The sequence below is a fragment of the Leeuwenhoekiella sp. NPDC079379 genome (assembly GCF_044542075.1).
Lineage (GTDB): Bacteria > Bacteroidota > Bacteroidia > Flavobacteriales > Flavobacteriaceae > Leeuwenhoekiella.
In genome coordinates this window covers 230,687-346,029 of the sequence record NZ_JBITTU010000005.1, presented here as the reverse complement: position 1 = coordinate 346,029, position 115,343 = coordinate 230,687, and the positions used below count along the sequence as shown (strand labels likewise).

At 36.8% G+C, this 115,343-nt stretch carries 87 protein-coding genes and 1 tRNA gene (2 of these 88 running past the window's edge); 29 read left to right on the top strand and 59 right to left on the bottom strand.

What is annotated here, in order from left to right; translation table 11 throughout:
* Nucleotides 1-190, bottom strand: the beginning of a protein-coding gene (locus ACIGAM_RS11725) for a helix-turn-helix transcriptional regulator (protein ID WP_396511623.1). It extends 731 nt beyond the left edge of the window; only the first 190 of its 921 coding nucleotides appear in the window; it begins with the start codon at nucleotides 188-190; the stop codon falls past the left edge of the window.
* Nucleotides 191-322: 132 nt separating this feature from the next.
* Here ACIGAM_RS11725 and ACIGAM_RS11720 point away from each other — a divergent pair, with 132 nt between their 5' ends.
* Nucleotides 323-481, top strand: a complete 159-nt coding sequence (locus ACIGAM_RS11720; RefSeq protein ID WP_396511622.1) for a hypothetical protein — start codon at nucleotides 323-325, stop codon at nucleotides 479-481.
* Nucleotides 482-855: 374 nt separating this feature from the next.
* Nucleotides 856-1,449: a hypothetical protein gene (locus ACIGAM_RS11715; protein ID WP_396511621.1), complete on the top strand. Its 594-nt coding sequence runs from the start codon at nucleotides 856-858 to the stop codon at nucleotides 1,447-1,449.
* 97 nt (nucleotides 1,450-1,546) lie between these two features.
* Here the strand turns inward: ACIGAM_RS11715 and hxlA are convergent, their stop codons facing one another.
* Both hxlA and hxlB read right to left on the bottom strand, forming a co-directional pair.
* A complete protein-coding gene (hxlA, locus tag ACIGAM_RS11710; RefSeq protein ID WP_396511620.1) occupies nucleotides 1,547-2,176 on the bottom strand; it encodes a 3-hexulose-6-phosphate synthase in 630 nt (209 codons plus the stop codon).
* 36 nt (nucleotides 2,177-2,212) lie between these two features.
* Nucleotides 2,213-2,794, bottom strand: coding sequence for a 6-phospho-3-hexuloisomerase (gene hxlB, locus ACIGAM_RS11705; RefSeq protein ID WP_396511619.1), 582 nt, complete (start codon nucleotides 2,792-2,794; stop codon nucleotides 2,213-2,215).
* Between the two features lie 200 nt (nucleotides 2,795-2,994).
* Here hxlB and ACIGAM_RS11700 point away from each other — a divergent pair, with 200 nt between their 5' ends.
* Nucleotides 2,995-3,837, top strand: a complete 843-nt coding sequence (locus tag ACIGAM_RS11700; RefSeq protein WP_396511618.1) for a helix-turn-helix domain-containing protein — start codon at nucleotides 2,995-2,997, stop codon at nucleotides 3,835-3,837.
* A gap of 102 nt (nucleotides 3,838-3,939) precedes the next feature.
* The gene (locus ACIGAM_RS11695) at nucleotides 3,940-4,560 is read left to right on the top strand and encodes a Crp/Fnr family transcriptional regulator (protein WP_396511617.1); all 621 of its coding nucleotides are present in this window, start codon (nucleotides 3,940-3,942) and stop codon (nucleotides 4,558-4,560) included.
* Nucleotides 4,561-4,571: 11 nt separating this feature from the next.
* Here ACIGAM_RS11695 and ACIGAM_RS11690 read toward each other — a convergent pair whose 3' ends face one another.
* From ACIGAM_RS11690 to ACIGAM_RS11655, 8 genes are all read right to left on the bottom strand, one after another.
* Complete coding sequence (locus tag ACIGAM_RS11690; protein WP_396511616.1) at nucleotides 4,572-5,933, bottom strand: alkaline phosphatase family protein; 1,362 nt, start codon at nucleotides 5,931-5,933, stop codon at nucleotides 4,572-4,574.
* A gap of 59 nt (nucleotides 5,934-5,992) precedes the next feature.
* Complete coding sequence (locus tag ACIGAM_RS11685; protein ID WP_396511615.1) at nucleotides 5,993-9,121, bottom strand: carboxypeptidase regulatory-like domain-containing protein; 3,129 nt, start codon at nucleotides 9,119-9,121, stop codon at nucleotides 5,993-5,995.
* Between the two features lie 267 nt (nucleotides 9,122-9,388).
* Complete coding sequence (locus ACIGAM_RS11680) at nucleotides 9,389-10,528, bottom strand: cytochrome-c peroxidase (protein WP_396511614.1); 1,140 nt, start codon at nucleotides 10,526-10,528, stop codon at nucleotides 9,389-9,391.
* A gap of 10 nt (nucleotides 10,529-10,538) precedes the next feature.
* Nucleotides 10,539-12,005 carry a hypothetical protein gene (locus ACIGAM_RS11675; protein ID WP_396511613.1) on the bottom strand — a complete coding sequence of 489 codons (1,467 nt, stop codon included), beginning with the start codon at nucleotides 12,003-12,005 and terminating at the stop codon, nucleotides 10,539-10,541.
* Complete coding sequence (locus tag ACIGAM_RS11670) at nucleotides 11,992-13,452, bottom strand: RagB/SusD family nutrient uptake outer membrane protein (protein WP_396511612.1); 1,461 nt, start codon at nucleotides 13,450-13,452, stop codon at nucleotides 11,992-11,994. The genes ACIGAM_RS11675 and ACIGAM_RS11670 overlap by 14 nt, the downstream gene beginning before the upstream one ends.
* A 10-nt stretch (nucleotides 13,453-13,462) precedes the next feature.
* Nucleotides 13,463-16,819 carry a SusC/RagA family TonB-linked outer membrane protein gene (locus ACIGAM_RS11665; protein WP_396511611.1) on the bottom strand — a complete coding sequence of 1,119 codons (3,357 nt, stop codon included), beginning with the start codon at nucleotides 16,817-16,819 and terminating at the stop codon, nucleotides 13,463-13,465.
* Nucleotides 16,820-16,829: 10 nt separating this feature from the next.
* On the bottom strand, nucleotides 16,830-17,942 hold the full coding sequence (locus ACIGAM_RS11660; RefSeq protein ID WP_396511610.1) for a FecR family protein: 1,113 nt from the start codon (nucleotides 17,940-17,942) through the stop codon (nucleotides 16,830-16,832).
* A 76-nt stretch (nucleotides 17,943-18,018) separates the two neighbouring features.
* Complete coding sequence (locus tag ACIGAM_RS11655) at nucleotides 18,019-18,624, bottom strand: RNA polymerase sigma-70 factor (protein WP_396511609.1); 606 nt, start codon at nucleotides 18,622-18,624, stop codon at nucleotides 18,019-18,021.
* A gap of 502 nt (nucleotides 18,625-19,126) precedes the next feature.
* Between ACIGAM_RS11655 and ACIGAM_RS11650 the strand changes: the two genes are divergently transcribed.
* Both ACIGAM_RS11650 and ACIGAM_RS11645 read left to right on the top strand, forming a co-directional pair.
* On the top strand, nucleotides 19,127-22,159 hold the full coding sequence (locus ACIGAM_RS11650; protein WP_396511608.1) for a beta-L-arabinofuranosidase domain-containing protein: 3,033 nt from the start codon (nucleotides 19,127-19,129) through the stop codon (nucleotides 22,157-22,159).
* A gap of 34 nt (nucleotides 22,160-22,193) precedes the next feature.
* Complete coding sequence (locus ACIGAM_RS11645; RefSeq protein ID WP_396511607.1) at nucleotides 22,194-22,970, top strand: DUF1080 domain-containing protein; 777 nt, start codon at nucleotides 22,194-22,196, stop codon at nucleotides 22,968-22,970.
* 9 nt (nucleotides 22,971-22,979) lie between these two features.
* On the opposite strand, the gene ACIGAM_RS11640 is transcribed toward ACIGAM_RS11645, so the two are convergent.
* Both ACIGAM_RS11640 and ACIGAM_RS11635 read right to left on the bottom strand, forming a co-directional pair.
* Nucleotides 22,980-23,204: a tautomerase family protein gene (locus ACIGAM_RS11640; RefSeq protein WP_396511606.1), complete on the bottom strand. Its 225-nt coding sequence runs from the start codon at nucleotides 23,202-23,204 to the stop codon at nucleotides 22,980-22,982.
* A 54-nt stretch (nucleotides 23,205-23,258) separates the two neighbouring features.
* Nucleotides 23,259-24,143 carry a DUF808 domain-containing protein gene (locus ACIGAM_RS11635; RefSeq protein ID WP_396511605.1) on the bottom strand — a complete coding sequence of 295 codons (885 nt, stop codon included), beginning with the start codon at nucleotides 24,141-24,143 and terminating at the stop codon, nucleotides 23,259-23,261.
* Between the two features lie 206 nt (nucleotides 24,144-24,349).
* Between ACIGAM_RS11635 and ACIGAM_RS11630 the strand changes: the two genes are divergently transcribed.
* A complete protein-coding gene (locus ACIGAM_RS11630; protein ID WP_396511604.1) occupies nucleotides 24,350-25,216 on the top strand; it encodes an SdiA-regulated domain-containing protein in 867 nt (288 codons plus the stop codon).
* Between the two features lie 255 nt (nucleotides 25,217-25,471).
* Nucleotides 25,472-29,077 (top strand): ShlB/FhaC/HecB family hemolysin secretion/activation protein, encoded by a 3,606-nt coding sequence (locus tag ACIGAM_RS11625; RefSeq protein WP_396511603.1) that lies wholly within the window; start codon nucleotides 25,472-25,474, stop codon nucleotides 29,075-29,077.
* 166 nt (nucleotides 29,078-29,243) lie between these two features.
* Here ACIGAM_RS11625 and ACIGAM_RS11620 read toward each other — a convergent pair whose 3' ends face one another.
* From ACIGAM_RS11620 to ACIGAM_RS11540, 17 genes are all read right to left on the bottom strand, one after another.
* Nucleotides 29,244-30,122, bottom strand: coding sequence for an ATP-binding cassette domain-containing protein (locus ACIGAM_RS11620; RefSeq protein WP_396511602.1), 879 nt, complete (start codon nucleotides 30,120-30,122; stop codon nucleotides 29,244-29,246).
* Nucleotides 30,119-30,790: a molybdate ABC transporter permease subunit gene (gene modB, locus ACIGAM_RS11615; protein ID WP_396511601.1), complete on the bottom strand. Its 672-nt coding sequence runs from the start codon at nucleotides 30,788-30,790 to the stop codon at nucleotides 30,119-30,121. Before modB ends, ACIGAM_RS11620 begins: the two co-directional genes overlap by 4 nt.
* Complete coding sequence (locus ACIGAM_RS11610) at nucleotides 30,787-31,191, bottom strand: molybdopterin-binding protein (RefSeq protein ID WP_396511600.1); 405 nt, start codon at nucleotides 31,189-31,191, stop codon at nucleotides 30,787-30,789. The genes modB and ACIGAM_RS11610 overlap by 4 nt, the downstream gene beginning before the upstream one ends.
* The gene (gene modA / locus ACIGAM_RS11605) at nucleotides 31,184-31,996 is read right to left on the bottom strand and encodes a molybdate ABC transporter substrate-binding protein (protein WP_396511599.1); all 813 of its coding nucleotides are present in this window, start codon (nucleotides 31,994-31,996) and stop codon (nucleotides 31,184-31,186) included. The genes ACIGAM_RS11610 and modA overlap by 8 nt, the downstream gene beginning before the upstream one ends.
* A gap of 130 nt (nucleotides 31,997-32,126) precedes the next feature.
* A complete protein-coding gene (locus ACIGAM_RS11600; protein ID WP_396511598.1) occupies nucleotides 32,127-32,834 on the bottom strand; it encodes a DsbA family protein in 708 nt (235 codons plus the stop codon).
* A gap of 66 nt (nucleotides 32,835-32,900) precedes the next feature.
* On the bottom strand, nucleotides 32,901-33,551 hold the full coding sequence (locus tag ACIGAM_RS11595; RefSeq protein ID WP_396511597.1) for a hypothetical protein: 651 nt from the start codon (nucleotides 33,549-33,551) through the stop codon (nucleotides 32,901-32,903).
* A gap of 8 nt (nucleotides 33,552-33,559) precedes the next feature.
* Complete coding sequence (locus ACIGAM_RS11590; protein WP_396511596.1) at nucleotides 33,560-34,213, bottom strand: YIP1 family protein; 654 nt, start codon at nucleotides 34,211-34,213, stop codon at nucleotides 33,560-33,562.
* Nucleotides 34,214-34,226: 13 nt separating this feature from the next.
* Nucleotides 34,227-35,276 (bottom strand): flavin monoamine oxidase family protein, encoded by a 1,050-nt coding sequence (locus ACIGAM_RS11585; protein WP_396511595.1) that lies wholly within the window; start codon nucleotides 35,274-35,276, stop codon nucleotides 34,227-34,229.
* Between the two features lie 94 nt (nucleotides 35,277-35,370).
* Nucleotides 35,371-36,342, bottom strand: coding sequence for a tetratricopeptide repeat protein (locus ACIGAM_RS11580; protein ID WP_396511594.1), 972 nt, complete (start codon nucleotides 36,340-36,342; stop codon nucleotides 35,371-35,373).
* A gap of 355 nt (nucleotides 36,343-36,697) precedes the next feature.
* Nucleotides 36,698-37,864, bottom strand: coding sequence for a mannonate dehydratase (uxuA, locus tag ACIGAM_RS11575; RefSeq protein ID WP_396511593.1), 1,167 nt, complete (start codon nucleotides 37,862-37,864; stop codon nucleotides 36,698-36,700).
* A 72-nt stretch (nucleotides 37,865-37,936) separates the two neighbouring features.
* On the bottom strand, nucleotides 37,937-38,752 hold the full coding sequence (locus tag ACIGAM_RS11570; protein ID WP_396511592.1) for an SDR family oxidoreductase: 816 nt from the start codon (nucleotides 38,750-38,752) through the stop codon (nucleotides 37,937-37,939).
* Between the two features lie 23 nt (nucleotides 38,753-38,775).
* Nucleotides 38,776-39,558: a rhamnogalacturonan acetylesterase gene (locus ACIGAM_RS11565; protein ID WP_396511591.1), complete on the bottom strand. Its 783-nt coding sequence runs from the start codon at nucleotides 39,556-39,558 to the stop codon at nucleotides 38,776-38,778.
* Nucleotides 39,559-39,561: 3 nt separating this feature from the next.
* A complete protein-coding gene (locus ACIGAM_RS11560) occupies nucleotides 39,562-41,454 on the bottom strand; it encodes a pectinesterase family protein (protein WP_396511590.1) in 1,893 nt (630 codons plus the stop codon).
* Between the two features lie 7 nt (nucleotides 41,455-41,461).
* Nucleotides 41,462-43,093 (bottom strand): glycoside hydrolase 43 family protein, encoded by a 1,632-nt coding sequence (locus ACIGAM_RS11555; protein WP_396511589.1) that lies wholly within the window; start codon nucleotides 43,091-43,093, stop codon nucleotides 41,462-41,464.
* An 85-nt stretch (nucleotides 43,094-43,178) separates the two neighbouring features.
* Nucleotides 43,179-44,807 carry a RagB/SusD family nutrient uptake outer membrane protein gene (locus ACIGAM_RS11550; RefSeq protein ID WP_396511588.1) on the bottom strand — a complete coding sequence of 543 codons (1,629 nt, stop codon included), beginning with the start codon at nucleotides 44,805-44,807 and terminating at the stop codon, nucleotides 43,179-43,181.
* 4 nt (nucleotides 44,808-44,811) lie between these two features.
* Entirely contained in the window at nucleotides 44,812-47,919 is a 3,108-nt protein-coding gene (locus tag ACIGAM_RS11545) for a SusC/RagA family TonB-linked outer membrane protein (RefSeq protein ID WP_396511587.1), read from the bottom strand.
* Nucleotides 47,920-47,967: 48 nt separating this feature from the next.
* Nucleotides 47,968-49,422, bottom strand: a complete 1,455-nt coding sequence (locus ACIGAM_RS11540) for a glycoside hydrolase family 28 protein (RefSeq protein ID WP_396511586.1) — start codon at nucleotides 49,420-49,422, stop codon at nucleotides 47,968-47,970.
* Nucleotides 49,423-49,674: 252 nt separating this feature from the next.
* On the opposite strand from ACIGAM_RS11540, the gene ACIGAM_RS11535 reads away from it, so the two are divergent.
* Nucleotides 49,675-50,721 carry a LacI family DNA-binding transcriptional regulator gene (locus tag ACIGAM_RS11535; protein ID WP_396511585.1) on the top strand — a complete coding sequence of 349 codons (1,047 nt, stop codon included), beginning with the start codon at nucleotides 49,675-49,677 and terminating at the stop codon, nucleotides 50,719-50,721.
* Between the two features lie 33 nt (nucleotides 50,722-50,754).
* On the opposite strand, the gene ACIGAM_RS11530 is transcribed toward ACIGAM_RS11535, so the two are convergent.
* The 12 genes from ACIGAM_RS11530 to ACIGAM_RS11475 form a co-directional block, all read right to left on the bottom strand.
* Nucleotides 50,755-52,371, bottom strand: coding sequence for a UxaA family hydrolase (locus ACIGAM_RS11530; protein WP_396511584.1), 1,617 nt, complete (start codon nucleotides 52,369-52,371; stop codon nucleotides 50,755-50,757).
* A 27-nt stretch (nucleotides 52,372-52,398) separates the two neighbouring features.
* Nucleotides 52,399-53,838: a tagaturonate reductase gene (locus ACIGAM_RS11525; protein WP_396511583.1), complete on the bottom strand. Its 1,440-nt coding sequence runs from the start codon at nucleotides 53,836-53,838 to the stop codon at nucleotides 52,399-52,401.
* Nucleotides 53,839-53,864: 26 nt separating this feature from the next.
* Nucleotides 53,865-55,151: a TRAP transporter large permease gene (locus ACIGAM_RS11520; protein ID WP_396511582.1), complete on the bottom strand. Its 1,287-nt coding sequence runs from the start codon at nucleotides 55,149-55,151 to the stop codon at nucleotides 53,865-53,867.
* Entirely contained in the window at nucleotides 55,148-55,618 is a 471-nt protein-coding gene (locus ACIGAM_RS11515) for a TRAP transporter small permease (RefSeq protein ID WP_396511581.1), read from the bottom strand. Before ACIGAM_RS11515 ends, ACIGAM_RS11520 begins: the two co-directional genes overlap by 4 nt.
* A 5-nt stretch (nucleotides 55,619-55,623) precedes the next feature.
* Entirely contained in the window at nucleotides 55,624-56,610 is a 987-nt protein-coding gene (locus tag ACIGAM_RS11510; RefSeq protein WP_396511580.1) for a TRAP transporter substrate-binding protein, read from the bottom strand.
* A complete protein-coding gene (locus ACIGAM_RS11505) occupies nucleotides 56,607-57,278 on the bottom strand; it encodes a bifunctional 4-hydroxy-2-oxoglutarate aldolase/2-dehydro-3-deoxy-phosphogluconate aldolase (RefSeq protein ID WP_396511579.1) in 672 nt (223 codons plus the stop codon). The genes ACIGAM_RS11510 and ACIGAM_RS11505 overlap by 4 nt, the downstream gene beginning before the upstream one ends.
* Nucleotides 57,279-57,288: 10 nt before the next feature.
* Nucleotides 57,289-58,296, bottom strand: a complete 1,008-nt coding sequence (locus ACIGAM_RS11500; protein ID WP_396511578.1) for a sugar kinase — start codon at nucleotides 58,294-58,296, stop codon at nucleotides 57,289-57,291.
* Nucleotides 58,297-58,301: 5 nt separating this feature from the next.
* Nucleotides 58,302-59,729, bottom strand: coding sequence for a glucuronate isomerase (gene uxaC / locus ACIGAM_RS11495; protein ID WP_396511577.1), 1,428 nt, complete (start codon nucleotides 59,727-59,729; stop codon nucleotides 58,302-58,304).
* A 53-nt stretch (nucleotides 59,730-59,782) separates the two neighbouring features.
* The gene (locus tag ACIGAM_RS11490) at nucleotides 59,783-60,544 is read right to left on the bottom strand and encodes an SDR family NAD(P)-dependent oxidoreductase (RefSeq protein ID WP_396511576.1); all 762 of its coding nucleotides are present in this window, start codon (nucleotides 60,542-60,544) and stop codon (nucleotides 59,783-59,785) included.
* A gap of 1 nt (nucleotide 60,545) precedes the next feature.
* Nucleotides 60,546-61,379, bottom strand: a complete 834-nt coding sequence (gene kduI, locus ACIGAM_RS11485; protein WP_396511575.1) for a 5-dehydro-4-deoxy-D-glucuronate isomerase — start codon at nucleotides 61,377-61,379, stop codon at nucleotides 60,546-60,548.
* A gap of 174 nt (nucleotides 61,380-61,553) precedes the next feature.
* Entirely contained in the window at nucleotides 61,554-62,561 is a 1,008-nt protein-coding gene (locus tag ACIGAM_RS11480; protein ID WP_396511574.1) for a DUF4861 family protein, read from the bottom strand.
* 23 nt (nucleotides 62,562-62,584) lie between these two features.
* The gene (locus ACIGAM_RS11475) at nucleotides 62,585-63,808 is read right to left on the bottom strand and encodes a glycoside hydrolase family 105 protein (RefSeq protein ID WP_396511573.1); all 1,224 of its coding nucleotides are present in this window, start codon (nucleotides 63,806-63,808) and stop codon (nucleotides 62,585-62,587) included.
* Between the two features lie 661 nt (nucleotides 63,809-64,469).
* On the opposite strand from ACIGAM_RS11475, the gene ACIGAM_RS11470 reads away from it, so the two are divergent.
* The 10 genes from ACIGAM_RS11470 to rhaM all read left to right on the top strand — a co-directional run bounded on the left by ACIGAM_RS11470 (nucleotide 64,470) and on the right by rhaM (nucleotide 82,944).
* Nucleotides 64,470-66,701: a fasciclin domain-containing protein gene (locus tag ACIGAM_RS11470; protein WP_396511572.1), complete on the top strand. Its 2,232-nt coding sequence runs from the start codon at nucleotides 64,470-64,472 to the stop codon at nucleotides 66,699-66,701.
* A 1-nt stretch (nucleotide 66,702) separates the two neighbouring features.
* Nucleotides 66,703-69,987 carry a SusC/RagA family TonB-linked outer membrane protein gene (locus tag ACIGAM_RS11465; protein ID WP_396511571.1) on the top strand — a complete coding sequence of 1,095 codons (3,285 nt, stop codon included), beginning with the start codon at nucleotides 66,703-66,705 and terminating at the stop codon, nucleotides 69,985-69,987.
* A 10-nt stretch (nucleotides 69,988-69,997) separates the two neighbouring features.
* Complete coding sequence (locus tag ACIGAM_RS11460) at nucleotides 69,998-71,491, top strand: RagB/SusD family nutrient uptake outer membrane protein (RefSeq protein ID WP_396511570.1); 1,494 nt, start codon at nucleotides 69,998-70,000, stop codon at nucleotides 71,489-71,491.
* A 9-nt stretch (nucleotides 71,492-71,500) separates the two neighbouring features.
* The gene (locus ACIGAM_RS11455) at nucleotides 71,501-73,189 is read left to right on the top strand and encodes a fasciclin domain-containing protein (RefSeq protein ID WP_396511569.1); all 1,689 of its coding nucleotides are present in this window, start codon (nucleotides 71,501-71,503) and stop codon (nucleotides 73,187-73,189) included.
* Nucleotides 73,190-73,229: 40 nt separating this feature from the next.
* Nucleotides 73,230-74,687, top strand: coding sequence for a fasciclin domain-containing protein (locus tag ACIGAM_RS11450; RefSeq protein WP_396511568.1), 1,458 nt, complete (start codon nucleotides 73,230-73,232; stop codon nucleotides 74,685-74,687).
* A 20-nt stretch (nucleotides 74,688-74,707) separates the two neighbouring features.
* The gene (locus ACIGAM_RS11445; RefSeq protein WP_396511567.1) at nucleotides 74,708-77,899 is read left to right on the top strand and encodes a SusC/RagA family TonB-linked outer membrane protein; all 3,192 of its coding nucleotides are present in this window, start codon (nucleotides 74,708-74,710) and stop codon (nucleotides 77,897-77,899) included.
* A 36-nt stretch (nucleotides 77,900-77,935) separates the two neighbouring features.
* Nucleotides 77,936-79,687 carry a RagB/SusD family nutrient uptake outer membrane protein gene (locus tag ACIGAM_RS11440; RefSeq protein WP_396511566.1) on the top strand — a complete coding sequence of 584 codons (1,752 nt, stop codon included), beginning with the start codon at nucleotides 77,936-77,938 and terminating at the stop codon, nucleotides 79,685-79,687.
* Between the two features lie 36 nt (nucleotides 79,688-79,723).
* Nucleotides 79,724-81,103 carry a DUF4998 domain-containing protein gene (locus ACIGAM_RS11435; protein WP_396511565.1) on the top strand — a complete coding sequence of 460 codons (1,380 nt, stop codon included), beginning with the start codon at nucleotides 79,724-79,726 and terminating at the stop codon, nucleotides 81,101-81,103.
* Nucleotides 81,104-81,157: 54 nt separating this feature from the next.
* Nucleotides 81,158-82,534: a sulfatase-like hydrolase/transferase gene (locus ACIGAM_RS11430; protein WP_396511564.1), complete on the top strand. Its 1,377-nt coding sequence runs from the start codon at nucleotides 81,158-81,160 to the stop codon at nucleotides 82,532-82,534.
* Between the two features lie 89 nt (nucleotides 82,535-82,623).
* The gene (gene rhaM / locus ACIGAM_RS11425; RefSeq protein WP_396511563.1) at nucleotides 82,624-82,944 is read left to right on the top strand and encodes an L-rhamnose mutarotase; all 321 of its coding nucleotides are present in this window, start codon (nucleotides 82,624-82,626) and stop codon (nucleotides 82,942-82,944) included.
* Between the two features lie 87 nt (nucleotides 82,945-83,031).
* On the opposite strand, the gene ACIGAM_RS11420 is transcribed toward rhaM, so the two are convergent.
* The 11 genes from ACIGAM_RS11420 to ACIGAM_RS11370 form a co-directional block, all read right to left on the bottom strand.
* On the bottom strand, nucleotides 83,032-83,565 hold the full coding sequence (locus ACIGAM_RS11420) for a hypothetical protein (RefSeq protein ID WP_396511562.1): 534 nt from the start codon (nucleotides 83,563-83,565) through the stop codon (nucleotides 83,032-83,034).
* A gap of 105 nt (nucleotides 83,566-83,670) precedes the next feature.
* Nucleotides 83,671-84,411 (bottom strand): hypothetical protein, encoded by a 741-nt coding sequence (locus tag ACIGAM_RS11415; RefSeq protein WP_396511561.1) that lies wholly within the window; start codon nucleotides 84,409-84,411, stop codon nucleotides 83,671-83,673.
* 83 nt (nucleotides 84,412-84,494) lie between these two features.
* Nucleotides 84,495-85,493, bottom strand: coding sequence for a DUF3078 domain-containing protein (locus tag ACIGAM_RS11410; RefSeq protein ID WP_396511560.1), 999 nt, complete (start codon nucleotides 85,491-85,493; stop codon nucleotides 84,495-84,497).
* A 22-nt stretch (nucleotides 85,494-85,515) separates the two neighbouring features.
* A complete protein-coding gene (locus ACIGAM_RS11405; RefSeq protein ID WP_396511559.1) occupies nucleotides 85,516-86,694 on the bottom strand; it encodes an AIR synthase related protein in 1,179 nt (392 codons plus the stop codon).
* Between the two features lie 82 nt (nucleotides 86,695-86,776).
* Nucleotides 86,777-88,300, bottom strand: a complete 1,524-nt coding sequence (locus ACIGAM_RS11400; protein ID WP_396511558.1) for a carboxypeptidase regulatory-like domain-containing protein — start codon at nucleotides 88,298-88,300, stop codon at nucleotides 86,777-86,779.
* Nucleotides 88,301-88,304: 4 nt separating this feature from the next.
* On the bottom strand, nucleotides 88,305-89,741 hold the full coding sequence (locus ACIGAM_RS11395; RefSeq protein WP_396511557.1) for a CsgG/HfaB family protein: 1,437 nt from the start codon (nucleotides 89,739-89,741) through the stop codon (nucleotides 88,305-88,307).
* A 6-nt stretch (nucleotides 89,742-89,747) separates the two neighbouring features.
* On the bottom strand, nucleotides 89,748-90,155 hold the full coding sequence (locus tag ACIGAM_RS11390) for a curli production assembly/transport component CsgF (RefSeq protein ID WP_396511556.1): 408 nt from the start codon (nucleotides 90,153-90,155) through the stop codon (nucleotides 89,748-89,750).
* A 1-nt stretch (nucleotide 90,156) separates the two neighbouring features.
* Entirely contained in the window at nucleotides 90,157-90,858 is a 702-nt protein-coding gene (locus ACIGAM_RS11385) for a CsgE family curli-type amyloid fiber assembly protein (RefSeq protein WP_396511555.1), read from the bottom strand.
* A gap of 98 nt (nucleotides 90,859-90,956) precedes the next feature.
* Nucleotides 90,957-91,448: a hypothetical protein gene (locus ACIGAM_RS11380; protein WP_396511554.1), complete on the bottom strand. Its 492-nt coding sequence runs from the start codon at nucleotides 91,446-91,448 to the stop codon at nucleotides 90,957-90,959.
* A gap of 150 nt (nucleotides 91,449-91,598) precedes the next feature.
* Complete coding sequence (locus ACIGAM_RS11375; RefSeq protein WP_396511553.1) at nucleotides 91,599-92,996, bottom strand: hypothetical protein; 1,398 nt, start codon at nucleotides 92,994-92,996, stop codon at nucleotides 91,599-91,601.
* 411 nt (nucleotides 92,997-93,407) lie between these two features.
* Nucleotides 93,408-95,591 carry a glutamine synthetase III gene (locus tag ACIGAM_RS11370; RefSeq protein WP_396511552.1) on the bottom strand — a complete coding sequence of 728 codons (2,184 nt, stop codon included), beginning with the start codon at nucleotides 95,589-95,591 and terminating at the stop codon, nucleotides 93,408-93,410.
* Nucleotides 95,592-95,792: 201 nt separating this feature from the next.
* On the opposite strand from ACIGAM_RS11370, the gene ACIGAM_RS11365 reads away from it, so the two are divergent.
* Entirely contained in the window at nucleotides 95,793-96,809 is a 1,017-nt protein-coding gene (locus ACIGAM_RS11365) for a glutamine synthetase beta-grasp domain-containing protein (protein ID WP_396511551.1), read from the top strand.
* Nucleotides 96,810-96,882: 73 nt separating this feature from the next.
* Here ACIGAM_RS11365 and ACIGAM_RS11360 read toward each other — a convergent pair whose 3' ends face one another.
* Both ACIGAM_RS11360 and folP read right to left on the bottom strand, forming a co-directional pair.
* Nucleotides 96,883-97,836: a calcium/sodium antiporter gene (locus ACIGAM_RS11360; protein ID WP_396511550.1), complete on the bottom strand. Its 954-nt coding sequence runs from the start codon at nucleotides 97,834-97,836 to the stop codon at nucleotides 96,883-96,885.
* Between the two features lie 104 nt (nucleotides 97,837-97,940).
* Entirely contained in the window at nucleotides 97,941-98,768 is an 828-nt protein-coding gene (folP, locus tag ACIGAM_RS11355; protein WP_396511549.1) for a dihydropteroate synthase, read from the bottom strand.
* 155 nt (nucleotides 98,769-98,923) lie between these two features.
* On the opposite strand from folP, the gene ACIGAM_RS11350 reads away from it, so the two are divergent.
* The 9 genes from ACIGAM_RS11350 (at nucleotide 98,924) to ACIGAM_RS11310 (ending at nucleotide 107,177) form a co-directional block, all read left to right on the top strand.
* Entirely contained in the window at nucleotides 98,924-99,475 is a 552-nt protein-coding gene (locus ACIGAM_RS11350; protein WP_396511548.1) for a DUF1599 domain-containing protein, read from the top strand.
* A 4-nt stretch (nucleotides 99,476-99,479) separates the two neighbouring features.
* Nucleotides 99,480-101,192, top strand: coding sequence for a BT_3928 family protein (locus tag ACIGAM_RS11345; RefSeq protein WP_396511547.1), 1,713 nt, complete (start codon nucleotides 99,480-99,482; stop codon nucleotides 101,190-101,192).
* The gene (locus ACIGAM_RS11340; protein ID WP_396511642.1) at nucleotides 101,189-102,265 is read left to right on the top strand and encodes an ABC transporter permease; all 1,077 of its coding nucleotides are present in this window, start codon (nucleotides 101,189-101,191) and stop codon (nucleotides 102,263-102,265) included. Before ACIGAM_RS11345 ends, ACIGAM_RS11340 begins: the two co-directional genes overlap by 4 nt.
* Before the next feature lie 214 nt (nucleotides 102,266-102,479).
* On the top strand, nucleotides 102,480-103,229 hold the full coding sequence (gene tpiA, locus ACIGAM_RS11335) for a triose-phosphate isomerase (protein ID WP_396511546.1): 750 nt from the start codon (nucleotides 102,480-102,482) through the stop codon (nucleotides 103,227-103,229).
* A gap of 9 nt (nucleotides 103,230-103,238) precedes the next feature.
* Nucleotides 103,239-104,075: a 50S ribosomal protein L11 methyltransferase gene (gene prmA / locus ACIGAM_RS11330; RefSeq protein WP_396511545.1), complete on the top strand. Its 837-nt coding sequence runs from the start codon at nucleotides 103,239-103,241 to the stop codon at nucleotides 104,073-104,075.
* A 25-nt stretch (nucleotides 104,076-104,100) separates the two neighbouring features.
* On the top strand, nucleotides 104,101-104,376 hold the full coding sequence (locus ACIGAM_RS11325) for an ATP-dependent Clp protease adaptor ClpS (RefSeq protein ID WP_396511544.1): 276 nt from the start codon (nucleotides 104,101-104,103) through the stop codon (nucleotides 104,374-104,376).
* A 174-nt stretch (nucleotides 104,377-104,550) separates the two neighbouring features.
* On the top strand, nucleotides 104,551-105,417 hold the full coding sequence (locus ACIGAM_RS11320) for a M57 family metalloprotease (protein WP_396511543.1): 867 nt from the start codon (nucleotides 104,551-104,553) through the stop codon (nucleotides 105,415-105,417).
* A 138-nt stretch (nucleotides 105,418-105,555) separates the two neighbouring features.
* A tRNA-Arg gene (locus ACIGAM_RS11315) sits at nucleotides 105,556-105,629 on the top strand.
* Between the two features lie 396 nt (nucleotides 105,630-106,025).
* The gene (locus ACIGAM_RS11310) at nucleotides 106,026-107,177 is read left to right on the top strand and encodes a porin (protein ID WP_396511542.1); all 1,152 of its coding nucleotides are present in this window, start codon (nucleotides 106,026-106,028) and stop codon (nucleotides 107,175-107,177) included.
* A 48-nt stretch (nucleotides 107,178-107,225) separates the two neighbouring features.
* Here the strand turns inward: ACIGAM_RS11310 and ACIGAM_RS11305 are convergent, their stop codons facing one another.
* From ACIGAM_RS11305 to ACIGAM_RS11290, 4 genes are all read right to left on the bottom strand, one after another.
* The gene (locus ACIGAM_RS11305) at nucleotides 107,226-108,962 is read right to left on the bottom strand and encodes an ABC transporter ATP-binding protein (RefSeq protein WP_396511541.1); all 1,737 of its coding nucleotides are present in this window, start codon (nucleotides 108,960-108,962) and stop codon (nucleotides 107,226-107,228) included.
* A 176-nt stretch (nucleotides 108,963-109,138) separates the two neighbouring features.
* Entirely contained in the window at nucleotides 109,139-111,958 is a 2,820-nt protein-coding gene (locus ACIGAM_RS11300) for a M16 family metallopeptidase (RefSeq protein WP_396511540.1), read from the bottom strand.
* 84 nt (nucleotides 111,959-112,042) lie between these two features.
* Nucleotides 112,043-113,389, bottom strand: a complete 1,347-nt coding sequence (locus tag ACIGAM_RS11295; RefSeq protein ID WP_396511539.1) for a RagB/SusD family nutrient uptake outer membrane protein — start codon at nucleotides 113,387-113,389, stop codon at nucleotides 112,043-112,045.
* Nucleotides 113,390-113,399: 10 nt separating this feature from the next.
* A protein-coding gene (locus ACIGAM_RS11290) for a TonB-dependent receptor (RefSeq protein ID WP_396511538.1) crosses the window boundary here: on the bottom strand, nucleotides 113,400-115,343 show its 3' portion. Its footprint extends 1,521 nt past the window's final position; 1,944 of the gene's 3,465 nt are visible here — the last part of the coding sequence; its start codon lies beyond the right edge, outside the window; the stop codon is at nucleotides 113,400-113,402.

Genomic DNA, 115,343 nt, shown 5'->3' with positions numbered 1-115,343 from the left:
AATCAATAGCAATAAAAAGTTCGTTACGTATTGCAGCGAGATCCCTTTCCAAAGTTCTTTTAGACTTAGGGTTAGAATCTACATCAGGATACAGACCCTTCATTATTTCGGCTTGACTAATGCCCTCATTGTTTTTTATTAAACTAACAATTTTACCCAATCGGGATAGTTTATCGTAAGTGCTCATCATCTGATTTTTGATAAATATAATATTTATACCGACATAAAATGACGGTCTTGAAAATTAATTTTACTGAAACTAAAAATTATGAATGCCAAGATGAAACTGTTACTTGAAGAACGAAAGGTAAAATTCGAACTTTTGAAAAAACAACTCGAAACGAGTAAAGATTTAGTATATGAAATAAAAAGCGCTTCAGTTTCCGTTCAAAAATACGAGCAGGCAGCAATCGAGTGGGAGATAGAAAAATTTTTGAATGAATCTTTTGAGCGAGTTGAGCATTTGCAGAATAAACTATAAAATAGATTGAGGTTATAAGCTTTTGTTTTATCAGCATTACTCTAAATACTTTGAATATAGATTATCGTAAGAGGTAAATAAAAAAGGTGGAAAACACCCGCATATAAGATTTGTTGAAAAAATTTAAAAATCTTTAATTTACATTACCAACCCACTTAAAATCAAAATATTATGAAATATTATTTACTAATTATTTACTAATTATTTATGTACTATTTACATCAGTCGCTTTTAGTCAAGATATTATCAAACTTACTGTACCCATTAAAATTTCAGAAGAAGGCGGTACTCCCTTAATAAAAAATTTACCAACTGCAGACGCGACGGCGATAACACCAACTTATCTGGATAGTTATAAATATAAAGTCGTTAACATGGGTAACACTACGGTAGAACTTATAGCAATACCTTTTAATGTAAAATCTGATTATGCGAAAATTTATAATAATAAAATCTTCACCATATCCAAAGATGATTTTACGAAATATCACGAAGTGGTTAAAAATCAAAATGATGCAATAATTTCTATTGGCTTACTAACGCTCCCTATTAAAATGAGACCTCAGAAGAAGTTCTCTTTCGATTCAGAGTTTAACTTTAACTCTACGCTAAATATTCGTTTAAAACCTATCCAAGATGACTTTAGTTTCAATTGGCAATTGGGTGCAGGTTTAGGTACAGTAGGTCTTAATACAGATAATGCATCTGGTATAGAAGACGGGAAATCTACCGATGTAAGTACCGCAACAGTTCTAACAGGGTTTATGTTTCAATATAGAAATGTGCAGTTTGGTATATATTCAGGTTTTGACTGGATTAATAATCAAGAAAATTATCAATGGGATAGCCATGGCAAACCCTGGGTATCCTTAGGTATTGGTTTAAATATTTTTAAACTTAATATTGATAATGACAAACAAACACAAGATGCAAAAAAGCAAAAAAGTTGTGAGATGGGACAATTATAATTCCACCAAATCAAAGAATAGCTCACCACTATTAAACAAAAACCCCCCTGCAAATCTGTTGATTTGCAGGGGGGTTTTCTTTTTAATGCTGCTTCAATTATGCATTTAGAATATCGCGTAATTCTTTTGCTGCAGCTGCAGGATCTTCTGCCCCGTAGATTGCACCGCCGGCAACGGCTACTACGGCTCCAGATTCTTTTACTGCTTTGATGGTATCTTTGTTTACACCACCTGCGATCGATACCGGTACACCGGCGCTTTTAGCTTCATCGATTAGCACCTGAACAGAATAACCATCAAGCGCCTGCTCATCTAAACCAGCGTGTAATTCAACAAATTTTACACCAAATTCTGAAACTTCCTTGGCGCGTTTTACGCGGTCTTTAACACCTATTGTATCAACAACAACTCCTTTATTACGCTCATTTGCTGCTTTAACAGCTCCTTTAATCGTCGCATCATCTACAGATCCTAAAATCGTAACAAAATCTGCTCCTGCGTCAAAAGCAAGACCCGCTTCTAACTCACCGGTATCTGCAGTTTTAAAATCTGCAAATACCTGCTTGTCAGGAAATGCATCTTTCATAGCTCGTATTACCGAAACACCTTCACTCTTAATTAACGGAGTTCCTAATTCTATAATATCTACGTAAGGTGCCACTTTTTCTGCAAGAGCCAGTGCCTCTTTAGTACTTAATAAATCTATTGCTACTTGTAACTTAGTCATACTATTTTTTTTAATTTATTTATTAGTGTATTCGTGTTATTCTAAATTTGAATGACGCTTGTATAAGGTCTCGGCACTGCTGCCATCTACCTTCCAAAGGGTTTGTATAAGTGCGTCAAAAAACAATAAGAGTCCCTGTTCAAAAAGGCTTCCTGCATATTGTTCTGAAATTGTATTGTTATGCGCCTCCTTCTGCGCTGCTGGTATGTGTACAACATACGTACTCAATGCCGCTAACTCTGAAGTTTTATCAGTCGTAAAACTTATAACTTCTGCTCCCACTTCTTTAGCCGTCTTGGCTGCTCTAATTACTGTAGCCGTGGTTCCAGATCCCGAGCCTGCGATAAGTAAATCACCTTCCTGTATGGCCGGTGTGGTGGTCTCACCTACTACATATGCATCAAAACCTAAATGCATCAAACGCATTGCTGCTGCCTGCATCATAAGCCCACTACGTCCCATACCTATTAAAAATATAGACCCTGAGTTTGTGATTGGAGCAACTATATTGCGTAATTCCTTAAAATCAAAATGTTTTACAAGTTCTAAGTGCTCATTAATGATTGAAGTCATTGCCTGCTCACTAAGGTTTGTTAAATCGCTATCTGAATGTTCCATATTTTCTTTACTTTTTATTACGCTCTGCAAAGTTACCTGATGAACTTGCAGAGCGGTGTTACTATATGGCAGATGTCTGGTACAATTTGCCAATCACACATAAAATTTTGTTAATAACACTTGCAATCGTGGTACTATATGGAAATTAGACTCTCTTTACATCGTATTAAACTCAAAATTAACCTAACGCACTCCCTAGAATGCTCAGCGATAAAACCATTTACATACGTGATCTTGCTAATTGTCCTCCTTCTTATTTAGATGACCCGGGACGGCGTGAGTTTTTTGAAATTGTATGGTTGAATAATGAGGAAGCGCTACACGAGCCACAGCACGATTTTCAAACTTTAAGAGGCGATTGGATTTATTTGATTCCGCCCTACCGTGTACACCAACTCAATAAAGCGGGTAAAAAAGGAGTACTTATTTCGTTTAAGCAAGAACTCCTTGAAGATGACCTAAAGGAATTTTTACTCGATGTTTTTAGGATGTTTAATATTCAGGGCGAATTTTCCTGTCTTCAGGTAACAGATGAAAGTGAGAAAGGTCTTCTGGCGATTTACAATTTGATGAATGAAGAATACAGTCAGGATGAAGTAAATCTCATTATGATTAAAGCGCTTCTCAAGGTTTTTCTACTGAAATTAATTCAGTTAAAAGAACAGCATTTTACCCTGCAAGATATTAATGAGAAACGCATTTATGAGTTTATGATGCTCATCGAACTCAATTTTTATGAAGAACGTAAAGCAGATTTTTACGCAAACAAACTCGATATGAGTACTAAGAGACTCAATCAAATATTGAAAGAAAAATTAGATAAAACGGCTGTTCAATTAATACACGACCGGGTTATTCTTGAAGCGAAACGCCAAATTATTCACAGCGAAAATACCATTAAAGAAATCGCTTACAATCTCCAGTTTAAAGACCCCTCCTATTTTAGTCGGTTTTTCAAATTACACACCAATCAGTCTCCAAACGAATTTCAGGATAAGGTTAAACAGCACGTTATCGTACACGACAATACCCTGTATGCTTAGCTAAATAAATAGTTAAGTTACTTAAAGTTGATGTTCCTTTTAACTTAGGCATAACCTGTAGATAACAATCTGGTTTTTTAAAAATTCTATTTTTAAAATACTATGAATATTACTTTCGCCGCGCCTGTAAACGAATATCAGAATTTTAATAAGTTCTGTTTATATGCTTATTTAAAGGATTCTAATTATCATAAACTTGAAGACCGGTCTAAACTTATAACGTTTAAAAAAGGAACTTATATTTATCAACCACCGGCAAATCAAGGCTATATTTATCAGATTGTAAGTGGAGCTGTAAAACTTGGTTCGTACACAGAGACAGGAACCGAGTTTGTTCATGACATCATTCATACTGGTGATTATTTTGGTAATTTAAAATACCTCAACAATCAGTTTTTTGAGTTTTCTAAAACCTTAGTCAGCACAACAATAAGAGTTTATAACTTAGACTTTTTTAAAGAGATTGTACCTCAAGATCCATTTTTAGCAGAGTGGTTTATGTCGTATTTAGTCAAACGCTGGTGCCAGAGTGAGAAGAAAATAAAAATTATAAAAGAAAAAGATCCTGTATTAAAAATTAAAAGCTTGCGCACCTTATACAAAGTAAAAATTATTGATGCTGAAAATGAAGAATACAGCTTATATGATTTACTTACCCAGCAAGAGCTGGGGGATATTGCTGGTGCTTCACGCCAGACAATATCCCTTGCTCAGAAACTCTAAAATCAATCTTACTATTCTACAATAATTCCGGGATGGTAAATCCCATCTTTAACGGCAAAGTCAAGGTTTAAAAGTTTTGATATTAAAGGCGCTATATCCTCAAGACCTATTACATCAATCTGTTTTGAAATACTAGCTACTCCTGCTCCAGAAATCACAAACCCTGTTTGTATTTGCTTAATATCAGGAAAATAGCCGTGGGTCCCGCCAGAACGTGCTTCTAAAAGTGGCCCTGTAGCTTTACCAGACATTGCAATCCCGGGAATAGGGTTTATAGCTAATACCACATTAGGATCTGTCCCTATTTCTTGTAGCTCTTCTTGTCCAACTACTCTAAATAATTTTTTTATTGATACCGGCAAACCAGCTAATTTCGCATTAATTTCAGCCAGAGTTTTGGTGTCATTTTTATCTTTTAAATGTAAAAAAGCAGCAGCCCCTGATGTATTAAAATAAGCCTTCCACTCTTTGCGTTCTGTATCTGCATTTACAATTCCTAGTTCACTCAACCATACATTAGGTTTTAAAGCGGAATGAATATCTACAAAACCGTGATCTCCGGTAATAATGAATGTCGTTCTATCTAAAACACCTGCGCGCTCTGCAGCTTCCTTAATCTTACCTATAGCACGATCAATCGCAGCTAATGCAAACGGAACTTTTTTTCCTTCCCTACCCTCTTCGTGCTGAAAGTGATCACTTGCAATAAGATGTATGGTCATAAAATTAGGCTTATACTCTTCCAGTACGTAAGCCGCCATCTCCCCGGTACGATCTTCCCTATTTAAATAATCTCCATTAAATGTGCGTTCATTCATTTTACCAAGCACTGCGGTTTCCATTTCTGCTAACAATCCTTTTGGAGTCTCGTTATCGCGCATAGGTTCAATTCTCCCATACGCTCTGTCAAGCGTCCATACTTCGGGAATATTATAGGTTACGGGGGCACCTACAGAAACCGGCCAGATGAAACTTGCGCTCGTCAAACCCTTCTTTTTAACAGCATCATATAAAGTAGGTGTCTTGATTAAATTATACTCCCAATACCATTTTTCTGAAGGCTCATCATACTCAAACGGACTATTGTAATAAATACCATGAGTTGCGGGTAATGCTCCTGTTATTAAGGTTGTATGTGATGGGTAGGTCACTGATGGAAAAACCCCTCGTACACCATTTGCAGTCACTCCGCTTTCAGCAAAGGTTTTTATATTAGGAACCGGCCATTTTGATTCTTTATAAAATTCGGGTCTAAAACCGTCTATTGAAATTAAAACTACGTGATCTACAATACGGGTATTCTGAGCCTTTACCGCGTTAGTCATTACCATCGTAAAAAAAACTAATGTAGCTTTTAAAATATATGTGTTCATAGGTTGTGTATTAAAGGCTCCCTGTAAGGAGCCTTTTTCATCTATAGTTAGAATAATTTTTAATTGAAAGAGTAACGCATTCCCAATTGTAGTCTCCAGGGGGTTCCGTTTATAGGTTCTGTACCAGCCCCTGTTTGTACACCATAGGTGTACGATTGTGTAGTCGCATCAAAACCATTTATCCGCATAAGGTCTCTATTTCCAAAATTATTGGTGTTGCCCCAATCCTTATTAAGTAAGTTTGAAAAGTTGAAGATGTCTGCAGATAATTCTAAAGCGTGCGTTTTGGCTCCTTTAAAAACAAATTTTTTCTGAAGCCTTAAATCTATGGTTGCTGCAAATGGATTTTTACCACCATTACGTTCTGCAAACCCTCCATAACTTGCTTTTAAATAGTCTTTAAATCCTGATGAAGTTTCAGGATCTGCTAAAATCTGATTATATGCATCCCGTATATTCTGTGGGGTATTGGGGTCGTTAGGATCAAAAATATACGCAATATCATTACTCAGGTTGAAGTCTCCATTTGCACTGGTATTACTTGCCGTCATCAAACTATAACGGGTACCACCAGTACCGGTAATTGTAGCTCCTAAAACGAAACCTTTCCATGTAGGTGATGCGCCATTTATAACAAATTTACTTCCAAATTGATTATCTGAATACCCATAATTGAGCGCTCTGGGATCTCCTGTAACCGGTAAAAACGTAGAGGTGTTTGCAACACAACAGTTGTAAGAAGAATTATCTTTTGCTCTATTTAGCGTAAAACTTGCATTTACATAACCATCGTCACCCAGGCGTGCTGTGCCCTCTACTATTAAAGATGCATTATCAAGAATACCATCTGGTCTCAATACTAAGGTTCTACCTACTGCTTCAGAAATTCTTGAATTTGTCCAATCTGTTCTTCCGTCTTCTCCTATGCTTTCGGCAGGTACAAATACAGGTCTTCCTTCTGGAGTGATAAAGTAAGGTTCTGCTACTAAATTAGTTTCCTGATAAACATAATTATTTTTAGTATGACTTAAAAGCGCATTGAATCCCAGACTATATCTGCTTCCGAAGAAATGTGTATAACTCAAGTTACCCTTAAAAATAGTAGGCACTTCAAAATTTTCAGCTACAGCGTTAATTGTTGAGAATGCGGTAACGCCTTCAGGAATTCCCGGCACCGTTGAAGGATCATTGCGATAACCCGGAAAATTAGGTGTAGGCACATTCGCTCCTGTAACATCAATCGCACCTAACAAAGTACCACTATTTTGAATATTATTTACCTGCGCATAGTAATGTGGTTGAGCCGTAAACATACCACCTCCTAATTTTAAAATATCTCTGCTTTTGCCTTTTACATTCCACGTTAACTGAAAACGGGGCTGTATGTTATCATAATCATTAGGTCGCTCATCGGTGCGAATTCCCAGTTCATTAAATACAACAGGATTAAATTCTGCAGCATCTTGAAAGTAAGTTGCATCCCAACGCACACCACCTGTGAAGTCTAAGTCTGGTGTGATCTCAAAATCTACCTGGGCAAATAAAGAAAGATCGAGAACAGTTTGCTTTACAATAGGTAAACCTTGTAAAGGCACTTCACGTGCATAACGCGACGGATTTAAATTTGCAAAATCATCTAAAGAATCAAAAAAGAATCGCCCGTTTTGTTCATTAGAAAGTAACGTCTCTAATGATGTAATCATATTATCTGTACCCAAAGTAAAATTAAATTTACCAGCATTTACATAGGTTATATTAGTAAACTGAAACTGGTTTTCAACATTGGTTTCTGGCGTATAACGCTGGCCTCCTAATTGAACACTTTGCGTGCGATTAGTACCATTAGGTAATTCTGATGAAACCTGTACTATAGCCCTGGGTATATTTGATGATGGGAGTTGAGAACTTGGCGTATATGCGCGTTCTGCATGCTGGTATTGAAATTTAAGTTCGTTTGTTACCTTTTGAGAAAACACAGAACGTAGCGATAGAAAAGTACTATTCTCTTGAGACTCAAAATCTGAATAGGTTTCTGCAACTTCAATATTACTGTTATCACTTACACTTAATGGATTTTCCCATTTATTGAACAAATTACGTAATGTGAGTTTATGCTTCTTATTTATTTGCCAGTCTAAACGTACAAATAAGTTATTTACGTGGGTCTCTCTATCAAACTGCCCTATTTGCTGTTGATCGCCCAGACCATAACTATCTCTACCTATTTGTAAAAAACGATCTAAACTCGCCTGAGTAATTCCCAGACGGTTCGCATCGTCATCACTTTGTATATCTGCTATACTAACCGGGTCGCCGGCATCCTGACGCTCATAAACTAAAAAGAAATGCAATTTATCTTTAACTAAGGGTCCGCCTAAGCTTAGACCATATTGAGAATTGTAAAAATCTGCTTCTCGACGTTCTCCCTGTATGTTATAATTGCTTTGCAGCGCATCTGCTCTATGGTAAAAAAAAGTACTGCCGGTAAACTCATTAGTTCCTGATTTTGTAACAGAGGTAATTGCACCACCACCCTGTCGACCTTGAGTTACATTATAGTCATTTGTACTTACTTCAAATTCGCGTATGGCCTCTAATGAAATTGTATAAGGTCCCTGACCTACCTCGCCCGCTGTAAGTTGATTTCTAAAGTTTACACCATCTATAGTAACATTTGTAGACGATCTACGCTGACCTCCCAGGTTTATAGAACCACCTCCCTGAAGCGGAGAAAGACTCGTAAGGTTTGTAAAATTTCTTCCTTCAGTAGGTAGATTTTTAATTTGTGTACTGCTGATTTTAGTTGAGGCTCCTAGCTGATCTATACGTTTTGTAAGGTTTGTAGCTTTAATTGTTACCGCATCGAGTGATGTTGATTCTTCCTGCAATATAAAATCAAGATCTACCACATCACTCAAGTTAAGTGTTATGTTATCTCTTATAACTTCTTGAAATCCCATATACCGAGCTGCAACAGTGTATGGCCCACCTAATGGTAATTGATTTAGTGAAAATTCTCCTTTCTCATTAGCCACAGCTCCAAAAACAAAGCCGGTAGCTGTATTCGTAACAATAATTTCGGCACCCATAAGTGGTACTCCTGTATTGTCTAAAACAGTTCCTTTAATTTTAGTGTTTGTTGATTGTGCGCTTAATGTTGAAGAAAATGTGAGCAAAAGTAAACTCACACTAAAAAGTTTAAATAAAAACCGAACTTTTAAAAAAGATCGATACAGAGTAACATTTTTCATTGTTTTGATAGTTGAATTATTTACCGGCGAAAATAATTGAGCTATCTACGATCAAATGTTAGCTTTTAACATGAACACTTCACTTAACACTGTTTTTACTTTTTAATAACAGAGTCATCGTAAAGCACTTTTTAATAGATAAAAAATACTTACTTCACTTTTTTAGTTGGATTATACGTTTTTTGAAAACAGGGGTTTAATTTACTATTGCGGTAATTGCGGAGCACGTATACGCGTATCTCCCGAAGATAATGTACCTATAAAAGCCTCTAAAGCATTCATTTCATCCCGCGTAAGATTTAATTTTTGAAGTAATGGCGAGACTTCAGGAATTAGCGAATCGCGGGGAGTTCCTAAATATCGTTTTTGAACCACCTGTGGGTTTCCTAGATTGTAAAATTCAATAACATCTTTTATAGAGGGGAAATGACCGTGATGCATCCACGGGCCGGTGCGGGCTACTTCACGTAAGGTAGGCGTTCTAAATTTACCAATATCGGCAGTATCTCCGGTTACATTGAAGCGCCCAAAATCTTCGTCTTTGGTACCAAATAAGACCTGCCCGTCATTATGGTATTGATTATCACTAAAATACCCTGTATTATGACAATTGATACATCGGGCTTTAGTTCTAAACAGATGCAATCCCAGCACTTCTTCATCTGTAAACACCTCGGGTTTGTTGTCTATAAACCGATCAAATTTACTGGTGTGACTTACAATAGTACGCTCAAAGGTTGCAATGGCCTTTTGAATTTTATCTAATGATACTTCATCCGCTCCAAACGCCTCTTTAAACAAGGGTTTATAACCTTCAACTGCTGCAATTTTATCAACAGCAATATTCAGTTCTTCATTCATCTCTACCTGATCTGCAATGGGAAAACGCGCCTGATCTTCCAGACTTTTTGCCCTTCCATCCCAAAACAATTCGTGAGCAAATGCCGCGTTCATAATGGTCATCGCATTCCGTTTGCCGTTTTGACGATCGTGGCCAAAGGAACGTGTAATATTATCGGTCCAGGCCAGCTCAGAATTGTGACACGAAGCACAGGCTATTTGTCCACTAACAGACAATCGTGGGTCAAAAAACAACTTCTTACCCAGGTCTACTTTTGATTTAGAAAATGGGTTATCCTCAGGATGAATCACTTCAGGCAAATGCCCAATATCTTCAAAGTCTGTTATAGAACTATCTAAATGGGGTTTTGGCCAATTTTCAAGATTCCCTGATGCATAGACTTCCCGTAAGTAGGCTATAGACTCATAATCTGCTTCTGCCGCCTGTTCTTTACAACCTAAACAAACACCTGCTAAAAATAGTAATCCAAATAACAATCGCATAGGTAAGAGTTTAAAGTTCGATTTCATTTACACAACTGTTTCCGGGGAGGTCTGTAGGATCTTCATAGCCCCTGTCACTGTATATAAAATATTCTGAAGTTATGGTGCCCCCATACAATTCTTCGTTGGTAACTCGTAGCTGCATTTTTATTTTCCAAAGACTCGCATTGACCTGTCTATAAGTTCCTGACCCAGAAATCGCAAACTCATACAATTTATCATCCCGGCTTGAAATCGCAAGAAATTGCGGGATGACCGAAACCGTGCCCTGGGTAGTGCTGGTTCCATTTTCAGGAAAAAATTCGATTGCCGTTTCAATATTAAAACCCGGTGAAGTATCTGCATTGGTTGACTCATTGTCAAACCAACGTTGCAGGTTAAACGGGTTAGTAGTTCGGTTAGGCAAAGAAGACTTAAAACCCATTTTAAAAGCGTCATAATAAATATCATCATCGGTCTCGGGAGTACCGTTATCTGAACCTAAAATCGCATTGGGATCATCTGCAGATACCACTACAGGCACCGCAAATGCCGTCCAGGATCTCCAGCTACATATGCCATCATTATCGTGATCCATCCAGTTTTCGCCGCGTACCAAGTAAAACGGATTGCTGGTATCGTAAAAATGCGAAGCAGGATTAGTTGCTAAAACCCGATTGGTCTTAATAGGCTTTATTACCAGTAAATTACTATTACCTAAAATTTGATAATTGGTTACTGACGCAAGTGATACAATAGACTGAAAGTTTACATCGTCATTAGCCAGATTTTCATTTAGCGTAAGGGTATATTCAATAAAATCTACACCTAATTTTGAGCGTTCCAAATCAAAATCAAACCCATTTAAATATTGAAACAAAGAAGCATCATCAATTTCTGAAGCGATATAACCTGCCGGAAATTCTACTCTAAAAGTGGTGGTCTCCCCTGCTGTACCGGCTAACTCGATACGACTGGTACTAAAACGATACGAAGTGTTTATGTCTCCCAGTGCTAATGTAAAAGTTGTATTAGGACTCGTAGTGTTTAAATTTCCCAGTTGAACTGAAGCGTCAGAAACCGAAGTCAAGGTAAACTCGAGTTGGTCACTACCGCTCCACCGGTCATTAAAGTTTACAAAAATGGTATCTGTAGGTTGTGCTGCCGTAAAAGTAAGTTGCTCGGGTACTGCTGTATATGCCGAAGCCGGTAAAGTAGATGCGATTTCATAAGCCGCAGTGACCGTACCTTCATGTGATCGCGAACTCATACTAACCGGAATTTTAACCGTTTTTAAAGAAGTATTGGTATACCTCGATATTGGAAGCCGGCTTCCGGTTACCTCAGGAAATTCTAGCGGTTCGTTGTTGCTGTTAACTAGAAAATTAAATCGTACAAAAGATGTAAAATCCTGATTTTCCTGATTGCTTAGATCGTCATCTGTACACGCCAAAATGATTCCTAAAACGAGTAATAATAAAAGTTTAGTAGCCTTCATTTTGTATAAGATTTGCGTTGAGGTTTATATTGTTTTGGGGTATGGGAAGTACAAAAAAGTTTGATGGGTAAATGAGTGTACAGGTTTGTGCAATACACCCGTCATTGCGGTTTATAGAACGCCCCTGACGTTTAAGATCAAAAAGTAAATGCCTTTCAAAAGCGAGTTCGCGCCTGCGCTCCAGAAAAATTAATTCTTCGAGATTTGTGGCATTGGTAAGGGCTGGTAAGTTTGCTCGTTCCCGAATTGCGTTTAAATAGGTAAGTGCATCACTAGTACGGCCAAGTTGCTGTGCCGCTTCTGCTGCAATAAGATACACCTCACTCAATCGTATGACCGGAGTAGACGGTTCTCCCTGAAATTTTTTAGTAAAATAATAGTTTCGGTTTACCTGCTGTATCCCTTCTAAAGTTGGTAAAGAAGCCTCAATAAACATGTCTTTACGTACATCATCTGCTGCGTATAAATCGAGTAAATCTTGTGATGCAACAAAATCGCCGTACGAGGTTGACGAACTTATACCGTAAGTTGCCGCCAGCGATCCTCCTAGTGATCCATCAGTGTCTCGTCGCACCGAAAGTTCTAATAAGGTTTCAGAAATGGGTGCCAGTGGCTGTTCCCATGAGGCTACATAATCTGCCCGAGGGGTAAGCATCACACCTGAAGTTAAAATCACATCTTCTGCAAGGTCAAAAGCATTTTGCCAGTCTTGCTGAGATAGATAAACACGTGCTAACAAAGCTTTAGCATTGGCTAAATTTACATACGAATAATCTGGACCGGCAAGAACCTGTGTCTCTGTAAAAAGATTAAGTGCGGTATTAAAATCGGTTGCAATTGCATCATAGGTTTCGGTTAACGTTGCTCTGGCGGCATACTGCAATTCTTCCTGTAAACTTTCGGTTTTATAAACAATTCCTTTTTTAACTTCCGAAGAAAAATGAAAATCCTGCGCATAGACCTGTACCAGCATAAAATGCATTAATCCTCTAAACACAAGCGCTTCTGCGTGAATTTGATCACGCTCTTCTGCGGAAAGATTTGCGGCAGTATCCAGATTTTCAATAATAAGATTAGCTGCGTTTACATTTGTATAACAGGCATCGTAAAAACTATCCAGGTCACTATCTAAAGCCGTATCAGTAAAGCTATAAACCTGTTCCAGATTTACCGGCACATTGATTTGACCTACTCTACTTCCCGAAGCTACGGGTGAGAATTTTATATTTCCGCCTTGTAAATCTGCATAAACTGTATAAGGGCTCGTACGTAGTGTAGCTTCTACATTAGAATATAAACCCGCGAGCGCCTCGAGTATTCCTTCTTTAGTTGCCAGTTGCTCGTCTATAGATATCTGACTACCGGGTTCTTGTTCTAAAAAGTCACTACAGCCTAAAACACTAAGACTTAGCAACACTATCGTAAATTTTAAAAATATATTTTTCATAACTGTCTGGTTAAAAACTGGTTTTTAATCCGCACGAAATTGTACGTGCCTGAGGATAGGTAAAATTGAGTTCGCGTATACCATTGCGCCCATTTGCAGGGTTATCTTTATACCAATACGCAACATTAGAAACATCTACAAATACCGAAAGCTGATCTAAAAAGAGTTTTGAAGTATCTATAGGCACGTTATAAGAAAGATTGATATTACTTAATTTTACAAATGTGGCGTCATATACATTCTTGCTCATATTTGACGCCAGCGGATTTGAGCTGGTTACTACCGGCTGTAAAGCTGAAGTATCACCGGGACCACGCCAGTAATCAAAAGCATTTACAGAAAGATTACGATTTGTAGTTACATTATACTGTGAGGACAATATATCTGATATAAGCTCTTTACCTCCTATTTGATAAGAACCTCTAACTGCCAGTGTAAACCCTGTCCCTATTTGAAAAGTGTTGCTAAAACCGCCATAAACATCGGGTTGTCTATTGCCTATAGGCTCCCAGTCATCTTCATTAAATAAAGAGCGATAGGTGGCTAAGTCATAAACTTGTCCGTTTTTAGAGACCAAATCACGTCCTGTAGCAGGATCGATACCTACCCAGTTAATTCCCCAAATGGTAGAGGTGCTGTAGCCTATTTTTTGAGCCAAAGCATTTGAAGCAATCGAGTAATCGCTACCAAGACCTACTAAATCGGTCACTTTATTATCTAGCGTTGCCAAATTAAAAGAGGTGCTCCATTTAAATTTTTCTGCGGTAAACCACTTCATACGCACACTAAATTCAAAACCTTTATTGTACATCTGTGCTGCATTAAGCTGCAGGGAGCTAAACCCATTTTCGGTTGGGATATCGCGAGAGGTGATTAAATCTTGTAAATCATCATAATAATATTCTGCAGTAAGTTGTAACCTGTTAAATAGATTGAGATCTAGACCTGCATTGAACTTATTATTCTTTTCCCATTTTAACTTAGGATTGGGTGCTGCACTGGGAGAAGCTTCGCTAAGAAAGTTATAACCACCATTAATTCTGCGGTTGTAAAGGCCCAGAGATCTGTACGAACCTATGCGAGAATTACCTGTACTTCCGTAACTGGCTTTTAATTTTAAGAAGTCTAGCCAATCTACAGAACTTAGAAAATTTTCTTTAGAAACAATCCAGCTCAAACCTGCACCGCCATTATACGCTACGTTACTATCTGTCCCAAAAACAGAACTTTCATCTCTTCTAAAGTTTGCGAGAAGAAAATATTTACCCTTATAATTGTAATTAAACTGCGAGTAGTACGAAACTCTCGAGTTGTTGTTGACATCAACGCGATATACCTGATTTGAAAGACGCTCATCAACTTCGGTAGCAGGATCATCATCTTGTATGGCATCGCTCACGGCATTAATCACACTCGGATTGATAAAACCGGTACCCGAATCGTAAGCCAAATCGGTTTTTTCTTCACTTAATTCTAAACCGCCCAAAATATCAAAACGGTGAACACCTAATTGCTTTTCGTAAAAGGCTTGTGTTTGCCAGTTCCAGCGCGTAGAATTTCTATCGTTTATAAGTCTACGTCCCCATTTGGGATAACTAACACCATCTAAACTAAAAGTTCCATTACCTTGTCCGCTTTCATTTGCCCCAGAAAAATAGCGATCCTGCGTTTTGTCTTTGTAATCTAGACCAAAAAGAGAAGAAACCTTTAAACCGGGAGTAAGTTGATATCCTACATTTAAGCTTCCTAAGATGCCGTAAGCATCAGATTCATTTCTGTTTTGCGCTATTGCAGCAAAGGGGTTTGCCAGAGTGGTAACCCCTATGTCTGCAAAAGAGCCATCCTCATTATACGGCGCTATTGTAGGGATGAAAGCGTAATTGTAATATGCGTTAGGCTCTGTCTTTTTTATATAGCTAGGTGTAAGCGAAATTCCTATATTAAATTTAGGTGCAGTATACCCAAGACTTACATTTCCGTTAACTTGTTGAGCACCATTACCCACCTGGGGTTCATCTATATCTAAATAAGTTACACTGGCTCTGTAGTTAAAGCGTTCTGAAGCACCTGAGGCGCTTAAATTATACTTTTTGTAAACACCTGTTTGATTCAGTAAGTCAAACCAATTGGTGTTTACCGTTGATTGTGGTAAAAGGTTACCTCCTGTATTTTTGAGGAATTCATTGCGTAATTGCGTGTATTGATCACCACTTAGATACTTGATTTGATTAATCGCTTCAGAGATACCCAATTGAGACGAAAAGTTAAACTTTGTTTTACCACGCTTTCCTTTTTTTGTGGTTATTATAATAACCCCATTTGCACCATCTGCACCATAAACACCCACAGCGGCTGCATCTTTTAAAACATTTATACTCTCAATATCATCTGGAGCTATTTGTGCCAAAGGATTATTAAAGGTTTCTGCAGCAGTTCCTGAACCGTCAAAAAAGGCATTATCAATACCTGTTTCTTCAGTCATTATAACACCATCTATAATAATTAGAGGTTGGGTAGAAGTTCCTAAAACAGCATTACCTAAAGGTGTTAATGAACCCTGACCGCGTATATTAATTTTTACCGGGCCACCTACTCCAGATGTATTTTCAACCAAAACACCGGCTAGTTGTCCTTCAAGCATTTTATCAACACTTTCGGTAGCTTGCTGTGTGGGTATTTCTTCATTAGTAAGTGTAACAATACTTCCTACGACCTCTTCCTTTAATTTTTTAGTTCCATAAGAAGAAGTAATAATCACTTGGTCTAACTCGTTTTGAGCCTCAGTAAGTTGAATTGCAAACGTACTTTGATCACCTACCAATATAATTTGAGACTCGTAACCCAAATATTTTATCTCAAGTTGGGTTTCTTCAATAAGAGTTCCGGTAAGTTTATAGAGAAATTCGCCGTCAAGATTGGTCATCGCACCTTTACCTGTATTCAGAATTCTAATCGTAGCACCCGGAAGTCCGTACCCATCAGGACCCGTAATTTTACCTTTAATAACTCGCGTTTGGGTTTGCTGGGTTATTTCTACTTCAGTAGCCAGAATAATGATTTGTTCTCCCTGAATGCGATAGCTATAGGGAAGAGTATTAAAAACTGCATTAAGCAGTGTTTTTATTGTGCCCGTTATGGTTTTAGCTTGTATGCGTTGTTGTAAATCTACCTTTCCGGCATTGTAAACAAAACGATAGGTAGTTTGTTTTTCGATGCTATTAACTACCTGGTTTAAAGTGGTATTTTCTAAATCAAGGGTAATAGACTTTTGCTGAGAAAATACATTTTGAGTGGTTATTAGAATTATAAAAACAAAAATTATTTTTAAAACACGACTTGTTTTAAAGGTGTGTAATAATGAATTCATACGCAAAGGCTTAGTTTTTTGGAGAAGGTTGAGTAATGGTGATTTGGTTATTTTTAATTGTAAAATCAAATGGAGTGTCTAGCTTTAGTAATTGTAAAATTTCTTCAATACTACGCTCTAATTTTACGGCCCCACTAAAGGTTTGTTTATTGAGTGCCTCGTAATCATTTAGAATCTTAACATTAAAATGTCGTTCTAACGTTCTAAATATTTCGGTGCTGGGGGTATTATTTAAAAGTAGTTCGCCACGAGTCCAGGCAGTAATAGCTTCTATATTTTTATTAGATTTAATAAGGTTATTAGAACGCTTTGTATAGGTAGCCACTTCGCCGGGAATTAAGTTTATTTCTATATCTGAACCGTTTTCAAGTCCTACCTGTACACGCCCTTCTTCAAGTGCTGTTTCAACGCTATTCATTTCGGCGTAAGCATGTACATTAAAACGAGTTCCTAAAACGCGAACATTAAGCCTTGCTGCGTGTACTATAAATGGCTGATTTTCATTTTTAGCTATATCAAAAAAACCTTCACCGGTAAGTCTCACTTCACGGGTTTTGCCGGTAAATGAACTTGGGAATTGAAGTGAACTACCCGCATTTAAATACACCACCGAACCTTCTGAGAGTATAATCTTATAGGTTTTACCGAAGGGTACCTTAATTAATTGGCTGGCCACCTTAAGCGTATCTTTTTGCTCCAGAAAATGAATTTCATCTTTAGCAACTTCTGCAACGACCGTACCTTCTAAAGTGGTAATAACATTACGCGTAGCATTTGTAAGATTATGATTCTCTTCTTGATTAATCTCAAGCACAATAGCCTCCTCGATCGTAGAATTATTTTGTCTGGAAGAAAACCAGGCAAGGCCCACTCCTACCAGAACTATAAGGATTGCCGCATAGCGCCAGGGTTTAAATATTTTTTTAGAAAGTTTAAGTTGTGCTCTATCGTGTTTTAAATGTGCAGGTGCAATCGTACTGGATTCTGATAATGCCCAGGCCGTTTTTAATCTGATAAACTCCTTTTTATTAAGAGGATCTTTTGCTATCCAATCAAACAATAAAGCCACTTCTTCTTCTGAAGCTTCATTATTAAAGTATTTATAAAGAATAGATGAATTCATTGATTTTTAGAGTTGCTTTATATTAGGTACAACTCAGTATCAACAAACCCTATGTTAAATTGTGAATTTTTTAAGATTACTTTAAAATTAGAGCAATTAAAAAGGCCGGAAGGTAGTCGATAAGGGATGCTCTTAAGTAGGCTAATGCCCGTGTCATATGGGCTTCTACCGTTTTTACAGAAATGGAAAGCTCCTCAGCTATTTCTAAATTTTTTTTATGCTCAATCCGTTTCATTTTAAATATCAACTGCGTTTGCTCTGGCAATTCTGTAATTAAATGAGCGATTGTTTCCTCTAATTCTAATAAGCCAAAACTATCAAAATCGAGTGCATGCAACACTTCTAAATTAAGATTGCGTTCTTTATCGGCCAGGGTTTTGTCATGATATTTACGCACCACTTTTTCGTGCTTTAATAGATTGAGACATTTAGATTTTGCCGAGGTATATAAAAAAGATTTAATTCCGGCAGGTTTATCAACCAGATTTCTATTTACCCAAAGATTTACAAAAGCTTCCTGAGCTACTCCCCGTGCTTGATCTTCATCATAAACAAATTGTTTACTAAAACCAACAAGCGCCGCGTAATACAACTCAAAATAGTGCGTAAAGGCACGCTCATTTCCTTTTTTGAATTGAGAAAATAGCAATGCATCTGTAACGTCTTTATTTTGTAGGGGCATTAAATGAGTCTTACAACTACAAACTTAAGGCTTACTTAGAATGAAAATGAATAATGGCAGAAAAATTAAATTGAATAATCACTTATTTAAATTATTTAGTCGCTCTTAAAAGCTTATGAAATTTAAGAATCCTGTATTCGCCTAAATTGCTCATATCTCCCCTACAAGATATTTCCCGTGGTACGCATTTGCTTAATTTCAAACTTTCATAACAATCTTAATCGCGACACGTGTGCTAAGAATGATTCTTTTAAAGTAGCAGCGTCTTCTAGAGCAGATACTTTGATCTGAGATTGTTCAACAATTTCTTTTTTGATACTATTCTCTCCATTTGATGAGCTTGTTTTGTCTTATTCTATTAAAATAGTATCAAGTACGGTTAACATCAGATCAGAATCTTATCCCGCTAATTGTAACTTTACGTAACTCGTATGCTTCGCTATATTATTTAAAAATGTATATCACAGGCCTACATATTAGCAGTTTTTCTAAATCTAAAACTATGAATGCTTTTAAATTTTCTCCTTACCTGGTTTTTTACTTCCTATGCGCTATTTTCTATAGTACACAATTACACGCGCAAAACGGAGATCAAATTCTGGACGGTATTGGAGAAACAGGGCTTATCGCACGTTACGTTCTTGATGATAACATAAAGGACTGGTCGAGGAATAACTTGCACGGAACACTAAAAGGTTCAGAATATTCATTTGTTGAAGATCCCGTATTTGATAAAGTACTAAATTTAAAAGCTACATCTCTAACTTACATCACGCTACCTGCCGCTGTCCTAAATGACATCGAATCACTTAGTATTTCGGGTTGGATATATTTAAATTCTGAAGTTCAAAACGCAGAATTTTTTAACTTCGGAAAAGATACAACTACTCAATTCTTTGTAGCTCTTTCAGAAACCAAAAATGAAAATGGTTTAGTAACCAGACTTACTAAAAATTCCAAAGTAATTGCTGAAACTAAAATCGAAGCACTTCCTGTAAAAAAATGGCAACATATAACCGTTGTTATCGATTTTCCTGCCCAGACTATGCACACTTATATAAATGGTGAATTAGCAAAAACAGCCGGTGATTTAAAATTTAATTTAGATGAAATTTTTGGTGAAAATCCTAAAATTACTATAGGCAAATCCCTTGATGGTAAATTGCATGATTTTAGAATTTATAGAATTCCGTTAAGCGAAAATCAAATAAATACGATTTATAATAACTCTCTTAAAGGTGAAGAAGGCGTTGTAAATGAGCGTAAAGAACTTGAAGATGACTTACCGCAGTTTCCTAAAGATACACCCCAACTTTATAATCAGTTTTTAACTGGAGTCTTTGATGTTACTGTCACCACGCTTGTAGGACAATTACCCAGATTACCCCGTTATGTAAATGGCGCGTATAAAAAAGGAATTAATGGTCCGCAGGTACGGGTTCTTTGGCCTGCTCCTACAGATAATGCTTCGGTATTAAAAACAGGCACTTATGAAGTAACCGGAAATGTCCCCGGCACCAGTTTTAAACCTAAAGCAACAGTAACTGTAACTACTGCAAGCACACAAAATACACCAGAACGCAAACTCGAAACTTTTGATCTTAGCGCTGTTTCGCTTAATGCAGATTCAAAAGGGCACAGTTCAAAATTTATTGAGAACCGGGATAAGTTCATCAATACTCTTGTCGATACCAATCCAGATGCTTTTTTGTATATGTTTCGTAATGCTTTTGGTCAACCACAACCGGAGGGTGCAGAACCTTTAGGCGTTTGGGATTCACAAGAAACCAAATTACGCGGTCACGCTACGGGTCATTATCTTACTGCTATTGCTCAAGCCTACGCCAGCACAAGCTATAATGTAACACTTCAAAAAGCATTCGCCGAAAAAATTGACTATATGGTCAATACGCTTTATGAGTTATCACAACGTTCGGGTAAACCTAAAACGGCAGGTGGCAGTTTTGTTTCAGAGCCTACAGCGGTTCCTGTAGCAGCAGGTAAAACCGGTTATGACTCAGACTTGAGCGAGGCAGGAATTCGAAACGATTACTGGAACTGGGGAATAGGATTTATTAGCGCATACCCGCCAGACCAGTTTATCATGCTAGAACACGGTGCTAAATACGGTACCGAAAACACAAAAATCTGGGCGCCCTATTATACACTGCATAAAATTCTTGCAGGACTGATGGATGTGTATGAGGTTACTGGAAATGAAAAAGCTCTTGAAATTGCAAAAGGTATGGGAGATTGGGTACACGCCCGTTTAGGTCAGGTTCCTACCGAAACTCTCATTAGTATGTGGAACACCTATATCGCAGGAGAATTTGGCGGAATGAATGAGGCCATGGCACGTCTATCGCGTATTACAAACGAACCTCGCTTTCTCGAAACAGCAAAACTGTTTGACAATATCGATATGTTTTATGGTGACGCACAACACTCTCACGGTCTTGCTAAAAATGTAGATACTTTTCGCGGTTTACACGCAAACCAGCACATTCCACAGATTGTAGGTGCATTAGAAATGTATCGGGATTCTAACGCTCCCGAATATTTTAAGGTTGCCGATAATTTTTGGTACAAGACCAAAAATGATTATATGTACAGCATAGGTGGTGTGGCAGGTGCCCGTAATCCAGCAAATGCAGAATGCTTTGTGAGCCAGCCGGCAACGCTTTATGAAAACGGACTTTCATCTGGAGGTCAAAATGAAACCTGCGGAACTTACAATATGCTCAAACTTACCCGCAACTTATTTTTATACGATCAGCGTCCCGAATATATGGATTATTACGAGCAGGGATTATACAATCAGATATTAGCGTCGGTAGCAGAGGATAGCCCCGCAAACACCTATCACATCCCATTACGCCCGGGTTCTCAAAAGCATTTTGGGAATGCAGATATGAAAGGTTTTACCTGTTGTAATGGTACGGCATTAGAAAGCAGCACCAAACTTCAAAATTCGATTTATTTTAAAAATGAAAGTAACACAGCGTTGTATGTAAACCTGTACATTCCTTCTACTTTAGACTGGAAAGAACGCAACATCACTATAAAGCAAGTAACGACCTTTCCTAAGGAAGATCACACCTTATTAACGGTAAACGGTAAAGGAAAATTTGATCTAAATGTGCGTGTACCTGGTTGGGCAACCGGCGGATTTATAGTAAAAATTAACGGCAAGATTCAAAAAATAAAAGCAATGCCCGGTACCTATATTTCAATAAACAGAACTTGGAAAAATGGAGATACGGTAGAATTAACAATGCCTTTTCAGTTTCATTTAGACCCGGTAATGGATCAGCAGAATATCGCAAGTTTGTTTTATGGCCCGGTTTTACTAGCAGCACAAGAAGATGCACCTCGTAAAGATTGGAGAAAAATAGTATTAAAAGCAAATAATCTGGGAGAAACCATTTTGGGGAATCCTGAACACTTAGAATTTACAATAGATGGTGTGAATTTTAAACCTTTTTATGAAACCTACGGAAGACATTCCGTTTATCTTGATGTAGCTTTAGAATAATACCGATATTTATAACACAACAACAACTACAATTATGCGTGTTTTAAAATTGATGGTATTCATACTTCCTATATTAGGTTTGTTCTCTTGTAATCAACCGGCAGAAAATGAATGGGAAACTATGTTTAATGGTAAAAATTTAGATGGTTGGGAAGCCAAATTTTTTCATCACGAGTTAGGCGATAATTATGCCAATACCTTTCGTGTTATAGACAGTGCCATTGTGGTGAGTTATGAAGATTATGAGACGTTTGACAACCGCTACGGACATTTATTTTATAAGCAACCCTATGAATCATTTCATCTAAAATTCAAATACAAGTTTACAGATGAGTGGATGCAGGATGCACCCAGTTATACATATCGCAACAGTGGCGTTATGTTTCATTCACAAAACCCTAAAACTATTTTAAAGGAGCAAGACTGGCCTATTTCGGTAGAATATCAAATGCTGGCAGAAGCTGAACCGGGCAAGCCCAGACCTACCGGAAATATGTGTTCGCCGGGAACCGATGTGTTTTATAAGGGTGAAAAATCTAATGACCATTGTATCAGTTCATCTTCAAAAACCTATACCTGGGACACGTGGATTGAAGCAGATCTCATCGTTTATAAAGACTCGCTCGTAATTCATAAAGTAAATGGTGAGCAAGTGCTCGAGTACACAAAAACTCAGACCGGTGGCGAAGTTGCCAATGGTTTTGCCCCACAATATAAAGTAGATGGTAAACCCCTTACAAGCGGTTATATAGGTTTACAGGCCGAAGGTCAGGGTGTTATCTTTAAAGATATCAAGCTTAAAAAGTTATAAGCAAAAATTTTAATATGAATAACCCGGTTTTTTAGTAAGCGTATCCATATTTGGTCCAATCTCGGCATTATAAACTTTTTCTTGCCAATTTTCTTTGGGTACTTCTTCTATTGCGACAGAAATAGAAGCTTCAGACTTACCTAGAGATTGTTGTAAGGCTTGGGATAATGCTTCGGTTACTTTTGTTCGCTCTTCTTCAGTTAATGGAAAACTCTTTAGTGTGATGTGTGGCATTGTGCTGTTTTATTTATTTAGATTCCGAAGCAAAACTAGTAAGCTATAAAAACTTTATTGCGCTGCTTTGGGTTTAATTATCTTTTTAGCACCGTTAAAAATCAAAAGAACTATAAAGCCAATAAGCAATCCTGTAAGGAATTCAAAAATGATTGCTGGCAAATGCAGAATTTCTTCTAAGTGATGAAAAAAGTCCAGATTATGCACAAAAATTCCTCCGGCAACAAGGAAAAGTGCAATGGTACCTATCACGCCAAGGCTTTTAATTACCCATGGCAATGCATTTACTAAAAACAAACCAACCTTGTCTGAAAAGCTATCTTCCTCCTCATTTAAGTTGATTAATTTGGTTCCAAATTCATCCATACGTACAATAAGTGCAACAATACCATAAACGCCTACGGTAGCCACAAGAGCAATGACAGTAACAACGCCAATCTGAGTTGCTATGGGTTCTGTGCTCACGGTACCTAATGCTATAATTACGATTTCAACAGACAATATAAAGTCGGTTAAAATTGCAGATTTTACCTTTTCCTTTTCACGGGTCATTAGCTCCTCTTCAGAGAGATCGTCCAGATTTTGAATGTCGTTATGTTTCTCGTGAGGTACAAAATACTCATATAATTTTTCTGCACCTTCGTAAGCAAGATAGAGCCCTCCCAAAATTAAAATCACGGTTATTGCGACCGGTAAAAAAGCACTCAGCAAGAAAGCAATTGGGAGAATAATAATTTTATTAAGAAGCGAACCTTTAGTAATTGACCACAAAACAGGCAGTTCGCGTTCAGACATAAACCCCGAAGCTTTTTCTGCATTTACAGCAAGATCATCGCCTAAAATCCCGGCAGTTTTTTTACCGGCAACCTTACTCATTACTGCAACATCATCCATTAATGCTGCTATATCATCTAAAAGGGCAAAAAATCCTGAAGCCATAAAACCTGTTTTTGGTTAGGGCAGCAATATAAGTTCCCGATTTTTAAAATTGAATTAAATATTTTATAATTTCTATAATTTCCGTTTGTGGAGAATACCATAAACTATATAAACATTAAAGTTATTTTAAAGCCAGACTCGTGTAGAATTCTATTTCTTAGTTTTACCTCAATTAAGATTAATCTATGTCTTATTAAACCCCAGTTATGAAATACCTTGCACATTATGTGATCGTTGGCGCGTTGTGCTTTTCTGGCATATTATCCTATGCTTTTTATAAAAAATCAATTGCTGAAGAAAAAGAGATTCTCGAAAATGCTACATACACTATTTTAAAAACCTGGGAATTGCCAGAACTTTTAAATGAAATTAGTGGTCTGGCCTGGGTTAACGATTCTACACTCGCCTGTATACAAGATGAAGACGGTTATATTTACCATTATAATTTAAGTAGCGAAGAGATCTCATACGACGTAGAATTTGCTGAAAATGGTGATTATGAGGCAATCGCATTAGATAGCACAAACGCTTATATAATGCGCAGCGACGGTCGCATTTTTGAGGTTCTTAACTATGCCCAAGACAGCATAAGTGTAAGCCATTTTAATACGCCCTTTGACGAAGATAATAATATTGAAAGTCTCGCTTTTAATCCTAAAACCCGCAATCTCATTACAGTTTCTAAAGATAAAGGGCTTAATGAAAAGCGTTTTAAAGGTCTTTATGAAATTCCGCTAGATACTAAAATTCAGAAAGAAAACCCGGTTGTACAAATAGATATGAATGCCGAGGCTTTTGCGGGCTTTCAAAAGAAAAAAGAACAGAAAACCTTTAATCCTTCAGATTTAGCAATTCATCCCCAAACTGGAGATTACTATATTGTAGATGGTAAAAAACCAAAATTACTTATCCTGAAGCCCAACGGAAGTTTTAAAGCATTGCACGAGTTAAATACCTTTCATTTTGCACAGCCAGAAGGAATTACTTTTAGTCCAGACGGTAAACTTTATATTGCAAATGAGGCTGCTACAGGAGTGGCTACAATAATGGAAGTCACCCTAGACGACTTATAATCGAGTTCTCAAATAATTTAATTTTATCACCTCCACTAGTAAATAAAATACTTAAGAATACCCTTCTAGATTAAACTGATTTATCAGTGATTCTCTAGAGTTCTCAGTTGAAACTAATATTAAAAAATTATTTGTAGTTATATAGGCTTAAAAAACTCTTAACACTTCATTAAAACAGTGTTATATAGGGTTAAAACTTTTTAAGCATTAACATATTTAATATACTTTCGATTTTCAAAATTTCACCTCCACCATATGATTCAGAAATACGCACCTGCGGTAATTTTCCAGATTAATAAAGTACATTTTTGTCTGGTTCTAATACTACTTGCAAGCCATTTTGGTTTTGCACAAGAAAAAGAAATAGAACAGGTTTTCTATTTTACAGGCAATACCGAATTACAAACTGACAATCCCACCCAGTCTGTTTTGCAAGCAATTAATACGATGTCTAAAAGCGATAAAAATGCAACTTTCGTAGCTTTAGGAAACATCACTAAAAACGGGTATCCTCCAAAAAAATCTGATCAAAAGAAAACAGAAGAACTTTTGGAAAGCAGCATAATGAAACCATTAAGCGGTTTTAATGGGAATGTAATTTTTATGCCAGGCGAGAATGAATGGAATAAGAATGGTCACGAAAACATTGACGATATGGAGTCTTTTATACAAGACCATAGTAAAGTCAAATTCTGGCCCAATGACGGTTGTCCTCGTGAAATTGAAGATCTAGGTATGAAAAATACCGAACTGTTGATGATAGATTCACAATGGTTTCTTGAAGACTGGGATGATCATCTGTATCTCAACAACAAGTGCGATATTAAAACTCGTGATGATTTTTTTGCAAAGTTTAAAGATGATTTAAAAGACGAGCAAAATAAAACGGTGATTGTTGCTGTATATCATTCAGTATCCTCAAACTCTAAACAAAGTTTTATTGAGAGTATTGGTGGTACTAGCAAAGAGGATTTTCACAGCAATGAGCGAGAAAAGCTAGGCGGTACATTAGAAACCTTAGCAGGTATGTTTCCTAATGTAATTTTTGTTTCAGCAAGCGATAGAAATCTTCAATACCTTACTCATCATGATGTACCACAAATTATAAGTGGTGCAGCTTCTTCAAAACTCGATAAGGTACGTAAGACAAAAGACGATGAGTTTGCAGCAAAAACAAATGGTTTTGCCAGACTTACAGTTTATAAAAATCGCAGCACAAAGGTTGAATTTTTTGAGACCGGAAGTTCAGAGACTAAAAAGCTCTTTGAAAAAGTAATTCGTTCTGAGCAGACGCAGCCCGAGGAGGTAACATATCCAGACATCAGTAATTTAGGATCTACATTTAAGACTTCGATTTATACAAAAGAAGAAACTAACAAGAGTGGATTTCACCGCTTACTATGGGGTAATCACTATCGCGATTTATACAGTAGAGAGGTTGAAGTTCCTGTACTTGATTTATCAAAATTATCTGGAAATCTTCGTGCAATTTCTGAAGGAGGTGGTAATCAATCACGCTCACTACGCCTTATAGATGATGAAGAACATGAATATACGGCTCGTGAAATTCGTAAAAGTGCAGTACGCTTTATTCAGTCTAAAATTAAAGATCACTACGTTGAAGATTTTATGCAGAATACGATTGCAGAAGATATAGTACAGGACTTTTATACCACTGCACAACCCTATGCGCCATTTGCTTTAAATCCTATTTTTGATAGTTTAGATATTTACAATGCGCAGCCAAAACTTTATTATTTACCCAAACAGAAACAACTGGGTATTTACAATGAAGATTATGGTGATAAACTGTATATGTTTGAAGCTCACGCAGGTGATGAAAACAAAGATTTTGCACGTTTTGGAAATGCAGACGACATTATAAGCACTAAAGATTTGTTAGAAGAAACCCGCAATTCTAAGAAAAATCAGGTTGATGAACCTAATTATCTTAAAATACGACTGATAGATTTTATGGTAGGTGATTATGACCGTCATTATGATCAATGGCGTTGGGCGGAATATGAAAAAGAAGATGGTAAGAAAAGTTATAAAGCCATTCGTCGTGATCGTGACCAGGCGTTTCCTAAGTACGACGGTCTCGTACTTAGTATTCTAAAAATGGGGATGATTGATTTTCGCTCTATGGAAAAATACGACGAGGATGTTGATAATGTTAAATGGATGAGTCGTTATGCCTATCCACTTGATCAGGCTTTTTTGAAGGAAATTACCTGGGCAGACTGGGAAAAACAAGTGCAATTTATTCAGGAAAATCTAACTGACGAAACAATAGATAAAGCTTTTGCAACGCTTCCCGAGGCAACACAGGATGAAAGCATTGATAATATCAAACGTAGTTTAAAGGGTCGCCGCGATAATCTTGAATCTATCGCAAAACGCTATTACGAGTATTTAATGAGTCACCAGATTATTACCGGTACCGGTGAAAAAGATGACTTCTTAATTACACGTCAACCAGACGGGAAAACGACAATAAAATTAACCACATCAGAAGATATCGTGTTTGAGAGAACCTATGATAAGTCTCTTACTAAAGAAATCTGGATCTATGGTCTTGATGATGAAGATACCTTTAAAATAACAGGAACTGGTGATCATTATATTCCACTTAAAATTTTAGGTGGTGAGAATAATGATATTTACGATTTTGAAAACACTCAACGTGCAAAAGTGTATGACTACAAGAGTAAGAAAAATACATTTACAAACAAAGCTACCAGTAAATGGTTAGTAGACAGTTATGCTATAAATAACTACAATGATGTGTCTCGTAAACTTGATGCAAATACGATGTTCCCTAGTGTTGGTTTTGATCCTGATGCCGGCTTCAAAATAGGTGTAAAAGATACCTATACAACTTATGGTTTAGCTAACAATCCCTTCAAAACGCAACAATCTTTAACTGCCCAATTCTACTCAGCAACGAGCGGTTTTGAGCTAATTTACCAAGGCGAGTTTGCTCATGTATTTTATAACTGGAATTTTGCCTTAGATGCACGCTATACAAGTCCTAATTATGCAATCAATTATTTTGGTACCGGAAACGATACCCCTTATAACGATGACAGTGTAGATCGTGATTTTAACCGGGTACGCATCAAACAATGGAGTGTTTTTCCATCTCTAAAATACAGAAAGGATAATGTAACAATTAGTTTAGGTGCCGGTATTGAGTCCCTCAATGTTGAGTACGACATAAACGGTGTTACAGGTATTAGTATACCTCCTGTAAATTTGAATCCTACAGATGATGTATTTGAAAATCAAACCTATGCCGGTGCTGAGGCAAGCTTTCAATATAAAAATAAGGCAGGGGAAATAGCTTTTATTAGAAGGGGATACCAGTTTGATCTAGTTGCAGGTTACAAGTCTAATATTGATGAATATAATAACGAATTTACATACTTAAAACCAACTTTCTCAGTAGACATTCCATTACATCCTAGCGGAATGGCCGTTTTAGCAACAAAAGTAGGTGCACATATGAACTTTGGGGATAACTACGAGTTTTATCACGGGGCTACTTTAGGAGGAAATCAAAGTTTAAGAGGTTTTAGAAATGAGCGTTTTAATGGGCAAACATCATTTTATCAAAGCACCGATTTACGTGTAGGACTTTCTGAAATTAAAACCAACTTTATACCGCTACGTATAGGTGTTTCTGCAGGTTTTGATTATGGTCGTGTATGGACGGAAAATGATAATTCAGACCAATGGCACAACAGTTACGGGGGTTCTGTATTCATTAACGGTTTTAAAGCGCTTACCGCAAATGTGGGCTATTACCTGAGTGATGAGTCTAACCGCTTAGTTTTTACATTAGGTTTTGCCTTCTAAAAAATAAAAATTTAAATCAATTAAAAATCCTGCTTTTACGAAGCAGGATTTTTTTGTTTTATACCATTGTGGTTTTAAACCGAAGTAAATATGATACATCTAGTCCCTTTATACTATAGAAACAAACTACTTGTTTTTCTAAAAATCAAAAATGTTGAATACTAAACTATACTTCTAATTTATAAAGCAAAGGGTTGAACGCTTTAGAAACAACCAGCACCTTATCTCCGGGTTTTAAATCTTCTGCCTCCTCGTGTTGAATAACCACTCTAACGACTTCGGTATGTATGCGTACAGTTGCAATACTTATAATTTCTTCAGTGTCTATCTTTAAAACTTCGCCGGTGAATTTAAATTTCCCACTTAGATTTTGATTTATAAATACGTGCTCGGGAGTTCCTTGTTTTGTAATTAAACCATTTTCTAAACAAATTACTCGATCTGCCAGTTTTACAATCTCGCTAATGTCGTGAGAGATAAGTATCGTGGTTAAATTAAATTCGTTATGTACGCGTTTGAGATACTCTTGCAGCTTGTATCTAATGGTAGTATCTAAAGCTGCAAGTGGTTCATCGAGCAATAGAATTTTAGGTTTTTGAACGAGTGCCCGTGCCAACGCAACGCGCTGTTTTTGACCACCACTTAATGTATCGGGTTTACGCGTTTGCAACTGGCCTAATTCCATGAGCTCTAAAAGATCTGGGATTGAATTATTCTTAATTCCCTTAGCTTGAGCAAACTTTAGATTTTCTAAAACAGTCAAATGCGGAAACAAAGCATAATCCTGAAAGACATAACCTACTTTTCGTTTTTGAGGCTGAAGATTAACCTGTTTTGAGGCATCAAACCAAACCTCATCATGAACACTAAGAGTTCCTGAATCGGGTTTCATTAAACCGCTAATCATACGTAAGGTCGAGGTTTTGCCCACACCCGAAGGCCCATAAAGATTTACAAACTCGCCCGCTTCAATTTGTAGATTTAAACGTAATGTCATCTCCCCTTCCGCCGCCTGTAACGTTTTGCTGAGATCAAGTTTTATCATTTGAAGAAGCTTTTAAAGTAGTTTCCATTTACGAGATAAACCAGAAGCAGTATGCAAAAAGTGATTGCAAAAAGTACCAACGAGTAAAAATTAGCCGCGTCATAATTAAGTGCTTCCACCTCATCGTAAATTGCTATAGATGCTACTTTTGTTTTACCGGGAATGTTTCCACCTATCATCAAAACCACACCAAACTCTCCTACCGTATGCGCAAATGACAATACTATACCGGTTAGTATTGACGGTTTAATTTGAGGTAACTGAATTTTAAATAAGGTTTCCCATTTTGATTTTCCCATCACGTAAGAAGCTTCTGTAATGGACCTGGAGATTGAACTCAAACCAGATTGTATAGGATGCACCATAAACGGTAAACTGTAAATTACTGAAGCAATTACTAATCCTGTAAATGAGAAAACCAGTTTTATACCCAAAACAGAATTTAACCAACTTCCCACCCCGTTATTAGGACTAAATGCCATTAAAAAATAGAATCCTAAAACGGTGGGCGGTAAAACCAGAGGCATACTTACTAAGGTTTCTACAACCGGTTTTAAACGGGATTTAGAGTTGCTAAGCCAGTATGCAATGGGAGTTGCGATGATTAATAAAATTAAAGTAACCACCAGAGCAAGTTTAAATGTGAGCAATAGAGGTTCCCAATTCATAATCTACCTAGCATAACTTCGTTTAACTTAACCATTGCTACAACCTCACTTGAGACCGCAAGATTTAGCTTCATAACTGCTGCTGTACTTATGATTGAAGTAAGAGCACCGGCAGTAGTATTGAGTTTGATTTTACTTAATAATTTTCCTTTTTCAATACCTAAAATGGTCGCAGGTAGTTGATTTTGCAAACTCACATTAGATTGCTCACCTATTCCTATAATTACTTCAGTTTCTTTAAAGACAAGCGATACTTTATGTCCTTTTTGTAAATAGTCTGCAGTTTGCGGGGTATCAATCACGATTGCTTTGAGAAATAATTCAAAAGTCACAGCAACCTCAACTATCGTTAAATTGCTACTTACTTCCAGAGCGTGTATATGACCGTGTAGTTTATTCATTTCCCGAATATCCAAAATCTGAAAGTATTTTCTGCGCTTCAGGCGAAAAAAGATAATCATAAAAAACCGCTGCCGCATTTAAGTTTGCGCCTTCCCGATTAAGCACCACCACGCCCTGAGCTATGGGATCGTAAAGTTTTTCATCGATAACGGCCCAGTTTCCTTTGTTTTTAAGTGCAGGAGATTTTACTACTGCTAATGCTGTAAAGCCTATCTCGGCTGCGCCGGAAGTTATAAATTGATTCGTCTGAGCTATGCTTTCGCCATAAACCAACTTATGGGAGATAGAATCGTATAAATGCTGACTTTTTAATACTGAAATTGCCGCACTGCCATAGGGTGCAGTCTTAGGGTTTGCGAGTGCTATATGCTGTATAGAGGCACTGGTAAGCATACGTAAAATAGGCAATGACTCGTTTGAATAAGACCATAAAACCAGTTTACCGTATGCATATATCTTAGGAGGGTTTACCGCCATCCCGGCATTATAAACCGCCTGTGGATAATTCATATCTGCCGCTACAAATATATCATAGGGTGCGCCTTCTTGAATCTGAGCGGTAAGTTTACCTGATGAACTTATTACAATCTGGCATTTTACACCTGTTTTGGCCGTAAAGTCTGCTGCTAATTCGTGAATTGCAAACTGCATATTTGCCGCAGTTGCGATACTTAAAACGGTTTCAGATTTTTGTTTACAAGTAATCAAAAGCATACTTATACCAAGTACGGTTAAAACTACGAGCAGTCTATTTACAATCTTAAAACTGTTGTGCATTTTTAAATAGAGTATGAGTGATAACAAAATAAGGCTTTTAAAACGAACTTACTCTGAGAGAAACTAGAACAAATCGTCTAAAATTTACCGTGTACTAAAAAAAAACGCTTTCAGGATTCTGAAAGCGCTCATCAATAATGTACTAGTTCTATTTTTCTTAATCACAATTTCCATCTGCATCGCAGCTCTGCCCTTGCATCACTTCAAATTCTAGCGAATTGTGTTTAGCGTGCCACTCGCTGTATGCTTTATCAATAACTTCAGAAAATTGCTCTTCGGGTTGTGCTCCTGAAACCGCATATTTTCGGTCAAAAACAAAAAACGGAACACCGCTTACTCCCAGTTGCTGTGCTTCTGCTATGTCCTGCTCTATAAAAGCAGCAAAGTTCTCTTCTCTCAATTCGGTATGTATCGCTTCTTCAGTAAGGCCTACTTCTACACCCAACTGTACAAGTACATTTGTATCATCTACATTTAAACCGTCTATAAAATACGCTTTCAACAAGCGTTCTTTCATAGCATCCTGCAGACCTTGCTGACCAGCCAGATGTATCAATTGGTGCCCTTTATGTGTATTTGCGACAATTACCTTATCATAATCAAAATCAAGACCGGTTGCCTTAGCATAATCGGTTACGTGATCTATCGCATTTTGTGCCTGCTCTGAATTCATACCCTTGCGATCTTGTAAATACTGTTTGCTGTGTATCGAAGCATCTGTTTTAAGATCTGGTGCTAATGAAAAACTCTTCCATATAACTTCTATGCGGTCACGATGTGAAAACTGCTCTAAAGCTTTATCAAAATTACGCTTGCCTATATAGCAAAACGGACACATGATATCACTCCATATTTCGACTTTCATTGTATTTGGTGTCATGTTATAATTTATAGGGGTTACCATAAAATAGTCGTTAAAACAGCATATACCTTACAATGCGCTAAGTTTAGGCGCTGCCGAAACGCGAATGACAAAATCTCCTACAGTAGTTGATTTTAGAGAGAAGGGTATTGCAAGGGGAAACAAACCAGCCAGTGTATTAACTGAAAAATTATCTACTTCCTGACCAGGTCTCGAGTTGTCTGCATAGATCTGAATACGTAATGTATCTTTTAATGATGCTACCAAAACATATTCTCGCATAAATGAAAGTGCCTTTGCCTTACTTTTTTTAGGATAATCTATTTTCTGCGCCACCAGGTTCGCCTTAAAACTATTACCCTCAATGTCTGTTAGCTGCATTTGAGGTACAAATAACTGTTTTTTAATACCTAAACAATCACATAGACTATATACCGAAATAGTATAAATGCTATCTGGTTTCGGAGCAAACTGAAGCATTATAAAATTTGATCGAATCAACGAATCGGCTTTATAAATAAGTACAGGATCTTCTACATTTAAACTGAATTTATAGTCGGTATTAGATTTTAAAAGCGGTGTTTCTTCCGGTAGATAGGATTTAAAATCTGTAATAGGTTCGCGATTAATTAAATCCTGATACGCCTGTAAACCATTTAACTTAACAACGCAAGAACTTAAAAACACTAAAGCAACTAAAACTACCAGCTGTTTATACATATTTTAGTTTATAATACTGAAAAAAGACCTGCAATAAGTAAAATGGGTAAGATGAAAATAACTATAGGCAATAGCAGATTTAAGATTGCCGTGGCTATTGAACTTTGTTGCACTTCAGAAATACCAATAATTATGAGAACAAGAGACCAAATTACCAGAACCGTTTCTAATAAAACCGAACCCCAGAATGCAATATTTTCTAACATTCCACCGCCGGTAATATCACCCTCTGCCTGAAATAATGCTATTCCGTAAATACCTACCTGTGGTACTAAAAATACAAGGGTTAAAATCATAGGTAACGACCCGTAGGCCAATACCCGTAGAATACCTTTAGAATCTGCTCTACCACCTATCCATTTACCGGTATAACTAAGTAACGAAGCATAAATATAATACGACACCCACCCCAGTAGAGCACCGCCTACAATACTAAAACCCAATACGGCTCCCAAACTTAAATTATCTCCTAAATCTTTTTCGATAGCGCGGTCAAATCCGCGCACAATACCCGCTAAAATGAGCAACACATAAACATGCTCGTCGTATTTTTTAGCTTCTATAAATTTGAAAACTTCCCGCGGAAACACCCATATTCGAGTAAATAGTTCACGGTCTGTCAGGTTTTCTACAGATTCCTGAGGAGTATTGGTTTGTTGCATAGGCTAATTTATTTTAAGGGTTTTCACCATCTATTAATTTTTGAGCGGTTTCATTTGCTGCATATACAGCACCATCCATATATCCCGGAAACTCAGTTGCCGTCTCTGAACCCGACACCAGTAATCTGTCTTCAAAAAATGAATCCTGAAAAACAGGATTCCCATTATTTTGATGAGGAAAAAGCGGACTCTCAGAAGATTCATAGGTATGCGTTTCCCGGCTCCAGATGCATTCTTTATATTCAATAAAACGGGTTACCGGTTCGCCAAAAACATTTTGTAACTGGTTCATAACCCGCATCTGGCGTTCATCGTTATCAAGCAACTTATAAGAAGCATTCATAAAACCACACAACGCATATTTAGAACGCTTGTGATCGCAGTGGTCGTAAAATTCAGTTATAGGTCCGGTATTGCTAAACAAGGTTCCCGATAGCTTATTTTCTTTCCAGAATGGTGTCTTAAAAGTTAGTGCCACTTTGATAGAATCTTCCATCCAGGTTTGTGTTTGTTGTGCCGTATGTACTATTAAATCGGGTAAAGCCGGTGAAAATTGAATACGCTTAGACCACAATTTTGGCGGAAGCGCGAGAGCCACTTTATCGGCTTCAAAAACTTCACGTGCTTTAACGACTACTTTATCAAAATGAAACTGAATTTCGTTCACCGGCTGATTAAGCAAAACCGAATTTTGATCTAACTTTTTATAAAGTGTTTGTATTAAATGCGAAGTGCCGCCGGCAATACGATAACTGGGCGGTTGGCTGGGTACTTGTATAGATTGTGCCGGAGAAGTAGAGAATGGCTGAAAAAACACCTTACCCGTCATATACTGTTCAAAAGAAGAAAGGCCAAGCTCCTTTAGTAGAGCGTTTAAATGTTTATGTTGATCGCCAAACCAGGTAGCACCCATTTCTACCGGCGTCTCAGCCGTATCAAAGGCGGTACGTATTCTACCACCTATGCGATCTCTGGCCTCTAAAATTTTAAAAGGAATTCCTTTTTGCTGTAAACGGTATCCTATTAACAACCCACTTAAACCCGCACCTATTATTAGTATCATCTAGTAAAATTAAGGAAGCTTAGGTTTAGTTGTAATTAAAAACACGAAGTATTATCAGATTAAAAAATCTAAATTTTCAAAGACTATTCAAATTCTAATCGGTATTAATATCGTTTGCTTCTAAGATCTGATTAAATTGTGCTTCATTTCCTGCTTCTTTCATTTCAGCATAAATAACGCGCATCACTTTTTCAGAATCTGCTCTGTAGGGCGATTTAAGTTCAACATAGCGTTTATAAGCCTTACACATGGCCTCAAGCCCTCTCTCATATTCATTTAGTTTCAGCGCATAAATTGTTCCTATGCCGTAAAATACCTCAGGATTACTGGCATCTATTAGTGCCAGACGCTCATACGATTTTAGGGCGTTGGCATAATCCTCTTTATATTGATAGACAATGGCTATATTCTGTAAGGGCATCAAACCGTAGGGATCTACTTTCAACGAACTTTCATAAGCTGCGATCGCCTTATCAAATTTGTTAAGTTTTCTATACATCAATCCCAGATTGTCCCACGCAAAAGCAAAATCAGGATCTTCTTTGATTGCTTTTTCAAAATACCCGGCAGCCTTAGCAAACTCTTCATTTTCTGAAGCATCTACGCCATCTACATAATACATATACGCTTTACGGTTTTCAGAAAGTGATTTATCACTGTGCTTGTCATTACTGGCGATGGTTTCTTTTAAAGCCATACAGTTTTGCATCATATAACGCTCTACTGTATAATAATAATCTTTGTATTCGTCAGACTCATTATTTGTATTTATGACAATATCTATTTTTTGTTTACCATCTTCACTTACCACCGCATCTTTATCAGGATTTATATTTTGAAATTTTGAACCCATCTGGTATGCACCGGCTAACTCGTCAAGGCATTTATTGATTTCTAAAGCAACCTCTGCCCTATGCTTATCGTAAGTACTTATAGCATCTATACACTCACAAGCATTTTTTGATAATTGGCTGAGAAGAATATCTTGTTGAGAACCGCCTTCTTCTTGAGCAAACGCCGCAAAAAACCCGAGCATAACAGTTAAAAATAGCAGTGTTTTTTTCATCCTTAAAATTTAAATAGCAGGCTAATAACTCACAGATTAATCATTATCTGTAATTATATCAACAAGATAGTATATAATTTTAAACAGTAATTACAGCTTTCCTCATTTGTAGCTATTTAGCTCGAAATTTTCATCATTATATTCTAATACAAATTCAGCGTTAGCGCAAATAAAAGCAGCTAAAAAGCCGCTTTTCAAGTTTTATAAAAAATCTTCCCGAGCCGGATTAAAGGCGTCTATGAGAATCCCTTCTTCCAGACATTCGGCACCGTGGGCTGCGTGATGTGAACTCTGCACCTCCTAGGTCGCCTTAGATTTAAAAAATAACTCGCTTTCCTTTTTTTATGGATAATGATTATCGATTTTGCATATATTCGATTCCGGCAATAACGCCGCGTAATTCTGCCAAACCTTTTAAACGCCCAATCGCGGTATAACCCGGGTGTGCCAGAGGTTTCTTTAAATCATCAAGCATCTGGTGCCCGTGATCAGGACGCATAGGTAATTGTTTACCACGTTGCTTTTCTACTTCTAATAATTCATAAATCACAGCCGGCATAGGCACGTCACCTTCTAAGTGATTGTCTTCAAAAAAACTGCCGCTGGTATCGCGTTTTGTACTGCGCAAATGTATGAAATGAATGTGGCTGCCATAATCTTTAACCATTTGTACCAAATCATTATCTGGTCGTGCTCCAAAAGAGCCGGTGCAAAACGTAATTCCGTTAAAAGCACTAGAATTATCTGCCAGTAAACGAGCAACATCTGAAGCTTTGCTCATAATACGTGGCAAGCCAAAAAACGCATGCGGCGGATCATCTGGATGTATCGCCATCGCTACACCTGCCTGCTCTGCAGTGGGTAAGACTGCATCTAAAAACAGCTTTAAATGTTCTTGAGCTTTAGACTCATTAATAGTTGCATAAGTATCTAAAGCTTCTTGAAAAGCAGTTAAGGTGTACCCTTCTTCTGCTCCCGGGAGTCCGGCAATTATCGCACGTTCTAATTTCTTTTTTTCTGCTTCAGAAGCGGTATCCATAAATTGTTTTGCTTCCGCAAGTATAGACTCCTTATAGTCATGTTCTGCATTGCTACGCTTAAGCATATAACAGTCAAAAGCAGCTAAAAGTTCCCATTCAAAACGCAATGCTGTTGCACCATTTGCCAGCGGATATGCCAGTTGAGTGCGTGTCCAGTCTAACACGGGCATAAAATTATAACACACCACATTTACCCCTATTTTACCTAAATTCTGAAGCGAAATTTTGTAATTCTCAATATGATGCTCAAACACTCCGGTTCGGGTTTTGATAGGCTCGGTTACCGGTAAACTTTCAACCACATGCCAGTCTAAACCTGCCGCATTAATTTCGGCTTTACGCTTCTCAAGCGCTTCGAGTGTCCAGATTTCTCCGTTTTTAATTTCGTGCATTGCGTGTACCACACCGGTTGCACCTGCCTGTCTTATATCTTGAAGCGATACAGGATCTTTAGGCCCGTACCAACGCATTGTTTGATTCATCTTATAAATTTTAAAGGATAACAGATCGCAAAAGCATCTGCCTAATTCTAAATTTGAAATTAAAATGCAGCATTAAACGCCTGCAAATACTTTAAAACCACCATCTACAGTGACAACTGTACCGGTAACAAAACTTGCGGCATCGCTGCACAACCAGTGAATGGCACCATTTAAATCTTCGGGGTTACCAAATTTTCCCAGGGGTGTATGCGCAATGATTTTCTCACCTCGCTCGGTAAGACTCCCATCCTTATTGGTTAATAAATCACGGTTTTGCTCAGTTAAGAAAAAGCCCGGCGCTAATGCATTTACCCGAACCGGATTCTCTTGTTTTTGTGCAAATTCTACTGCCAGAAACTGAGTAAGATTTTCTATAGCAGATTTTGCCGAAGCATAGCCCATAACTCGTGTAAGTGGTAAATGTGCTGCAACTGATGAGATATTTACAACACTCGCCTTAACTGACTTTTCTAACAACGGAAGGAAAATCTGCGTAGGTAAAAAAGTTCCTATATAATTCAAATCGATCACCTTACGCATCTGCTCTAGATCTGCGTCTGCAAGCGTTTGATTAGGCATAATTAAAGCTCCGGCCATATTGCCGCCTGCGGCATTAATCAAAACATCTATATAACCTAAATGCTCTGCAATCTCCTCTTTTACCAGCATCAAAGCTTCTTTATTGGTTACATCTGCCACTACGCCGGTGGCCTCGTGCCCGTGTTGCTTAATGCTACTTACCAGCGCATCAACTTTATCTTTGCTACGCCCCAGAATTACAACGTGAGCGCCTGCTTCAGCTAGTGATCGGGTCATCGATTCACCCAGAACACCGGTTGCTCCGCTAATTACAATTATTTTATTCTCTACAGAAATCAACGATTTCATATTATTAGTTTTTTGGTTATTGATTAGTCTTTTAAAGAAACAATTTCTTTGCTTAAAACGGAATCTTTTATATAGGTTTTTAATGATAAATCCTGTCGTGCAGCTTCCTGTAATGCTAATGTAGCGACCAAAGTTGCCCCTAATTTAGAAAGGTGTGTATCATCGTGTTTTTCGGTTTTGTAGTATGTGTTTTCACCGGCTGCAAAATGCAAATGCAGTTGTTTAGAACCTTCTACTCCATATCCTTTTTCTAGTCTTTCGGTTAGAAATTGAAGATCTAGAAATGGTACATTAAGGTCTTTCGCGGTCAGGCGTACTACTAGCGGATAGTCCCCGTGTGTATCTACTAAAACACCGGCATCATTAAAACTACGTCGCACGATAGACGACAATAAAACAGGAATTGCACCTTTAGCTCGTGACTCGTTTACAAATCGCTCCAGATTATAGCGGTATTGCGTAAACGGGAAGGTGTAGCGTGTACTGTCTAGAATTTTTTCATCATTATGACCAAACTGTACAAATAAATAATCCCCCGTATTCAACGAATCTAAAACTACCTGCCAGCGGCCTTCTGTAATAAAACTTTTACTACTGCGACCGTTTACCGCGTGATTACTTATAGTTAAGGAATCACTCACAAGATCTGGAAGCATTTGTCCCCAGCCGTGTTCAGGATTAACCTCAGGATTTTTCTTATCTGCCATCGTAGAATCTCCTATGAGATACAATGTAGTTTTTTGCTGCGCGGAAACTAACGTAACCCAAAGAAATAAGAAACTAAAAAGTAGCTGTTTTAAATTCATTTTTTATTTGTTTAAGATTGAAGCATATGCATCAGGATTCCAGTTATCCTGGCCTTTTAAAACGGAAGCTTTAGTGTATTGTGCTAACTCGTTTTCATAAATCTGATGCGACCACCATACGCGTTTTTCTGGGTTTGCTCCTGCACCGCTGCTATTGTATTCCGCATAAAAAACCGTGCGCTCTTTGTGGGGAAACATGGCATCGCCATCCCAGACTTCCCATCCTTCGGGAAGTATGTGAGCTCCCAGTTTACAATTTAAAAAAACGGTTTTAGCATAGGGTCTCCAGGGTCTGCCTAAATATGCTTTTGAGACTGCAGCGTCTGCAGTAAGTGTACAATCTGAAAATACATAACCGTATTGCTGTCTTGCTGGGGTTGAAGCTGCCGTAACATAAGAATCTGCCAGACTTTTAATCTCACAGTTGTCAAAGAATGCCGTTGCCTGCCCAAATATAAAATCTGTAGTTCCCTCAATATAGCAATTTTCAAATAGCATACGGTTGTCTTCACCAGCAGTATAAACAGTATCCTGACATCCTAAAATTTTACAATTTTTAAATACAGAACGATCTCCTGCTGCGTGTAACGATACTGCCTGACCTTTTTTACACCACGTATTTTGTATAGTCAAATTTTCAGCATAAAAATCCTGTCCCTCTACTTTTAAAGTAGCCGAAGTGAACGTATTCACAACCTCCTGGGTCACCGCATCTACTTTCCCTGAATAATCGCTGTTTACCAAAATAACCTGATCACGGTCTTCTCCTATTAGGGCAATCTTTCGCTTCCAGGCTGGGATGGTGATTTTCTCGTTGTAAATTCCTTTTTTTATAAATATACGCACGTAATCAGGACCCAAATCGCGGGTACTATTTATGGCCTCCTGTATACTTTTAAAATCACCACTGGCATCTTGAGCAACTGTAATCTTGTGGTAAACACGAGCTGTTTCCGCAATAAATATCCGGTTTAAAAATGATAGACTGTACTGTAGTGTTTTTTCAAACCAGGGATTCAATAACCAGAACGAATGTGGTGTTCCCGGGATGGTACGCACCTCATTATAAATCCCATACTCGCTTAATAAGGAAACCATATCATCACGACCAGCGTGAAAACGAGACACGGTACTGTTTATAAAAAGCGTGGGAGGTGTTGTAGCATTTACATATTCTAATGGTGAAGCTTCTCTCCAGTTTTTTGGGTTTTCATCTTGTAAACCGCCTAGCCACTTCCCTGCGATCTCACTTTCTTCAGCCTCCGGGTGAATAAAAGAAACGATACCGTCAACATTAATAATTGCCTGCACTACATCTGACGTTTTATAATCTATACTATCAAATCGTTTTAAATTACCTGTAACTCCAACTAAAGTGGCCAGTTGAGCACCGGCAGAATTACCCAGAATTGCAATTTGATCTGGATTGATGTTGTACTTCTCTGCGTGATCCCTCATAAATCGTAAAGCCGCTTTTAAATCTAAAACCGCCCCAGGAAAAGGTGTATCTGTGCTTAAACGGTATTCTGCAATAACTGCTACAAACCCATTGTTAGCTAAATGCTGTGCCATAGGCCTTACATTTTCTTTACTTCCACTAATCCAGCCGCCTCCAAAAACCAGTAAAACCGCCGGACTTGTTGCAGTTTTATTCTTAGGGTAATACACGTCTGCTTTTAAATCTTTACCAGAAACACGTGCATAAACGACGTCTTCTTCCGCAGAAAATTGGCTTTCCTTTAAAGTTGTAACCGGTGTAATAAAGGGATAGTCCTTTTTTAGCTTCTCATAAGTGGTGCTAATCGTGTAAGGCTTTACCTCAATCTCCTTTTTCTGCGCAATACAACTACCGGTAAGTACTAAAAAAAGAGTAAACAGGCTCAAAATTCTATACATCGCTTATTTATTTTGTAATTCTAAAAAAATCAAAGTCGGCATAACCGCCACGTTTAGCATCGAGGCTGCTTACGCTAAATATACCCACTTTTGCTCCCACCCATTTTCCGGGTTTGGCGGTGAATTCTTTTCCTATTTTTTTAAACGCTTTCCCATCTTCACTATAGCTAAACCTGCAAGTCGCATCGGGTGCACTTACTTCAACTTTAAAATAAGCAGTGTTTGTAGCAATTCGTTTTACCTCATTTGTAAACTCATCTGCACCGCTCTCTGCATCTAGCGCCTGTGTTTGCTCAATAAAAAATCCGTCATTATCGTGTGTTAAAGTGAGTGTAGCATAGTGCATCCCAAAAATCATTAAACCCGCCCGTTTACCCGTAATCGCTTCTTCAGGTTCTAATTTAACAACTGTAGTTGCTGTAAACTGTGGTGACGGAAACTTTTGAAGAAATAAATTAGGCGTCACCCACAAATTCGGTTGTTGTGTTTCAGGTTTTATAGAAAACAGGCGCAGGTATTCTTTTCCGCGTATTTGCGCACTCCACATTACATTAGGATTTGCCTGCCACTGCCATTGTATTCCTAAAGTGTCGGTATTAAATTCATCTGTTTCAGGTGGTGTTGCAATAGGATATTTTAAGTCTACTTTCGGCTTTGTATAGGCTAATACCGGCTCTCCTATTCCATTATTATCAAAATCCTTCCCCATAACCGGCCAATCATTTTTCCACGACATAGGTTGAAGATGAACCACACGACCATAGGCATCTTTGTCCTGAAAATGAAAAGACCAATCTTCACCCTGCGCAGTTGCCACCCAGGCTCCTTGATGCGGACCATTAATTGGTGTACTCCCCTGCTCTAAAACGACTTGCTCTTCGTAAGGACCATACACATTTTTAGATCTAAGAATTAATTGCCAACCGGTACTAACTCCTCCTGCGGGTGCAAATATATAATAGTAGCCATTGCGTTTATAAAACTTAGAACCCTCAACAGTAGGGTGATTTTCATGACCATCAAAAACGTGTTTCCCGGCGTCAAGAACCTTTGTTGCTTCTGCATTCATTTTATGTACGGTAAGTAGACTTTTTACGCCTGCACGACTTCCTGCCCACCCGTGAACTAAATATGCATTACCATCATCATCCCAAAGCGGACACGGGTCTATTACTCCTTTAGCTTTGAATACTAAAACAGGTTCTTCCCATTCACCTCGTGGATCTTTTGTTTTAATGCGGAAAATTCCTTGATCAGGATCACCCCAAAAGATATAAAATTCTTCATTGTGGTACCGAATACTGGGTGCCCAAACCCCATTGCCGTGTTGCGGGATACTAAATACCTCATCTGGGAACTGCCTAGGCAAAGCATAATTTATAAGTTTCCAGTTTACTAAATCCCGAGAATGCAATACCGGTAAGCCCGGAGCAGCGTTAAAACTTGAAGACGTCATATAATAATCTCCATTAACACCCACCACATCTGGATCTGAATAATCTGAATGAAGAATAGGGTTTTTATAGGTACCGTCTTTCTGGTCTGCAACCCAAACTTGCGATATGCTTTGTTGCGCGATGCTGACTAAGCTAAACGCAAGTATTGAAGCTACTAAGGGTATCTGTTTCAAGAATTCCATAAGTCTGAGATTCTATTTTTAAAACAGAAAAAAGCTTAACCGAAACCGGCAAGCTTTTTTCTTATGTTTCTATAATTAATTAAGGCTATTGATACGCAGGATTTTGTTGAAAATCTCTGTTTTGATTTAAATCGATAGCGGTTTGTGGTAAAGGTCTTAGAATTTTTAATTCGCCATTGGCTCCTTGAAAATTTGCTTCATTAACAAGGTAATGATAAGCAGAAGCACGCTCAACCAGTTTACCGGTACGCTTTAAATCAAACCAACGGTGATACTCTCCTAAAAGTTCGCGACCACGTTCATCTAAAATATAATCTATATCAAAGTCTCCCGCTTGCGCTGGTACAACTCCTGCACGGCGACGTACTTCATTTAAGCGAGTAAGACCGGTAGCAGGGTTACCTGCTTGAAGATATGCTTCTGCAGCGATTAAATAGGTTTCTCCTAAGCGTGATAAAATAATATCTCTTCTGCTGGTGCTTCCACCAAATGGAGCGGCAGGATCATCAAATTTTCTTACCGGAATAGTTTGATAATCTGTTGAGGGATTTACAGAAGGCACATAGCTACCATAATCGTGATAAACAGCTTCAGGATGTGCAGCCATATAAGCAGCCTTATCTGCAGGAGTTGCTTCCCAGGCTGGTGCGTAGTAATGTGCTACAGGAAGGGTACTCGTATCTTCTACATCATAAAAGTCAAAATAACGATTGTAAACCTCAACCATAAATGTTGCGTTATAACGTGTGTCGTCTTCAGTAAATAAATCAATTGCAAATTGAGTAGGACATAATAAATATCTTCTGCTAGGTGCGTTTCCAGCTACTTCGGTGCCACCTTGATACGGACCAAAATACGATGTTTGTTGATGTCCTAGAGACTGAGGGTCTGTACTCACTGATTTAGGATCATACTGTACAGAAAATATGGTTTCTGAATTAATTGCATACGTGGGATTTCCCGGTGCCCATAATTCATCAAATTGCAGCGTTAAGCTTTCTCCTGCAATCGCAGCATCAGCATAAGTCGCTGCGGTGTCAAAATCTGCCTGCGTACCAAAATCTTCATAACCTCTAGTTAAGTAAACTTTAGCCAGTAAATGGTTTACGGCACGTTGCGTAACTTTCCCCTGAAAAGCACCTGTTCCTACCTCATCTAGTGCTCCTTCTAATTCAGTTATTATGAAACTGTAGATATTCTCTGCAGAATCGCGGTCAAAACTAAGAACCGGCTCTTTAAAATACTCTGTAACTAGAGGCACTCCTCCATAAGTTTGAACCAGTAAGAAATAGGCATTAGCTCTTAAATAGCGTACCTGTCCTATTTGTTGTGTTAGTACACTGGTATTTGCAGTTAAATCTGCATAGAAGATAGCGGTATTGGCCGTTTGTATCGCTTTATAAGCGTTATCATATAGTGCAGCTACACCTTCAGATGAAGGGTTAAGATCTGTGTATTGGCTTAATCCAGTAGGTTCGGCGTCACGTCCTTCAGCATATAAATCTGTTCCGCAGGCATATAACCAAGGTTCATTTCCGTAAAGTTCACGTAGTTGTGAATAATTTGCATTAATCAGCGACTGGTATCCTTCTGCCGTAAGATAAAATTCTTCGGCAACAGCAAATGACTCATTTTCCTCCTCTAAAAAATCCTGACAACTGGTCACTGCGAGCAGCAGTACCAGGCATCCTATTATGTATCTTGTCTTTTTCATCTTCTTAAAATTTTAAATTAAAACCTACCTGATAGGTAACATAACTAGGTCTTCCTGTTTGAAGTGATGCCCCTGCCCACTCCGGATCGTACCCGTCGTACTCTGTAAAAACAAACGGATTGAGTACGTTAGCATACACGCGTAGCTGCGAAAGGTTAAGAGATTCTAATGCTTTACCACTTAAATTATATCCTAAGGCTATGTTTTTTACTTTAACAAAAGATGCATCTCTGTAATAGCCTACACCATTATTTCTCCAAAAGCTACCTTCATTACGAGGTTGTGGATATGTATTAGAAGCTCTAGCAGGAATACCAGCATCGTTTGCAGGTATATACCAGTCTATATCTAATTTTTGACGACCTCGGTCACGGGTATCTGCAAAATTTGCATGGTAATTACTGTATACCAAAACTCCTTGTGTAACAATTACTGAAGTAGAAAGGTCAAAATTCTTAACACGTAAAGAACTAAAGAAACTACCGGTCCAGTCTGGATTTGTAGATCCTAAAATAACACGATCTGCATCTGGTGTGTACCTACCGTCACCATTAACATCAAGAAGTTTTTCTTGACCCTCTTGAAGACCATAACCTTGAGCTTCTGCAGCCTCATCTGCTTGCCAAATGCCCGTAAACTTATAGTTATAGAGTGCATCTAGCGACTCGCCTATAAATAAGTTATTTCCTACATCATCTACCTGATCCTGCCCATAGATAGATCGTAGCTCATTAGTATTTTTAGTAAATGTAAATGACGTTGTCCAAGTGATATCTTCTGTTTGAATATTGCGTGTTGTAAGTGCGATCTCTACCCCACGGTTACTTACAGATGCAACGTTTGCTGCGATATTTGCAAAACCGGTCTCACTTGGCAAATCTTGAGTAAATAATAAATCATCAGATAAACGATCATAAACATCAATACTACCGGTAATACGATCTCTATATAAACCGAAATCAAGACCTACGTTAAATTCACGGGTACGTTCCCACTTTAATTGTGCGTTTGCAATCTGGTTAGAAATAAATCCGTTTGAAGCCTGACCTGCATAATCATAATACGTTTGTGTATCTAGTGTATTTAATGAAGAATACGGGTTAATTTTATTATTCCCGGTATAACCAAAACTAGCACGAAGTTTCAAATTACTTACAACGGCAGACTCGGTTAAGAAATCTTCGTTAGAGATATTCCACCCCAATGCTGCTGAAGGAAATGAATCCCAACGGTTGTCTTCGGGAAATACTGAAGAACCGTCCCATCTGTTAGAAAGTGTAAGTAAGTATTTATCGTCATACGAATAATTAAAACGTAATGCATAGGATCTCAATGTGGTTTTAAAATAATTAGAACCTAAATCATAAGTACCCTGTTCTCCACTCCCTATATTAAAAAAACTGGTATCAAAAGGCATATTTCGAGAGGATGCAAAAGAGCTTTCGTTACGGTCTGAAAACATACTGTATAGTCCTAAAAGGTTGACATTATGAATTTCATTAAAAGTCTTCGTTATATTAAACTGGTTATCCCAGGTATAATTGAAGTTTTGTATCTGATCCAATCGAGCAGAAGACAGATCGTTGTTTTTACTACCGGTATCTGTAAGTGGTCCCCAAGATCTTCCTCGGCGATTATCTGAATATCCTGCAGCCAGCGAGGTCTTAAAGGACAACCATTCTAGAGGCTTATATTCAAAATACGTATTCCCAATTATATTCCATCTGCGAATGTTATCGATTGCATTTTCAATTTCTAAAAGAGGATTATATGTACTAGTCTTATCTATAATAAAATTTCCGTCTGGACCAACTAGTTTTCCAGGTAATGGAAATAGAGTTTCTCCATCAAGATCATAAGGATCTAAAAATGGATTTAGTCTAAAAGCTTCCTGCATTGCTATATCACTACCCTGATCCTGATCTGTTAAGGTTACCGTAATATTTGTACCTAAAGTAAACTTCTCATTAATCTTATGATCTACCCCCAGTTTTAGAGTGTACTTATTTAATTCTTCGTTATCTATATTTCCGGTTTCTGTCTGGTACCCTAATCCTAAGTTATATCCTAAACCGTTTTCAGCTCTTCCAGAAGCATTTACATAGGTGTTTTGTTGAATACCTGTTTTTAAAACAGCATCATACCAATCAAAAGACTGGTTTGCAGCAACACGTCTAAATAGTTCTGAATTTCCTGTCCCTGCAACTGCATCAAATAAAGTCGCTTCAGTTACTGCGCCGGTGTTTGGGTCTTTAGCAGCAGTAGCTAAATAGGCACCCTGGTGATATTCCCACCACGTCTGCGGATCCATAAATTTAGGAAGACGAGCAACGTCTTTTACACCTACAAATGATTCTACACTTACGGTAAGACCACCTTTTGCACCTGCTCCACTACGTGTTGTAACAATAACAACACCATTAGATCCACGAGAACCATAGATCGCTGTAGATGAAGCATCCTTTAAAATATCCATACGCTCAATATCCTGAGGATTGAGGAAATCGATATTATCTGTAGGTACACCGTCAACCACAAATAAAGGATTACCGCCACCACCAATAGAATTTTGACCACGTATAGTGATATTGTAACCATCGCCAATACGACCGGTTGAATTACTTACCTCTACACCGGCAACTAACCCCTGTAAAGATTCTACAGGATTAGTAAGGTTACGTTCGGTTAAACTTCCTGAGTCAACCGTACCTACTGCACCGGTAAGGTCTGACTTTTTAACGGTACCATATCCTACTACAACTACCTCACTAAGAGATTGCACATCTGTCTCTAACGATATCGTAAAGCTACTTTGAGAGCCTACCGGCAGACGTTTGGTTAGAAAACCCACATAACTTACAACAAGAGTTGCATCATTACCTGTAACTTCCAACTGAAAGTTTCCGTCAAAATCAGTAACAGTAGCAGCATTTGTACCTTCAACTAATACATTAACTCCGGGTAAAGGCATACTGTCATCAGCTGCTGAAACCGTTCCTGTAATGGTTCGCGCATTCTGGCTAAAGCCGAATAAAGAGCAGAGACTGAAAGCAAGTACAAACAGCCCTCTCTTTTTTCCTCGAAAGAGGAGATGAGTAATTAAATAATTCATTTTAATAAGTTTAATTGTGTGTGTAAATTTTTAAATAAGCAGTCTGGTTTATTTCATAAGAGTATTATTTATTTTGGTATTGATATATGTTATAGGTTCGCAATTCTCAATAGATGTGGACTCTTGTGCACCATTAATGGTCACATTTTTTAAGGTGATACCTGAGACTAGTTTTTCGGGTCTACCTTTAATTAAGATTCCGTACTCACCCCCATTTTCTACAGTGATATTTTCAAGATTAATGTTGTTTATAGTGGGTATAAATTCGCCTTCCTGAACTCCATAAATCCCGTAGTATAAATTGATTTTAAGTACAGCTTCTTTAACCTGTCCTATCTCAATATCTTTTACATAAAGATTTTCTACAAAGCCGCCTCGAAGTGTATTTGTTTTGATACGAATTGCCCTGTCTAGATTAGGACTATTCATTACACAATTGCGCACAAAAACATTGCGCACACCAGCCGAAATCTCACTTCCCATTACCACACCACCGTGACCATCTTTCATTTCGCAATTTTCTACAACAATGTTTTCACTGGGTATATTCACACGGCGACCGTCTGCATTACGACCAGATTTAATAGCAATACAGTCATCACCAGTATTAAATTTGCAATTGGTAATGTGCACATAACTCGAATATTCAGGGTCACAACCATCGTTATTAGGACCGTGGCTATTTACGGTAACCCCATCAACTGTTATGTATTTTGATTTTAAAGGATGAATAACCCAAAAAGGTGCATTAGTAAATGTCACCCCCTGAATTAAAATATTCTCGCATTCTAAAGTTTGAAAAAACAAAGGACGCAATTGATGTTTTGCTCCAAAAATTCGATTTTCAACAGCAACACCATCTTCTACCATTTTAAACAGCGTAGGCAAATTGTGCTCATCTTTTTGTTGAGGAGTACCTTCTTGATGACCATAACGTTCTGCACCAGACCACGGCCACCAGTTGTCATTACTAGCCTGCCCATTAAATGTACCACTACCTGTTACCGCAATATTTTTCTGTCCTTTGGCATAAATCAAGGGAGAGTAATTCATAATTTCCATACCTTCATATGAAGTGTGTACCGCCGGTAAATACGCTTGATGATCTGTTGTAAATAATACTTCTGCACCTTTCTCAAGATGTAAGTCTACATTACTTTTTAAATGAATAGGTCCTGTTAAATAGGCACCCGCAGGTACAATAACGTGACCTCCGCCCGAAGCATTACACTTTTCAATAGCATTTTTAAAAGCCTGCGTGTTTAGAGTTTTACCGTCAGCCACAGCTCCATAATCTGTAATCAAGAATTGTGCATCTGGGAATTCTAGTGTTCCTATTTTTTGTATTATGCGGTCTGCTTCATCCCAGGGGTCTACTTCTACAACGGCTTCTTGAATTCCCCCCGTTTGAGATTGATTTTTACAATTTGTAAAAGCTCCTAAAACTATCAGAAAAATCGTCGCCGGCATTTTACGCAATCGATTTCTTTTTAAATTAAACATAGAATATAATTTCGTGATAATAAAAGTTCACAATTGCAATTATAATACAATCGATTGCATAAAAGTAATTATTAAATATGATTATGCAAATTAAATAACTAAAGATTTATTAAAAAATCATTTTTTCTCAATAATTTGTTTCAATAAGTCAATAATAGAAGTTGAAGAGTGAAAAAATTGCTACAAAAACTATCATTTGTGTATAGAATTGAAAAATTATTTTAAATTGAAAACGATTACATACCCTAAAACATGCGCCAAAAAGAAAAGATTACCATTTATGATATTTCAAAAAAATTAAATATCAGTGCAGCGACTGTTTCCCGAGCATTAAATGATAGTAACCGGGTAAGTCCCAAGACCAAAGAACTGGTCTTGAAAATGGCAAAAGAATTAAATTACCAGCAAAATACTTTAGCTCTCGCACTCAAAAGTGGTCGTACATTTAACGTAGGTGTGGTAGTACCCTATATTAACCACACTTTTTTTGCTTCAGTGATACGTGGTATTGAAGAAGAGTTGACCCCTAAAGGATATCACGTCATCATTTGCCAGTCACACGAAGATGTGGCAAATGAAGCCCGCCAGATTAAAACACTGCTTAACACTCATATAGACGGTATTTTTATTTCGGTTTCTAAGACAACAGAAGATTTATCACATATTCAGGAAATACAGGACGATGGTGTACCACTAATTTTCTTTGACCGTAAAAAAGATATTAAAGGTGTTAGTTCGGTCACCATAAATGATTTTGAAGGTGCTTTTATGGCGACAGAGCATTTAATTCAACAAGGATATAAGAATATAGTACACATAGGTGGTGATCCTAAACTCGAAATCTACAAACACCGTTATGACGGTTATATCGCAGCCTTGAAGGCCTACAATATGGCTATAAACGAAAATCTAATTTTAGAGGTAAGCAGTACTGTTGAAGCGGGTATTGATGCTGTAAAAGAGCTTCTTGATAAGAATATTAAATTTGATGCTTTCTTTTCGGCCAGCGATTATGTAGCTCTGGGTGGATTACGAGAACTACGCAGCCGCGGAATAAAAATACCCGAAGAGGTAGGCGTGGTAGGTTTTAGTAATGAACCCTTTACAAAATATCTGGAGTGCCCGTTAACCAGTGTTGGTCAAACTCCTATGCTGATGGGCCAAATTGCTGCACAGGTTTTTCTAGAACAAATAAATGAACAATCTAAAAGCCTTAAAGTTGAGAAAAAGGTGGTTTTGATGCCAGAACTTTATGAACGTGAGACTTCATTAAAAAAGGGAGTTGCAGTAAATCTGTAACTCCCTTAATAGTTATTAACGCTATTTTTTAAATTATAAGGAGACGCCCCTTTTCCACGGAATAAAATCGTCTTGCCCCAGAATATCTGCTTTAGATTCAATTGCACCACTTGCAACCTGTATTACGTATTCTAGAATTTCTTCTCCCATCTCCTCAATGGTTTTTTCGCCACGTATAACCCCACCGCTATCTATATCTATAATATCTGGCATACGTCTGGCTAGTGTACTGTTTGAGGCTACTTTTAAAACCGGAGCAATTGGGTTTCCTGTAGGTGTTCCTAACCCGGTTGTAAATACCACAACTGTAGCTCCAGAACCTACCATAGCCGTTGTGCTTTCTACATCATTTCCTGGTGTGCATAACAGGTTTAATCCCGGTTTAGTTACGTATTCGCCGTAATCTAATATAGCCTGTATAGGTGATGTGCCACCTTTTTTTGCTGCACCTGCAGATTTCATCGCATCTGTAATTAAACCATCTTTAATGTTCCCTGGTGACGGATTCATATCAAAGCCAGAACCTGCATCGATAGCAGATTTTTCATAAGCTTTCATCAGTTGCATAAAACGGGATGCATCTTCGTCGTTAACGCAACGATTAACCAGTTCTTGCTCTACGCCACATAATTCAGGAAATTCTGAAAGTATAGGAGAGCCTCCTACTGCTGCCAGTAAATCTGAAGCATATCCTAATGCAGGATTAGCTGATATACCGGAAAACCCATCAGAACCACCACATTCTAATCCCATTTTTAACTTGGCAATAGACGCAGGCTTGCGCTGTATGCCATTAGCCTTTTTAATACCTTCAAAAGAATCTTTAATTATCCTGGCAAGCATCGCATCAACGGTTCCTTCAGCTTGCTGCTCATAAATTAAAACAGGCTTTTTTACATCTGAAGTTATACCTGCAAGAGCATTTTTAAAGATGTCTATTTGCAGATTTTGACAACCCAAACTCAATACAGTTGCCCCGGCAACATTAGGATTATTCACATAACCTGCCAGTAATTTTGAAAGTGCGACAGCATCCTGTCGAATACCCCCACAACCACCCTGATGGGTTATAAATTTCACCTCAATATTATCAAAAATAGCTTGCTCTTCTTCAATTTCTACTACCGCGGTATCTTCAGGTACACCTTGAATTAGGTTGCGCAATAATTGGCGTTGACGGCTAGCTTTATGAAATGAAAGTTCTTTTTCAAAAACATCTTTTAATAATTCGATATTTCGGTTTTCACAAAATACCAATGGAAAAAACAGCCATACATTTGCGGTCCCTACCTGCCCGTCTTCTCGATGGTATCCCATAAAGGTTCGGTCTTTCCATTTGGTGATATCTGGAGCTGTCCACGAAGTAGTTTCTGTTTTTTGAGATACCGAATTTGCCTCATGTTTTACATTTTGAGTAGTAAGTACTCCGCCCACTGGTATCTGACTTAAAGCCTTACCCACTAAAACACCGTACATATAAATCGAATCTCCTGGAGCGAGATCAACTAACGAAATTTTATGCTTCGCTTTACAGTCGTCTAATACCAAAAGTGTTTTTCCCTCAAATTGTAAGCTATCTCCCGTATATAAATCTACAAGTGCTACGGCTACATTATCCTGAGGATGTACTTTTATAAGCTTACTTATCATTTTTATTCTATATTAAAAAAGCCAATTTTAACCCTTAAATTTATTGTATCCTTCTTCTATACCGTGTGTATCAATTAGATCTAATGCTTTTGAGATTTGATCTTCAAAATTATCGACTTTAGTTAAATCCTGATCCCAAAATGCTGTATTACTCAGAACTTCATGTGCAATAAGTTTATAATCATGAGTCACCCATAATTGATTAAATACAGCAACCACTTCAGCATCATCCTGTACAGGTAAAGACTGCTCCTTATAGCTGCCTTTATAAAACCGAATTAAACACGCTAGTGCAAAGGTAAGATTTATAGGTAATCGATTGTATTTTTCGTGATAAGCTAATAAACTTGGTAAAACACGAACCTTAAATTTAGAAACAGTATTAAGTGCTATACTCGAAAGTTGATGCTTTATAAACGGATTTCTGAATCGATCAAATACTGCATCTGCAAACGTCTTAAGTTCTTCGTCAGGTAAATCTAATGTGTGATTAATCTCATTGAATACTGCATCACGTACAAAGGTTCCTGTAAAAGAATTGTCTATCGTTTCTTTTACCGTATCGTTACCATACAAAATAGAAAAAGGGACCATAGTAGTATGTGCACCATTTAAAATACGTACTTTACGCGTTCTATACGGCTGCATATCATCAACGACGAGAATATTCTCATCTATTTTATCAAAGGGAATTTTAGCCTTTAGAGCTGCTCCACCTTCAATAACCCACAGTAAAAAAGTCTCTGCAGAAACAATCAAATTATCTTTAAATTCTAGCTGACTTTGATATAATTCTATATCGTCTTTAGGATAGCCGGGTACGATACGATCTACTAATGTATTGTGAAAACTGTTGTATATTTCAATCCAGGATTTAAAATCATCACTAAGTTCCCATAAGTCTGCATACTGCAAAATTATTTTCTTGAGCGTATCTGCATTGTGGTTTATTAATTCACACGGAATAATGGTCAGACCTTTATCTGCAGCTCCCTTAAAATGCTTAAAGCGTTTATAAAGCAATGCAGCCACTTTTGCAGGAAAACTATTATGCGGAACACCTTCCAACGTATCCTGATCATCATAACTTATACCTGCCTCTGTAGTATTAGAAATCAAAAATTCTAACGCTTCTTCTTCAGCCAATGCTAAATAAGCCGCATAATCTTCATATGGATTAATCCCTTTTTGAATACACGAAATGGTATGAATTTCTTCGGTCTCACTACCATTTTTAATTCCTTTTAAAAACAGATTATAGAGACCATCCTGCTCATTAAGCATTTGTATTAGTCCTCCTGCGAGTGGCTGTATTATAGCAACACCTGCATTAAACTGCGCTTCTTTGTTGAGTTTATCTATAATATAATCTACAAAAGCTCTCAAGAAATTACCTTCGCCATATTGAATAACCTTTATGGGTAGTTTTTGAGTATATCCTGAGTTTTGTCTGGTTAAATTTTTCATCGGGTTGTTTACGTTAGGGATTTAAATTATTCAAATAAAGAAGGTAACCAAAGACTGATTGCCGGTATAAAGGTTACTAAAAGTAAAACGATAGCCATTACTGCATAAAGCGGTAAAAGCGGTTTCATGATTTTTTGAATTGATGTTTTTGCTACCCCTACTCCAATAAAAAGAACGGCTCCCACCGGTGGTGTACATAATCCTACACACAAATTCATTACCATCATAATACCAAACTGCACAGGATCTACGCCCATACTTGTTACCACAGGTAAGAAAATAGGTGTAAAAATTAAAACAGCCGGAGTCATATCCATAAACGTACCTACAAAAAGTAATAAGACATTAATAATGATAAGTATTACAAATTTATTATCGCTTAGTGCTAATAAAGCTGCGCTTACGTTCTGCGGTATATTTTCAAAAGACATCACCCACGACATACTCATAGAAGTCGCAATTAGTAACATCACAATCGCCGTTGTACCTACCGAACTTAAAAAGATACTTTTTAAACTTGATATTTTTAATTCGCGATAGGCGAATGATAAAACTAAGGTGTATAATACGGCAATACCTGAAGCTTCGGTAGCGGTAAAAACACCGGTAACGATCCCGCCAATAACTACAACCAATAAAAATAAACTAGGTAACGCATCAAAAAAAGTGCGCAAAACAACACCCATACTACTACGCTCTCCCGCAGGATATCCTTTTTTCTTAATCCAAAATGCAGCGACTAACATAAGTGACAATCCCATTAAAATACCAGGAATATAACCAGCTAGAAACAAGGACGCAATAGAAACACCACCACTCGCCAAAGAATAAACAATAAGTACATTAGAAGGCGGTATCACTAATCCTGTAGTAGATGCCGTGATGTTTATTGCTGCACCAAATTCTTTTGAGTAGTTCTCTTTTTCCATAAATGGTCCTAAAATACCCCCTATTGCAGAGGTTGCAGCTACTGCAGAACCTGATATTGCTCCAAAAAGCATCGCAGCAATAACATTGACATAGATAAGACCTCCTGGCAGGGCCCCCATTAAAGCCTTGGCAAAATTTATAAGCCGTAGGGCGATACCACCCTGATTCATTATTTGTCCCGCCAGTACAAACAGCGGTATAGCGAGGAGTGAAAAACTATCGAGACCAGTTGCCATACGCTGCGCAATGGTTGTAAAGCTGGCTAATGAATCTATAGAAACCATTATGGTAAGTAAACACGAGATCCCGATAGACCATGCCACCGGAACTCCTATTGCCAGAAGTATAAAAAATACAAGTACAAGGATTAAAATTTCAATCATGACAACAAGTATTTTTTAGGGTTGGCTAATTCTATAGATTTATAAATAATTACTAATATTCCGCTAATGGGTAGAACCATATACACAACTCCTAAAGGCAAACCTAAAGCAGCAGAATATTGTCCCAGCTCGTAATTAACATATACTAAATTACCTCCGCCTATGATTAATGCAAAAAATGCAAAGAGCATAATCAAAATATTAATGCCGATACGCAGCTTTATGCGGTTTTCAGGATTTAATTTAGGCGGAAGAATATTAATTGCCAGATGCTCTTGCTGTCCTGAAGCATAAGCAGCTCCCAGAATACCTATCCATATTAAAAGATATCGTGCAATCTCTTCGGTAAACGAACTTGCAGATTGCAATACATATCTAGAGAATACTTGCCAAAGAACTGCTATAACGATTGAGGCCATCAAAAAAACCAAAATCGAACCTAATATTTTATCTAATGTTTTTTTCATACTACTTACTTTACCGCTTGAATGGCTTCGATTAATTTTTTCATCTCGGGATTCTGTTCAAATTCAGCGTACATAGGTTGCACTAATTCTCTAAACGGTTCTTTCTCTGGTCTAATAATTTTAACCCCCGCTTTTTGAATTTCACTTAGCGCTTCCATTTCGGCTTCGTGCCAGATTTTTTTCTCATATTCTAGAGACTCCATCGCGGCTTCTTTTACCCACTTTTGTTCTTGTTCAGAAAGCTTATTCCAGATTACCGTACTTATTAATAATTCGTCTGGTAAAGCAGTATGCTCATCAACGATAAAGTATTTACAAACCTCGTAGTGATGAGATAGATAAAAACTAGGTAAATTGTTTTCTGCACCATCTACGACTCCCTGTTGCAGTGCTGTATATAACTCTCCCCAGGCGATTGGAGTAGGAGAACCTCCCAAACTTTTAACCATATTCATTGCGGTCTGGCTTTCCATCACACGCAACTTTAATCCTTTTAAATCTTCAGGATGCTCTACAGGCTCTTTTGTATAAAAACTTCTACTACCGGCATCATAAAATGTTAAGCCTTTAAGTCGTTGCGGAACACTTGCATTTAATAATTCTTCGCCTATAGGACCTTCTAAAACCGCAAAACGGTGGTCTGCATCTCTAAATAAAAATGGAAGTCCAAAGACTTTTAATTGAGGTGCAAAATTTTCTAAAACCCCAGTTGAAACTTTCGTCATGCCCAGACTTCCTATCTGCAAAAGTTCTAGGCACTCGCGTTCTGAACCTAATTGTTGACTGGGATAAATATCAAGAGATAATTTACCTCCAGATTTTTCTTCAAGACGTTCTCCCATAAAGACCATTGCTTTATGAACGGGATGTGTAACATCTAAGCCGTGAGCAAGTTTAATAACCCGCGTATCACTTATTTCGGCACAACTAAAACTGCTTAAAAGTAATACTGTACTTAGGAAGAATACTATATATTTTGAGTAAATTTTCATGATCTAATTTTTTTAACCAGATCAAGAGCTTCCTCAATTTTTGCTGTTATTGCGGTGTAATCAAATGCACCTTCAGCATTCTTAATAAAAAGTTTTGAGCCAATTCCCACACAGTGAACACCAGCATTAAACCAGGACTTTAAATTCTCTTCGGTAGGGCTTACACCACCTGTAGGCATTATACTCGCCCAGGGCAACGGACCCTTAACCGCTTTTACAAAATCTGGTCCACCCACTTGCTGACCCGGAAAAATCTTGACTACCTCTGCACCTAATTCTTCAGCATACGAGATTTCAGTAACCGAACCACAGCCGGGCATCCACCCCACTTTTCTGCGGTTGCAAGCCTTTGCCATTTCTGCATTTACAATAGGAGAAACTATAAAATCTGCTCCTAACTGTAGGTATAATGAGGTTGTACCGGCATCTAAAACAGACCCAACACCTAAGATCATTCCATCAAGATTGGCTTTAGCATATTTATTTAATTCGCCAAAAACCTCGTGTGCATAATCCCCTCTATTTGTGAACTCAAAAACACGAGATCCCCCATCGTAACAGGCTTTTAAAATCTGTTTACAAACTTCAATATCCTGATGATAAAAAACCGGAACAATTCCGTTTTCGTGCATTCGGGTAACCGCTTCTATTCGCGTATATCTTGCCATTATTTGTGTATTATCTTTTAATTCTTCCTCCTGTATTTCCGTGCATCACTTCTGTGATTTCTGCTACCGAAACAAGGTTTACATCTCCTAAAATGGTATGCTTTAAAGCACAGGCAGCATTTGCAAAATCAAGCGCTTTCTCGGCATCAAAATGTCTTAAACCATAAATAAGCCCTGCTGCATAAGCATCACCGGTACCTATACGATCTACTACCTGCGTAATTTCTAATTCAGACGTTTCTAAGTAGGTGTTATTAACCCAGGCTCTCCCGTAAATTTTTTGCCACGAGGCGCTTAAACCGGTACGTATTTTATCAAAAACCTGTGTGATATTGGGGCAGGCATTCAATAGGTATTTACTGGCTTCAATAAAACCTTCTTTATCTTGTTTAAATGAACTTCCTAAAATCTCATTAATCTCATTTACACCCCCAATAAAAATTGTAGATAAGCTTACCAGTTCTTTTAAAACTTCCTGACCATTACGGCCATATTGCCATAAATTACTTCGGTATGCAGGATCTGCGGTAATTTGTAATCCTTTCGCATTCGCGGAAACTAAAGCGGCCTTCAAAGTTTGATATGCTCCTTCTGAAATTGCGGGAGAAATCCCGGTCCAGTGGAAGAAATCTGCATCTTCAAATTGAATATCCCAATCTATTTCCTGAATATTAGCAAAGGAGCCGTTGAGTCTGTTATAAGCAATCTGGCTGCTGCGCATTCCCGAGCCTACTTCAAGCAAATATTGTCCTATAGGATGATTTACCTTTTGCACTGAAGAAACATCGAGGCCGTATTGACGCATACTCGCAATGGCTGCATCACCTACGAGGTCGTTAGAAACTGCTGTGATATGCTTTACAGATTCGCCTAAATATGATAATGAAGCACCTACATTCATCTCTGTACCTCCAAAGAAAAAGTCTAAAGAAGTTGCCTGCATTAGTTTACGATTCTCTGCAGGAGAAAGACGCATCAACACTTCACCAAAGGTTACTATGTTTTTTGTTTCAGCCATTAACTTTAAAAGTTGAAATAATTTTTAGCATTGTGATAACTTATATTAGCCACCATTTCACCGACTAGATTCATATCTTTTGGGATTTCTCCCGCTGCCATTTCTTTACCTAATAAATTACAAAGTATACGTCTAAAATATTCGTGACGCGGAAACGACAAAAAGCTTCTACTATCTGTAAGCATACCTATAAAACAACTTACCAGGCCCATATTTGAAAGCGCATTCAATTGTTTTTCCATACCGTCTTTCTGGTCTAAAAACCACCAGCCAGATCCCCATTGGACTTTGCCTCGTACACTACCATCATTAAAGTTACCTATCATCGTTGCAAAAATCTCATTGTCTGCAGGATTAAGGTTGTAGATGATTGTCTTTGCTAATTTGTCTTTACTATCAAGTGCATTTAAAAAGTTTGATAAACCTTCTGCCTGCTTATAATCTCCTATAGAATCCCAGCCGGTATCCGGGCCTAACTGACTAAGCATGCGCTTATTATTGTTACGTAATGCACCTAGATGAAACTGCTGTACCCACCCAAATTCGTGATACGCTTCTCCTAAAAATACCAGAATTGCGGTTTTAAATTGTTCTGCTTCGAGATGTGTTAATTGAGCACCGCCTCTTCGTTTTTTAAATAGTTGCTTAACCTCTTCTTCTGATGCCGGCTCCCAGGAAACATAATTTAAACCGTGATCACAAAGCGTGCATCCGTTTTCATTAAAATATTCGATACGCTTACGTAATGCTTCTTTTAAATCTTCATAAGCATCAATAGGAACCCCCGAAACGTCTGCTAAATCATCAAGGTATGCATTGTAAGTATCAGCTTCTACTAAGATTGCTTTATCTGGTCTAAATGCGGTACTCATTTTGAGTCCCGCTTTTTTAGCATCAAAAGCTTTGTGAAATTCGAGTGAATCTAGAGGGTCTTCTGTTGTACAAACGGTCTCTACATTCATTTTTTTAAGCAGCCCGTGTACGCTATACTCAGGAGTTTGAAGCTTTCGGTTTACCTCTTTATAAATAGCCGGTCCGGTTTCTTCATTTAGCAATTCATCAATATCAAAATAGCGTTTTAATTCTAAATGCGTCCAGTGATATAATGGATTACGCAGGGTATGCGGAACCGTTTTTGCCCAGGCTAAAAACTTCTCTTCATCTGTAGCATCACCGGTAATAAAACGTTCATCTATACCTAACGCACGCATTGCACGCCATTTATAATGATCTCCTTTTAACCAAACCTGAGTAAGATTTTCAAACTGATGGTCTGCAAGAATCTCTGCAGGTGGCAAATGATTGTGATAATCTATTATAGGCTGTGAAGCAGCATAATAATGATACAAATCTTCTGCAAATTTGTTTTGCAGTAAAAAATTATCTGTGATAAACGTGCTATTTACGTGACTTGACGTCTTAGTTGAACTCATTTGTATTAACGTATTACGATCTAAAAAAGAGATTTTATCTATGGAATAAAAAATTATCTACCCATCCAGCCACCGTCTACAGTCATCACATGACCACTCATATAATCGCTGGCTTTTGAAGCTAAAAATATTATAGGGCCTTTAAAATCATCTGGCTGTCCCCATCTGCCAGCAGGAATTCTTCCTAAAATTGAAGAACTACGCTCAGGATCGTCGCGCAATGCTTCTGTATTATCTGTTGCGATATATCCCGGAGCGATTGCATTTACCTGAACTCCCTTACCTGCCCACTCATTAGACAACGCCATTGTAAGTTGACCTATAGCACCTTTTGAAGCTGCATAGCCTGGAACCGTAATTCCGCCTTGAAATGTTAAAAGCGAAGCGGTAAAAATCACCTTACCACTACCTCTTTTTATCATTTCTTTGCCCATCTCCCTACTTAAAATAAACTGTGCATTTTGATTTACTTCAATTACTTTATCCCAGTATTCATCGCTGTGTTCTGCTGCAGGAGCGCGCAAAATGGTACCTGCATTATTCACTAAAATATCTATTGTTGGATTTTCTGCTTTTACTTTTTCTATAAAAGCATAGAGTGATTTACGATCTGAAAAATCACATTGGTAGCCAGTAAATTTTCTGCCGGTTTTTAAAACTGCTTTTTCTATTGCAGAACCTGAGGTCTCTAAAGAAGCCGAAACTCCCAAAATATCTGCTCCCGCTTCTGCAAGAGCTTCCGCCATTGCGAAACCTATTCCTCTTTTACAGCCTGTAACTAAAGCTGTTTTACCTTCTAAACTGAATAAACTCATGTTATTTTAAATCTTCTGGTGAAACGCCATCCATATCTCCATAATCCATATTCTCACCTGCCATTCCCCAAATAAAGGTATAGTTAGAAGTCCCTGCACCTGAATGAATAGACCATTCTGGTGATATTACTGCCTGGTGGTTTTTCATAAATATATGACGGGTTTCGTCTGGTTGCCCCATAAAGTGGCTAATGGTCTGCCCCTCTTCAAGATCAAAATAGAAATACACTTCCATTCTGCGTGTATGGGTATGCGCCGGCATTGTGTTCCATACATTTCCGGGAGCTAACTCTGTCATTCCCATTTGTAGTTGGCAAGTATCTACAACGCTGTTTACAAGAAGCTTGTTTATAGTACGTTTATTAGAATATTTTGTGTCGCCTAATTCAACAATTTCTGCTTCGTTCTTAGTTACTTTCTTGGTAGGATACGCGTGATGTGCAGGAGCTGAATTTATATAGAAATACGGCTGCTCTTCTGTTGCTTCAAAAATCACTTCTTTGACTCCTTTACCTATGTAAAGTGCTTCCTTATTTAAAAGTTCATAAACAGTACCATCAACAGTGATTTTACCTTTACCGCCTACATTGATAACTCCTAATTCCCGACGATCTAAGAAATTTTCGGCCTTTAAATCATCTATAGGCTCTAACTTTAAAGCTTTACTTACCGGGAACGCACCGCCCGCGATGTAACGGTCATACATCGTATAGGTTAGATTTATCTCATCTTTCACAAACACATTCGGAATTAAGAAATGCGCTCTAAGTTCTTGAGTAGTATATCTTTTCACATCTTCCGGATGGTGTGCGTATCTAAATTCTGAGTTTGTCATGGTTATTATTTTAAATATTGTAATTTCTTAAAGACGGTAATTTACGAATCCTTTTTTAAATGTAAAATATACATTTCTGTTTTATTACCGTTCTTACTTAATTATTGAACTGCTCTAAAAATAAGTTTAGATTTTTTAGGGCTCATCCTGTACTGTGTGGTAAATCGTAGGCAATTATTCTAGTACACCTTCTGCATCTAGCTTTTGAAGTTTCAGTTTTAAGTCTAGTTTAAAGCTTTCTTCATTGGTTATACCGTCTTTTTCCTGATCCCAGGCTGCTATAATGTAATAAGTTTGTGTTGCTACTGAAGGGTTAAACACTACTAAATGATCATGAGGCCCTTCTGCAACTGTAGCTTGCTCTGTCTTATAAAATAATGCCATTCCTAATTGATCATCTACTCCTGCAAGTGTTTGTTTACCATAGGTTGCTATATACGCCCACTTACCATTTTCACTAGTCTGCTCAATACGCGCAATATCATCAAACTTTACAATACCTGTAGCTAATCCTTCGATTGCAGAGCCTGGAGTTAAACTTATTTTTAAGAAACGATCTTCAGGAAAAATGCTTATTTCAGATTTAAGATCTGTAATCACCTCTCCTGTTTTCCAACCTGTATAATTTATAGTAACTGAAGAGGCCTCATCTGAATTATCAACTTTGGCAGTTGTTTTTTCTACCGTATTAAAATGTGCTATCGTATCTCCTGTAAAACGTCCATAACCACCTATACCCATAGATTTACCGGCTTTTAAAATGTCTTGTCCCCAGGGTGCATTTTCATGATACGAGTCAAAACCGTCCTGACCAACATATGGCAACACTAAGGTGTCTACGCGTTTCCCAAATATATCAAGAGCATTACGCCAGTCTAGATATAAACGGTATGCCACTTGCTTATTTTCCCAACCGGGACCTTCATAACGTATGTACCAGGAATGATCTGTATGGGCCGCTGGTACCTCCAGAAAGTCAACATTCTTAAAACTTCCCTGTAGATATTCTCTGGTCTCCGTATTCCAGCTTCCACCTTCTTTTATAGAGATTTCGGCATAGGTTTCTCCTTTCTTTTCTACCGAAACTTCTTTAATTTCATTTTCAGCTTTATCGTCTTTATTTTCTTTACAGGCTATGAATGCTAAAACTGCAAACGCCCCAACTATAAATCTTGATTTCATATTCTTATTTATTTGAATAATTATTAACGCTCTAATTGTAATGCTGCCATTATGAAAGGTCCTGTACCCTTAGGATCATTATCCTGCTTACTCTCGTTTACGTAATACTCAAAAGAACCGTCCCGGTAGGGATCACCTCCAAGACCGGCTACTGCACAAACCTGAGTTAGGGTAATCGTACCATCTTTATCTCTCACGATAAGTTGGTTTGTTAACCCATCAAATGCTTTGCTTGCAGCATCCTTAAATTTAGCATCTAAATATCCTTTATTAGCTCCTTTGGCAAATGAATATGCAAACATTGCACTACCGGAAGCCTCAAGATAATTACCTTCTTTATCACCTAAATTAGTTACCTGATACCATAAACCACTCTCATCCTGAAAGGCAACTATTGCCTCGGCAAGATTATTTAAATAGGAAATGAGTTCTTTACGCTTAGGATGCTCTTCAGGAAAGTAATCAAGCACATCTACTAAAGCCATTGCATACCAGCCTAATGATCTAGACCAAAAATGAGGTGAAACGCCGGTTTCAGGATTAGCCCACTTCTGCTCTTTACTTTCATCCCAACCGTGATACAGTAAACCGGTTTCTGCATCTAATGCATTTTTTTGAATTAATTCAAATTGTAGTGCAACGTCATCAAGACTCTTACCCTCATCAAATGTTGCCGTATATTCTGCATAGAAAGGTGCTCCCATATAAAGACCATCTAACCACATTTGAGAAGGATAGCGTTTTTTATGCCAGAAACCACCTTGAGAAGTTTTAGGATGATCTGCCAATTGTTTCATTAAAAGCTGCATCGCTTTTAAATATTTATCATTTTGAGACTTTGTATAGATAGGAAACAACAACTTCCCAGCATTTATCATATCTATATTATAATCTTCTAACTTATAAGTTGCAATAGCACCATCGTTATTAATAAGAGTGTCTGTATACTGCTCTGCGTAATCATAATACTTCTCGTTACCTGATACTTCATATAGATCTATAAAACCTTTTAAGACTAAACCGTGTACATAATCCCATTTAGCATCATCCCTGCCATCTATTTGATAAGCCTCTGGGTTACGCATCATAATAGACTCTGCCATTTGCACAGACCATAACTGCTGAGCTAACGTATCCTGAACTTCTACCTGCGTTATTTCCTTTTGTTTTGATGAATTATCCTTACACGAGGTAAAGCCTGACAGCAGCAGTACAAACACAAAAAAATTAATAAACTGAATTTTCATATTTTCTAAAATAAAATAGATTTATAGAACCCACTAAAACGATTGAAATGATAAAACACCATTATACAATCGATTACACAAACATAACATAGATTATAAAATAAACAAAAAAATGCGCGTTAATTCTATAAACTATTTTAAAAAATCTAAAATGATTTCCATTTTCTCAGATAAACTATAAAATAGTTGTTACTCCTAGCTAAAATCAAAATAATAAAATTATTGAAATGCTAGTACTCTGTAATTCAAACAATATTTGAATAAGCTCTAAGTATATGAAACTGTAATTTTCAACTTCAGTTCAAAACGACATTTAATCAATCAAGTTTAGAATAGATTTCTTTGGTTATTGTTAACATTCGATTCTTAGAATGCCTTAATGAACTAAGTTTTCGGCTTTTGATACCTAAAAATCACTGAAATTCAATTAAAAGAGGATATTAATATTTCCAACAATCTCTTTCAAAGTCATATTATTAAGATCAACTACACTAATTAAGATTCTTTTTTGTTAAAATATACCGAGTAAAACGTTTAACCTCTAAGATAACAGGAAAGTACAGGACGCCAAGCAACTAACAGCCCCCTACATTTGATTGCAAACGATTTCGCAATTATTTCGAACGTTAAAATTTCATTTTGTATTTAACAGTTTTTAAGAATGAATAAAAAATTACATCACTATTTAGTACTCTTTTCTGTGCTTGTTGCTTTGAGCAGTTGTAGCCGGGAAGAAGTAGATGAATATTACGCCCGTCCAGATGATTTAGAAGATCCCATTTTTCAACAACTCGAAGCACGGGGTAATTTTTCAAATTTCACGACACTTATTGATAAAGCAGGATACAAAGATATTTTAAGTAAGTCTGGTTACTGGACGATGATGGCTCCTAATGATGCTGCATTTACTAAATACTTTTCTGAAAACAATATTTCTAATGTTTCTCAAATAGATTCGGTTACTGCAGCAAAGATTGTACGTTACGCACTTATATATAATGCGTTTAGAACAGAACGCTTAAGTGATTATCAATCGAGTGGCGGCTGGGAAGAAAGTACGTCATTTAGAAGAAGAACAGCGTATTACGACGGTTTCCAAACTAAAACTATTAATGGCCAGTCTATGGTAGTTGTAGGTTCTAACCGAAATAATTCACTAGGTGGAGATTATTACATTCCCGGCGACAATAACAATAAATACCTCACCTATTTCTTAGATGAGTATATGACAAATGCAGGCCTAGGGGCAAGTGATTATAACTACTTCTTCCCTAACGCAACTTATACCGGTTTTAATGTGCTTAAAGCAGAAGCTGTGGAAACAGATATTGTAGCAGAAAATGGAATTATTCACGAAGTAAGTGAAGTCTCTTTACCATTAATCAACCTTGATCAGAAACTTGAAGAAAGTAGTAATTACAGTCTTTTTAGAAGTATGCTCGAAGACAATCTGGTAAATTACATTTTTGATCAGGATGCTACTACCACCTATCAAAACTTTACCCGTAAATCTGACAATGTATTTGTTAAGGTTTATGATGCAGCTCTATCGTTTTCCCCTAATAATGAGAACTATATTAAAGAATCTGACAATGATGGTCAAAGTGAAGCGTACACCCTAATTGTTCCTGAAAACACAATTCTTCAAGAGTTTGTTGATGATATATTACTTAAAAATTATTCAGCTCTAAATAAATTACCTAAATACGTTTTTGAAGACTTTTTTAATGCACATATGGTTCAAAGCGCTGTTTGGCCTTCATTAGCTTCAGGGTATAATAATGAACTTGGAGAAGATTTAAGAATAGATTTTAATTCTAATGTTATTGAAGCTCAGGTTTTAAGTAATGGTTTTTTCTACGGAACAAACAAAGTTCAAGAATCAAACTTATTTTACAGTGTATATACTTCTGCGTATTTAGATCCTAAGTTTACGCTGGCAACCAGATTATTTAATGATGGTTCTAGTTATCGTGAGATTATAAGTAATCTTTCTGGTAGGTATACCTTGTTTTTACCTTCTGATACGGTACTAGCAGAGCTTGGCTATGGTTATGATATTCCTACATCTTCATATACTTACACGTCTCCCGGTGGTAATGTCTTACCGGCAAACATTGCTAGATCACGTTTATTACGCGTATTGTTTAACGGAATAATACCTACTCCTAATGACGAATTAAACGATCTATCTGGATCAGGAATAATACGTTCTGGCGACTTTGACCTTCCGGGTGAATATATTAAATGGGAAAACGGGCAGGTTTATGCTGCAGGAAATGAAGTTTTAGAAAACCGAGTTAATATATTAGGTTTTGAAGATCAACGTAACGGTCGTACCTATTATATAGATAAACTTCTAGAGTTCAGTGAAGAACCACAGGGCCTTGATTTAAAAAGACTCGCAGAAGAACCCGGTTCTGAGTATGCTAATTTCTATAGTTTTTTAGAAAATGCTACACTTTATGATAGCAATGCGGGAGTTATAGATGGTATAGAGTTAGGTACGTCTTACACCTTTGTGATACCTAACAACGCAGCTATAACACAGGCCGTGAGAGATGGTGTACTTCCAGGAGACCCCACAACAGGAATTCCTAATTATAATCCCAGCGCTCAAGGTGAAAAAGATATAGTTGCAGACTTTATTAGATATCACATTTTAGCGACACGCACGGCGTCTGATGACGGGCTTATAAACGGTCTTACTGAAACCTTACTAAAAGATGAACTGGGCGAAAAAACCTATATAAATATTAGCAGCGCTCAAGATGACTTATTCTTTACAGATGCTGCAAATCGCGTTGCAAATTACATACCCGCTTTGAGTAACAATCTGGCAGACCGATCATTAATTCACCTAGTTGACAACTATCTTTTATATACAGAATAAGATGAGACAAAAAACTACCTATTTTTTATATTGTTTCACACTCCTATTGCTGGTGTTTTCAAGCGCTGCTTTGAATGCTCAAAACAGTGATTTAGTAGTACGTGGGACGATAACCGATACTAGTAATGGCCAGCCAATTCCCGGTGCAACAATTGCAGAACAAGATGCAGATAATCGTACCGTAACGGGTGTTATTTCAGATTTTGACGGAAACTTTGCAATGCGAGTTAAAAGCCCTTCAAATAAATTAGTGATTTCAACTCTGGGATATTCTTCGCAAACGATACAGCTTACCGGAAAAAGCAGTTACGCCATAAAACTTACTGCATCTGTTGATGAACTAGAAACTGTCATGATTACAGTAGATAAAAAAGTTGAAAGTGGTTTGCTAAATATTGCAGAACGCAACCAAACGACCAGTAACGTAACAGTTAACGCCAGTGAAGTAGAAAACACACAGGCAGCATCTATTGATGAAGCTTTACAGGGTCGTGTTCCCGGAGTTGATATTGTCGCAAACTCTGGTGATCCTGGTGCGGGTATGCAAATAAGAATACGAGGTACCTCATCAATTTCAGGATCATCAGATCCGTTAATTGTTGTAGACGGGATGCCATATGAAACCTCTATTCCACAGGATTTTAATTTTGGTACAGCAGATCAACAGGGTTATGCGGCACTTTTAAACATCGCGCCTTCAGATATCGAGAGCATTACCATTTTAAAAGATGCTGCTGCAACGGCAATGTGGGGATCACGGGCATCAGGTGGTGTTTTAGTAATTAACACAAAAAGGGGTTCTGTAGGATCTCCTAAAATAGGGTACAACTTTACAGGAACCTATTCTCAATTACCCAATACAATACCTATGCTTAATGGTGATCAATATTCACAATTGATACCAGAAGAGTTTATGAACCGGGATGGTATTCCTTTAAATACACTTACCGTTAAAGAATTTCAGTATGACCCACAGGAAGTTTATTTCTTTAAAAACTATGGTAATAATACAGACTGGGTAGATGCAATTTCTCAAACTGGTTTAACCGGCGAACACACTTTATCGCTTCAGGGTGGTGGTGAGAAAGCACGGTATTATACATCTGTAGGATATTACAATTCTAAAGGGGTTACTAAGGGAACCGGCTTTGAACGTATAAACGGTAGATTAAATTTAGATTATATCGTTTCTGACCGCATACGTTTTAGAACAGATATCTCGTACACACATACAGATACAGATCGTAATTACGTAAATACATTTGGTACATCAGATCGTGACAGATTAAGAAGTGTTGCATACACTAAAATGCCCAATATGAGTATTTATGAGTACGATGATGTGGGCGATCTTACACCTAATTACTTTTCGCCGGCAATAAATATACAAGGTGCTTACCCAAATACTTACAACCCGGTGGCATTGGCAGAATATGCCAGTAATAAACAAACGGGTGATCGTATTGTACCGCATTTTAACTTGCAAGTAGATTTAATCCCTAAACGTTTAGTATCTACATTTGACCTTCAGTTTGACTTTAACAGCACAAAGGCAAAAGCTTTTTTACCTCAAAATGCTACCGGACGCCCTATCACAGAAACGGTTGTAAACCAGGCTTCAGATGCAGATGTAGATGCTTCTACCGTAACGACTAAAACAAACCTAATCTATACCCCAGATTTAGGCGAAAAACAAAGTCTACAGGCGCTTTTTAGTCTGCAAACAAATGATTACAGATATGAGTCACACCAGGCTCTAACGGCTAACACGGCTTCTTCTTTATTAACAGATCCTTCAATCCCATCAAGAACGCAAAATTCTGAATTACGTCTGTACACAAATAACAGTCAGTCACGAAGCGTTGCAGCTTTAGTAAGTGCGCAGTACAGCCTGCTTGATCGCTATATTCTTAACGTAGGTGTACGAGGAGATGGTAATTCAAAATTTAGTGCAGACAACCGGTATTCGCTGTTTCCTTCTATCTCAACCAGATGGAGAGTTTCTGGAGAACCTTTTATGGAAAGTTTTGATTTCTTAGACGATTTAAGTTTACGTGCTAGTTATGGTCAATCTGGAGGTACACCCAGGTATGACTACCGTTATTTTAATATCTACGGAAACTTTGATACAGAGTATTTAGGCTTGAATGGTGTATATCCTCAAAATATTCAATTAGACAATTTACGTTCTGAAACACTTACCGGTAAAAACTTAGGGCTTAATCTTCAATTATTTAATAAGAAAGTAATTCTTGATGTAGATGTATATCAAAACCGAACTACTAATTTACTTTTTGAAAACTTATCAATTTCATCTGTCTCTGGTTACGGTAGTGTGTCTGACCAAAACGTAGGAACTATAGACAATCAAGGTTGGGAAGTAGGTTTATATACCACCCCTTACAAGTCTGACAAGTGGCAAGTAGATTTTAATTTCAACATCTCTCAAAACCAAAATATTATACGAGAGATTTCAGAATTCTTTCCTAGTGAGAGTGGTAATATAGATCGTAACGGAGAATTTAAACGTTTCTTACAAATTGATAATCCGTTTGGTTCTTTCTACGGGTATCGTTTTAAAGGAGTCTATACAGATTTAGAAGCAACAAAAGCAAGAGATGCAAATAACAATGTAATTATAGGTCCTAATGGTCAGGAAGTATTTATGCGATTTAATTTCCCGAGTACAGATTATGTATTTCAACCGGGAGATGCAATTTATGAAGACATCAATAAAGATGGTAATATAGATAGTCGTGATGTCGTATATCTAGGAAATAGCAACCCTAAATTTACCGGAGGTTTTGGACCTACAATAACCTTCAATGATCAGTTTAAACTTTTAATGTTTTTTACCTACAGATTAAACTATGACATTATAAATGGTACAGATATGCGCACCACAAACCTGTACTCCTACGACAACCAGAGTACTGCGGTATTATCAAGATGGCGTAACCCGGGAGATGAGACTAATATTCCCAGAGCTATTTATCGCGGTGGTTATAATTGGTTAGGTTCTGACCGCTATGTAGAAGATGCCTCTTTCTTAAGATTTAGATCTGCAACCTTTAGCTACAGTTTTGCAAAACCACTTTTAAGAAAAATGAAAATTGATGATCTGCGTGTTTTTCTAACTGCAGACAACTTACTCACATTTACAAATTACCGAGGTCAGGATCCTGAGGTTTCAAGACGTGGTGGTGATCCTTTTGAGATAGCTATAGATTACTCACGTACACCTCCTACACGCAGATTCACCATAGGTATTCAAACACGATTTTAAATATTAAGCTATGCGCACTAAATTACTATATACATTATTACTTATCCTGGCTGTAATAACACAGTCTTGCGATAACTACCTTGACCTAAAACCAGAAGATGGTACGGTACGCGATGAATTCTGGAAAACAAAAGAAGATATACAGGCTGGTGTTATAGGTGTCTACTCTTCATTACTTAACCCACCTCCTTCTGAAAGCGATTTGACTATTGCAGAATACATATTTATGCATGGTGAGTTACGTGGAGGTATGGTTAGTCCTGGTGCTCAGGCATCAGAAGATCAACGAGATGTATTAACCACAAATATTTTACCCTCTAATAACACTTCAAACTGGTCTTCATTTTACAGGGTTATTAATTATTGTAATACGGTTATTGAGTTGGCCCCTGGCGTTTTAGCTCAAGACCCTACCCTAACACAGGAGCAACTCAACAATTATTTATCTGAAGTTTTAGCAATACGTGCTTATTTATATTTTACTCTCGCACGTACCTTTAAAGATGTGCCGGTAAAGTTAGCAGCAACCTTGTCTGATAAAGAAAATTTTCAAATACCTACAACACCACAGACCGAGGTTTTTGCTCAGGTACTTTTAGATCTCAATGAGGCAGAACGATTAGGAGTTAATGATTATGGTGCTCGCGATCAAAACAAAGGTAGAATTACCAAATACGCTATAAATGCGATGCAGGCAGATGTTTACCTATGGATGGAGAATTATGAAGAGGCCTTAAAAGCAACTAATAAAATCATAAACACTGGCGACTTTGCGCTAATCGATGCCAACTCGCAATGGCTTAACATTGTTTATGCGCAAGGCAATTCTTCAGAAAGTATTTTTGAGTTTCAATACACCACTCAAAACCTGAATCCGTTTTATAGTGTATTCTTTCAGCGCCCACAGTATCTAGCAGCTACACCCGTTCTAGAGCAAATATTTGGCGTAGATTTTAATAATCCTGAAAATAAAGATATACGTGGAGAACGCGGTTCGCTTGTACCGGGTACAAATGAAATTTACAAATACACCGGTCTCAATACTGTTGTTAGAAAATCATTACAAGAGTCAGACACTCACTGGTTTGTTTACAGGTATGCAGATGCACTATTAATGAAAGCTGAAGCTCTCAATGAGTTAAATCGTGGTGAAGAAGCTCTGGCTATTGTAAGTGAATTGCGCGAAAAAAGGGATGCCATACGTCAAACACAAGAACAAATTAGTGCAGACAATCAAGATGCAATACGACTTTATATTCTTGCTGAACGCGCTCGTGAATTTGCTTTTGAAGGCAAACGCTGGTTTGATATTCTGCGTAATGCGCGTAAAGAGAATTATGCATATTTAGATATTCTCTTAAGCGTAGCACTACAAAGTGCTCCTGCAAATCAACAACAAAGTATTACCACAAAACTACAAGATCCTAACAGCCATTATTTACCTATTAGTGAAAATGAGCTGATAACTAACAAAGCTTTAATACAGAACCCATTTTATAAATAATCTTAAGTCATGAAAAAAATATTCACCTTACCCATTTTGCTCAGACTTATTCTAGTCTTCGTATTGGCCAGCACGGTCTCAAACTGTACTACAGAAAAATTTAAAGAATCTACAGATGAGACACTTAACATAACCGAGTTTTTAAAGGCTAACCCAGAATATTCTTCCTTTTTAGAAATTTTGGAAATTACAGATTATGCGTCTTTTATGAATACCTACGGCACCTACACATTGTTTTTACCAGACAATGATGCTGTGGCTGCACTACTATCAGATATGGGTGTAAGTTCATTATCAGACATTCCTTTAGACGATTTACAGGATTTAACTAAACTTCACATTCTTGAACAAACTATTAAAACAACAGAATTTACAGATGGTAAAATCGCTACTCCCAGTTTACAAGGACAATTTTTAATAACAGGGGCGTCTAATAAAAATGGAGCATCAAGTATTACTGTTAATAAAACTTCAAGTATTATCTCATCTAATATTGAAGTAGGTAATGGTGTTATTCACGTTTTAGATGAAGTACTTCGGGTTGCAGACAAGACGCTAGCACAAACTTTAGATAATGACACCTCTCTTACATTATTTACGGAAGCTGTAAAAGCTACCGGCTGGTATGACAAACTAAATTTACCGCTTACCTATAATGCAGATAGTATTCCCAGTTATCTCACTGTACTAGCTCAAACAAATAAAACATTTGAGGATTCTGGTTTAAATACACTTGAAGATTTAAAAACCAGATACAGTCATTTAGGAGACCCTTTAAATCCTAAAGATAGTTTGAACCTGTTTGTAGCTTACCGTATTTTACCGGGTCTTAACTATCTGGCAGATCTTGCCGTTACACCTGCGGTAATTACAAAGGCTCCACTTGAAGTTATTACGGTTAAACTGGCATTAGACACCTTATTACTCAATGAAGAAACGTTTAACGGTATTCTAGAAAAAGGAACCGTTATAGATCGAGATAAAAGTGATATAACCGCATCCAACGGGGCTTTACACTTAGTTAACGACAACTTTTTTATCAAGAAACGATTACCTGCTCCGGTGTATTTTGATGTTGCAGATCAACCGGAATTTAGACAACTGAGTTCTATTTTTAGAACACCGGGAGCTCCAAGTACCTCACTTAAAAAAGAGGATTTAAGTCTAATAACTTGGCCAGATAATAACTCCCTAACCTATGTAGCTGCTGCTATAGGAGGTAATTCTCAACTTGATAGAGCCTGGCATGGGGATGTTATTGAGCTTAATAGATTTAGACAAGGTTATCTCAATCCGTTAAACCTTACTTCACCCGTAATTATCAAAGGGCAATACAAAGTATGGGTATCCTATAGAACTAATGAAAATTCATCTGCCGCAGCACAAGTTTCTATTGACGGAGTTCCCATGCCAAGACTAATAAACTTTAGAGAGTATGGTAACACAGATCTTCCGGAACGGGTATTAGAATCTCAAGGCTATAAACGTCACATAGAACCTAGCACTAACCGCTTCAATTGTAGGCTCGTGGGAATTGTCACTATCGAAACTACGGGAACACACAGCATTGAGATTAAAGCTATTCAAGATAGTAGAAACGGACAAACTTGGATAGATGTTATCGAGTTTAGGCCTATTGACATGGACCAGCTTTACCCAAAATTTGAAGCCGGTGGAGACGGTTTAATTTTTGAATAAAATTTGAACAAAAATGAGTATAAAACTTAATCCCTTTAGGATGAAATCAATAAAGACCTATATAAAACCAGTTATTGCTTTTTTGCTGCTTGCAGGAGCTATCTCCTGTTCTGACCCCTGGGAAGAACACGCAGAAACTAGCGATACTAATTTAAGTGTTAATCTAGGTGAGGCACTCACCGCTTCTGCTCAAACTTCAGAATTTGGCAAGTTACTCACGGAAACCGGTTACGATAAAATACTTGCTTCTTCAAAAACTTTTACGGTGTGGGCTCCTACTAATGCGGCTTTCGCTGAAGTAGAAGCGTCAGCATTAGCAAGTGCAGCTGCAAAAAAACTTTTTGTAGAAAATCATATCGCATTAACCGCTTTCTCTTCAGTAACACAGCAAGATACGGTCACTGTAAAAATGTACTCAAACAAATACCTGGAGTTTAAATTGGGTAAGGTAATAGCAGATGCAAATATTGTAGAAGCAGATAAGTACACATCTAACGGTTTATATCATATAATCGATAAAGCTTTGGCTCCAAAAAAGAATATCTGGGAGTATATACGGGATAAAGCTTCGACTAATGCAATGAGCAAGTATTTAATAGATCTTAATGAAGTTAATATTTATTCTAGAGATAGTGTTCAAAAGTCTTTAGCCCTACCGGGTATTTATGCAGATTCATTAACGAACTCCTACTTTACCAATGTCTATAATCTTAATAATGAGGAAAATAAATATACCTTTTTTCTCTTAGAAGACGGAAGCTTTGTAACGGAGACCGAACGATTAAGACCTTATATGAATCGTATAAGTGAAGACTCTACTACAACCTATACAAATTATTTTACAGTAAGAGATTTGGCTTTTCATAAGGCAATTGCTCGCGAGAATTTACCAGATACTTTAGTTTCTAAATTTGGAGTAAAAGTACCGTTAAATGACGCTACGATTACTGAAGAAATTCAATTAAGTAATGGGGTTGTTTATGTGATGGGTGAATTAGAAATTCCGCTAGAAACCCGCCTGCTTACCACTACTATTCAGGGAGAAGAACCTTTTCAATTTAGCCAGGGAGATAAACGCGGGAATACATTTTATCGTGAAAAAGAAGACCCTAATGGAAATGTATTTAATGATATAATGGTACAGAATCATCGAGTAAATAGATTCACTATTTACTATGGGGCATCTAATCTATATACGACAACTTATAAAGTTTACTGGCGTGCTATAAATGATATACAGACTAATACTTTTCAGCAACGGGTAAATATTGGAGGACTTATATCTGCAGAAGACGGGAGCTTGCTAGAGCCTTTTGCAGAACTACCATACACTGATGTAGCTCCTAATGTTTACGAAGAAGTTTATGTAGGTGAATTTGAATTAACTCTAAAAGGAAGTGGTCAAATACTGGTCTCGCTTATGGCTGCAAACTCAACCTCAGACGGTGCAAACACCTTAAGTCTTGATTATCTTAAACTCGTACCTGTAATTAAATAAAGTCTTTTAAACCAATCGTTATGCTCAAAAAATTACAACTAACCTGTCTTCTTAGCATACTGTTCTTAGGTGGAATAGATGAGGGACTTTATGCGCAAACTTCTCCCGATTCTACAGCGGTTAAAACCCGGAGTCAAGAAGGTATGGCAGTAGAAGGTCTTATCAAAGATGCTCAAACAGGCAAAGGAATTTCAGGAATAAGTATTGCCGTTGAAAACTTTTCTGCTGCTATTACTAATGAAGATGGTACATTTTCAATAAAAGTACCGCATCTAAATGCGTTATTACGTATAAGTGGTTTAGAATATCAAGCAAAAGTCTTCCCAATTAATAACAGAGAGAATGGTTTTGAAATAGAACTGTTTGAAGCTAATTATTCTCCATTTTATGAAGTTGCTCGTTTACCGGGTAACGATCAATTACAATATACCGGTACACAAGCTACGCACGTTGAAGATTTTGATGAATTGCAATGGAGCAATCCTGTTAATGAATCTGTAGGAGACTTTCTACAAGGTAAAGTTGCTGGTCTTAACAGCGTACGCAAATCTGGGGTGCAAGGCTCTGGGGCTTATCTAACCTTAAGAGGATTTAATTCGCTTTATGCAACTAACAAACCGTTATTAGTCGTAGATGGCTTGATTTACGATGATGAAGATTACGGGTCTGGGATTATTCAGAATAACATCTCTTCACCCCTGTCTATGCTAGATGTAAAAGATATTGAAGATGTCACCGTACTCAAAGATGGCTCGTCACTTTACGGTACAAAAGGCGCTAATGGTGTTATAATTATCACCACAACCCGCGCTGTAGATTTAAGTACAAAAATAGATTTTACAATGTATGGCGGTGTAAACCAAATTCCAGATCGTCTTCCTGTATTAAATTCTGGTGAATATCGAAGTTATTTATCGCAGTTAGTGGCTACCCGTGGAGACAGCCAAACCCAAATTGAGAATCAGCCCTGGGTAAGTGATGACCGTTCTACAGGCAATTATTTTAAATATCGAAATAATACAAACTGGCAGGAGCAGATTTATAAAAACAGTGGAAATCAAAATTATTATCTAAAAATTAGAGGTGGTGATGATATCGCTAAGTATGGTCTTTCGGTGGGATATTTAAATAGTGACGGAATCCTTAAAAATTCTGGCCTGGAGCGCTACAATACCCGTTTAAATGCTTCATTAAAACTTACAGAAAAGCTTTTTGTAGACGCTAACCTTTCTTTTATACACAACACCGAATATCAAAATGATCAAGGGTTGGCTTATAAAACGAGTCCGTTATATTTATCGTTAACAAAATCTCCATTTATGGCGATAAATGCGATAAATGCTTCAGGTGAAGTATCACCCAACCTAGAAGATGTAGATTTATTTAATGTGAGTAATCCCTTAGCTATTCTAGAGAATGGATTTGGAGTAAATAAAAATTATCGCTTTTTTGGAAACCTTAATTTTAAATATCAGTTTAATAAAAATTTTAGTGCCCATACTATAGTTGGTATTAGCTATAATAAAGAGCGTGAGAGTTTCTTTATTCCAGATTTTGGAGTTGCAGATATTGTGCTACCTACTGCAATTGGAAATAATAGAAGTGGTAGTGAAGTACAACGCTTATATAGCATTCTTACAGATACCTATCTTAACTACACTAAACAATTAGACTTCAAAAACAAACTTGACCTGCGTCTGGGATTACGCACTCAAAATAACAATTCCGAAAGTGATCTGGGCTTAGGGTTTAATTCTGCTACAGATGATTTTACCAGTGTAGGTGCAGGAAGTAATCTTTTACGATTTGTAGGTGGTGCACTGGGTGAATGGAACTGGGTAAACGCCTATTTAAGCGCAGAGTATGATTACCTTAATAAATACTTTGTAACCTTTAATGCAGCTTTAGATGGTTCTAGTCGTTTTGGTGATGCAATAAATGACGGTGGTATTACTTTAGGAGGATCTCGTTTTGCAACTATGGGATCACTTTCTGCTGCGTGGCTCGTTTCTTCAGAAAACTTTTTAAAAGATATAGACGCGATTAACCTTTTTAAATTAAGAGGAAGCGTAGGATTTTCTGGTAATGATGATATAGGTAATTATACTGCTCAACAATTATATGTATCACAAAATTTATTAGGACTGCAAGGTTTAGTACGTGATAATATAGGTAACCCAGAGTTAAAGTGGGAAACGGTACGTAAAATTAATCTGGGTGCAGATGTAGCACTTTTTAACGAGCGCCTAAATGCATCGGTTGATGTTTATGAAAATAAAACAACAGATATGATTACTTACGAAACCATTAGCACAACAAGTGGTTTTGATAATATTGTTTCTAATAGCGGTACTATGCAGACGCGCGGTATCGATCTGTCCTTAAACAGTAGATTAGTAAATACCTCAGATATAAAATTTGATTTAGGTTTTACATTATCACGTTATATAAACGAAGTAACAGATATTCCTAACGAGTTTATTTTATCTCGATTTGGTGGTGCTACTTATATCACGCAGGAAGGAGAAGATGCTAATTTATTTTTTGGGTATCAAACAAATGGTGTGTACGCTTCAACAGCAGAAGCAACTGCAGCGGGTTTAAAAATACCATTAGGCAATGGCAATTTTGCTCCTTTTCAGGGTGGTGATGTAATTTTTACAGATTTAAACGGCGATCAAGTAATTGATGAAAAAGACCGTACTGTAATAGGTAATCCAAATCCTGATTTTACAGGGAGTCTGAGTACTAGCTTTGCATATAAGCGATTAAGTCTTTCTGCACTATTCAACTTTTCGGTAGGTAATGATATTTACAATGGCCTTCGTAATAATTTAGAAAAAATGAGTGGTTACGAAAATCAGAGCATTGCAGTACGCAATCGCTGGGTTGCAGAAGGGCAGCAAACTTCAATCCCAAGAGCAGTTTGGGGAGACCCCATGGGTAATGCCTCTTTTTCAGACAGATGGATTGAAGATGGTTCTTATCTGAGACTTAAAACACTGGTTCTAGCTTATGATATACCTCTAGATCTTGACTATTTAAATGCTGTAAAAATCTATGCTACAGCAAATAATTTATTTACTCTAACAGATTACTTAGGGTACGATCCAGAATTTAGTGCTACATCATCCATTTTTGGACAAGGTGCAGATATAGGTCTTGTACCTCAATTTACTACAATACAAATAGGCGTACGCCTGGGGCTATAATAATATAATCTTATAGAGCTAAGAAAAATGATGACAATGATTCAAATTAACAAAAAAACTATAACTCTTGGGATGCTTGCTTTTATATTAAGCTTTACGTCCTGCCAGGAGTATCTAGACGTTGAGCCTCAAGATAAATTAAATTCTGATCAGGTATACAGAGATGTTTTTGATGCAGATGCAGCAATTGTAGGTACCTACGGAAAGTTTATGCAGCTTGCCGAAAAGTACGTATTACTTAATGAATTACGCGCAGATTTAATGACTACAACGCGTAACTCAGATCCAGAACTTATTGAACTCTCACAACACGCGGTCACTACAGAAAATAGATTTGCAAACCCTAAGGAATTCTATGAGGTTATTCAAAACTGTAATGACAATCTAAAGAACTTTGATAATATGCTTGCTGATAAAAAATTCACGCAGACTGAATATAATCAGCGCTATTCAGATATAGGCGCATTACGCTCCTGGGTATATCTACAGTTAGGTATTCACTATGGTGAGGTACCATATATAACAGAACCTTTAGAAAATCTGAATGATGTGTTAGATACTTCAAAATATCCTAAAATCCCTTTTCAGGAGTTAATACAAAATCTTGTAGAGTTTACTGAAGGTCTTAACTACACAAGCCCTTATTCTGAAGACAGCACTTTAGTTATTGATGTAGACGGATACAATACAGCAAAATTCTTTATCAACAAAGAATGTATTTTAGGTGATTTACAATTGTGGAATAATAATTATACACAGGCAGCAATACACTATAAAAATGTGATGGAAACAGGTTCCAGAAGCGGTAATGATGTTGAGCGTTATGATGTGTACAGAATTAAATATGCTGAGATTGCCTCAAATAATGATTTAGCTGTAGGATATAGAAGATACAGTGAGCAGGATGCTCGCTCTCTAGTTAACAATAATACGCAGGGATGGCGCTCAATCTTTGCCAGAGAGCGCGATGTATTATGGAATACCGAATGGATCTGGTCATTACCCTTTGATAGTGACTTTGCACCTAAAAATCCGTTTATAGATTTATTTTCTAATCGCGGTGGGGATTATCTGGTAAAGCCTTCAAAAAATGCAGTGAACCTCTGGGAAAATCAAAATCAGCAAAATAGTTTTCCGTATGACGCCAGAGGAAAACGCTTTACTTATAATGTAATAGATGGTGATGAGGTGATAATGAAATATATCTATAACTTTTTAGATCCTATTAGACAGATGCCTATAGATGTTTTTCAAACCGATGGAAGTTGGTTTTTATACAGAGCTGCAACGTTACATCTTAGATATGCAGAAGCGGCAAACCGGGATAATCAACATAGAATTGCAGATGCATTATTAAATTTTGGGATACGTAATGAATATACCGTTGCCGGCGTAACAGATAAGACAGACATAGAGCAAACGTTTCAGCCCTTCCCATACGACTTTGATGCACGTAATGGTGATTTTCCCAGGTTTAGAGCAGACTGGCACCGTAGCGGTGGTTTAAGGGGTCGCGCCTACATAGAACGCGCACCGATTGTAGGTGATAGCTTAATTTCTTTAGAAAATAATATTATTGAAGAAGCAGCTCTAGAATTAGCATACGAGGGTAACAGATGGGGAGACCTTGTACGAGTTGCACTAAGAAGAAACGACCCGTCATTTTTAGCCGATAAAGTATACGCAAAATTAGCTGCAGACGGCAATTCACAGGCTGCATCCATCCGTACAAAACTGATGTCTAAAGAAAACTGGTACTTACCCTTTGTTTGGAGTACCGAAGATTAAATAATTAGCATTTAAACTTAATATAAAAGAGTTACTATGAAACTGATACGAAAAATTTCGACACGACTACTACTCTTGACTTTTATTGTCATTAGTAGTATTTCTTGTAAGTCTGACGATCAATACTTGCTAAGTCCTGATGATGAAACAAATGCTCTGGCAGAATTAAAATTTTTTGAAATTCAGTCTGGAGAAAATAGAGTACTTGTTAAGGGTGTCATAGATGATGAGAATATTTCTGAGGTAAAAATTACCTGGGATGCTGGTGCATTATCTATTCCTGTAAATGCAACATCTAACCCAGATACTATAAGCGCTCTTATTGAAAATCTGGAAGAACGCCTATATACTTTTGAAGTTCAAACTTTTAGTAATACCGGTGAAAGTTCTAAAATCCTAAAAGGTGCGGCTGCCGTTTTTGGTGAAGAATTTAAAAATAATGCTTTAAACAGAGAATTAATTTCCGGACTTCTATTAGATAATAAACTTGATTTAGAATACGGTCCTACAGCCGCTAGCAGCGGTATTATAGGTACCGAAATCACCTATATCAATCTAGATGGTGATACTGAAAATGTATATTTAGATGCTAAATTAAATACGATCTCTATACCAGATTATAAAAATAAATCTGTACTTAAATATAGATCAGCCTACCGCCCTACTCCTACGGCAATAGATACCATATATTCTAACTATACAGAGACCTCATTTGCTGCACCTCCGGTAATTTATTTTATTGCAAATGGTGCAAATGATAACGTTCAAATTGAATGGTTGCGCACAAACGGCTACATTGTAAGCACAAAGTATGATCATAGTAGGTTTGATCCCGATGATCAAAGTAAAATTGATGAGTTGAACGGTGCAGATTTAGTGATTATAGGTCGTTCTGGTAGTTCTGGAAATTTTAATGGCACCAGTAAAACAGCCTGGAATTCATTAACAGTACCCTTAATTTTAAATTCTCAATGGATATCTCGAAATAGTCGTATTAATTGGTTTAATCAGGCAAGTGATCCTGTACCCTTCACTACTTCTTCAGTAGTGATGAAGGCTAAGATTGAAGACCCCACAGATGCTGTTTTTCAAAATGTTACGTTAGAAAATAATAATTTTTTATCTTGGCTAAGTACCCCAATAAACCTTCTTTATACCGCTACACAAACAAACGGAAAAGTAATGGTTACAAGTGCTCCCGGAGAAGCAAATAATGATGAAGGTGGTGCTATGCTTTATGTACGTTTTGAGCCCAATATAGAATTTTATGAAGGTGCCGGTGAGTCACCGGCAGGCCCTCGTACTTATTTTGGGTTTGGAGCAGATTCTGGTGGTTCGTTTTACTTTCAACTTACAGATGAGGCTAAACAAGTTTACTTAAATGAGATAAAAAGATTAATTGACCTTAAAAATTAAATGCGAATTACTTTGAAATACAAACACTTAATCAAAACTATTAATAAACTAACAATGCTGCAGCTATTTACTGCAGCATTGCTGTTTCTAGTACTCACCTCTTGTCAAAATAAAACTAAAACAGACGTTACGCAAGATCCTCAAAAAGTTATAAAACCTAATTTTCTGGTAATTATCGCAGACGATGCAGGGTGGAATGATTTTAGTTTTAATGGTTCTGAAATTAAAACACCTACATTAGATAGCCTTGCAAAATCTGGGCTGAAACTTAGTAGGTTTTACACTTATCCCACCTGCTCACCTGCACGTGCAAGTTTTTTGACCGGCAGACCTGCCAGTAGAATGGGCATTGTTGCTCCCATTAGCGGGCGCAGTGAATTGAGTCTGCCAGACTCTCTTAAAACTCTTCCGCAGTCTTTAAAAGCGTTAAACTATAAAACCGCTTTAATGGGTAAATGGCATCTGGGCTTGAAACCCGAAAATGGGCCCGAAGCTTATGGTTTTGATAATTCTTACGGCTTTCTGCACGGTCAACTAGATCAATACGCACACACCTACAAAAATGGTGATAGTACCTGGTATAAAAATGGGAAATTTATTACTGAAGATGGTCACGTGACAGATCTTTTGACAAATGCCGCAGTCAAATATATTAATGAGCAGAAGACTACTACCCCATTTTATCTACAACTAGCATACAGCGCTCCTCATATACCACTGCAAGAACCAAAATTTTGGGTAGAAAAATATAACGCTATTGAAGATAGTAGTCGCAGATCCTATGCAGCTGCAATGAGCCATATGGATTCTGGTATCGGTCGAGTTCTAAACGCTCTAAATAATCAAAATCTAATAGAAAATACCATTGTTTTATTCATAAGTGATAATGGAGCACAACAAAACTGGATTCCTTCAAACGAACTCTATGAGGGTAAGTATGGACCTAATTTAACACTAGGAAGCAATCAACCGCTTCGAGATTTTAAAACCTCAAATTATGAAGGAGCAATACGGGTTCCGGCTATTATATCCTGGAAAAATTACATCGAACAAGGTGAAAGTTCTAATTATATAAATGTTACAGACTGGATGCCTACCTTTTTAAAATGGGCATTATCTACTAAAATACCGGTTACTGTAGAAGGTGAATCTACTCAGTACCTTTTAACGCAAGATACAGTAGAGCGCTCAACACCCATTTACATCCGCGGTCATCTGCAAGAAAGCTTAATAATCAAACCGTTTAAGCTAATACGCACCAGACATTTAGAAAGTGTACCTGATTATGCCCTTTACAATATAGAAACAGATCCTTCTGAAACTAATAATCTAAACTTAACTAATCCTGAAAAACTAAGATACCTTCAAGATGTACTTAAAACTGAATTTAGCAAGGATACTCCTATAGTTAATGTAGAATTAAGAAATTAGTGCATTTATGTAGACTGTGTAGTTTCCGAAGATAAACTATACCACTACAAATTATAAATTTTAAAAAAAACAATAAGCCTCTTAAACTTATGACTCACGCATTTACGATGAAATTGATACCGGGTTTTGAAGAAGAATATAAACGCCGTCACGATCATATTTGGCCAGAACTAGAATCACTTCTTAATAATTCTGGAATTAAGGAATATTTTATCTATCTCGATGAGCAGACAGGGACACTTTTTGGTTTTCAAAATTTAGAATCAAATCACAGCACTGCACGTTTACCGAATGACCCCATAGTTAAAAAATGGTGGGCCTATATGGCAGATATTATGGAAACAAATGCTGATAACTCTCCCGTTGAAGGGACTTTAAAAGAAGTGTTTAAACTGAAAAACAATAGGTAAAACCAATTGTTTTTAGAAAACGGTCTAAGAGATTCATTAATTTCTCTTAGACCATTTACTGAATTTATTTAATCTGAGCTTTTATCGCTACTTAGATTTACCTTCTCCTTTAAAATTTTGCGTACTGTTTTTAAATAAAACATTAAAAGTGGTTAGACTACCATAAATACGCGTAATATATTGCTGTAAATCTATTTTCTCCTGATCATCCAGGTTTTTACTAGCATTAATTTTTTGCTCCATAACACGTATGCGATCCCGTACCATAACAATCTTATGAAAAAAACTATCTATAGGGATTTCTTTATTGGCCAGATTAGGATCAGCGGGATTTAAGGTAATCGAGCCTCCTCTCCATTTATCTGCTATAGGTACAACCTCTGATATATCTGAATACTGCTTCAGAAGGGTTCTTAGCGTCTTTTCGACTTCATAGAAGCTAACACTGTCAACCTCATCTTCAACCGCTTCAATAACCTCAAATTCAGAATCGATATCTATCGTTTCTAAACCATTTTCAATAAATGTTACCCAATAAAGTTTTGATGTAATATTTGTTACCACACCCTGACCAAATTGATCGTGTTTTATACGTGAGCCTATGCCCAGAAGATTTTTCATTCTTTAAATTAATTAGTTGAATCAATATAAAAACTTTTCAGGAAAAATAAATCTGAAGCTTACTATAAAAAAGAAAAAGTTAATAGAAATGACAAGCCGGATGATCTATAATTTTTTATCTATCATCTCATACTGAAAATACTCTTCTCTAATACTCTCATAATTGAGGCTGTAATGAACATACATACCCAGCGCAGATAAGAATAAAAATCTGTCAAAGTAGTAAAAAATTTCAAATCCAAAATAGTAAGCAAATAGTGCGGCAATGTCAGAAAACACAAAACCAAATGCAAAGAAGGTATAAATTAAGGAACGTGTGCTGTTATACTTATTATTATAGGCAATTGCCTCTACACCTAGCAACATCATAGATGCACCATATAAATATAAAAGTACAGGTTCTACACCATCATGAAAGGTATAGCTCACCATGTTCATAATAATGTATAACGTATAGGTATTAGCCGCCACCAAAATGGTGGTTATTAGTACGATTCCCGGTTTAAATTTGATTTCAGATAGTTTGGGTAACCGCTCTAAAACAATCGTTAGATAGCCTAATGTCCCAAATATTAGATAAAGTTTGTAACCCCAGGCCTCCTCATAAAATTGAAAAAATACATCTTTTACAAAGAAAAATGCTAGAACCGAAAGCATCCAAATATTAAGGAATCCTCGGTTTAATGTGTAGTAAATAAAAAAGATGAAAACAGTGATTAATCTAATCAACCGGCTGGTCTCCAAATCCATATACGCAATAACTGTCAGATTAACTAAAATAGCCAAAGTGACAAAAAGTATGAAGTAAATCCTATCTCTAGAATTTATGGACTTTAGAAAACTCATAATGTTTTAATCATGAAAATGAATTGCGATCGATAAACATACGATAAAACAGACTAAAAGGTTTTCGGTATGTGTGTTATTTTTTAAAAGTCAACAATAACCCCAATACCTAGTTGCTGTTTCCATTGTGTTCTGGCTCCCATCGTAATCTCCTCACCGTCAACATTTGTTTCGGTAATCTTAATATCGTTATCATATTTTAAATGCGAACCTAATCTGGCAAGCACAAAACTATTCACCTTAAAATTCAAATTTAATTCCCAGTCAACATCCACGTTTCCAAAGCTATTTAAGTAATCTGTATAGAGATTAATAGAATTTGTAAAATTTATATTCTCCATTAGCTTTGCCTTTAAAACACTTTGTAAGAGAATTCCTAATTCACTGTTCACATTTTCACCTTCTTTTATGATATTCCCATCAGCATCACGTACGGCTGGTGTTACACCAAATGAGCCATTATTCGCCAAATTTTGATCTAATACAAATGTTGATTTATAAGTTAAGGGAGAAGCGTATATAGATAAATTATCTATGCGCTTGCCATATTCACTCCCTACTCCTAAAAATATATAGCCGGGGGCCATAAATTGAGAAATAGGCACACTAGTATCTGGGTATTTATAACCGTTTGTAAATTGTGAAGCAAATCTAAACTTTGCAGAATAGTACCAGTTAGAAATAGTATCCCTGCGATACCCATAATCAGAAGTGATTTCAATTATATCATCTGTTTTTCTAATTTCTCTACCTTCCTGACTATTTATACCAAATCTACCTGAAAGTTTATTTCTCCATTTAGTACGCTCATCATTATAGTTTCTTTCTATAACAAGCTCTGCTAATCCTGAAATAGAATTACTACCCCCTGCGTTCCAATTTACAAAAGCAACTTCACTCAAATCTAGACCTACTCTGTTAGTTTCAGTCCAGTTTGTGGGTTCTTGAATAATGATTTGGTCTGTAAGTTTTTTAATGAGGTTTTTCTTGATAGGTAGTGGAAAAGCCACGTGCTGTGCCGTTAGTGCTTGATTAAAAAGTAAACCAGACAATAGCGCTAAGGAGAAAAAAATCTTGTACAAACCGAAAATTATTTAATTACTACTAATAGGTAAACGTGCCAAACATACTTTTAATTGTTAATTTTTTAGATTCTGAAGGTTCAACCCTTCCTATAACCTGAGCATCTATATTAAAAGATTTGGAAATAGCAATGATTTCTTCAGCCAGAGCAGGATCTACGTAAAGTTCCATACGATGTCCCATATTAAATACCTGATACATTTCTCTCCAGCTAGTGCCACTTTCTTCCTGTATAAGTTTAAATAATGGCGGAAGTTCAAAAAGGTTATCTTTTACAATGTGAACGTTATCCACGAAATGTAAAACTTTTGTCTGAGCTCCCCCACTACAGTGTACCATACCATGTAATAAATTGCGATCAACTTCCTGAAGAATTTTTTTGATAACAGGCGCATAGGTACGTGTAGGTGATAATACTAATTTACCCGCATTTAGTGATGAATTCTCTATAGCATCAGTCAGTTTTTTAGAACCACTATACACTAAATCTGAGGGCACAGCGTGATCAAAACTTTCCGGATATTTTTCGGCTAAATAACTACCAAAAACATCGTGGCGTGCAGAAGTAAGACCATTACTCCCCATTCCTCCATTATATTCTTTTTCATAAGTAGCCTGGCCAAAACTTGCCAAGCCAACAATTACATCACCAGGTTTAATATGTGCATTATCCACAACATCTTCTCGCTTCATTCTCGCAGTAACCGTAGAGTCTACAATAATTGTACGTACAAGATCACCTACATCTGCCGTCTCACCACCAGTACTTTTAATGGTAACGCCGTGATTGCTTAAGTCTTCAATAAGATCCTCAGTACCGTTAATAATTGCTGAAATAACGTCACCCGTGATTAGGTTTTTATTTCTACCTATAGTAGAGGAAAGCAAAATATTATCTGTTGCTCCCACGCAAAGCAGGTCGTCAACATTCATAATTAATGCATCCTGGGCAATTCCCTTCCACACAGAAATATCACCGGTCTCTTTCCAGTACATATAAGCTAATGAAGATTTTGTACCTGCGCCATCTGCGTGCATAATAAGACAATGCTCTTCACTGCCTGTTAGATGATCTGGAACAATTTTACAAAAGGCTTGTGGAAACAAACCTTTATCTACATTTTTAATAGCATTATGCACATCTTCTTTACCAGCCGAAACACCGCGACCTGCGTACCTTTTAGAAATTTCCTGACTCATTCTTGTTAATTATTTGGCAAAAGTAAGAAATAAAAACGTCCTGAAATTTCAGGACGTTCTTAAGGTTGATTAGTTAGTTAAATTAATCTTCCCAATCTGGCATTGCTGCGTTTGTAAAAAGAACATTATCTGAGGTAAAATCATTTAAAGGACTTACTAAAACTTTTGGTTCAGAATTTATATTACTAGGCTTTCTAACAAATATAATTTCACCTTCAGAAGGAGACCATCTGGGCTGAATATCGTTAGAACCGGTAATGGGACCATTATCAAGTAAACGCTCAACACCCGTATTTAAATTATAAATATAAATTCTACTTGCAAATTGTCTGTATTGATCATTTTGAGATCCTGAGGTGTCTTTAGAATATACTAATTGGGTTCCGTTTGCATTTAAGTCTATTCCCTTTACAGCTCCTGTTCCATTTTGAAAAATCACTCTTTCTTCGGTTCCTGATGATAAACGTACTGTATAGACACGTACATTATATCCCGCACTGTTATTTGTTTTTATCACGATAAGATTATCATCGAAATCTGATGTACTTACTTCTGAAATAAAACTACCATCTGCAGTTGTATAGATTAAGGTACTACCACCGCCATCAGGATTAACACTGTATAATTTATCGAAGTTAGGGTAATATAATTTACCTCCACTCTGAGCCCAAGTGTAATCTAATTCATCTATTCTAAAACCATTTACAGGAATACTGCTCGTAACTTGTTTTACAGCGCTGCCGTCAACATTCATCGTATGTAATTGAGTTGCTCCATTTATAGTTCTTAAAAAAGCTATTTTAGAAGTCTCTACATTTTTATGAGGTCTAAAGCTGTTAAACGACTCTGAAGTTAATTTGAACTCATTAAAGTTAACTTCGCTATCATCGCCACTGGAATCATTTTCACTTCCTGAAAATATTACACTATTTCCATTAACAGATCGTACATAAAAATAACTGTTTTGGGGTGTTGTACTCGTACTGAATTGACTCACTGCGCTTTGAACAGGATCACTATTATCATCTGAAGCACTTATTTGCCAAAAGTAGTTAGTCCCTAATCCTAGATTTTCAATTATAATAGTAGTATCTGCAACTACTTCTTGTAACTGTATTTCATTAGTAGATCCATTTCTTAATTGTAATGTATAGGTAATATCATCTGTATCATTTTTAGAAGATGACCACACAAATTTAACTGTAGGATCTAAATCTGATGTGCCATCTACCGGAGTAAGTAATTTAGGAACTAAGGGTTTTACATTAGTAGATTTGCTCACCTCAAGTTCAAAAACAACAGTACTTGTCTTTGAATTAAGTATAGTAACTGCCTCAAAAGAATCTGCATACTCGTCAGATTCTGCTTGTACAGAATAATCTCCTACGCTAATATTCTCTATAACAAAATTACCTGATGCATCTGTAAAAACTGTACTTGAAGCCGGGCTGGTTACGATTTTAATGTTCTCTAACGGCTCATTAGAGCTTTTTGCGACTACAGTACCTGTAAGTTTTCCTATTCCGTTTTCTTCAATAGTATCTTCACTACATGATGTAAAAACTACCAGTAGGCTCAAAATCAAATAATAAATTTTATTTTTCATCTGTTTAATTTTTTGGGGATTTGATTGATGACTGTTCCACTAAATTTTGTTTTTCTTTATTTGAAAAATTGAAATAATATTTCAATCCTAGACCAAAATTAAAATGATAGTCATTACGCTTTCCATTTACTAGATTATCTATTTTATCAGAAAAAGCTAGATTATGCTCCCCCCAGGCGCGCATTCCTATACGCGGAGATAGCGCATATTCTATACCCGCTCCATATTGAATTTTACCATCTGTTTGATTTGAATCTAAACCTAAAAAGCCATTATTCTCAAAGCCTAGAAGAATTCCTCCACCACCATAAATAAATGGTGAAAGTTTATCATTACGCAGTAATCTAAACTCTGCGTTTACATCTATGCTTGCAAAACTTTCATCAAAGCTATTTCCTGTTTTAAGCTTCATAAATCCACCATTTATATTTAAGCTCAAAACCTCACTTAATCCCAAATTATAGCCCAACTTTGCCATTGGTCCAAAATGTTTATCGCTATAATCAGCATCAAATAAGGAAGCTCCGAGTGATAGATTTATTGAATTTTTAAATTTTTGCTGAAAAAAAATACGATTATAGATACCTGTAGATTCTGCTATTTCCTTTTCTTCATTATAATTGGCTACCACCTCTTCATTTACTGAATTCCCCCCTTTTGCAGACCAAAATCCACCTTCTATACCTTCAACTATTAAATCATGTACAGCTTTTTCTACAGCATCTTTAATGGCCAATTGTACCGGCTCATTACGAGTTATTCCCATTTCGGTTTCTAACAAACGTTGAAATTTTACAAACCGAAATAAACTAGCATCTAATGCTTGCGATAAAATGGTTTTAGAAACATATACGGTCTTTAATATCTCTCCATTACTAGTAGATACCATTCTCAAATAGACCGTTATACGATCTTGCCGATATTTTGCAGACCCTCCTAAACCAAAATATCGCGCTCCTACTCCTCCAGTAATTATGTTAGTATCATAAGATACAATACCTCCTTCTAATATGATACCCGCATATTTAAGAGGTGGTAACGGTGGCTCATTAGGGTTTAGATTTTTTATATATTCTTGTTTTGTATTTCTTATAATATTACGCTCTGTAGAAAGATTGCTTAGGTTTTCTCTTTCAATAGGTATAAACCATCCACTATCTTCTAGAGCTTTTAAGAGAATTGCGGTCGAACCCTGAGTAACCGCGGTGCTAAATGTACTACCATTCTCAACGGCTTTATATTGACCGGTCTGATCTGAAAAGTTATAGACTGCAACTTCTACCGGAGCTTGAGCTGGAGGAAGACCAAGCAGTGTTTTTGTAGATTTTGAATATTCTCCCAACCTGGCGGGAGTCTGATCAAATGGTTGATTAAAATATGCTCCACAGGATGATAGCAGAAACATACTTATAAATAAGAATTGTAATTTGTAATACTTCATAAACTATTATTGATTTGGGACAACTACCTGGGTTTGTTCACCCGTTGATGTATCTAAAATATTTATTACTAAACCTTCTTCACTTTCAAAAACCTCTACCGCCAGTGTACCGTAAGTAAAAGTACCTTCCTGATCAAAATTTCCTATCCCTTCAATCTGCTGTTGAAGTAATGTTCTTGAAATTTGACTTAAAACCTGCCTGTTAAGATTATCCCCAAATTGCTCGAGTTCAGAACGTTGATCAGCTTCACTTCTAGGAGCAGTAAGTTTATCTTGAGCAGATGCGGAACTTAATAACCAGTTGTAATTAAAGGTGTCTCCCCCGAATGCAGGATTCAAAGGTTTATAAGCAAATTGTTGAGCACAAACATTCAATGAGCTTATTAAAAGCATTATAAATAGTATATTTTTCATATTAATAGCGAATAAAATCTTTTTTACTTTTTTCAAGTTGTTGTAAATATGAGATAGAGAGATCTAGAGCTCTAGATGCATTTTGCTTCAAGATTTCTTTTTTAGGTTGTGCAAAAAATTGCCACACAACTTGATTTTCAACTATTACAGAAATTCTGGTAAATCGACCCCGACCAGGAACCTCTTCAATAATTATATTTCGGGAACTTTTTACTTGCAAATTGAAATATTCAGCATAAAAATACCTGTAAAAATCCTTACCTGATTTTGTTATTGTATTCTCTATCACTAAACCATCTATTATAAACCCATCCTGTGGTTTAGCTTGATCATATGTGAAATAATCGTCTAAATCTAAGTCGTCAAAGTGTGCGAGATCTGTCTGCCCTCCATTTTCTAAAACAATTCGATCTTGTCCTATAGGTTTGTTGTCTAAGTCATAAATAAGAAGAACTATGATAATTTTTTGAGATATGTTATAATTTACTGTAACAGATGGTAAAATTATTTTAGTCCCAGATTTGATAAACAAAAGATTTTCATCATTTGTTTTTGATATGTCACCATTTTCCTCAGTTTGAAATACCATTAAGCTATATTTCACATTAAAATCAGAATTAGAAATATTTTCTGCGGTGGCGATAAAATTCAGGAATTCACTATTACGCTCTAGTAAAATTTGAGCTTTAACTTCTTTATTCATAATCTGAGAATAGGTAGAAAATGAAATAATAAAGAAATATATATAAATGTTGTATTTAGGGGTTATTAAAAACATTAATTGTAATCTGTTATTTTAATTTAATAAAAACTTCTGATAATAAGATTTGGAGAAGCATTACTTTGATTAAATTTCAAACTTTTAGTAAGTTGATTAGCATTCTCTCGAATAAAATTTAGATTATCTCCTGTTTGAGTAAGTTCTAATGAAATATTTTCTCTTGGGTTATTGATGTAATCTGTAATAGAGTTATAATTACCATCTTGCAATATCTCTGCAAAAACATTTTGAGCAGTATAGTTTAATTTTGCACTATTGTAATCTCCATTTTGTTTTAAACTTATATCGCTATTTTCAGTTTTAGTAAAGATTTGAATTTCATTATAGTTTCCTATTTGCTTTAAGAAAATTGAATTCCCTTTTATACGATCATAAGAGACTTCTGATTTAAAATTCACCCCTAATGTAGATAGCATTTCTAAGCTAGATATTTCTTTATCTTTTACTTTCTCTGTATCAGTTTTAACGTCATTATAAGTTTGACTATAACTAAAAAAATTAATTGAAGACAAAAACACTATTGTTAAGAAGCTAAACCCTCTAGTCTTATAGTAATTAAAAGTTATCATAACTATTTTTTTTTAGTAATAAAAGGAGGGTATTACCAAATGGCTAACCCTCCTTAAATTAATTATAATATTTAAATTAAATGTTCATTGCAATTAGTTATATCCGTTTGAAGTTAGGCTCTTATCTGTATGAAGATTTGTTGCATTTTTCATACTAGGGCTTGTTACCATTTGTGGATTAGTATAATCTGTAAAAGTCATACCAGCATCTTGCTGATGTACATTAATTGCATTATTAGCACCTCCTGTTAAAACTGCAGAAAAAGAATGTCCTGAACCACTTACTGCACCATGTTGAGTAATAACAGCATTTGCATTACCTCCTTGGCTAGAAGTAATTGACGCTACATGAGAATCCCCATATTGTGAAATTTGCGCATATCCATTAGTTGATTGCTGCATTATAGTAGCTTTGTTGGTATTACCTTCTTGAAGTGTATAAGCCTCGTGGCTTCTGCCATTTTGTTGTGTTATAGCCGTGTTGTTATCACCTTCTTGAATTTGACGTGCATAATTACCATCTGCAACACTACTACCCGCAGCATTTTGTACTACAACAGCGCGGTTATCATCTCCCAACTGCATTTGTACCGAAAGATCTGAAGGATCAGTTGCTCCAGAACCAAACTGATGAGCTTGAGCTTTATTTTCATCCCCCGTTTGAACAATAAATGCCTTCCCTAAATTAGATTTAGCATTAGCATTTACAGTAGAATAAGCGGCTGGAACCATTGATAAGTCTCCTTGATTTATTGTCGCATTGTTCCCATCACCATCTTGCTTAATATCTCCATAATTGTCCTCACCATCAACTACAATAGCTGCAACGTTTCTAACACCATCAACCTCGGTATTTTGACGTATAAATGAAACGTTATTATAATCACTAGCATTTGTAGTACTACCCGCATGTGTACCTGTATTAGTACTAGTTTGTGTAATCGTTGCTTTATTTTCTGTAGCCGCCCCAGGAGAACTAGGGTTATTACCATCTGCAGATTGTCTAATACGCGCATAATCAGCGGTACCATTTTGATTTATCGTTGCATCATTCTCGTCGTGAGTTTGAAATATACTTGCCGCGTTATTAGCTGATCCTGCGTTTTGATTTACAGTTGCAATGTTACCTTCAGACCTACCAGCATTACCTTGCTTTACATCTGCATAATTAAAAGTACCGTCTTGATTAAGGTTTATACGGTTAGAATCACCTTCTTGCTGCAAGAACCCTGTACCATTATCTCCAATTTGCTCAGATATTATACGGTTAGCATCACCTCCTGGTGTTGTAGTACCATTATCTCCTGTTTGTAATGTGCCTACAAAATTGTTATCACCGTTTTGTTCTAGCTTGACATCATTACTAGTACCAATTTGTCTAACACGTACTGCATTATCAGTACCAGTTTGGGTTGACGTACCAGTGTTGTCTTGGGCGAATGCAATCGTCCCTAACATTAGCGCTGCTGCGCTTAATACAACTTTTTTCATAATAGAAAGTTTTAAATTAATAATATATAGAATGGTTAATAATATACTTAACAACAGTTTCTGGTTATGATCAAGGGGTGATCTAAACAACCAAAACAAAAATTTAGGAGATATAGGGTTGCGAAGAATTTCTATCAGCATTATCCTTTTTCGGTTTCAACGCAAGGCTAAATTAGGAAAAACTAAAGTGCTGATTTTATGATTTCTATAACTTTTCGATGAAAGTTACACCTATCGAAATCGTTGTAGCTAGGAAAGCCTTGTAGATAGTAGGTTGACGGCTGAAAAGGGAAAAACACCCTTTTATTATGCAGAAAAAAAAGTGTAGTCTTTAACCTACACAATAAGTAGGAAAGAATTATTTAGATAACAATTTATTTACATAAATATGCTAAAAGCAAGACTCAAATCTTAACGAAGATTCAATAATTCTCTGTTTTTAGCAAGAGGCCATAATTTATCTTCGACTAATAATTCTAATTTATCTGAGGCATAACGTATATCTTTAAAAAAAGGAATTACAGAATCTTTGTACATAGAAGCCCGCTCTTTCATTCCTAGTTGATTGGCTTTCTTACGTATTTCTATCATTGCTGTAATACTCTCATTAATTTGTTTGATATACGTAGAGATTTGCTCAATAATTTTGATCTGCTCTTTCGCTATAATTTTATAGTCTGCTTCAAAAATTTCTTTTAAACCTTTAACATTCTCGATGAGTAAATTCTGATATCTAATTGCTGTAGGAATTATATGATTTCTTGCCATATCACCTAGAACTCTACTTTCTATTTGAACACGTTTCACATACTCTTCAAGTTCTATCTCATGACGCGCTTTCAGTTCAACTGCGTTCATAACCTCCATCTCTTCAAATAATGATGTAGTGATTTTTGAAAGCTGAATATCTAGAGCCTCAGGCGTGGTTCGGTTATTACTTAATTTGCGTTTTTTAGCTTCAGACTCCCACTCTGGACTGTAACCATCTCCTTCAAAACGAATTTTCTTAGATGCCTTTATATATTCTCTAAGAATATTAAAAATGGCATCGTCCTTTTTCATTCCTTTCTTATCTACAAGGGAGTCTACTTCAATCTTAAAATCTTTTAATTGTTTAGCAACTATGGTATTTAATACGACCATTGGCTTAGCGCAATTTGCTGTAGATCCTACAGCTCTAAATTCAAATTTATTTCCTGTAAACGCAAAAGGCGAGGTACGGTTACGATCTGTATTATCCAGTAAAATTTCAGGAATTTTACCTACTACATTCAGTTTTAAATCTGTCTTTTCCTGAGGTGACAATTTTCCGTCAGATACTTTCTCAAGTTCGTCAAGTACCTTAGTTAATTGTTTTCCTATAAAGACAGACATTATTGCGGGTGGCGCTTCATTAGCTCCCAGCCTGTGATCATTAGATGCCGATGCTACTGAAGCTCTCAGCAATTCCTCATAATCCTGCACCGCCTTTATCGTGTTTATGAAGAACGTTAAAAACTGTAAATTCTTCATAGGGGTGCTTCCCGGACTTAACAAGTTTACACCTGTATCTGTAGCCAGTGACCAGTTATTGTGTTTTCCACTTCCGTTAATGCCTTCAAAAGGTTTCTCGTGAAAAAGAACTTTTAATTTGTGACGCTCTGCAACACGCGCCATCAAATCCATAATTAATGAATTATGATCTACAGCCAGATTGGCCTCTTCAAAAATTGGAGCGAGCTCAAACTGGTTTGGAGCAACTTCATTATGTCTGGTTTTAACAGGAATACCCAGCAACATACATTGTTGCTCCAGATCTTTCATAAAATTTAATGCTCTTGATGGTATAGACCCAAAATAATGATCGTCTAATTGTTGCCCCTTTGCGGGAGCGTGACCTAATAATGCGCGACCGGTTTGCATAATATCTGGGCGTGAAGCAGCCAGGGCAGCGTCTATAAGAAAATACTCCTGCTCCCATCCTAAGGTTGCGGTCACCTTTGTAACGCCTTTATTAAAATATTTAGCAACTTCAGTTGCAGATGTATCAATCGCATTAAGTGCTCTCAGCAACGGAGTTTTATTATCTAAGGCCTCTCCTGTATAAGAAACAAATACCGTAGGAATACACAAGGTAGTATCTAAAATAAATGCTGCGGAAGTAGGATCCCAGGCTGTATACCCACGAGCTTCAAAGGTATTACGTATTCCCCCGTGAGGAAACGAAGAAGCATCTGGTTCTTGCTGAACTAATTTTGCTCCTTCAAACTTTTCTATGGCACTACCGTCAGATAAGCTTTCAAAAAATGCATCGTGCTTTTCTGCAGTAGCTCCTGTTAGTGGCTGAAACCAGTGCGTATAATGCGTTGCTCCTAGTCCTATCGCCCACTGCTTCATCCCGGCAGCTATGCTATCTGCCATTAATCTATCAATTTTTGAACCTGTATTTACAGCATCCTGCACCGCCTCATACGCATCTATAGAGAGCACCTGGCGCATTGCTTGCTTACCAAAGACATGTTTACCATAAAGCGCTGATCTTCTTTCACTTTCTTCAATAAAAACAGGTTTTCTCGAAAGACTTTCTTTCAAAGCAAAAAATCGTAAAGTATTCATTTTTTGATAGATTTTTATGAATTTAAAAATTCTAGAGGGTAAAAATATATAATTCCGCAATACACCCCTATAGCATAGGGGGTAAATTAAATTTATTTAATCAATTTTACCTTTACACCCCCTGAAATCGAAATGCTAGATATTAAAGATTTGCTATATTTGTTATTAGTTTAATTCAAAAAATTTAAAATTAATTTTATTATGGGCAAATCAAAATTAGAGTATATCTGGTTAGATGGATATCATCCTACTGCCAATCTAAGAAGCAAAACCAAAGTTGAAGATGATTTTAGTGGAAAACTAGAAGATTGTTCAGTATGGTCTTTTGACGGTTCTTCAACTAAGCAAGCTGAAGGTGGATCTTCTGATTGCTTGCTAAAGCCCGTAGCTATATATCCTGACCCTGCACGCAGAGATGGATACCTAGTAATGACTGAAGTTCTAAATGCAGACGGCACGCCACACGAGTCTAATTATAGAGCACAAATTGACGATGACGATAATGATTTCTGGTTCGGTTTTGAGCAAGAATATTTTATAATGGACAAAGCAACTCAACTTCCTCTAGGCTTCCCAGTAGGTGGGTACCCAGGTCCTCAAGGTATGTACTATTGCTCTGTAGGTGGTAAAAATACCCACGGTAGAGCTTTCGTAGAAGAGCACGCAGATTTATGTATCGATGCAGGTCTTAACTTTGAAGGTATTAATCAAGAGGTTGCAAGTGGACAGTGGGAATTTCAACTTTTTGCTAAAGGTGCTAAAAAGGCAGGAGATGAAATTTGGGTAGCACGTTACTTATTACAACGTCTAACTGAAGATTACGGGTATTATATAGAATTCCACCCAAAACCTGTAAAAGGAGATTGGAATGGTTCTGGTATGCACGCAAACTTTTCAAACACTACGTTACGTACCGCAGGTTCTAAAGATGTTTACGATACTATTTGTGAGTCTTTTAGACCGGTTGTCGCAGAACATATTGCTGTTTATGGTGAATTTAACGATCAACGTTTAACTGGTAAGCACGAGACCGCTTCTATTCACGATTTCTCATATGGAATATCAGATAGAGGTGCATCTATACGTATTCCTATTATTGCGGTAGAAAAAGGCTGGAAAGGATGGTTAGAAGATCGTCGTCCTGCTTCTAACGGTGATCCATACCGTATTGCTGGTAGAATTGTGAAAACTGTAAAAGGAGCTGAAGCTAAATTATAGTCAGTTTCAAATACAACATAAAAGCCCGCTTGATGCGGGCTTTTTTATGCTGTATACTTTAGAGAAATTATCTTTAACTGAATGCCAAACCTATAAATACACAATAGGCGGCAAATAGAATAAAACCCTTCCAGCGGTTTAATTCTAATCGCAACGGGAGATATCCCAGTGGCAAAAGAATAATTGCAAAACCTAATAACCAAAACATATTAGTATCTAAGATTCGATCATCAATTACTAGTATAGGAGTTATCACTGCCGTTAATCCTAAAACTGAGGCGATATTAAAAATATTAGACCCAATGAGGTTTCCTAAAGAGATTGCTTTTTCCTTCTTTAATGCAGCTATAATTGAAGCCGCAAGTTCTGGCACACTCGTACCTATTGCAATAACAGTTACTGAAATTGCATAGTCGCTTATCCCAACCGATTCTGCTAATTCTTTAGCCCCTTGTACTAACCACTCTGATCCAAAATATAAAGCTACGGCCCCAATAAGTAACCAAACTGTAATTTTAAAATAGGAGGTTTTAGAGAGACCGGCATCAATTTCGTCATTTTGTCCTTCTTGAGTCGCTTGTGACTTTTTTGCCCTACGTATTAAAATAATAAGGTAAAAAACTAAAGATACCAGTAGAATAAACCCTTCTAACTTTGAGATAATTTGGTCATTCATAAGTGCCAGATAAAGTCCTAAAGAGAACAAAACCATAACGGGCCAGTTAAATTTAAAGAAGTCATTATCTATCCCCAAAGTAGAAATAATCGCGGTTAATCCTAAAACCAGCGCAATATTTGCGATGTTGCTTCCTATAACATTACCTAAAGCGATATCTGGAGAACCGTCTAAGGCTGCTTGTAAACTAACGAGCAATTCTGGAGAAGAGGTCGCAAACGAAACTACTGTTAAGCCTATTACCATTTTAGATAGCTTAAGCTTAAAAGATAAGCCCACAGAAGCTCTAACTAAAAACTCACCTCCTATAACCAGCAGCGTGAGACCCACCAAAATAAAAACAATACTCATAAACCTTTTTTAATGCAGCGAAGATACATAACCAACCTATAAAATGGAGAATATAGAAACCCATCCTAACTCAAGAAATAAGTGTACTTAGTAAAGATTCCAATTTAATTTGAAAGTACCTCTAGTAATTTTATAGCCTGCATGGCTTCTCTCACATCGTGTACCCGCAGAATAGAAGCTCCCTTTTGCAAAGCGATAGTGTTAAGAACCGTTGTACCATTTAAAGCTTCCGCAGCAGAAATGTCAAGTGTTTTATAAATCATTCCTTTTCTGGAAATACCAATTAGAAAAGGTAGACCAGTTATTTCAAACTTTTCAGCATTATTTAAAAGTTCAAAATTATGAGTACTGGTTTTAGCAAAACCAAATCCAGGGTCTAAAATAAGGTCATTAATACCTAATTCTCGAGCAGCGACTACCCGTTCACTTAAATAAAAGAGCACTTCTGTGAGCACATCATCATAATGCGCAAGACCTGCCATTGTTTGCGGAGTACCTTTCATATGCATCATAATGTAAGGCACTTGTAAGTCTGCAATTGTAGTAAGCATTTGCTCATCGAGCATCCCTGCGGAAATATCATTTATTATTGCAGCACCTGCATCTATTGCTTTGCGCGCCACTTCAGCCCTAAAGGTATCTATAGAAATTAGGGTTGCAGGAAAATGTTTTAAAATAGACTCTATAACAGGTAATAGACGTTTTTGCTCTTCATCTACAGAAATATCTGTAGCACCCGGCCTAGAACTGTATGCTCCTACATCAATAAAAGTAGCACCTTCTTTTAGCATTTTTTCTGTTTGATTCAATAGTTTAGAATCACTGAAGTAATTACCTCCATCAAAAAAAGAATCTGGGGTAACATTAAGAATTCCCATCACTTTCGGTTTTGAAAGATCTATAAGTGTTCCTTTACAGTTAATGCTTTTCATGAAAATGTACTATGTTTTTTTAGATTGCTTATTTTAGGCGAAATTTACGCAAAATGAATGAGCCTCTTTCTTGAATCATTATTTATAGACTTCAAGAAATATACATTCAAATACAATTGAAGCACCAAAGCCCCTCGGGTAGTTAAACTATATTAATGAAGCAGACTTCGACACAATACGATGCGGTAATTACCACCTGTCGTAATTTATTTTCTAAAAAAATGAGTGACTACGGAAGTGCGTGGCGCATATTACGACTTCCGTCATTGACAGATCAAATTTTTATTAAAGCACAACGCATACGTGGGCTTCAGCAAAATGCCGTTCATAAAGTTGATGAGGACGAAAGCTCAGAATTTATAGGAATCATAAATTACTCGGTAATGGCATTAATTCAGCTAGATCGTGGAGTCGTTGAGCAACCCGATTTAGACCTTAATGAATCGCTAAATTTGTATGATAAGCACGTCGCTGTCACTAAAAATCTAATGGAAAATAAAAATCACGATTATGGTGAGGCCTGGCGTGATATGCGTATTAGCTCGTTAACAGATCTTATTTTACAGAAACTCTTGCGCGTAAAGCAAATAGAAAATAATAAAGGTAAAACGCTGGTTTCTGAAGGGATAGATGCAAATTATCAGGATATGCTTAACTACGCTGTCTTTGCTCTAATATTAATGGAAGAAGATTCCGCAAAAAAATAAAAATTTGAAAAAACTAGTTGGTGTTATTCGCATTTTTGTAGGTATTCTCTTTATGATTTCAGGGTTTATAAAACTGAATGATCCTGTAGGATTCTCATTTAAACTGCAAGAGTATTTCTCTCCAGATGTTTTAAATATCGAGTTTTTAAGTCCGTTTGCTTTAGGACTTGCCATATTACTGGTAATCGTTGAGCTCGTTTTGGGAGTTGCATTAATTATAGGCTACTATAAAAAACCTACGATGTGGCTTTTGTTATTAATGATTTTGTTTTTCACCTTCCTTACCTTCTATTCTGCCTATTTTAATAAGGTTACAGATTGCGGTTGTTTTGGTGATGCTCTGCCGCTCACTCCGTGGCAGTCGTTTTCAAAAGATGTAGTCTTATTAATTCTTATTTTATTTTTGTTTTTCAATTTAAAATACATTCAGCCTTTCTTCTCTAATTTCGGTAGATCTATTGTCATTTTTGCCACATTTATAGGATGCTTAAGTTTTGGATATTATGTTTTAATGCATCTTCCGGTATTTGACTTTAGAGCCTATAAAATAGGAGTAAATATTCAGAAGGGAATGGCTATTCCTGAGGATGCCGAGAAAGCTGTTTTTGATTATCACTGGAAATTTGACGTTAATGGTTCTGAAAAAATTATTACTACTCAAGGAGAATACCCTTCTTCTGAAGGAAAATTTCTAGGTGTAGAAACCGAAGTTGTTTCACAAGGTTATGTACCACCTATACACGATTTTACAATAGAAAAAGAAGGTGAGAATTATACTGAAGATTTTCTAAATACGCCAAATCTTATTATCATCATTGCATACGATATTAATAAAACAGAATGGAATGGCTGGCCAGTTATTAAGGAACTCACGAACGAAGCCTTAAAAAATGGTTATACCGTAATTGGTCTTACATCTTCGGGCGAAAATGAGGTTAATGATCTCAAAGAAAAACAAAATATAAATTTTGATTTTTACTTTACAGACGCTACCGTTTTAAAAACAATTATACGTAGTAATCCCGGTATTTTGAAGTTAAATAATGGTACTATTCTTCAGAAAAAACACTGGATCGATGCTAAAGAAATAGATCTTGAAGTTTTGCCCAGCGCAAAATCTACTCTCAATTTTGATTTGAAAAACAGACTAGACAGCATATCACGCTATGATCAATTATACCGCCCATTATTACAGGAATCAGATCCTGATAAACGTGAAAAATTAGCACTAGAATTAGGTATCGCTAAAGAAGATTACACTGGTGATCTTTGGAAAAAACAACGAATGATAGACACCAGCAATCTAAAAATTATTAAAACAATTTTAGATAATTACGGTTATCCCGGAAAATCATTAGTAGGCGAACCTACAAATCTTATTGCGCTTGAAGTAATACAACACAATCCTATTCAAATAGAAGAATATCTAGACTTGTTTAAAAAAGCTGCAGCTCAGGGAGAAATCCCTATGACACAAGTTGCGGCATTAGAAGATAAGTATCTTATGCAACAGCATAAAGAACAACTTTATGGAACTCAAGCTCAGATTACTGCTGCAAACGGCTTTTTTATTTGGCCCATAAAAAATCCTGAAATGGTAAATAAAAGACGTGCCGCAGCAGGTTTTACTAATACTATAGAAGAATATGCGGCAGATTTGATGGGAGATAAATCTGGTTATAAGGCATTAAAATTATCTGATATTAAAACACTCTGATTTCTTATATCCTAAATAAAATCGGTTATGCCCTGCTCACTCTATTTGGAGTAGTTACTGTGGTATTTTTATTATTCACGGTGTTGCCGGGAGATCCTGCACGCATGATGCTTGATCAGAATGAAGATCCTGAGCAATTGGCAATAATTAAGCATAAATATGGCTTTGATCAGCCTATATTAACGCAGTATGGTTATTATTTAAATGACTTATCGCCCATCTCAATTCACGACAATACAGGTACAAATTATACCAGTTTATCCTCGGGTAAATACACGTATACAACACTCTTCTCAACACGTACTCACACCCTGGTTTTAAAAGAACCATACTTAAGAGAATCGTTTCAAAAAACCGGAAAAACAGTTGTAGAAGTTATTTCAGAGACTTTACCAAATACCATCGTATTGGCCGTGAGCGCCATCACACTTGCCATACTCCTGGGTATCTTTTTAGGTATTGTATCTGCAAATGCGCGTGACAGCTGGTTAGATAAATTAATACAGGTAATTAGTACGCTAGGTATGAGTGTTCCCAGTTTTTTTAGCGCTATTTTATTTGCCTGGCTTTTTGGTTATGTACTTCACAATCTCACAAATCTTAATATGACGGGAAGTCTTTATGAGATGGATGATTTTGGCGAGGCTACCACCATAAAATGGAAAAATATTGTATTACCTGCTATTGTTTTAGGCATTAGACCACTAGCTGTGGTTATTCAATTGATGCGTAATTCGCTTTTAGAAGTTTATAATCAAGAATATATACGTACGGCTCAGGCTAAAGGCTTAAATAAATGGCAGATTGTGTGGCGGCACGCACTTAAAAACGCACTCAACCCTGTAGTTACAGCTGTATCTGGATGGTTTGCTTCAATGCTCGCAGGAGCCGTTTTTGTAGAATATATTTTCGGGTGGAATGGTCTTGGTAAAGAAATTGTTGATGCTTTAAATACTCTCGATTTACCCATAATTATGGGATCTGTACTAGTAATTGCTTCTATGTTTATACTCATAAATATTTTGGTAGATCTTATTTATGGACTTCTAGATCCCAAAGTACGTATTAGGTAGGGCAAATGTTGTAGAATAGCCTTACTAACGTTAATTTTATAACTTGTTCAAATTTTAAGCAACAGTCACACTTTCAAGATAAATTTTTCGCTTTGAGATTGTTTTAACGAAAGTTTATTCTGACAAAAATAATGGAATACATTTTAATATTGTACTTAAAAATAATATTATAGCGTAAGAGTTATTAATACAAACAACTACTAATCAAAATACAATGAGAAAAAACATCGTAGCCGGTAACTGGAAAATGAATACAGATCTTGCCGAAACTCAGGATTTAATTTCAGACTTAAAGAAAATCGCTAAAACTTCTGATGCAGAAGTTATAATTGCTCCTCCTTATACAAATCTTTACAGCGCCTTTGAAGCTGTAAAAGGTTTAGATATAAGCATTGCTGCTCAAAACATGCATCAATCTGCTTCAGGTGCTTTTACTGGTGAGATTAGCGCAGATATGTTAAAAAGCATAGGTGTAAAAACTGTAATTCTAGGTCATAGTGAGCGTCGTGCTTATTTTGGTGAGAAAGAAGATCTTTTAGCTGAGAAAGTTAATACGGCATTAGACAATGATATGACAGTTATTTATTGTTTTGGTGAAGAATTAAAAGACCGCAACTTTAGCGAGCATTTTGAAGTGGTTAACAAACAAATAAGCAATGCGTTGTTTCACTTAGATTCGGCTGCGTGGAAGGATATTGTATTAGCCTATGAGCCTGTTTGGGCAATAGGTACAGGTGAGACTGCCAGCCCTGATCAAGCTCAGGAAATGCACGCATTTATACGCAAAACAATTGCCGATGAGTACTCACAAGAAATTGCTGATGAAGTTACTATACTTTATGGTGGAAGTGTAAAACCTAACAATGCTCAGGAGATTTTCTCAAAGCCAGATGTTGACGGCGGCTTAATAGGTGGTGCCTCTTTAAAAGCAGAAGACTTTATGGCAATTGTAAACGCATTTTAATATACATAAATGGCTGAAGCATATTCTGAGTATGAGTTTAAAGTAAATCCCGTAAACCCAGGCGTAGAAATACTCATTGCGCAACTGGGTGAACTTGATTTTGAAAGTTTTGATGAGACCGAAGATGGCGTGAAAGCTTATATAATCTCCTCATTAGATCGCGATGATTTACTTGAAGATATTTATATCTTAAAAAATCAGGATTTTCAAATTAGTTATTCTGTTAATTTAATCGAGCCCATTAACTGGAACGAGGAGTGGGAAAAAAACTTTGAGCCAATAGAGGTTGATGGTATTTGTTCGGTTAGAGCACCTTTTCACCCTAAACCAGATACTAAATTTGATATTGTTATTGAACCTAAAATGTCATTTGGTACAGGTCATCATGAGACCACACATTTAATGATTAAGCATCTCTTAAAACTTGATGTTACTAGTAAAAAAACATTAGATATGGGTTGTGGTACAGGTATTCTAGCAATACTCGCGGCTATGAAAGGCGCTAAGCCGGTTGAAGCTATAGATATAGACCCTTGGTGTTATGAGAACACGCTAGAAAATGTAGAACGCAACGAAGTGTCATTTATTGAAGCTTTTGAAGGAGATGTGAAACTCCTAGACGGCAAACAGTATGATTTAATAATTGCTAATATAAATAGAAATATACTTTTAGCAGATATACCGGCCTATGCAGCTTGTCTAAACCATACAGGCACGTTGCTTCTTAGCGGCTTTTACACACAGGATATTCCTGCAATTACAGAAATTTGTAATCAACAAGGGCTAAATTTTATCATGAATTTTGAAAGAAATAATTGGGTAGCTTGTAAATTTGTAAAAAATTAAAACCCTGAATTTAAGTTTTTTACATATGAGCACAAGAGAAAAGATTCAAGAAGAAGTAGATGTCCTCGAAGCTGAAGATAGAAATAATGAGATAATCGTCTATAATGATGATGTTAACACATTTGACCATGTTATAGAAACTTTGATCCATGTTTGTGAGCATACACCTATTCAAGCAGAACAATGTTCTCTCATTGTTCACTATAAAGGTAAATGCACCGTCAAAACTGGCAGTTATGAATATTTAGAACCTAGATGTAGCGCATTACTTGATGCCGGCCTAAGTGCTGAAATTATTTGATAAATACCGTAAATTATAATTATGTAAAAGCCTCCTTACGGGGGCTTTTTCTTGTTAAATAAATACCATTTAAATCCATTTAATCGATTATGTGTAAATATTTAACGTTTAAACGTTTTGATATTAATATTTTTTTAATAGTTTTCACAAATCATTAATATAAAATTTTAATCTATGTTAGTACACACATTTAGAAAAGCTGCCCTGTTCAGCTTAGGTTGTTCTTTAGTATTTGCTTCTTGTTCTGAGGATGCAACCGAAACTCCTGAAGTAGAAATGCAACAAACTGCTGCACTTGAAGTGTCTCAGGCAATTCTTGATCAGGTTGAAGATTTAGGAATGAATACCCGATTTGTAAAATGGGATGATTTCTATTTTCCTGATGGCACTTCTGAACCCCGCCTATTTTTAGAAGAAGATGTTATCGTTACCCCAGAGCAGCTAACCGCAATGGTTAATTTGACAAAAGTTGAAAAAGGAGCAACACAGAGTAAACAATACAGGACTTCTGCATTAGTGTCTCAGGGACGTACTATTTCTATAATAGGATATACCGGCGGAAACCAGGCATTAAGTACCAAAGAGCGTACTGCTCTACAATGGGCTGTTGACAATTACAACAGACTAAGCGGGGTTTCTATAAGCTTTAATCTAACATTTGGTACAGATTACCAAAATAAGGATATGGTTGTTTACAACAATACAGTAAACAATCCTAGCGGTGCCGGTGGGAGCGCTGGGTTTCCAAGTAATGGTTTGCCACATAAATTTGTTCAGATATACGGTTTAGCAAATTATGATACAAACGTAGTAGAACACGTTATCACTCACGAAATAGGGCATTCTGTAGGTTTTAGACATACAGACTGGTTTAGCAGACAAAGTTGTGGAGATAATGTAAATGAAGGTGGAGACGTAAATTTAGTACCCGGTACACCTAGTGGCTATGATGCTACATCTATTATGTTAGCTTGCTTTAGCGCTAGTGAAGATGGTGAATTTAACGCCAATGATATTACCGCTTTAAATAACATGTACTAGTAAACAAAATACCCCTAGAAAAAGCCATTTAAAAATTAAATGGCTTTTTTTTAATTTAATCTTGCAGATAGTCAAAAAAGACTTATATTTGCACCCGCAAAATGAGACAAATATATGTTGTTTTTTTGCTGAAATAAAGGCCTTGTGGCGCAACTGAATAGCGCACCTGATTACGGCTCAGGAGGTTCCAGGTTTGAATCCTGGCAAGGTCACAAAAAAACCACACTCTTAAAGTGTGGTTTTTTTAGTTATGAATACTTCGTTCACTACCTATTCATAAAATTTAAACCCACTAAGATATTTTAAACGCTTCTTTTTAATATCTAAAAGTTTTAATCCTTCTACTTGTTCTTTACTGAAAATATTATTTTTTACAAGAATTGCAGTGCCAGACATACAAAACAATTAAATTAGAATTTGGGAAGTACAATGATTTCCAAACTAATATATACTATTTCTGATTAAAATGTTTTATCCTTCAGAGTATATTATAAGTATTGCTTTAAATAAATTTTAGTATTTTCCGCAAAATGTGCTTGCGCAGTATTTCTTGCTACCTAAAATCATCAGCCTCTACTTAAAAAATCGGGTGAGCTAATCTTATTATTATGACAAAACTCATATTAAGTATTCTTTTATTTTTGGCTCTTTCAGTCACTGCACAGGAAAATGGTAGCCCTGATGAGCCTATAATTCCAGTTGATAAAGCAGGTCTTTTAAAAAATATAGATATCACCTTTGATCTACGTATGGACTTTCAAGCCTACACTTTTAGAGGTGGTGATAATTACTACAACGGTCTCCAATTTGAAAATGGATTTACGGCATTGGGAATAGCTGCAAAAATAAATGATAACCTAAAATTTAAATTTAGAAATCGCTTCAATAAAAGTGGCGATGTGCAAAGCCTCGATAGGCTGGGAAGTAATATAGAATTGGCATATATAGATGTTAAATTGAGTAATGCACTCAATATGTATCTTGGCAAAATGACAGCTTTATACGGTGGTTATGAGTATGAGTTTATTGCTCGTGATGTGCTTGAATATAATGATATTTATGGTAATGCACTGGCCTTTGTTACCGGCGCCGGCTTGAGTTATAAAACTGCCGAACATAACACTTTTGGATTACAGGTATTAAACTCAAGAACAGCCCTTTACGAAGACATCTATGGTGATGTGGTTGCAGAAAATATTCAGGAACCAGACTGGCCGGTTACTTTTGTAGGCAACTGGCGCGGAAGCTTTTTTGACGGTAAACTAGAAACAATATATAGTTTGAGTCACTCTACAGAAGTTAAAGATAGAGGTACCACATTTTTTACACTGGGACATAAATATGAAAACAAAAACATAACCTTAATGTATGACTTTCATTACAGTTATGAAGAAATAGATACAAAGGGCATCGTAACCCGAGTAATTGACAATGAAGTAGCTGCAGAGAATGTAACCTATGTAGAAAACTGGTTTCGTGGTAAGTATCGCATTAGCCCTAAAGTTGAGGGGTTGTTAACCTTAATGACCAGTAGCGCTCGCGATAACGCACAAGCCGGTAATGAATTAATAAGAACCAGTTATGGCGTTATTCCTACTATATATTATAGTCCGTTTAAAGATCTTAACCTCAAGTTTTATTTTGCCTATATAGGTAGATATTATGATTATTCAGATTATGCGATAGATTCTTTTGGCGCATCATCTTTCAATAAAAATGAAGTGCGCGTTGGATTTATAGCTCCTTTATTGCTCTTATAAATTAACGGCCCTTAAAGGTTTTTACTTCGGAAAAATTTAGAGAAAACTCTAAATACGCGCCTGATAGGTAAATAAGTTATAGTATCTCCCCTGGTTAGCAATAAGTTCATCATGTGTTCCGCGTTCTGCAATCTGACCATTTTCTATGACTAAGATTTGATCTGCTTTTCTAATGGTACTTAAACGGTGGGCTATAACAAAGGTTGTTCTTCCCTGAGTTAAAGTAGCCAGACTTTTTTGAATTAATGCCTCACTTTCGGTATCGAGATTAGAAGTTGCTTCGTCTAAAATTAAAATTTTAGGATTTGCTAAAACGGCTCTCGCGATTGCGATTCGTTGACGTTGACCACCAGACAATTTTACACCACGCTCACCAATTAAAGTATCTAAACCGTCCTCAAACCTATCTGTAAATTCATTTACGTATGCTGCATTAACCGCCGCTTGCAATTCATCCTCAGTAGCGTTAGGCCTCGGAAACAAAATATTCTGTCGTATACTGCCTTCAAATAGAAATTCATCTTGTAAAACAACACCAAGATGTTTCCTAAAGCTATTTAAATTCACTTTTGATATATCCTGCCCATCAACGGTTATTGTACCAGACTGCGGATTTAAAAATGTCGCCGCAAGGCCTGCGATGGTACTTTTTCCAGAACCTGAACTCCCAACTAAAGCTACCACTTCACCCGATTTTGCTTCAAAATTAATCCCCGTCAACACCTCTTTATTTTCCTCGTAAGCAAAAGATACATCCTTAAAAACAATATGTCCTTTAAAGTTTTGAAGAAGCTGGGTACGGTTTTCCTCATCAGATTCTGGTGTCATATTCATCAGTTCTTCAGTACGATCAAGACCTGCTAAAGCTTCTGTTAATTGACTTCCTATATTACTCATTTGAACAATGGGCGCTATCATTAATCCTAACAAAAACGTAAAAGTCAGGAAATCACCTATAGTTAATTCGCCCATCATAATTTTATAACCTCCTATTCCCATTATTCCGGTGGTAGCCAATCCTAACAAAAATGTTGAAGAGCTGGTCATTAACGCAGTCGCCGTTAAACTCTTTTTTACATTTTGAAAAAGTCGCTCTACACCTTCTTCAAATATTTTATTCTCCTGTTCTTCAGCATTAAAACCTTTAATTACGCGTACACCCCCTAAAGTTTCTGTAAGCCTTCCTGTGACTTCGGCATTTATAACCCCTCTATTTCTAAAAATAGGTCGAATGATCTTAAAAGCCTTTAGCGCAATCAGTGCAAAAACAGCCAGTGGAATAAGCGTAAACAAAGTCATCGTCCAGCTTATGCGTAACAGCAACACGAGCGAGACCACAGCTGTGATACTACCTCCTACTAGTTGTACTAATCCTGTTCCTATTAAGTTACGTACGCCCTCTACATCACTCATAATACGGGAGACCAGCGCTCCCGATTTTGTATTATCAAAAAACCGAATGGGTAAAGACAGTACCTTTTTTTGAACCTGAGCTCTCAACTCTGAGATCATATATTGAGCCTGTACGCTCAAAATCTTAGTCAACAAAAATGAAGTTGCGGCTTGTACTAAAATGGCAAGACCCACAGCTGCGACTAAGAGCTTGAGTAGTTCTACATTCTTATTAGGTATAATATCATCCATTAAATATTTAAGAGACAGGGGTGCTACAAAGCTTGCTGCCTTGCTAATCACAATTAAAATTAACCCTATAAATACCAGTTTTCTTCTGGGCCAAATAATGGTTTTAAAAGCACTGAGAATACTTACTTTTTTTTCTGACATTAAAATAGTTTAAAGCTTTAGTCGGTAAAATTTATGAAAAATTATACTCCACTATAATCTTATTTGAGGAGTACGCTAAACAAAAATTACTTGATTTAAAATATGCCTCTAAATAGTTATAAAAATAAAAACCCTCACCAATAAGTGAGGGTTGTAAAAACGCTTAAAATATACTTTTACTCTTCTGGGAGTAATACAAATTCTGCATAATTAGTTTCATCAAAATAAATCTTTGCTGCATCTTTAAAATAATCTGAATCGATTGCTGAAATATCTTCTTTGTAGTTTAAAAAGCTGTCATAATCCCGTCCCAACTCATAAGCTTCTTTAATTTTAGCGATCCAGAACGAGTCATAGTTTAGAAACTCTTCGGTATTGCTTAATTCTGCTTCTTTAATTTTATCGACGTTTTCCTGAGAAACACCATTTTTCTTGATAGCGGCAATTTCTTCAAAAACCTTGTCCTTTAATACCTCAACATTCTCAGGCGCACAAGTAAAACGTATATCCATTCTGTACCAGTCGTAAGGTCTATCTGTTGTAAAACCACTTACGCGCACACCGTATACGCCTCCCATTTCCTCTCGCAACTCTTCAGTAAGTCTAATTTTTAAAACCTTTGCCAGTAGGTTAAGTTTTTTCAATTTTTCAGGAGAATAATCAAGTGTACCCGTGTATCGCATTGCTACCTGAGCTTTATCATCAATTCCTTTATTTACCGTTTTTTTAATCTTCCCGGTGACTCTCCTTAAGCCTATATCTCTCCAATTGCTTCCTTCATCCAGGTTAGATGGTAAACTCGCCAGATACCGTGTTGATAATTCTTTAATTTGATCAGGATCAAAATTCCCTGCAAAAATAAACGTAAACTCATTTGCATTAGAAAAACGCTCTATGTAAAAATCATAAACCTCATCAATATTTAGCTCTGCTTCTATTTGATCTACCTCAAGAGGTACAGCTCTTAAATGATTATTCATCATCGTCTGTGCAATCACTTTTTCAAAATAAGAACCCGGGTTATCATCTGCCCCTTTATATAAAGAAATTAATTGCTCTTTATGAGAGCCAAAAATATTTGCATCTTTATTAGGCGCTGTAAAGTATAAATGAATCATTTGAAACATACGCTCCAGATCTTCTCTATTACTGCTTGCTGAAATTAGCTCATCATAATAATTAATATACGGGGTTACTTTGACATCTCTACCCATATTCAATTTTTGTAGTTGAATATTAGAAATTGAATTCACCCCACTTTCTGAAACAATTCTACCGGCTTCACGTGCCGAAACATACATATTATCTGGCGCAACAGAACTACCACCGGGTCTAAACCCACGTACAGCAATCATATCATTCTGAAAGGTTGTAGGTTTTACAATAACGGTAACACCATTAGCAAATTCCCAGGTTGTAACGTCTACTTTATCATTATAAGATGTAGCTGTAAGTTTACCCGGTTGCGGCTTATTTTTCATCAATGCTACATTCGCCATATCATCTACATAAGGCTTTAAATTCAAACCTTCTGCATTTTTTAAAATATCTAAAAGCTTAGCTTCTTTGGGTAATTTGGCAAGGTCTTGCTCTGGAGCATTTACAATAATAGCAACATCAGAAGTTGCTACCCAGGTTTGCGCTACAGCGTTAACCTCGTTTAAGGTAATCGTTGGTAAAATTTCTTTATAAAAATTATACCTAAAATCTTCACTAACTACAGGATCTTCAAAAGTGAAATTATCAATTAGCGCTTCTACATAAATACGATTGGGTATTTTATCTGCTTCCGTTTTAAAAAGCACTGCATTCTGAAGAACTTTTGCCTTGTAGCGTTCTAACTCTGTTTCTGTAAAGCCAAAACGTTTTGCACGCTCACTTTCTGCAATAACGGCTTCTATTCCTTTTAATATCTGGTCATCTTTTAAATTTGCTCTTAAAAAATAACTGTCTTTGTTTCCTAAGAAAAAACCTATTCCTGCCGAAGCACTCAAGAAAGGTGCATCTTTATCTTGTGTAAGTTCATTAAAGCGTTCACGCAACATCCCTGAGTATAAGCTTTCTAGAAGGGACGTTTTATAATCTTCAAAACTCAGCGTTTTCTCGTGTTCTTTTTTATAGTAAAAAGCTACCGTGGTATTCTGAGTCTCTTTATCTGTAATCACTTTTGCCACCGGTTCAGTTGCCGTTTCTATAGTATAAACGGTACGGGTTTTAGGGTTTTGTGATACTTCTAAATCACTAAAAAGAGATTTTACTTGTGCTTCTGCTTTTTTAGCATTAAAATCACCTACCAATACAAGTGCCATTAAATCTGGTCTGTACCAGTCTCTGTAAAAACGTTTCATAGCCTCGTAATCTGAATTTAGAATTACATCCAGACTTCCTATAGGCAACCGTTTTGCATAGCGCGCGTTGTTTGTTATTACCGGTATAGACTCATCATACATTCTAGATCCCGCACCGCTACGCGCTCTTAACTCTTCTGCTACAACACCGCGCTCATTGTCTATTTCTTCATTTGAAAAAGTGATTGCACCGGCCCAATCTTTCAAAATTTGCATACTGGTATCAAAGATCTTCTGATCATCTGTAGGTACGGTGAGTTTATAAACTGTCTCATCAAAACCGGTATGCGCATTTAAATCTGCACCAAACTCAACCCCTATACTTTGTAAATAATCAATAAGTTCGTTTTTCTGAAAACTTGTGGTACCGTTAAATGCCATATGCTCTACAAAATGGGCTAATCCGCGCTGGTCTTCATCTTCTAAAATAGAGCCTGCATTAATTACCAGACGCAGTTCTGCTTTATCTTGAGGTCTTGAATTTTCCTTTATGTAATACGTTAAACCGTTATCTAGTTTTCCTGTAATCACTGAAGGGTCTAAAGGCAACTGCTGTTTTAAATTGGTGAAATTTGCTTTCTTCTGTGCCTGTAAAGGGGTGTAACAGGAAAGTAAAACAATACTAATAATTGTGAGTAAACGTGTCATGTGCTTGTTTTTAGGTAAAAGGATTGCCTGCAGATATTGCAAGCAATCCTGTAAAAAGAGAATTATATGGCTAATCCTTAATTTTTAGAAATTGTAACCAGGATTTTGATCTTCAAATTTTATGAATTCGTTACCTTCTATTTCCGCTAGAGGTATTGGGAGAATATACTGGTTGATACTGGTGATGGTAGATTTTAACTGCATTGCCTTATCAAAACGTATGGCTGCAAACCAGTCTGCACCATTCTCAAAAGCAAGTTCTTTTATAGTTTCTTCAAAAACCAGTTCTAAAACTTCATCAGTTGTGGTTGCCACTGCATCATCATTACCTGCTCTGTTGCGTATTACATTTAGGGGTGTAAGGCTCGCTTCAACAGTTGCGCCACTGCGGGCAAGAGCTTCAGATTTAATAAGATATAACTCAGCAAGACGCATAAAATAAGTGGGTCTAAAAGTTGCTGTATTGTTTGTTTTTAGCACTGTCAAACCAGAATTGGTTAAAGGTTGCCTCGAGTCACCTGCCATCAAGGTAGGAAACCACGTATTACCTGCTCTACCCGAATAAAAACGCTTTCTGTTATTTTGATCGGTGTCTGAATTAGCGTCTCTATAGATCTGCAGTATTAATTCTTTAGAATTTAACCCTTTACTAAATACATCTGCATATGAGGGTTCAAGAGATCTCACAGTATTATTTATTACAAGATCTGCTGCAACAGCTGCATCTGCATAGGCTCCCATATATAATAAAACACGAGCTTTAAGTGCTTGAGCAGCTATTTTAGATGCTCTGTAATTTACCGTAAAATCTGGTGCATTATTTATAGCAAAATCAAGATCTGCAAGAATCTGGGTGTAACATTCTTCAACAGTACTTCTAGGCTTACTGCGGGTTACAAAGTTTACAGGTTCGGTTCTTATAACTACCCCTAACGTACTAGATCTATCGTAAAACTGACCAAAATAGCGCAATGCATCAAAAGTGGTCATTGCTCGTAAAAAATGGGCTTCACCTATAATCTCACTTCGCAACGTCTCAGAAATCTCGCTTCCTGAAAGTTGTTGCGTGAGTTTAATACTATTGTTAGAAGCATCCATAACTGCGTAAATAATCTTCCAAAAACTATTTACATTAGCGTTATCTGAATGCAAATCGTTTTCCTGAAATTCTGAATTTGCAGTACCCCCACCTGCAGTACTCATCGTACCTATCATCGCACTGGGTATTAATTCTGAATACATATAGTAATGTGCAGAAGTAAAAGATACAATCTGACCATAAGCTCCACTAAGTAACGCTTCTGCATCATCGCTGTTTTGAATCACATTATCTGGAACGAGGTTATTTGGCGGATTTTGATCTATCGCATCAACTATTTCACAAGAAACCGTCAATGCAGCTAATAAACTGTATAAAATATATTTTTTCATAAGTGTAGAATTAAAATCTTAAGTTAATACCTAAGGTGTAAGCGCTTTGAAGCGGATATCTGTTAGTATCTCTTCCTGAACCCGATATGTCATTATCAAACAAACTTCCTCCCTGCGGATTTGCTCCGGGATAGTTTGTTATGGTAAACAGGTTTTGAGCGATACCGTAAATGGCTAAACCATTAAAAAATGAGAATCTATTTAAAAATTCTTTAGAAAATTCATAGCGTAGATTAAGCGTATTTAATCGTAGATATGAGCCGTCGTGCACATAAAAACTAGAGATGCTACCATTACCATTAGGATCTCTGTAAACAGATCTAGGTACATTTGTAGGATTTTCTGGGGTCCACGCGTTAAGAACATCTGTAATTTTATTTTCAGCAAAAAATGAGCTTTGAAAGTTTACATTACGCGTTTGCGAAAACCAGAATAAATCATTTCCCACAGAGTAACTAAACTGAGCCGCAAGAGATAATTGTTTATATCTAAAAGTACTTGAAATACCCCCAAATAAATCTGCCTGTGCATCACCTATTACCTCCTGATCAAAAGATGATATTATACCATCTGGCACACCTTCTGGTCCTGAAATATCTTTAAACCTTATGTCGCCAGGTGCTGTCTCGTCGTCTTGATAAACTCCGCCTGCTGCATTAGCATTTAAAGCATCTATACTTGCCTGATCTTGAAAAAGACCTTCTGCTCTATACCCATAAATTAAACCTATAGGACTCCCTTCTCGTAAGCGCCCACCATTACCGGGAATGCCAGTTACAAAACCTTCATCGTCTTTATAATCATCTGCTATTTTAGTCAGCTTATTGTTATTTTTAGTGGCATTTATACGCAGATCCCACGAGAAATCTTTAGAACGAATAACTCCTATATTAACTAACAGTTCTAAACCTCTATTTTGAGTTTCTCCTACATTTGCTAATATTGATCCCGTCCCAGTGTTTCCGGGAGGAATTACAGGAAATATAGCATCTCTGGTATTTTTCTCGTAATACCCAAACTCCCCTGAAATACGATCATTTAAGAACCCAAACTCAACACCAAAATCTAATTGCTGCGTGGTTTCCCATTTCAACTTGTCGTTACCCAATTGCGTTAAAATAACCGCGCTTCCACCATAAGTGTACGTTTCGTAAAGCGTTCGCCACTGGTATGGACCAAAATCCTGTTGCCCGGTTGTTCCTAAACTCGCTTTAAATTTTAGGTTATTTAGTGTTTTATTTCCTTTTAAGAAGGCTTCTTCGGAAGCTCTCCAGGCAACCGCAGCAGCAGGGAAAAAGGCATATTTATTTTCTACAGCAAACTTTGAAGAACCATCTACTCTACCCAAAACCGTTAGTAAATAACGATCATCATAATCGTAATGAACACGACCAAAATACGAATGCAGTCCTGAGCCCTGGCTAGTTGATAAACCACCATTACTAGAAGTTGCACTACTTACATTACTTAAAACTCCATTGCTATAGCCTTCTCCAAAAGCTTTATTATACGAAGAACTTACTTTCTCAAACGTAGTTCCTAATACACTTTCTATGCTGTGTAAATCATTAAAAGTTTTTGAATAGGTAAGATTTGAGTTCCATTGTACTACAGATGATTGTGATCTGCTATCTTGTGCGTAACCATCGCCATCACCTCGCAGACGACTCCACCCTCCACGTGATAAATATTCAGGATAGTAGCTGTTTTGATTTCCTGTATTGTAATTAACAGACAATCTGGTTTCAGCTTTTAGACCTTCTACAAGTTCTAACTGAGTGAAAAATGTACCTAAAAATAAAAAGGTTTTATTGGTGTTATTTGCCTGCGATAATGCTATTGGATTTTCAAAATTACTCCCGGTTGAAAAGGAATAATTTCCATCTTCATCAAAAACAGGAACATCTGGTCTATAGATGTATATGCGATCAAATAAGCCTGAATCTGTAGCATT

What these genes read in the sequence shown, in the direction of transcription:
- ACIGAM_RS11490 (WP_396511576.1), bottom strand. Translation starts at nt 60,544, where the DNA reads ATGAGTTTATTCAGTTTAGAAGGTAAAACAGCTTTAGTTACAGGCTGT.
- ACIGAM_RS11680 (WP_396511614.1), bottom strand. Translation starts at nt 10,528, where the DNA reads ATGCGATTGTTATTTGGATTACTATTTTTAGCAGGTGTTTGTTTAGGT.
- ACIGAM_RS11300 (WP_396511540.1), bottom strand. Translation starts at nt 111,958, where the DNA reads ATGACACGTTTACTCACAATTATTAGTATTGTTTTACTTTCCTGTTAC.
- ACIGAM_RS11600 (WP_396511598.1), bottom strand. Translation starts at nt 32,834, where the DNA reads ATGAAAGTCGAAATATGGAGTGATATCATGTGTCCGTTTTGCTATATA.
- ACIGAM_RS11530 (WP_396511584.1), bottom strand. Translation starts at nt 52,371, where the DNA reads ATGATAAGTAAGCTTATAAAAGTACATCCTCAGGATAATGTAGCCGTA.
- ACIGAM_RS11670 (WP_396511612.1), bottom strand. Translation starts at nt 13,452, where the DNA reads ATGAAAAATATATTTTTAAAATTTACGATAGTGTTGCTAAGTCTTAGT.
- ACIGAM_RS11470 (WP_396511572.1), top strand. Translation starts at nt 64,470, where the DNA reads ATGAATAAAAAATTACATCACTATTTAGTACTCTTTTCTGTGCTTGTT.
- ACIGAM_RS11560 (WP_396511590.1), bottom strand. Translation starts at nt 41,454, where the DNA reads ATGTATAGAATTTTGAGCCTGTTTACTCTTTTTTTAGTACTTACCGGT.
- ACIGAM_RS11455 (WP_396511569.1), top strand. Translation starts at nt 71,501, where the DNA reads ATGAAAAAAATATTCACCTTACCCATTTTGCTCAGACTTATTCTAGTC.
- ACIGAM_RS11585 (WP_396511595.1), bottom strand. Translation starts at nt 35,276, where the DNA reads ATGATACTAATAATAGGTGCGGGTTTAAGTGGGTTGTTAATAGGATAC.
- uxuA (WP_396511593.1), bottom strand. Translation starts at nt 37,864, where the DNA reads ATGAATCAAACAATGCGTTGGTACGGGCCTAAAGATCCTGTATCGCTT.
- ACIGAM_RS11665 (WP_396511611.1), bottom strand. Translation starts at nt 16,819, where the DNA reads ATGAATTCATTATTACACACCTTTAAAACAAGTCGTGTTTTAAAAATA.
- ACIGAM_RS11520 (WP_396511582.1), bottom strand. Translation starts at nt 55,151, where the DNA reads ATGATTGAAATTTTAATCCTTGTACTTGTATTTTTTATACTTCTGGCA.
- ACIGAM_RS11295 (WP_396511539.1), bottom strand. Translation starts at nt 113,389, where the DNA reads ATGAAAAAATATATTTTATACAGTTTATTAGCTGCATTGACGGTTTCT.
- ACIGAM_RS11445 (WP_396511567.1), top strand. Translation starts at nt 74,708, where the DNA reads ATGCTCAAAAAATTACAACTAACCTGTCTTCTTAGCATACTGTTCTTA.
- ACIGAM_RS11640 (WP_396511606.1), bottom strand. Translation starts at nt 23,204, where the DNA reads ATGCCACACATCACACTAAAGAGTTTTCCATTAACTGAAGAAGAGCGA.
- prmA (WP_396511545.1), top strand. Translation starts at nt 103,239, where the DNA reads ATGGCTGAAGCATATTCTGAGTATGAGTTTAAAGTAAATCCCGTAAAC.
- ACIGAM_RS11690 (WP_396511616.1), bottom strand. Translation starts at nt 5,933, where the DNA reads ATGAACACATATATTTTAAAAGCTACATTAGTTTTTTTTACGATGGTA.
- ACIGAM_RS11305 (WP_396511541.1), bottom strand. Translation starts at nt 108,962, where the DNA reads ATGTCAGAAAAAAAAGTAAGTATTCTCAGTGCTTTTAAAACCATTATT.
- modB (WP_396511601.1), bottom strand. Translation starts at nt 30,790, where the DNA reads ATGAATTGGGAACCTCTATTGCTCACATTTAAACTTGCTCTGGTGGTT.
- ACIGAM_RS11660 (WP_396511610.1), bottom strand. Translation starts at nt 17,942, where the DNA reads ATGAATTCATCTATTCTTTATAAATACTTTAATAATGAAGCTTCAGAA.
- ACIGAM_RS11525 (WP_396511583.1), bottom strand. Translation starts at nt 53,838, where the DNA reads ATGAAAAATTTAACCAGACAAAACTCAGGATATACTCAAAAACTACCC.
- ACIGAM_RS11430 (WP_396511564.1), top strand. Translation starts at nt 81,158, where the DNA reads ATGCTGCAGCTATTTACTGCAGCATTGCTGTTTCTAGTACTCACCTCT.
- ACIGAM_RS11540 (WP_396511586.1), bottom strand. Translation starts at nt 49,422, where the DNA reads ATGTTTAATTTAAAAAGAAATCGATTGCGTAAAATGCCGGCGACGATT.
- ACIGAM_RS11610 (WP_396511600.1), bottom strand. Translation starts at nt 31,191, where the DNA reads ATGAATAAACTACACGGTCATATACACGCTCTGGAAGTAAGTAGCAAT.
- ACIGAM_RS11460 (WP_396511570.1), top strand. Translation starts at nt 69,998, where the DNA reads ATGCGCACTAAATTACTATATACATTATTACTTATCCTGGCTGTAATA.
- ACIGAM_RS11475 (WP_396511573.1), bottom strand. Translation starts at nt 63,808, where the DNA reads ATGAAAATTCAGTTTATTAATTTTTTTGTGTTTGTACTGCTGCTGTCA.
- tpiA (WP_396511546.1), top strand. Translation starts at nt 102,480, where the DNA reads ATGAGAAAAAACATCGTAGCCGGTAACTGGAAAATGAATACAGATCTT.
- ACIGAM_RS11570 (WP_396511592.1), bottom strand. Translation starts at nt 38,752, where the DNA reads ATGAAATCGTTGATTTCTGTAGAGAATAAAATAATTGTAATTAGCGGA.
- ACIGAM_RS11695 (WP_396511617.1), top strand. Translation starts at nt 3,940, where the DNA reads ATGAATATTACTTTCGCCGCGCCTGTAAACGAATATCAGAATTTTAAT.
- ACIGAM_RS11365 (WP_396511551.1), top strand. Translation starts at nt 95,793, where the DNA reads ATGGGCAAATCAAAATTAGAGTATATCTGGTTAGATGGATATCATCCT.
- ACIGAM_RS11505 (WP_396511579.1), bottom strand. Translation starts at nt 57,278, where the DNA reads ATGGCAAGATATACGCGAATAGAAGCGGTTACCCGAATGCACGAAAAC.
- ACIGAM_RS11450 (WP_396511568.1), top strand. Translation starts at nt 73,230, where the DNA reads ATGAAATCAATAAAGACCTATATAAAACCAGTTATTGCTTTTTTGCTG.
- ACIGAM_RS11550 (WP_396511588.1), bottom strand. Translation starts at nt 44,807, where the DNA reads ATGAAAAAGACAAGATACATAATAGGATGCCTGGTACTGCTGCTCGCA.
- ACIGAM_RS11635 (WP_396511605.1), bottom strand. Translation starts at nt 24,143, where the DNA reads ATGGCTTCAGGATTTTTTGCCCTTTTAGATGATATAGCAGCATTAATG.
- ACIGAM_RS11420 (WP_396511562.1), bottom strand. Translation starts at nt 83,565, where the DNA reads ATGAAAAATCTTCTGGGCATAGGCTCACGTATAAAACACGATCAATTT.
- rhaM (WP_396511563.1), top strand. Translation starts at nt 82,624, where the DNA reads ATGACTCACGCATTTACGATGAAATTGATACCGGGTTTTGAAGAAGAA.
- ACIGAM_RS11395 (WP_396511557.1), bottom strand. Translation starts at nt 89,741, where the DNA reads ATGAAGTATTACAAATTACAATTCTTATTTATAAGTATGTTTCTGCTA.
- ACIGAM_RS11480 (WP_396511574.1), bottom strand. Translation starts at nt 62,561, where the DNA reads ATGAAATCAAGATTTATAGTTGGGGCGTTTGCAGTTTTAGCATTCATA.
- ACIGAM_RS11515 (WP_396511581.1), bottom strand. Translation starts at nt 55,618, where the DNA reads ATGAAAAAAACATTAGATAAAATATTAGGTTCGATTTTGGTTTTTTTG.
- ACIGAM_RS11675 (WP_396511613.1), bottom strand. Translation starts at nt 12,005, where the DNA reads ATGAAGGCTACTAAACTTTTATTATTACTCGTTTTAGGAATCATTTTG.
- ACIGAM_RS11415 (WP_396511561.1), bottom strand. Translation starts at nt 84,411, where the DNA reads ATGAGTTTTCTAAAGTCCATAAATTCTAGAGATAGGATTTACTTCATA.
- ACIGAM_RS11595 (WP_396511597.1), bottom strand. Translation starts at nt 33,551, where the DNA reads ATGTATAAACAGCTGGTAGTTTTAGTTGCTTTAGTGTTTTTAAGTTCT.
- ACIGAM_RS11625 (WP_396511603.1), top strand. Translation starts at nt 25,472, where the DNA reads ATGATTCAGAAATACGCACCTGCGGTAATTTTCCAGATTAATAAAGTA.
- ACIGAM_RS11535 (WP_396511585.1), top strand. Translation starts at nt 49,675, where the DNA reads ATGCGCCAAAAAGAAAAGATTACCATTTATGATATTTCAAAAAAATTA.
- ACIGAM_RS11700 (WP_396511618.1), top strand. Translation starts at nt 2,995, where the DNA reads ATGCTCAGCGATAAAACCATTTACATACGTGATCTTGCTAATTGTCCT.
- ACIGAM_RS11655 (WP_396511609.1), bottom strand. Translation starts at nt 18,624, where the DNA reads ATGCCCCTACAAAATAAAGACGTTACAGATGCATTGCTATTTTCTCAA.
- ACIGAM_RS11500 (WP_396511578.1), bottom strand. Translation starts at nt 58,296, where the DNA reads ATGGCTGAAACAAAAAACATAGTAACCTTTGGTGAAGTGTTGATGCGT.
- ACIGAM_RS11630 (WP_396511604.1), top strand. Translation starts at nt 24,350, where the DNA reads ATGAAATACCTTGCACATTATGTGATCGTTGGCGCGTTGTGCTTTTCT.
- ACIGAM_RS11555 (WP_396511589.1), bottom strand. Translation starts at nt 43,093, where the DNA reads ATGGAATTCTTGAAACAGATACCCTTAGTAGCTTCAATACTTGCGTTT.
- ACIGAM_RS11405 (WP_396511559.1), bottom strand. Translation starts at nt 86,694, where the DNA reads ATGAGTCAGGAAATTTCTAAAAGGTACGCAGGTCGCGGTGTTTCGGCT.
- ACIGAM_RS11400 (WP_396511558.1), bottom strand. Translation starts at nt 88,300, where the DNA reads ATGAAAAATAAAATTTATTATTTGATTTTGAGCCTACTGGTAGTTTTT.
- ACIGAM_RS11590 (WP_396511596.1), bottom strand. Translation starts at nt 34,213, where the DNA reads ATGCAACAAACCAATACTCCTCAGGAATCTGTAGAAAACCTGACAGAC.
- ACIGAM_RS11310 (WP_396511542.1), top strand. Translation starts at nt 106,026, where the DNA reads ATGACAAAACTCATATTAAGTATTCTTTTATTTTTGGCTCTTTCAGTC.
- ACIGAM_RS11645 (WP_396511607.1), top strand. Translation starts at nt 22,194, where the DNA reads ATGCGTGTTTTAAAATTGATGGTATTCATACTTCCTATATTAGGTTTG.
- kduI (WP_396511575.1), bottom strand. Translation starts at nt 61,379, where the DNA reads ATGACAAACTCAGAATTTAGATACGCACACCATCCGGAAGATGTGAAA.
- hxlA (WP_396511620.1), bottom strand. Translation starts at nt 2,176, where the DNA reads ATGACTAAGTTACAAGTAGCAATAGATTTATTAAGTACTAAAGAGGCA.
- ACIGAM_RS11360 (WP_396511550.1), bottom strand. Translation starts at nt 97,836, where the DNA reads ATGAGTATTGTTTTTATTTTGGTGGGTCTCACGCTGCTGGTTATAGGA.
- ACIGAM_RS11620 (WP_396511602.1), bottom strand. Translation starts at nt 30,122, where the DNA reads ATGATAAAACTTGATCTCAGCAAAACGTTACAGGCGGCGGAAGGGGAG.
- uxaC (WP_396511577.1), bottom strand. Translation starts at nt 59,729, where the DNA reads ATGAGTTCAACTAAGACGTCAAGTCACGTAAATAGCACGTTTATCACA.
- folP (WP_396511549.1), bottom strand. Translation starts at nt 98,768, where the DNA reads ATGAAAAGCATTAACTGTAAAGGAACACTTATAGATCTTTCAAAACCG.
- ACIGAM_RS11385 (WP_396511555.1), bottom strand. Translation starts at nt 90,858, where the DNA reads ATGAATAAAGAAGTTAAAGCTCAAATTTTACTAGAGCGTAATAGTGAA.
- hxlB (WP_396511619.1), bottom strand. Translation starts at nt 2,794, where the DNA reads ATGGAACATTCAGATAGCGATTTAACAAACCTTAGTGAGCAGGCAATG.
- ACIGAM_RS11390 (WP_396511556.1), bottom strand. Translation starts at nt 90,155, where the DNA reads ATGAAAAATATACTATTTATAATGCTTTTAATAAGCTCATTGAATGTT.
- ACIGAM_RS11580 (WP_396511594.1), bottom strand. Translation starts at nt 36,342, where the DNA reads ATGAAAAAAACACTGCTATTTTTAACTGTTATGCTCGGGTTTTTTGCG.
- ACIGAM_RS11370 (WP_396511552.1), bottom strand. Translation starts at nt 95,591, where the DNA reads ATGAATACTTTACGATTTTTTGCTTTGAAAGAAAGTCTTTCGAGAAAA.
- ACIGAM_RS11545 (WP_396511587.1), bottom strand. Translation starts at nt 47,919, where the DNA reads ATGAATTATTTAATTACTCATCTCCTCTTTCGAGGAAAAAAGAGAGGG.
- ACIGAM_RS11715 (WP_396511621.1), top strand. Translation starts at nt 856, where the DNA reads ATGGGTAACACTACGGTAGAACTTATAGCAATACCTTTTAATGTAAAA.
- ACIGAM_RS11435 (WP_396511565.1), top strand. Translation starts at nt 79,724, where the DNA reads ATGAAACTGATACGAAAAATTTCGACACGACTACTACTCTTGACTTTT.
- ACIGAM_RS11650 (WP_396511608.1), top strand. Translation starts at nt 19,127, where the DNA reads ATGAATGCTTTTAAATTTTCTCCTTACCTGGTTTTTTACTTCCTATGC.
- ACIGAM_RS11325 (WP_396511544.1), top strand. Translation starts at nt 104,101, where the DNA reads ATGAGCACAAGAGAAAAGATTCAAGAAGAAGTAGATGTCCTCGAAGCT.
- ACIGAM_RS11375 (WP_396511553.1), bottom strand. Translation starts at nt 92,996, where the DNA reads ATGAAAAAAGTTGTATTAAGCGCAGCAGCGCTAATGTTAGGGACGATT.
- ACIGAM_RS11565 (WP_396511591.1), bottom strand. Translation starts at nt 39,558, where the DNA reads ATGAATTTAAAACAGCTACTTTTTAGTTTCTTATTTCTTTGGGTTACG.
- ACIGAM_RS11510 (WP_396511580.1), bottom strand. Translation starts at nt 56,610, where the DNA reads ATGAAAATTTACTCAAAATATATAGTATTCTTCCTAAGTACAGTATTA.
- ACIGAM_RS11465 (WP_396511571.1), top strand. Translation starts at nt 66,703, where the DNA reads ATGAGACAAAAAACTACCTATTTTTTATATTGTTTCACACTCCTATTG.
- ACIGAM_RS11440 (WP_396511566.1), top strand. Translation starts at nt 77,936, where the DNA reads ATGATTCAAATTAACAAAAAAACTATAACTCTTGGGATGCTTGCTTTT.
- ACIGAM_RS11320 (WP_396511543.1), top strand. Translation starts at nt 104,551, where the DNA reads ATGTTAGTACACACATTTAGAAAAGCTGCCCTGTTCAGCTTAGGTTGT.
- ACIGAM_RS11350 (WP_396511548.1), top strand. Translation starts at nt 98,924, where the DNA reads ATGAAGCAGACTTCGACACAATACGATGCGGTAATTACCACCTGTCGT.